A 115343-nucleotide genomic window follows, 5' to 3' on the forward strand; every position below is an offset into this window, starting at 1 on the left:
ATTATTCATATGTTCCTATTATTAAGATATAATAATTGAGTAAGACGGGTTGCCCGTACTTTGCGAAATGAAGTACGTGAGAAACCTTTTGCATCGATCTACATATGATTCGTATTGATGACATGTCATCGATGTCTAATTCTATGAGTTTAAGGATGTTATGAATGACACAAAAGGAATTAAAAAGAACGAAACCTGTTCATGCGCAACGTTATCTTCCTGGTCTCGACGGTTTTAGAGCGATTGCCGTCATCGCAATTATTATTTTTCACTTGAATCCTCAATGGTTGCCAGGTGGTTTTCTTGGTGTAGATACGTTTTTCGTGATTTCCGGGTTTTTAATTACTTCGTTATTGATTACGGAGTATGACAAAACAGGGAAGATCGATTTACCTGCTTTCTGGCTACGCCGTGTGAAGCGTTTAATCCCTGCCGTGTTATTTATGTTGGCAGTGGTATTGACGTATACGCTTATTTTTGAGCCGAGTATTATACTCGCTTTGAAAAAGGATGCCATTGCGGCCATTTTCTATGTGTCAAACTGGTGGTATATCGCGCAAGATGTCGATTATTTCAACCAATTTTCGATCGCACCGTTAAAACATTTGTGGTCGCTTGCGATTGAGGAACAATTTTATTTGTTTTTCCCATTTATTCTTTATATGATATTCAAGTTTAGAAAAAGACAGTATACGTTTATCATATTTTTTATTGTTTCATTAATTTCATTAGCGTTAATGATTTATTTATCGAGTGTGACAAGTAGTACTGCGCGTGTGTATTTCGGAACGGATACCCGCCTTCAAACCTTATTGTTAGGGGCGATGCTTGCGCTTGTGTGGCCGCCCTTCCGATTAAAAGTCAATGTCGCCCATCGATTACGCCTGTTTGTCGACGTGATTGGCGTTTTGAGTTTCGCACTTGTCGCTTATTTTATTTTCAATGTGAGTGAACATGACAAATGGATTTATCATGGCGGGTTTTATTTAATCTCGTTTGTGACGTTGTTTACGATTGCTAGTGTAGTGCACCCTTCTGGATTCTTCGCAAAATTCATGGGTAATCCTCTATTCGTCGCTATCGGTAAACGCTCATACAGCTTGTATTTATGGCATTATCCGGTCATTGTCCTTTTACATCGCCATTTTGTCGCAGGACAAATTCCAAGTTATGTGTATGTCATTGATATTGTGCTAATGTTTCTGTTTGCCGAATTATCGTATCGCTTCATTGAAAATCCCATCCGTAAAAAAGGATTCCGTGCGTTTTCGTTCAAACCGACACACGTTCAGCACTTTGTACGCCTAGCGCTCGTCGTAATTTTGGCAATTCCTTCGCTCCTCTTTTTGAGTGGGCAGTTTGATGCTTTAGGTAAAGCACATAGTGATCAAAAACAAACGGAATTCCAAAATCAAACGGCGAAAAAACCTAAAGCAGAACCGACCCCTACACCAGAATCTTCTAAAGTGGACGCCAAGCAACTTTCGCCACTGTTAATTGGGGATTCGGTCATGGTAGATATCGGTAACGTTTTCCAAAAAGAGGTACCAAATGCCACAATTGATGGTAAAGTGGGTCGCCAATTATCCGAAGCGAACGCTCTCATCACTTCGCAATATCAAAGCTTTGCGAAACCGAAAAAAGATGTGGTGATGCAGTTAGGTACAAACGGAGCCTTTACCGAAGACCAAGTGAATCAAATTATTGACGATTTAGGCGATGCCAACATTTATTTCGTGAATGTTCGTGTGCCTCGTGATTATGAACAAAACGTCAATGATAGCTTGAAAAAAGCCGCTGATAAACATAAAAATGTGCATCTGATTGATTGGCATAAAGCTTCTGGGGGGCATCCTGAATACTTTGCGTATGACGGTGTGCACTTAGAATATGCGGGACAAAAAGCATTAAGCAAACTGATTATTGATGAACTGAAAAAACAACATGAACATGACAAATAATGTGCAACACGAGGTGCGTTAAGCGCCTCGTGTTTTTTGTATCCAAAAGGGTTATGTGGTAGGATAAATATAAACTAAAATACGTTGTTATTACATTATTTTTTTATCAAAGTGAGATGCATATCAACCGAGTCAAAGGGGAGGAATTGCTGTGAAACGTCAAGATCGCAATCGGGATTATCCAAGAATTGAAAAGATTTTAGATGATGGGACGATTATTGCTTACGACAAATTTAATCAATTGAATACCGATTTAAATATTAATACGTTAACCGATCATCAACAACATGAGGTCTTCGGTGGTATTCTCATCCGTCCTCAACGTCGCGCTAATGATTACAATGAAAGAGACTATCGCCGCGAACAATATCAACAACAAGAAATTGAATCTTCCAAACGCAAAAACAAATGGTTAATGGTCCTCCTCTTTATCGTGGCCATTGCGCTCGTCGCTTTTATCGTCAAAGCTTGTACGGGGGCCAACGATTCGGAACAAACGTCTAACACTGAACCACAGTCGGAACAAACGAATCCAAACGATTCCCAAGTGGTCCAACAAAAAAATGATCAACTCCAACAACAAGTTGAAGAAGCGAAAAAAAGTATTGAAAATAACCAGTCTGATACCCAAAGTAAAATCGATGCGCTCAAACAAGAAATCGCGAATTTAAAAAATAGCGCAAACAGTCAACAAGCCGAAAAAGTAGTCAATGACTATAACAAAACCGCAGACAACTTACAAAATGCGGAAAATGAACGCCAAAATGGCAATAGCGATGAAATGCAACGTGAACTCGATAAAGTGAACAGTAAATTACAAGATATTAAAGATAAAATTACGGAATACTTTAACAACAAATAAGAGACGGAATGAGCGTATCAACGCATTTTATATAAGTGTTCCATAAAAAAGCGCGCCCATCTATTTGTAGATGAGCGCGCTTAATTTGATTCACACATTTTTAAGAATAAAATGTTTTGCCACGACGTGATTCTAAAAATTTCATCACGTCTTGATCAATGTTGTTGTCGTATTTTTCATGAATTTCAATGACTTTATCAATACCTATCGCATCCATCATTTCGAATGGTCCAATAGGTGAACGTGAGTTGATATGCCAAGTGGTATCAATGACATCGTATTCTGCAATTTCGTTAACGTATAAATCTTCAGCGGCTTTGAATAAAGACAATAACAATTTAGATAACACGCCATTGTTGTCATTCGCGACGGCTTGTTGTAAATGTTCGTCAGATGGTTTTTCGCCTACAGGAATATCCCAAGTTTTATATTCAGGGTTTGGATATGTGTAGAATCCTTTACCTGTTGCTTTACCAAGTTCACCATTTTCGATTTTGACGTTATTTTTGTCAACGTACGCTTTTTTCCAAGGTGTGCCGTCTTTTTCATATTCTGCTTGTACGATCGCAGTATTTGTATTTAAACCAACGACGTCAATCGCACCGAATGGACCCACGTTCATATGTATAGCGTTCATCCAAATTTTATCAATTTCTTGTGGTGTTTCTTCTTCATTCGCATACATTTCTTCAGCCACGTGGAAGAATGGCACAAGAAGTGAATTTTGAACGTAACCTGCATGTTCTTTTTTAATTGGCACTGGGTGTAAGCCCATTGCTCCTGCATATTCAACAACTTCATCAAATACAGCACGATCTGTGTCTTTAGTCGCCATAATTTCGCCGACATTATTTAACCAAATTTCGTTCGCAAAGTGTAACGCTAAGAAACGATCTGTACGTCCTGTCGCATCTTTAAAATCACTTGGTAATAATGTTGAAGAGTTTGTTGCGAAAATTGTTTTTTCTGGCGCAACTTCTCCAAGTTCTTTATAAAATGATTGTTTTATTGATAATTTTTCAGGAACGGCTTCAATCACTAAGTCCGCATCTGCAACAATTTCTTTTAAATTTGTTGAAGTTTGGATGCTTTTAACGGTTGCTTTTAATTTGTCTTCTGGCGCATCTAAATCTTTAATATAACGCGGTACTAATTTTTCTAAACGGTCTTTTGCCGCTTCAAGCCCTTTTTCATTCACATCATAAATTGAAACGTTAAAACCTGAATACGCAGCCTGAAAAGCGATTTGGCTACCTAATACACCGCCACCAGCGACAACTACATTTTTAATATTCATCTCTACACTACCCTTCAGAAATAATTTTAGTAAATAACTTTATTATGACATCTAAAAATTAACAAAATCATGAGGTGTTATTTTTATGGGGTGTCACAATTTATTCACAACATAAGTGTAATTAATATACCTTTGAAAATCAAAAGAAGAGATTTCCACTCGCAACTGTTTAATTTGGAAAACTCTTCTTATTTCGTGGCATTGTTTAAACTTATATAGTAGATATGCGCTTAGTAAAACCTTGTAATCACTAAATCACTAATATTTAAACGACTGTCACCATTATAGAATCCCTTGTTTCATTGATTTTTCATAAACGGCCAACCTTAAAATGGGACTTAGCAAAACCATTGTTCATACACATTCATTTAATAAGTGTTCTTAGTTCTCATTGTTACTTAAATTTTGACTATACTATTTTAATATCACATCTAAGACTTGTTGAATATAGGCTTCTTTAGACAATTTCAAATCATTTTTGGCAAAATAATAAAATTCATTTGAAAAGCAATTCAACAACAAATGTGTTTTAAAATGGCTTTGTTCTGTTTCATCCAGTTGTTCACTAATCGTCTCGGCCAATTGTTGATAAAATGGGATTTGTACGATTGAAATCGAACGGTTAATCGACTTTTCAATAAAAGATAACGTGTGAAAGTGTGTTTCTTTGAGATCAACATAAATTTGGAGAATCCCTTTTACCCGTTCGTAAGCCGTGGCAGTAGCGTGTGTAGCTAAAAAATGTTGAATTTCATCAAACATCGTTTCCACTTGGGCATCCATCATAGCGATACAGAGGACAGCTTTATTTTCAAAATGACGGTACAATGTGCCGACCCCAACATTTGCTTGTTTGGCAATTTCTGTCATTTTCATTTCTGAAATGTCAACGCCTTGTTGTGATAATTGATTGACGGTCCCGAGTATGCGCGCTTTATTTTGACGTGCGTCACTACGCTGTTTGTTTTCTGGCATGAGGGCCTCCTTATGTTTCTAGACGTTGAATCTCAACATCTAAGTTAAAATACGTTTTTAAAAGTTGACGATAATTGTCTGATGTGACGTCTATTTTACGTTTTTCATCTTTTTCTGTTAATGTAAGGTGATTTTGTGACATTGTGGCACGTCCTTTTTCAGTCGGCATTGTTATGACTAAGCGTTTCACAAAAACAGAATTCGGATTTGTTTGATTGTATTTGATGTTGTCCTCAAACATATCAATCGTGCGTGGGGAAATATCGGACTCATATTTTGTATCCCATGCGTCGTTTTCCCATTTTTGAACTTCAAATTGTTTGTGCGCTTCATCGATAAACACCGCTCTAAATGTTCCTGTGACATCTTGAACAACATTATGTTCTGCATCCTCTGTCAACGGTATTGCTTGTAGAGGTAGATCACCGAAACCGACATCTGCAATGTAATGTGTTCCATCGATCACGACAATTGTGGACATGTGAGAGTCGGGTTGGCTACGTCCTCCGCCTGGAGTATGGATGGTTGCTGATACATTAAAGACCTCAAACCCTTTTTCGATTAAATACGTTTTAAAGAGCGTATTTAGTTCGTAACAAAATCCCCCACGCTGACGCTCAACGACTTTATGATAAAGGTCGTTAACCTCCACAGAAATTGGAATACCATTTTGTACATCAATATTTTCAAATGGAACGGTACGCATGAAGCGCTCTACATCATGATTTAATGTTTCTTTTGTAGGCGCTTGAAAACGTGTTGTATCTATATTTAAATAACGTTCTAATCCTTGAATATCCATAGCGTTCACTCCATTTCTTTTAAACTACATTTTCTACATGAATATGGTAATACGAAATATCTCCCCTTTCAAACGGAATGCATTCCGAATGTTTTTCTGGCATGATTCCGTTTATAACTACGCTTTATCTTTTTATTATCAACTTTTAGAAAAATATAAGCTTCTAGACTCTCATTTATTGCATCACGCTTGTGGGCACATCCATAGAACTTTATGAAATTCGGCATGTATAATAGGAACATGATATTGAATATAAAGGAGTTATAATGATGATTAATTATAAAAAAACGGCATTAGTATTAATTGATTTACAAAAAGGCATTGTTTCTATGGAGACAGCACCGAATTCTACAGAAACGGTATTGAGCAATGCGGAAAAAATGATTCAAAAGTTTAGAGAAAACGATGGTTTTATCGCCTTTGTTCGTGTGAATTTTCACGATGGCAAAGATGCTTTAAGTCCACGTCTTGCAGAACAAGCGTTACCTGGAAAACCAGGCAAAGACTTTTCTGAGTTTCCTGAACGTTTTAATATTACAGACCATGACTTTATCGTCAACAAACGTGGTTTCAGTGCGTTTTTCGGAACAGACTTAGATTTACAATTGCGCCGCCGTGGCATTGACACGATTATTCTCGGTGGGATTTCGACGCATATGGGCGTAGATACGACTGCACGTGATGCGTATCAACACGGTTATGAACAATATTTTGTCAGTGATATGATGGCTGCACCTAAAGCTGAATTACATGAGTTTTCTTTAAACTATTCATTCCCATTAATGGGCAAGATTACAACGACAGATGACCTCTTACAATAAGGGGGCCTAAGATGAAACAAAAACCAAGTTTTATTTTCATTTTAGTAATGGCAGGGCTCGCTGCTTTTGGTCCACTCTCCATTGATATGTATTTACCTGCCTTACCCCAAGTGGCCGATGCCTTGCATACGTCCACGACGCAAACACAGCTTACCCTTACCTTTTTTATGTTCGGGCTGGCGTTAGGTAATATTATTTTCGGTATCGTTTCAGACCAAACGGGGCGAAAACGACCTTTGATTGTCAGTTTAATCCTCTATATTGTCTTTTCCATCGTGTGTGCACTCGCGACGCATGTTGAACTGCTGATTGCTGCGCGATTCATACAGGGGATTGCTGGAGGAGCTGGCATTGTCCTCTCAAGAGCGATTGCCAGCGATAAATATAAAGGTAATGAATTAACACAATTCCTTGCGTTACTCATGCTTGTCAATGGTGCAGCACCTGTCTTTGCCCCAATGATTGGCGGGGTATTGACTGATCATATGAGCTACCACATCATTTTTTACATCTTAGCGGTTCTCAGTACATTAATGTTTATCGGTGTGCTCTTTAAAGTGGACGAAAGTTTGGCAAAGGAATACCGAAGTGACGCAGGATTTAAGCCAGTTTTCCAAGACTTTCGTCAATTAATCCAACGTCAAACGTTTATCTTACCGATTTTAATCCAAAGTTTAACTTTTGCGTTGTTTTTTAGTTATATGGCCGCTTCACCCTTTATTTTGCAAAATATTTACCATTTAACACCACAAACCTATAGTTATATTTTTGCATTTACAGGGCTTGGCCTCATCTTTACCGCACAATTGACGGCACGTCTTGTCAAAAAAATGAATGTGTTCAAATTATTTAGAAGTTTTAGCGTGATTCAATTGATTGGGGCAATCATCGTAATTGTGTCCCTCTTAAATCACGCATCGTTATGGTTTCTTATTCCAGGTTTCTTTCTCATTGTGGCCTCCGTATCAGGGGTGACGACCTTAGGTTTCTCTATCGCCATGGATGGTCAGAAAAAAGCCGTGGGGAGTGCCTCAAGTTTAGTAGGCTTGCTTCAATATTTTGTCGGAGCCGCAACAACGCCTCTTGTCGGACTCATGGGAGAACGGAGTTTTATTCCATATCTTATTGTACTTATCATTACGTTAATCTTGATTTTTATCCTTCATGCCGTGCACATACGACATTTAAAAAAAGCACATCTGTAAATATATAACCACCCGTTTTAGAGAGGTAATGAATCCTTTAAAGGTAGATTTTAGTCTAACTTTTAAGATTACCTTTCTTACCGGGTGGTTTCATCTTTATTTAATCGCTTCAAGTGCTTTTTGTACCGATTCAAATTCTTGCTTCGCTGCATCCACCCAGTCGCCTTTTGCTGCTGTGTGGAATTATATTAAAAAGCGACACTGACGAGAAAATTTTGAAAAAGCATGAATTATTTGAACGTAACTCATGTTTTAGGCATACTGTAGGTGTACGATATTTTTACGAGGAGTGAAACTATGAATACACAACAATTAGAGAAGATTAAAAATGGTAAAGGTTTTATTGCTGCGCTAGACCAAAGTGGCGGGAGTACCCCTAAAGCATTAAGTGGTTATGGTGTCAATGAAGATCAATATCGTAATGATGATGAAATGTTCAATCTTGTTCATGAAATGCGTACGCGTATCGTAACTTCTCCTTCTTTTACTTCTGATAAAGTGATTGGTGCGATTCTTTTTGAACAAACGATGGATCGCGAAGTTGAAGGACAACATACAGGCGACTATCTTGCGAACAAAGGGATTGTTCCTTTCTTGAAAATAGATAAAGGGCTTGCAGAACAAAAAGATGGCGTTCAACTCATGAAGCCGATGCCTGAATTAGAATCATTATTAGACCGTGCCACTGAGCATAAAATTTTCGGTACTAAAATGCGCTCTAACATTTTAGAGTTTAATAAAGATGGCATCAATCAAGTGATTGACCAGCAATTTGAAGTCGCTCAACAAATTATCGCAAAAGGATTAGTACCAATTATTGAACCCGAGGTTAATATTGATGCGACAGATAAAGCGGAGATAGAGGCTTACTTAAGTGAGGTTATTCAAAAACATTTAGATGCCCTTCCTGAAGATGCTCTCGTAATGTTAAAATTAACGATTCCGACGAACAAAAATCAATATGAATCATTAATCAATCATCCAAACGTGGTGCGTGTCGTCGCATTATCTGGAGGTTATAGCCGTGAACATGCCAATGAAGTGTTAAAAACAAATAACGGCTTAATCGCAAGTTTCTCTCGTGCACTGATTAACGATTTACGTGTCAGTCAATCTGATGAAGAGTTTGATAAAATTCTTGGTGAAACGATTGATTCTATTTATGACGCTTCTGTCAACAAAGTTCAATAATATGAAAAGCCACACCCCGCCTTTGGAGTGTGGCTTTAGTTTATTTGTTGAGCGCTTTTTCAATGTTTTTAATATTTTCTTTCATTAAAGATTGATATGTCGCATCTTGACTTTGTGATTTAGACACGGATTCCATATTGTTAAATTTCAAAGGTTGTGCGTCTGTTTCTTGGCGAATCGTGTCTGTCACTTTATTGGATACATTTTCTTCGTATAAAATGTATTTTGTATTCGAATCTTTAATCGCTTTCACGATATCTGTCAGTTCTTTTTGGGATGGATCTTCTGCGTTCATATTTTGAACACCTTGTTGCTTAAATCCGTAATGTTTGGCCAAGTAGCCTAAAGATTCATGTGAAACATAAAGTGTGTCCCCTTGATGTCCTTCTGTCGCTTTTTTCATATCTTTATCGATGCCATCAAGTTCTTTTAACAATTCATCTGCGTTTTTCTTATATTCTGCTTTATGACTTGGGTCTTTTTTACTTAATTCATCGCGTATGGCTTTAACCATTGTTTCATTCATTTTCGGATCCAACCATACATGTGGATCATACATGCCATGGTGATGATGTTCATGCTCATCGTGGTCCGCTTCGTGATCGTGCGCTTTTTCTCCGTGCTCGTGGTCGTGATCTTCGCCCTCATGTTCGTGTTCATGCTCTTCTTTCAATAATTCGCTCTTATTCAAATGTGATTCGAGTGACAATTTTTTATCGTCCTCTTTAATCGCTCCCGCCACTTTTTTAGCGACTGGATCTAAATTATCCCCTGTATAAACAAATAAATCTGATTTACTCGCGTCTAAAATATCCTTTTGTGAAGGTTCATAGCTATGTAAATCTGTGCCCTTTGGATAAATGGATTCGACATCGACATGTTTGCCGCCAATTTGTTTAATAAATGATTTGACTGGAAACACTGTTGTTTTCACTTGGAGTTTGTCACTTGAAGATGATTTTTTTCCAGAATCAGATTGGCCACATGCGACTAAAAGAATACTTACGAATGCGATAGTTAAAAAAGCTAAAAAACGTTTCTTCATATTAGCGCAATCTCCTTCTGTTTAAATAGTAATTATTACGATTTAAAATTATACAGTAAGGTGGGGGTGCTTGCAATAGTTTTTTATGACCACTTTGCTTTTTCAAACGACATTCACATAGTAAAATGACAGTAGTCGCAATCATTCCAAGATATTATGGGATAATAATAAATTATTTTTTCATGACAAGGAGGCAACAAGATGAAACATCTCAATCACATCGCGAAAGTGGCATTCGGTACTGCCGCTGCCACAGCCGCATCTTTATATACTTTAAATCAACTGACACCGATGCCAGGTGTGTTTCTTTCAAAACTATTGTTTAATCAACCACAACATAAAGATTATTTAAAACAAACGATGCAAAACGATCCTCATTATACAAATATTAAAGAGAAAGTCACTGCGCTACACGACATCGTGTATGATGCTACAGAAAGCACCGGTCAAATGGATATTTTTATGCCTATAGGGGATAAAGAAGGTTATCCAATTTTATTTTGGGTGCATGGTGGTGGCTATATGAGCGGGGATAAATCTGACCTCACACCTTATATGCAGCTGATTGCCGCACAAGGGTATACCGTGGTCAATATTAACTATGCCCTCGTTCCAGAGGCGCGTTATCCTGAACCGATTTATAGTTTAGAAAAAGCCGTTCAAGCGGTTCACCAAAATGCCCAGGCCTATAAAGCGGACATGTCCCGTGTTGCTTTTGGAGGAGATTCTGCTGGGGGACAAATTATTGGTCAGTTTATTAATATTCAAGTGAACGAAGCCTATCGCCAAACGACGTCGTTTATGCAAACGGTGGACCCTTCAACGATAAAAGCAGCTGTCTTTTATTCGTCCCTCTTAAATACGCAACGTATGGATCGTACTGATGATCCGATGGCCAATCAATTATTTAGTCGACTGGCTTGGGCTTATTTTGATGACAGACATTGGCGTGTCAGCCCGAAAACGATGGAGGCCAGTGTGACCCTTAATATGAACGCACAATTTCCTCCAAGTTATTTGACGGACGCCAAGCATCGTTCTTTTGAAGATCAAGCACTCCAATTTATTGAGACGATGGAACGCAATGGTGTCCCTGTTGAAGGCACATTTCACGAAAGTCCACTTCAGCACGAGTATCAATTTGATATGTCTTTATATGAATCCAAAATCAACTTTGACGCCCTAATCCGTTTTCTCAAACAACATTTAGCATAAAAAAGGATCCGCCTGTCTTTATGACACAGGCGGACCCTTTTTTTGTCGATCTCTGATTAATATTATGATTGACGCAATGAATGCGATACTGATAAGACCCGCAAGCATTAAAAATTGCATAGACCATGAAGGCTGTTGCTGAACCCAGCCTAAAGTCACTGGTGCTACCGCTGTTCCAAAGAAAATAACAAACGTATTCAATGTCGTATAAAATCCTTTGTTCACATCGACAGATTGCACGACTTTAGAAATCAGGGTTGGCAGTGCCAAACCAATGCCTAAACCGAAGAGCACACTCAGCAAAATTGCGCCGAGGAGACTCGTATTGACCGCCATAAGTACGATGGCCAAAACGGTAAGTCCAAGCGCCCCCGTGAGAACTTTCGATACAGAATAATGTTCGGACAATTTGCCTGCGGTTAAGGAAACTAAAATGCCCCCGACGCCGAAAAATTTGCTGACCGCAGCAATTGTTTGCATGCCCTGGCTGTTTTTTCCTAAAAGACTTTCTCCGAGTACGACATACACATTAATAAACGTCATCAATAAGAAAAATGCGATAATATAGCACAGGAGAAGGGTTGGCTTTCGAAAAACCGAGACGACACTACGCCCAAAATCTTTAAATTGCACGGAGGTCGATTGTAGGGGCGTATTCGGCAACAACCAAATATTGATGATTGTGAGCAGCGCATACGCATTGCCTAATATTAAAAACACCATGCGCCATGAATAAACGTTCGCAATCATTTCACTCACTACTTGGCCAAATATTCCCGCAAATAAAAAGCCCATTGTCACAAAGCTCGTTGCTGTGACACGTTTTTGAGCTGGGAATACGTCTGAAATGTACGCAATAATGATGGGTGCATAAGCTGCAGCCGCCAAGCCTTGGCAAGCACGAAGCACGACAAACATGGTAAACGTCGTCGAAAATACTGAAATGACTGTAAATATCGTATGTGCGATTAAGCCATAAATCATGACACGTTTACGCCCCAATTTGTCTGATAACAATCCATAAACGAGACATCCGAAGGCAAACGCAAATGAAAATGCCATACTCGCATACGGCGCTTGAAAAACAGGAACTGACAAATCTTGTGCGATGAAAGTACCTGTAGTAATCGTGCTATATAAGCTAAACATGACGAGTAACCCCGTAAAAAATAATACGAAGGTAATCCATTGATAATGGACCCGATTCATATATGCTCACCTCTCAAAATATCATTCCAATGATGAATTAATGCTATTCTATTTTCACATAAACCCTCACGGGAATGCTATTCAAAAACCTTTCTATATTTTTCACAACAAATCCTCTTCGTCAATCTCAACACGTGTAGGTTTCTTCTTTTCATCGCGCCTCTATTGAAGAACAATCATGGGTCGAGTGAAACTCCTACTAGAGAAAACGTGGGCATTAAAAAACTGTCTACAAAATCAATAATTTGTAGACAGTTTTCCCGAGGAATCCTCGAAATTTATTTTGAAGCTAATGCCGCTTTGACCGCTTCAGCCACTTTTTTCGCAGAAGCAGGATTTTGGCCTGTAATTAACGAATCATCTGTTTGGATAAATCCTTTCATCGGCACTTTTGATTTTTCATATTTCGCGCCTTTTACTTTCAATTCAGATTCTAACTCGAATGGCACAATACTTTTACGATTGGCTAAGACTTCTTCCGCATTGGAAAACCCAGTTAATCGCTTGCCATCAATGAAAAATCGGTGGTTCGGACGTTTTACTTCTAATAATGCTGCCGCCCCATGACACACGGAGGAAACGATACCGCCGTTGTCATAAATCGTGTTGACGGCTTGATTGATATATTCATTTCCTGGGAAATCATACATCACACCGTGACCACCCGTAAAATAAATCGCGTCATAAGCCGTGGGATCTGCGGTTTCAATACTTGGCGTAAGTTTCAATTGCGCCATAAACCGTTCGTCTTCATAATAGCGTTTTGTCACTTTATCTAAAATGCCTGGAATCAAACTTACAGGATCTAAAGGCGTTTCCCCACCTTTAATGTTATACAAGTCAACTTGGAAATTTTCATCATTTTGAAATTCATCGTAAAAATGCACGAGTTCACTTAACCATAAGCCAGTAGTTTTATCTGTGCCGTCAAAATGTGTATGGCTTGTATTGACAATCATTATCTTTTTCATGTCACCTTCACCACTTTTTATAAGATTTTCATCTATTATAAAGTAGTTTTGGGATGCTTACGAATCATTTGTTTGCATATTTATCGTGTACGTCTCTATTTTGGGATGGGGTCACCATGCGTTACCCCTCATTATTGCGTTTGAAGACGTTGAATTGCGCGTTCATATTCTTGTAATTTTTGATCTTTCATCATTTCTGCCGCTGTGTTAATCGGTTCATAAGTTTGCCATTCTTCTTTTTTATTAATCAATTGTTTTAAGTGTTCTTCTATCGTTATCGTCACCATAATCCCCCATTTGTTAAATTGCAGCGAAGCCTTTGGCCAAATCATCGATAATATCATCGATATGTTCTAAGCCTATGGATAAGCGAATCGTTTCTGGCGCAATACCTGCTGCTAATTGTTCGTCCTCGGTTAATTGTTGATGTGTGGTTGATGCGGGATGAATGACGAGTGACTTGGCATCCCCGACATTCGCAAGTAGTGAAAACAAATCTAAAGCTTCGATAAATTGTTTCCCCGCTTCATAACCGCCTTTAACCCCAAATGTAAATACTGAACTTGCCCCTCGAGGTAAATATTTGTTTTTCAAATCATAATAACTACTTGAAGGAAGTCCCGCATATTTTACCCAAGCGACTTTCGGATGTTTGGATAAATAATGGGCCACTTTTTCAGCATTTTCGACGTGACGTTCCATACGTAGCGATAATGTTTCTAACCCTTGTGTCAGTTGGAATGCATTGAAAGGTGACAGTGCCGCCCCCGTATCCCGTAATAATGTTGTTCGTATTTTAAAGGCTAATGCCGCATCTCCAAATTTCTCGCTAAAAACGATACCATGATAGGACGGATCTGGTTCACTTAGTCCTGGGAATTTTCCGTTTGTCCAATCGAAGTTGCCCGCATCAACAATGACACCTCCCATCGATGTACCATGTCCACCAATAAATTTTGTCGCAGAATGCACCACTATATTCGCCCCATACGCAATCGGACGGAGTAAGTAAGGCGTCGCAAACGTATTATCTACGATGAGTGGAATACCGTGGGCTTTTGTCACTTTCACAAGCGCTTCAATATCTTCAACATTTCCTTCAGGATTGCCAATGGTTTCGATAAATAAAGCTTTCGTATTCTCTTGAATCGCCTTTGCGACATTTTGAGGATCACGTGTGTCTATGAACGTCACGTCAATGCCAAATTTTGACAACGTATGTGTGAATAATGTATGTGTGCCTCCGTATAAGGTTTCACACGCCAAAATATGGTCTCCTGACTGCGCAACCGATTGGATGGCATATGTAATCGCCGCCATACCTGACGCAACAGCGACGCCTGCTACGCCCCCTTCTAGCTCTGCGACACGTGCTTCTAATACTGCTGTTGTTGGATTCATTAAACGTGTATAAATATTGCCCAGTTCTTCGAGTCCAAATAATTGTGCGGCGTGTTCCGTATCGTCGAAGTTATAAGATGTCGTTTGATATATCGGAACTGCGCGTGAATTCGTCGTTTGGTCCACTTCTTGGCCGGCGTGCAATTGTAACGTTTCAAATCGATAGTCTTGAGTCATGAGTACTCCCCCTTAAATAAATAAAAAAAGCCTACCTTGAAAGATAGACTTTACGCATTAAGACTCATCTCTCAGGTTCATCACCTGCAGGAATTAGCACCTAACTGAATAGGTTGCCTGGTTTCAAAGGGCCTGTCCCTCCACCAATCTAGATAAGTAATTATGAAATTAAACTTAGTGTATAACATACTCATGTAGAAGTCAATACGAATTCCGATTTCTTGAATAAGATTAATAATATCTAGTATTTCCTATTTATACAAAAACTAAATATTATCGTTTAATAATTTTGAAATAATTAAATTGTGTAATGTGGTAATAGTATGTTAGTTGTGATAATCTTAAATTGTAAAGGGTGCCATTTAATTAATTATGCCACTCAAAAATTTACTTATTTTTTGGAGGATGAGAGAATGTTTAAAAAGCAACATTTTGGGATTCGCAAGTTTACAGTAGGCGCAGCTTCTATCGCAGTAGGTGCGACTTTATTCTTTGGCGCAAATGCTTCTGCAGATGCAGCTGAAGTTGATGGTCAAGCTTGGACAAACGACAACTTAGGGGAAAGTTACGGCACAGCTTATGTAGAATCTAACGGCAACGCTGAAGGTCAAGCTTATGAACCAACATTAGCAGAAAGCAATGCTGAAGGTTCTGCTTGGGTTGCAGACAACGCGGTTTCAAGCAACGTTGACGGTCAAACTTGGACAAATGACAACTTAGGAGAAAGCTATGGTTCTGCTTACGTAGATGCTAATGGCAACGTCGATGGTCAAGCTTGGGAACCTACATTAGCAGAAAGCAATGCTGTGGATTCTGCAGTAGAAAGCAATACTGAGGGTTCTGCTTGGGTTGCAGACAACGCGGTTTCAAGCAACGTTGACGGTCAAGCTTGGACAAATGACAACTTAGGGGAAAGCTACGGTTCTGCTTACGTAGATGCTAATGGCAACGTCGATGGTCAAGCTTGGGAACCTACATTAGCAGAAGGTCCTGAAACAGGCTCTGCTTGGGTAGAAAACAACCTTAACGAAACAGTAACAGCAACAGGTGAACCTGCTTATGCTGAACCACTACCAGAAGGTCACATCGGTATTAACGGTGAACCTGCTTATGCTGAAGCGCTTCCTAAAGGCTCTTTAGATGGTTATTTATATGACCACGGTACGGGTGTTACTCATGAACTTCCTGAAGGTGACATCGCAATCAACGGTACTGGCGTAACACACGAATTACCTGAAGGCGACATTTCACTTAACGGTACAGGTGTCACTCATGAATTACCAGAGGGTACTTTAGATACGGACAACGATGGTTACACTGATGACGTAGAAATCGCTGAAGGCACAAGCACAACTGATGCCTCTATCACACCAGCGGCAACTGTCGATACTGATTTTGACGGTTACACTGATGCTGAAGAAGTGGCTGCAGGCACAAACCTTTACGATGCAGCATCTACACCAGTTGAAACTGCTGTAGGTCAAGAAGCAATTGCTGCTGATGCTCACGTAGCAAACGAAGCAACTGCTCAAGGATCTGTTGAAGCAACACCAGCACAAGCTGAAGGTCAAGCAGAAGGACAAGCTTTACCTGAAACTGGTTCAACAGAACAAGGTACATTATTCGGAGGACTTGTTGCATTCATCGGTGCTGTATTAGCTTTCTTTGGCTTACGTCGTAAAGCGTAATTCAAAGCGATACACCTTCGACATGCAACAAAAACGGATTGGGTGAATTCCCAATCCGTTTTTTCTTGTTATATAAGTTTTTTTCGCAATTTGTTAAGATCTCTTTGATTTATACTGCTTTATTTGAACGTTTTTGTAAAAAGATAGCTAAAGCTGCAATAACAATAATAGTTAAAATAACACCAATAACACCTAGTGTTTTTACAATATTACCAAATACGATACCCACCACTAAAAAGTCTGTATCAGAAAATGTTGTTGAAGCAAGACCTAAATCTCCAAGGAAAGGTAAGAATAATAAAGGTAAGAAAGTAATTAAAATACCGTTCATCATTGCACCAAAAACAGCACCTTTAATACCACCGCGTGCATTTCCAAACACACCCGAAGCTGCGCCTAGGAAGAAGTGTGGAACGACACCTGGTAAAATAACCACACCGCCAAGCATAAACATGATGAACATACCTACTACACCTGTCACAAAGCTAACAAAAAATCCAATTAATACTGCATTTTGCGCATATGGAAAAACAATTGGGCAATCCAATGCAGGCTTAGAATTAGGAACAAGTTTTTCAGAAATCCCTTTAAAGGCAGGAACAATTTCAGCTAAAATCAATCGGACACCTGTCAAAATAATGAAGACCCCTGCCGCAAAAGTAACTCCTTGAATCAGTGAAAAAACGATAAAGTTTTGATCATGGCTAATCTCTTTATGAACAAAACCTACCCCCGCAAATAAACTCGCAATCAAATATAATGCAACCATTGTAATTGAAATACTAATGGTACTTTCTCTCAAAAAGCTCAACCCTTTAGGAAACTTAATTTCCTCAGTTGATTTTGATTTCCCTTTAAACAATTTGCCAATTTCTCCTGCCGCCCAATAGCTTACCGTACCAAAATGACCTAACGCTACTTGATCATTGCCGGTAATTTTTCGCATGGTTGGCTGTGCCAACGCAGGAAAAACAGACATAATTAATCCTAAAATAATCGCTCCAATAACTATAGTTAGCGTACCGCTTACTTTTCCAACAGTTAAAATTATGGCTAAAAATGCTGCCATATAAAATGTATGGTGTCCAGTAAGAAAAATGTATTTCAAGTTCGTAAAGCGCGCAATTAAAATATTAACAATCATACCAAATACCATAATAAGTGCTGCGGTTGTGCCATACTTCTCTAATGCGATGGAAATAATAGCTTCATTATTTGGAACTACCCCTTGTACACCAAATGCATGTTGAAAGATTTTTCCAAAAGGCTCCAATGATTGAACAACAACTCCGGCACCTGCACTTAATATTAAAAAACCTAAAATGGTCTTAATGGTGCCTGTCGTCACGACAGAGGCCGGTTTCTTTTGAACTAAAAGTCCAATCAATGCGATGAACGCCACTAATATTGCAGGTTGGCTTAAAATATCAACGATAAAATCAAGAATGCTTTTCATGATGACACCCCCAGTTTTTAAATTTTATCTAAATCACGTAATTTATCCGTTAGTTTTTCTTCTAATTCTTGCTTATCTAAAATATTATCTAAAATCAAAACTTCGCCTAAACGGGCTGCGTTTTCTTCTAAATCTCGTCCACAAATGAACAAATCAGCCATCTCTGGGCTTGCGGTCATAATATCACTATGTTCAACTTCAATTTCTTGCTCAATATTCAAATTTTTTAGAACCTCTTGCACATTCATTTCAACCATAAAACTACTTCCTAAACCATGTCCACATACGACTAAAATTTTCATATTAATCTACTCCTTTAATAATATTGATAATTTCTTCTTCATTTGAAGCCTCTAATAATGCTTCAATATTTTCTTGTTGCCCTAGCAACTGAGCTAAATTTTGTAAAACCGTCAAATGCGATGTAGAATCAGTAGCACTAAGTACAAAAACCAACTCTGCATAGTGACTGTCAGTTGAAAAATTTATCGCCTCATCTAGCTTCAATAAACTGAGGCCCACTTGATGCACATCATTTCCTGGCCTCGCATGGGCAATAGCGACATGTGGTGCTATAACTATATAAGGCCCTAGTGTTTTAACACTTTGAATCATAGAATCTATATAGGAAGATTCTATATATTTTTGTGTTAACAAAGGTTGTGCTGCGAACTCAATTGCTTCTTCCCAACTGTCCACTTGATCTTTTACTATAATTTTATCCTTTGTAAGGACGTCTAAAGTCACTCTATTTCCCCTCCATTTTTCGGATATTCTTTTTAAAGTCTTCTAATTGACCATTAATTAATTGGTTTCTTATTTCATCTCTAAACAAAAGTTCACTTAATTGCTTTAATGCTTTTAAATGAACGTTTGTGTTTTCAGTTGCTAAGCATACAATGATTTTTACTGGATCAAACCTATCATGATTAAAAACAACGCCTTTTTTGAAATATCCTAAACTCATTCCTACGCCTTTCACATGAGTTGTACTACCATGAATTAATGCAATATGCGGACCAATAACCATATAGGGGCCAAGTTCATGCAACTTGTTCATAATCTCATCTTTGTATGTGTTTAAGACAATCCCATCTTGTTCTAACGGATATACTGTTTGGGTGATTGCTTCTTCAAATGTCTTTTTGACGGAAATCTCAAAGATACGTGAATCTGTAAGAATTTCACTGAGCGACACTCCTGAAGTGCAATCTAGGCTTGCATTTTCTACGCGTTTGGAATTAATAATATGATTAAGTTTTTTTATGTCCTCCTGTGTTAACAATGGAGAAACTGTAATGCTTTTAATTGTTTTATATTGCGTCGGTACCGTTGAAATAATCATATCCACATTCATTTCCATTAATTCAACTTCATCTATTTCGTAAATTGAATACGCTTCTATAATGTCAAACTCAGGATATATATTCGTTAACTTCGCATTTAACAATTGAGAAGTTCCAACCCCAGACCCACACAATAATATAACTTTAATCTGTTTACGTTTTCGATTTAATAATCTTTCAAAGCTTGATGCAAAATGAAGCGTAAGATAACTGATTTCATGCGCATTGAACTGGATATCGAAATGATTTTCAAATAAAGTTACATGTTTTTGAATCATATCTATCAATTCACGATACTCATTCACAATATCTTCATGTAAGGGATTAATATGATTGAGTTGATTTTGCATTCGATAAATTGCGGGAGATAAATGAATCGATAATCCTTGAATTAATTTGTGATCTGTAAAAAATTCAATCCCCATTTCGAAGCTCAATCTTTCTACAAATTGACTTATTAATTCTTCAAGTTCTGAAACGTGATGTCGTTCTACATTCAATGTAGATTGTTTAGAAGCAAGTAAATGTAATGTAATCAATTCAACTTCTGAATCTGGAAATTCAATATTAAAATAGTGTTCTATTTCCGTTTTTAACTTTATCGCTACTTGATATTGCTGATTAACCTGATGGAATGCATCCTCTTTAGATGTGTATGGTAAGGGATAATTTTGCTTAAGGCGCTTGATTGCGATAAATAAATGTAAGATAAGCCCTTCGATTGCAGTTTGAACTAATTGATACTCTTCATTTTTAAGTACCTTAATAACCAGTTTACGAATATTCTTTAAGTCTTCAGTACCATTAAAGTGAGCAATTATGGCATCATTCATCTCTTCATAATACCTATGTAGAAGTTGGGCATACGCATTTCGATAGTCAGATTCTTCCCCTTTGATAATGAACCCTTTGTTTTTAATATAGGTCATAGCAAGTTTGTTGACTTCAAACCACTGGGTAGCTTCTTTAATGTCACTCGCTATTGTACGGCGACTGACACGCAATTCCTCTGCCAAAGTTTTTGAACTTAATGGTCTCTCTTGTTCTAATAGTATTAGTTTGAGCAATGTTAATCGTTCATCTTTTGAAAAATGATACTGTTTAATTTGTGTAGGATTCATTCCATTTATATCAGTTTCATTTTTTTCATGAAACGCTTTAACCCCTTCAGATTTACTTCTGACAATACGATAGCCTAACGTTTCAGACATAGCTTCTAAATACTCAATATCGTATTGAATGGTTCTCTCAGAAAGATTGAATTCTTTAGCTAGTTGGCTCGTTGTGACAAATTGTGAAACGTTGCTTATTCGATTTAAAATCTGATGTTGACGATTGCTTAACAAATTTATGCCTCCTATACTTTTATTGTAAACGCTTTCCAGAAGAGGTAGATATGCAACCTTTTGCATTTGAAAATCCGCAAAAGTTCATATCTAAAATCATCATTTCATTAAAGAGCTAGGTTATAACCAACTTAAAATTAGAAAGCCACCAAAATTTACCCTTAGATAAATTTTGATGGCTATTTGAGTAACACTTAAATCAGTAAAACAGAATTTTTAACTTTGATTTGTGAGTAAATATGGCAGATTGATTGATTCCAAAGCCAAGACTTCTTAAGTTTTAATTGCAACTAAAAATCCGTTTTTAATGTTTAAAATGTAAATAAGAGATGCCCCATCAATGCAATAATCGGTAATGCGATAATCGTACGCATTAAGAAAATCGCAAACAGTTTTGGCAAGCTCACTGGGATTTTAGAACCTAAAATTACGCCACCCACTTCGGATAAATAAATCAATTGACTGACGCTCAATGCCCCTACCACAAAACGTGTTAAATCACTGGATACGCCTTCAATGAGTAATGACGGTAAAAACATATCCGCAAAACCGATTAACACTGTTTCAGAGGCTTCTTTTGCTGCAGGAATTTGCAAGATTTCAAACAGTGGCAAGAACGGCAACCCTAATATTCGGAAGATCGGTGTATACGTGGCGAGAATTGTCGCAAGCGTACCAATCGTCATCACGACGGGTAATACCGCAAGCCACATATCAATCACTGTTTTGAAGCCATCTTTGAAAAATTGTTTTGCACCTGGCGCTTTAATGCCTTGTTCTGTCGCTTGTTCAAAACCATAAACGACAGGATTTTTATTTCCTAAATCCTCTTCTTGTAACGTGGCATGTTTTTTGTTATTTCTAAATGTGTCTGGCACACGATTTAAAGGCCATAAACGTGGCAAAATAATCGCACAGGCCAAACATGCGAGTATCACTGTTAAATAGAAATAATAAAAATGATGTGATAAATGAATGGTTTCCGCTATGACGATAACAAATGTGATAGAAACCACACTGAACATCGTCGCAATCGTCGTTGCCTCACGACGGGTGTAATAGCCTTGATTGTATTGTTCACTTGCGATCATGACGCCGATTGTACCATCACCTAAAAACGAAGCCAAGTTAATCACGGTTGAACGTCCTGGCAATTTAAATAAGGGACGCATAATTGGTCTGAAGATCGGCCCGAAAAATTCTAATAAACCGTAAGACATTAAAAATGGTAAAAACAAACCTGCAAAAAAGAAAATAGTAACTAATGTCGGTAATAAACTGCTAAATACAAGATCTCCTGTATCACTAGAATAGATGACTTCCGTGCCAACTTTGAAATAAACTAGCCACACAAATACTACCGCGAGTAAACGCACAATCACCCATAATGGCCCCACAGAAAATGTTTTTGCCATTTGTCTTTCTGGATCAAGCTTGTCTTTATAAATGGTACTACAGAGGACCGTTAAAATTCCTGAAAGTGTAATAATCGCTAAAATAATGATGGGCATCGCCCCACCAATCAAATCTTTCATTAAATTGGACAACCATGCAATCGGAAGTGTTGTTTCTGATTGTCCTTGATCATTAGGGAGACTAATCGGTAATAAAAACAAGAAAATGCCGATTAATGACATAATAATAAATTTTAGTCGTCCTTTAATGATCTCTTTTTTACTATACGTATTCACATTTTCCACCCCTTCTCATATGAAGTTTCTTTTCTTAATAATGTCATAAATCCTTGTGGGAAGGAGGATTTTTTTACATTGTGTATTTCAAAAACAGCGCAATCTGTCTTTATATTTCGTTCTCTATTTGTATGTTTATCATTCACGCGACGTGCGACTCCTCACTTTTGCGTATAAATATGCAATAAAACGCTTATTTTCACTTTTCTATTTTACATGAATTATAGGTCAAATGCACTAGTTTCAGAAATTGGAAAGATGTAATTTTATCCCCTCAACTCTTTTGAATTTTCTTTTCCGTTTTTCATAATCTCATCCCTTTTTATCAAGAAGACGTCAAAAACGCCTAAAGCATGGGTTTGGCTTTAGGCGTTTTCATTATTTATCGGCTAAAATTTCATTATAACTGATTTCTTCTCGAAGTCTAACGGCGATGTCATGTTCAGTAATTTCACCATTTAAGACCATTTCATCGAGCACTTCTCGTTGTGTATAGACCGCATAGAGTTTCATTCGGCGCGTTTGTTCTTTCGCTTTAGGTTCTTTCGGTTTACGACGGGATTTACTGCGGATTCTTGTGAAGTAAGACGTATTAATCATCCCTATTTCTAATACGTTTTGACTGTTTCTTTCTTCGGCCAAACGCGCGGATACATTACGATACACTTGGTCCAACGTTTGGTCTAACGTTTTGATATCGATGTGCTTTTTCATTTTACCTGTTCTTGCACGATAACGTAACATAAACATTTTCATCATCATTTTTAATTTTTCAATAAAATCCGCTTCTTTAAAATGTTGCGAATTGTCGACGATGATGCGATATTGCGTTAAACCCTGTTTATCTATTTTTTCTTCTTGGACAAGTTGTTCTAAGGTGTGTTGTTCGACTTCGCTCGCAATTTCACTTAATCTCCGAAACTCTTTCGCATCTTTACGATGACTTTGATTGCGCAATAAAAACATGTATTCATTGTAATATTCTTGAACGACCGGACCAAAGGACGTCATCGTACTCGCTTCGGGTGTCATTTTCATCCGATGAATGACTTCGGCTAATATCCGCATTTTAGCATCTATAAAAGTTAACCCTTTATTCGGCACAATTTCTGCAGATTTCGTCACAAGCGGCAATACGATTTGTGCCATAATTAGGCTCAATAATACCATCATCGCAGCGATAAAAATCAAATCATTTCGGAACTCGAATAACTGCTGATGGGCCAAATAGACAGGTAACGTTAAGGCCAATGACACTGAAATCGTCCCATGAATCCCACACATCGTCATAATAAATGCATAATGGAAACGGCTCATCGGTTCAGGTGTCTCATCATTATTAAACGAAAACCGTGTATTTCTCGGGTAATAAAAAGTCTTGAAAAAGGCAAAGACCCACAAAAAGCGACAAACGTAAATGGCAATCGCAATGAGCACCGTAACGCCTAATAAAAAGACTAATTTTTCAGGTTCATTTTGGATGATTTCCACAATCACATTCGGAACGATATAACCTAAAATCACAAACACAAATCCATTGAGCACGTAACTGAGCGTACTCCAAATTTGACCATAACTCATTTGTACTTCAGGTTGTGCCCGGACGAGTCGATCGCGTTCGAAGCCATGAATAAGCCCCGCCACCACCACGGCAATAATTCCTGACGCATGAACCAGTTCAGCGACGATATAAACAACAAACGGTGTCAATAATTGGATGAAGATGAGGGTATTATTGTCTTTAATCCCTTTCGTCTGCAACATAATGCGAAGACGTACAACCATCACACCAATAATTAGACCGACCAGTATTCCTAAAATCGTCGACAATACAAACTGCTCGATCGCTTGAACTGCTGAAAACGTATGTAGAATTAAAGCAGTGATGGCAATTTTGAATGAAATGATCCCCGCGGCATCATTCAATAACGACTCTCCTTCTAAAATCGTCATGGCGCCTTTAGGTAAAATCTTCCCTTTTGTAATCGCTTTGACGGCAACAGCATCTGTTGGACACAAAATCGCGGCAATCGCAAAAGCGGCAGCCATCGGTAAATCCGGCCATACCCAGTGGAGAAAGAATCCCGCCCCGATCACGGTCACAAACACAAGCGCCATCGCCATCAATGTGATGGGCTTAATGTATTGGAGTAATTTCTCACGGTGCACATTCGACCCTTCGACAAATAAGAGTGGCGCAATCACGGCTAACATAAACACTTCGGAACTAAATTCGAAATGAATCGTAATCGGAATTAAAAACAACAACACCCCAAGTGCAATTTGTATGAACGCGACAGGTACTTTTGGTATTTTCATGCTTATGACTGAACTGAGTATCACCGCCACAATAAAAAAGATATATGCTTCTAATAACTGCATTCAAAAAACCCCTGTTCTCAACTTTTATTGAATCACGCGATCTCCTCGCTGATATTTATGTAATAAGGCGTGTGGGATATGACAATAATCGTCAGGAAAATGATCCAAGCGGTCCTGATGTTCCGCCGCACTCGGAACATATTGTGTTAAAGGACAGACTTCCACTTGAACTTTATCATAATCCTCGCGTTGCGCGATGTACTGGCGCGCAATGTCAAGATGTGCTTTATTTTCGCTATATACACCTGTTCGATACTTCGGCTCGACATCGTACCCTTGACGATTGACGGCGTATGGATCGATAATGTCAAACAAGTCTCGCACAAGCGCTTCCACTGACACTTGTTCGGGGTCGAATGTCGTCTTGACGCATTCGACATAGCCATCATAAGGCCCATCGAGACTTGTCGTTTGACCATTCGCGCGCCCCGCTTCAGTATGAATGACACCGGGGATCGTCTTCACAAAAGCTTGCACGCCCCATAAACATCCCCCTGCAAGATAGATCGTTTCCATCAGCGATTCTCCTTTTATCGTGATTAGTTTTATTATACATGACTGTTATCCTAAATCTGAAGTAAGAGTCACTATGCCCCATTTTTAAACATGGTGCATCAAATAGGAAATAAATCTTTGCACCGTCGCATGACGCGAGGCATCGTTGTGTTTGGCTGTAAATGCCGCAAATGACATTTTGAAATCAAAAGGCGCCCCAATGGGTATCGCCGCAATCTCCCCGTGTAAAATAAATGGGTTGTCTTCAATCATGAGATTTGAGACGACACTTACGCCTAATCCCTCTGACACGGTACGGATAACGACACTCGGATTAGAGGTGCGAAATACAATTTTTAATGGGCCATTTTTCGCTTCGTAAGCTTCGAAGTTACTATGGTAAATATTACGATCAAATAATACAAAAGGATACGGTTGCACCTCTTCTAATGTCACCTTTTGTTTGAGCGCAAGTTTTGATTTTTTAGGAGCAATCAGTCTAAAATCGGTTTCTATATTTAAGGGATGGATGTGAACCTCTTGACTTAAATTTTCATCAGCTCGCATGCCTCCTAAACCGATATCCACTTTTTCGTTTTTGACCATGTGAAGGATGTCATCGCGTTCGCTTTCGATGACTTCCACTGAAATATGCGGATAATCTTCTTTAAAACGTGACAACGCTTTTGGAATAATTTTATGAAAGAGCGTAGGAATTGTCGCAATTTTAATCGTGCCACTGACGTCTGATTGCATCGCTTTGACTTCGTTTTTCAATTGGGCTTCGGTTTCTATCATTTGAAGAATGTACGGCATTAAATGTTTGCCCATTTCGGTTGGGAGTGTACCTTTTTTCGAACGGTGAAATAGGGGGTAACCAACTTCTTTCTCAAACGTTGCGATGGATTGGCTCAACGCTGATTGTGTGATATTCATTTTTTGTGCCGCATGAATGATGGATTCTTCTTCAAATATTGCTTTAACATAATGTAATTGTTCAAAATTCATAAGTCACCTCTATCCATTAGCAAAACTAATGTATCTATCATTATTTCTAATTATACATAAGATTTCCAACTTACTATAATAAAGAGTGTCTTATTTTAGGAGTTAAAGGAGTCTTTCAATTGAATGCACAACTTTGGTCAAAGCCATTTATCTTTGTCACAGGTATTAACTTTTTAATGTATTTGATTCATTATACGTTAATTGTGACGGTAGCTACGTATACGATGGCTGAATTTCATGCGCCAGAAAGTTTAGGTGGACTAGCGGCGGGGATTTTCATTATCGGCATGTTGTTAGGTCGTCTCGGCACAGGTCGTATCATTGACAGCCTACGTCCAAAACAATTGATTATGTTCGGTATTGTCTTTTCTATCGTGACGATTGGCCTATATTTTTTGACACAATCGCTCACTTTATTGTTGATTGTGCGCTTTTTACATGGGGGCGCTTTCGGGATAGCCTCTACCGCTACAGGGACCTATGCCTCTCGAATTGTACCTGATGTGAAAAAAGGAGAAGGGTTAGGATATTATGCCTTAAGTGTAACTATGGCCTCTGCACTCGGTCCATTTTTAGGAATCGTCTTTAATCAAACCATGGGCTTTGCTTCCATTTTCATCATGAGTACACTCGTTATTATTATTGCGCTAGGTTTGAGTTTCGGGTTAACAGATCTCCCAAGCACATTGAACAAAGAGGACCATGAACGTCCAAAAGGTTTGAGTGCCTTTTTCCAAAAAGAAGCGCTTCCGATGTCGTTTGTGATTGTTTTAGTCGGTATGGCTTATTCAAGCGTATTATCCTTTTTAACGATTTATGCTGAGACCATCAACCTTTCGACAGCTGCAAGCTTTTTCTTTGTGGTCTTTGCGATTTTTACATTTGTGACGCGTCCTTTCACCGGCAAAATATTTGATTACTACGGCCCCAATGTCATCGTTTATCCTGTGTTAGTTGCGTTTGCGTTAGGGCTTGTCTTTTTATCTCTCACACATGGACCAGTGCTGCTATATCTCGCAGCCGGACTTATTGGGATTGGCTATGGTACGATTGTGCCAAGTGGGCAAACGATTGTGATTCAGCAATCCCCCAAAGAAAAAATGGGTCTTGCGACCTCCACCTTTTTTATTTTTCTAGATTTTGGGGCAGGAATCGGTCCTTTTATTTTAGGTGCGCTAATACCATTTACAGGTTATCGTATGTTGTATCTTTTAATGGCGATGATCGGTGTTTTCGCTATTATCGGCTACTTTTTCGCACATGGTAAAAGTGCATCAAAACGCCATATATCAAGTTCTAACGAATAATTTTTAGGTATACCTAACTTTTTATTTTACATATTCTAAAATTTGTGTTATCTTAAAGATGTTCAAGATGATACCCTTACATTTTGAACACATTTCCCTTCAAAAGTATGAGCTGTGATTTTCTGGCATTACATCCTCCAAAAATGCATCGTAATTCAGAAATTAGTCTCACATGCTCGTCGTCCAAATCTGAAGACCTTCTAGGGAGGTTGGGTCCCCTACTACATATCCACCTCACCTCAAAAGGTCAACCTAATAGGGTGGTTATTGCGATAAAGCGATACACACATATGGTTCTCCTAAAAAGCGGTATGTTACATACGGTTGTAACAACCGATACGTTCAACCTATTTTAAAACCCTCAATAATACCCCTGACGTCTGGTCACGTCAGGGGTTTGTTGTGGTAAAAAATGAGGAGTAGCTCAAGAATTTTCGATTTTTTGAGGTCTATAAAAATCTGACGGTGCCATCAATGTTCAAGTCTTTTTGCTCCTAAACAAAAAGAGTTAAGCAATTCATGATTGCCTAACTCCTTAATTTGATGTGACCCGTCTGATTTGACAGAGCGCTTTTTTTCACATCTCTTCTTATTTCGCTGTTTCAAGTTTCAATGGGATTTTAATGGCTTTTTCTACTTTTTTCCCGTCCATTAATTTCAATACGGTCTGCACCGCTTCTTTCCCCATCAATTGCGGTTGTTGGGCCACGGTCGCATCGAGTTGATGATTTTTAATGGCTTTCATCGCATCTTCATTACCATCAAAGCCCACTACGACAATGTCTTTATCTCCAATCGCTTCAATTGCGCCTAATGCCATTTCATCGTTATGCGCAAAAATCGCTTTAATATCCGGATGCGCTTGAATCATATTTTGTGTCACATTTAACCCTTCTGCACGATCAAATTTGGCACTTTGTTTAGAGACAATATTTAAATCTTTATCGGCAATCTCATGGAAGCCTTTGCCTCGTTCGCGTGTCGCACTCGCTCCTGGCACCCCTTCAAGCTCGGCGACTTTCGCTTGTTTCCCAACTTTATCAACTATAAACTTACCGCCCATTTTACCGCCTTCAACATTATCTGAGGCAATAAATGAAGCTACTTCGCCTTTATCTACCGAACGGTCTAACGTAATGACAGGAATGCCCTCGTTATTCGCGGATTGGACGGCACTGGAAATCGCACTTGAATCAGTCGGATTGACAATTAAATAATCAACCTGTTGTTGCACAAGATCTTCGATGTCATTCGTTTGTTTTGCGGAATCATCCCGTGCATCAACGACTTTTACTTGCATGCCTTGCTTTTTGGCTTCTTTTTCAATATTATCTTTGATTGTCACAAAAAATGGGTTATTTAATGTGGAAATACTTACACCTATTGTGATGTCAGATTTGTTTTTATTCGTTTTGCCACTTTTGTCTTTTTTGACGGGTGATTCTAAGGAACATCCCGCTAATAGCAAAAGACATGCCAAAAAGATGACGATAGTTTTTTTCATGAACGTCTCCTACTTTCCTTATTTTTTTCGATCGATGAGCACCGCTATTAAAATAACGACCCCTTTAACGACTTGTTGATAAAACGAAGACACACCGAGTAAATTCAACCCATTGTTTAACACACCAATGATAAGCACCCCTATCAATGTACCCACAATGCGCCCTTTACCGCCTGTAAGTGACGTTCCACCTAATACCACGGCCGCAATGGCATCGAGTTCATAGGCCGTTCCTGCTGTCGGTTGCGCAGAGTTCAGTCGTGAAGTTAAAATGGCGCCGGCTAATGCAGCCATAAATCCTGAAATCCCATAAATCAAAATTTTGACGCGATTCACTTTAATACCTGAAATTTTAGCTGCGATTTCGTTGCCACCAATCGCATACGTATGGCGTCCAAAAGTTGTTTTATGTAAAATGATAAACAAAGCGATAAAAACAAGGGTCATCGTAACGGCTGGCACTGGAATACCAAAGAAATAACCTTTACCAAAGAGTTGGAATAAGTAATTGTCCCCTAAATTCGTAATTGGGTTCCCATCCGTCACGACAAGTGTCAGTCCACGGAAGATGGTCATCGTCGCTAGTGTTGCGATAAATGGTGCCATGTTGCCTTTTGTGACAAAAATTCCGTTGACTACACCTAGAACAAAGCCAATCAGTACGCCGATGATAATGGCAATGATTGGGTCAACCCCACTCGTAATCATTAATGCGATAAATGCCGACGAAAGCGCTAAAATAGACCCCACGGATAAATCAATGCCACCGGTTAAAATGACAAACGTCATCCCAAACGCAATCAGCCCATTAATTGACACTTGTCTTAATAAATTGAGTAAATTCGATAAATCTAAAAATGCCGGATTCAGTACACTAATCATCACAATCAGTAAGATGAGTCCTACGAATGGAATCAGCTTTTCAAATAAAGATGTTTTAGCGGTTAATGTTTTCATGTAATGTTCCTCCTGTCGCCAGTGTCATAATTTTTTCTTCTGTCATATCCTCTCCCGTCAAATGACCGGCAATGCGCCCTTCATGAACAACCATGACACGGTCACTCATCCCAATCACTTCTGGCAGTTCTGAGGAAATCATAATGATAGAGACACCACGTTCGGTCAATTCATTCATCAGCTGATAAATTTCACGTTTCGCCCCTACATCAATGCCGCGCGTCGGTTCATCAAAAATAATGATACGCGGGGCGGTACCTATCCATTTCGCGAGCACGACTTTTTGTTGGTTGCCTCCTGATAAAGTGCCCGCAGGTTGCTGATGCGGTGTTTTTATATTTAGGCGGTCTCGCATGCGATCGACAAATTGATTGGACTCTTTTTCTTTCACAAAGCCGTATTTTGAAAAGCTTTTTAAGGAGGGCAACACCATATTGTCACGAATTGAAAAATCTAAAATGAGCCCTTCATCTTTTCGATTTTCTGTAATCAGTGCGAGCCCATGTTTCATGGCATCTTCGGGTGTTTTAATAGACACTTTTTCTCCATTGATTTCAATATGATGCGTTCCCTTATCTAAGCCAAACAGACTGCGCATCATTTCAGTACGCCCAGCGCCCATCAGACCACTGACACCTAAAATTTCTCCGCGTCTTAAATCAAATGCGACATCCTTAATCTGATGTTGAGGATTGGTGAGGTGTGACACGTTTAAAATGATATCTTGCGGTTCATAATGGCGGTCCGGGTATTGATCTTCTAAATCTCTGCCGACCATGGCGCGCACGATGTCATTGTAAGCGGTTTCTTGTGTTGGTTTATAAAAAACGGTTTGCCCATCACGCATCACCGTAATTTCATCCGATATTTCAAAAATTTCCGCCATCCGATGTGAAATGTAGACGAACGCTACACCTTGTTTTTTCAAATGGCGTATCATTTTAAACAATTCTGTAATTTCTGTTTCTGTCAAAGTCGCAGTCGGTTCGTCCATAATAATGACTTTCGCCTCAGTCATGAGGGCTTTGGCGATTTCAATCATTTGTTGTTCCCCGATAGAACAATGTTTGGCTATTTTATGAAGCGGAATATGGAAATTTAATTTTTCAAAAATGGCCTTCGCTTGTTTTTCCATTTCTGCTGTTTTCAAAAGGCCCCATTTGTTTTTAATTTCTTTACCGATGAACATATTTTCTAAAACGGTTAATTCAGGCCAAATGTTTAATTCTTGATGGATAAAAACAAATCCAGCGCGTTCGGCTTCTTTCGGATTATTGAATACTTTGGATTCCTCTGAGATGAGAATGTCCCCTCGATCTTTTTGATGAATCCCTACTAAAATTTTCATCAGTGTCGATTTACCTGCACCGTTTTCGCCCATTAAGGCGTGGACAGTACCTCGTCGGAGAGTAAAATCGACGCCTTGTAACACTTTGTTTTCGCCAAAGGCTTTATGAATTTGACGCATCGTAATCATGTCGCACTCCTCCTAAAATAAGACATCGCTCTGTAAAATGATGTTAGCGTATGGGGTCGCTTCTCCTGTCCGAATAATCGCTTTGACGTTTTGAGATCGGCGTTTCAATTCGTCATGGGAGACGGTCTTGAAATCTGAAAAGTCCTCTTTAAGATTTTCAAATAACAAATTATTATGGTGTTGCATCTCTTTAGCCACCGTTGCTGACGCGATGGCCATATGTTTTGAAATTTCGGTGTAAACGTCCATAAATGACGGTTCGCCAAACTTTAACGCAAGGTCAATGCGCTTGACCCCTTCTGGAATAGGTAACCCACAATCCGCAATCATAATACAATCCGTATGACCCAGTTGGCTGAGCACCGTGGAAATGTCACTGTTTAAAATGCCTGTTTTATACATCGAGTTCACCTCTAATCTCGTCCCACGTTGGCATGCCGCCTTGTGCACCCATGCCCGTCACTGAAACACTTGCAGCAAGGTTTGCTAGCGCGATGGCTTTTTCTAGCGGCCACTCTTTTTGTAAGCCGACAGCAAGTGCACCGTTAAACGTATCCCCTGCCCCAGTGGTATCTTTGACTTCGCGTGTATAGCCTTTTACTGTAATATGGTCTTCTCCGTTAAAGTAACGCGCCCCTTTGTCGCCAATCGTGACAATCAATTTATTAGGGTAACGTTCTAAAGCTTTTTCGAGATCTCCTTTAAAAAGGGCCTCACTTTCTGTTTCATTCGGCGTAATATAATCCGCATGCGCAATCACCGCGTCACTGACTTCCCGATACGGTGCTGGGTTTAAAATAGACGTGATGTGGTGTTGGTGACAATACGCCAACACTTGCTCGACTGTTTCTACTGGAATTTCTTGCTGAATTAACACAATATCGCCAGACTGCAGTTCTGCGAGTTGCGCTTTTATGTTCGCATAGGTCACTTCATGATTCGCTGAAGGGACGACAATAATGCTGTTGTCGTGGTCTGCTAACGTAATATGCGCTGTTCCGGATGGCATATTTGGCACGACTTTCAAATGGGTTACGTCCACACCGTTACGTTGGAAATTTTGAACAATCTCTTGGCCAAAATCATCATCGCCGATGCGTCCAATCATATGAACATTTTCTCCTAAACGGGCAGCAGCCACCGCTTGGTTCGCCCCTTTACCCCCAGGCGCGGTAAAAAAGGATTCCCCTAAGACTGTCTCGCCCTTTTGAGGCACGACGTTTGTTTCAACCACTAAATCCATAGAAACACTACCGATGACATATATTTTTTTCATTTTTATGACCTCCTTGTTGATGCACGATGCACCATGTCGACTTCTAAAATAGTAGACGTTGGCGCTACACGTCCTTCAAGTTCATCGATTAATTGTTGTGTCGCTTGTTGGCCCAGTTCATAAGCCGGTTGGCGAACTGTCGTTAATGTCGGAATAAACATTGTTGCAAATGGAATGTCATCATAGCCCACCACTTGCACCTCTTCTGGCACCTTGATATTGAGGGTGTGCAACCACTGCATGACTTTAAACGCCATCACGTCATTACTACAAATAATACTATCGATAGTATAGGTGTCTATGTAGTGTTCCAGTAATTTTTCTGTCAAGGCGCCTTCTAATTGGGTTACCACCGACACATTTGCTTCTTCTAGCACTTTTTTTGCTGCATCGAACCGTGCACGAAAGGACGTATAATCTAAGTTTTGATAGAGCAGTAATACAGAAGTCGCGTTGCCCTGTAGGATTGTTTCAGCTTGAAGTGTGCCCCCTTGCACATGGTCCGCTTCAACACATGTATCTCCTTCGGCCGCTCGGTCAATAAGAACACATGGGGATTGGAGCGCATGTAATTGTTCAAAAGCGTGCGGCGTCGACAGTTGTGAAGCGATGACTCCACTACATTGATTGACTTTGAACATAGACAAATAATTTAATTCTTTCGTTTCATCCATCGCACCGTTGCCAATCATAATATGATATCCTCGTGCCATCGCCATATCTTCCACCCCACGCGCGACAAGTGTAAAAAAAGGATTGCTCATATCTGGCAACAATAAGCCAATAAGTTTTGATTTTTTCATATTCAGTGAACGTGCCACTTCATTCGGTTGATAGTTTAAAGCTTGAATCGCAGCCTCAATTTTGTCACGTGTCTCTTGTTTCACATAACCATTTCCATTAATTGCCCGTGAGACCGTCGCTACAGACACTTTGGCGTAATGCGCCACTTCTTTAATCGTTGCCACAGCGTTCACCTCTTCTAAATGTGTAAACGTTTACATATAAACTATCACTCTTTTTACAATTTGGCAAATTGAATTTTCACATAAAAAAACACACCTTAACCTAGATTAAAGTGTGTTTTAATTGAACTTTATACGCTTTTCGCTTTACCTGGAATAGCTTGATAACCTTCACGCACATTAATAATGTTTTTAAATCCTTGCTTTTCTAGTATTCCAACTGCTATTGAGCTTCTTACGCCTGATTGACAATGGACATATAAAGGGGCATCTTTCGCAAACGGAACTGTCGTTTCTAAAAGTTGACCATGTGCTAAATGTTGCGCTTGACTTAAATGACCCGCTGCCCACTCTTTATCGTTACGAACATCTAAGACATGCTCTTCTTCCCCAGTGACTTCATAACTGTGTATCGATTTTGTCTTGACTTCAAATGAAGGTTTTTTATAACTTTTAACACGATCATATCCAATTAGTTGAAGCGTGTGTACTGCTGCATCAACTGTTGGTTTATCTCCAATAAGTTGAATGTCTTCATTGTAATTTAAATACCATCCGATTTGGTTAATGAAATTTTTATCATATGGAATATTAATCGTTCCAAATTGATGGCCACCATGGTAGGCTTCTTTTGAACGTAAATCAAAAGCCAATGTTTCATCATCTTGACTCAAATAAACTTGATAAGGTTGGTAATCCTCCATTCCAAATTGATTAATTTGCTTCATTTTGGCAAAATGTTTTGGAGGTGCAGGTTGGTCTGTCGTTAATGATTCGATGAATGCGGCTTCATCTTCTATTTGAAAAGCCCAATTATTTATTTTTTCATAGCCTAATGTTGACATAGGAATCGCGCCTAGCGCTTTTCCACATGGACTTCCAGCGCCATGACCTGGCCAAATTTGAATATAGTCAGGATAATTTTTTATCATTTGAACCGACTCATACATTTGTTTAGCGCCTTTTTCTGTAGATCCTGCCACTTGTACGGCTTTTTCAAGTAAATCCGGACGACCGATATCACCCACAAAAAGAAAATCTCCACTGAAAAGTCCCATTGGTATAGAGGCTCCTCCTCCAATATCAGTTAACAATAGACTGATGCTCTCTGGGGTATGACCAGGTGTGTGTAAAACTTCTAACTCAATATTTCCAACCTTTATCTTATCTTTATGCCCTACAAATTGTGTTTGTTTAGGCATGTTTCGATATCCTAAACTTTCCTCTCCTTCTTTTGAAACATAAATCGTTGCCCCTAAGCGTTGAGCAACCTCACGAATACCAGAGGCATAATCCGCATGAATATGTGTCTCTGCAGCCTGTGTAATGGTAAACCCTTCTTTTTCAGCAACTTCAACATACTGCGTTAAATCACGAATCGGATCAATAATCATTGCTTCACCCGTGCGTTGACACCCGATTAAATAAGATGCTTGTGATAAATGGTCATTGTAAAATTGTTTAAAATACATTGAATTCTCCTCCTAAATAAATAGATTATGTCGTGCGTTTTCAGTGTCTCCAATATAGGCACCGACACCACCATAAGTTACATCTTCTCTAAGTTCTTCTGTTGAAATGCCCATCACATCCATACTCATTGTACAAGCAATAAGCTTTACATCTTGTTCGACCGCTTTTTCGAGTAATGTAGGTAATGTTTCGACATTTTTCTTTTTCATGACGTAGCGCATCATTAAGTTACCTAAACCCAACATATTCATTTTTGAAATTGGCATGTATTCAGGTTTACTTGGCAACATCATGTCGAACATTTTTGCGATACCTTTTTTCTTTACTGGAACTTGATTGATTTTTTTGAGCGCATTAAGTCCCCAAAACGTAAAGAAAATGCTAACGTCCCGTCCTGCAGCCTTTGCGCCATTCGCAATAATAAGTGCAGCAATAGCCTTATCCAGCTCACCACTGAATAAAACAATTGTTGTTCCATTGTCTCTATGTGTCACACTCATGTCTTCTTCTTTTGTTTTTTCAATAACTGCATGAATGTGATCCACATTTTCTTCTAACATGACAAGATGATAGCCTCTTTGTTTCACCCAACTTTGCACGTCTTGTTTAAATCCAAAATCAGTGACCGAAACTTCAAGTTGCTCTCCTTCGCCCATTTGATTCATTTCTTTATTGATTTCGACAATAGGCCCCGGACATTGTAAACCACTATAATCACGCTTAATACGATTTTCTTTCAATTCATCACTATGAGAAATATTTTTACGTGTCATAGGTGTCTCAACATTTGAAAGTTGCCCTTTTATCGCATCAAATCCCCCATCTAAATTTACAACGTTGTAACCCTTTGCCGATAATACCTCTGCTGCTTTTCGACTTCTCCCCCCGCTTTTACAATGAATATAGTACGTACGGTCTTTAGGTAAATCTAACGTTTCTATTTGTTGTACAGGATATAAAAGCGCTCCGTTAATATGTCCAATTTCATATTCTTCTTTTGTTCTTACATCTATTAATTGTTGTTGTTCCCCTAACTTTTCTAATTCACTTTGATAAAATTCCGTAATGTGTTTCGTTTTAAAACTTGTCATTTTTGACCTCCTTTTAATACCTATAGGGGTATATTAACAAGGTGATTTCGATTTGTCAAATACGGTATGGGGTATTTGACAAAATGATTTTTTCCACTTATGCTAGGTTTACTTAAAATTTTATGGAGGACAAAGTTATGGAATATGATAAAAAATTAGTCAATCGAATTAAACGTGTACAAGGGCAATTAAACGGAGTCATTAAAATGATGGAAGAGGATAAGGACTGCAAAGATATTGTCACACAATTGAGTGCATCGAAAGGTTCTATTCAAAGATTAATTAGTATTATTATTAGTGAAAACTTAATAGAATGTGTGAAACAAGCTGAGGAAAATGATGCAGACGCTCAACAGCTTATAAATGAAGCTGTTGAGTTACTCGTGAAAGCTAAATAACAATGACTTACGAAATCATTTTACTCTTTGCTATTGGCGCTGTAGGTGGTTTTATTTCAGGCCTAGTTGGAATAGGTGGGGCCATCATTATTTATCCGGCTATACTCCTTATTCCTCCACTATTTGGGTTTTCGAGTATGAGTCCTTACCTTGCCTCAGGATTGACTTCAGCTCAAGTATTTTTTAGCACATTAAGTGGCGCTTATTCTGCAAAAAAGAAACCTGAATTTTCATCTCATCTCGTTTTAAATATGGGTTCAGGAATGTTTTTAGGAAGTATAATAGGCGCTTCGATGGCCAACGCTTTAAACGCCACTTTTGTGAATACTGTTTATATTATCATCGCTATACTGGCTTTACTCTTACTATTTTTTAAAGTCACTCCAAAGCCACAAAAATCTAATTTTAACCCTATTTTACTCATAGGGATTGGCTTAGTGATAGGTACATTATCTGGTATTGTAGGTGCTGGAGGAGCATTCATTATTACCCCCATACTTCTAGCCGTATTTAAATTACCAATGAATACAGTGGTTGCTAATAGTATTGTTATCGCCTTTATTTCATCAATTGGGGCTTTTGCGATGAAAGCTTTCCAAGGCCACATCCCTCTAGATTTAGCTATAGCTATTATTCTAGGAAGTATTATTTTTGCACCGATAGGCCTTAGAATCGGTCGCCGAATCTCAAGTTCTATTCAAAAAGGGATTATTAGTTTCTTGATTATTATCGCTATTATTCAACTGATTTTTTAAACATTAAAGCACCGCCACTGGAGAGTGACGGTGCTTTCATTATATATTAAACAAATCGTTAAACGATTCCATCATCGTTGGATGCGTATAAATCATATCCCGCAAAACATCATACGTTGTTTGTTGCTTCATGGCAAGGTGAATGAAGTTAATCATTTCTTCAGAATGTGCGCCGTAAAGGGATGCCCCTAAAATAAGGTGTGATTTGGCATCGACCACCACTTTGAAGAGGCCACGGGCATCGGCGTTAATTTTGTGACGTGGAATTTGATTGACTGGAAGGACGCCTTCTTTAATCTCATAGCCTTGTTCTTTTGCTTCTATGGCTGTTAAGCCGATACGTGAGAGCGGTGGATCAATAAAAACCGTATAAGGAATCTCACCACGATTGTGGGTTGTCCGTTTTCCGTCACCGAACAGATGATCACGCACAATTCGGAAATCGTCTAATGAGACATACGTGAATTGAGCGCCTCCTTTAACATCTCCCAACGCATAAATGTGGGGCACTGTTGTTTGTAGGTGTTCATTCACTGGAATTTCACCTTTGTCTCCGAGTGCAATGCCGACGTTTTCTAAAGCAAGATCTGTATTCGGTGTTCTGCCTGCCGCAAGTAAAATCGCATCAGTATGGAAAGTTCCTTCAGAAGTTTCCACAATGGCTTCATTGTCTTGATCCTTGATGCTTTGCGTGTCAGCATGTGTCACGATTTGTACACCTTTCTTTTCTAAATCATGAATCACTTGTTCAGCAATAACTTCATCTTCTTTGGCGAGCACTTTTTCATGACGTTCTAGGACCGTCACTTCTGTACCAAAGCTTGCGAAAAGTGAGGCAAATTCTAGCGCAATGTATCCCCCACCAATAATCACTAAACGTTTTGGTTGTGTTGAAAGTGCCATAATCCCTGTAGAATCATAAATAAAGTGAGAAGTATCAACACCTTGAATCGAAGGGATGACTGGTGTTGCACCCGTATTAATGACAATAATTTCTCCACGAATCGTCGTCACTTCATCATTTTCATGTATAAGTGCGATTTCATGTTCGGTTTGAAATTGACCTTTCGCATCGTACACATCAATGTTTTTCTCATCAGCAAGGTTATGATAATTTTTATTGTTCAGCGCTTCGACAACCGCTGTCTTACGTACCATTGCCGCATTAAAATCTAGCGTCTCACTCGCATGAATTAACGTTTTTGAAGGAATACATCCAATATTGATACATGTTCCGCCGTACATTTTAGGAGATTGTTCAATCATCGCCACTGTTTTGCCTTGGCTTGCTGTGGTTTTCGCAAGGGTTTTCCCTGCCTTCCCAAATCCTATAATGACAATATCGTAGTTTTTCATCGTATAGACCCCTTTAATAATTGGTTTAAAATCGTTTGAATCGTTTGTCCGTCATACACTTTTTTCGCATAGTCGTGCTCTCTGCGATAGAAGGTCGACATGGTGTGTCCGATTTCCCGGGAAATTTGGCAGGTGTTATCCGTAGCCCCTGTGAGTACACGTTGGTTCGTCATATCTTGGGGGACAAACACATCGTACAAGGTTGTTAATGAAACTTCAGCTGTACGGACGTTCGCTTGATAGCCCCCTTGTTTTCCACGATGCCCCTCTACCCAGCCCGCTTCAATCAGTTTCGTCGTGACGCGACGAATTTGTACGGGGTGAATACACACCGAATCGGCTAATGCTTGGCTACTCCATCTTTCTTCTGAGTGTTTAACTAAAAAACACATAACATGAACTGCAATGTTAAATTCTAAATTCATGTGGCCACCTCTTATTGTAACTTTTATAGTTACATTTAAGCATAGTTTTGTTCCTTTGTCACTTAACGCCATGCCTTCTTCCACTATTAATGACTTTATTCGGCGCTAGAATATGAGATTCAGTTAACTTAAAAAAGCCATCAAAATTCACGCTCAGGTCAATTTTGATAGCTTTTTTAAAACAATTTATATTTGAAAAAGGCGTCTGCTTATGATGACATATCGTAAAGTTGGTGGACGCCTAAGCCGAAAATCCTTTTAAAAATCTTGCTCGCGCATCTGACCAACACGTTAACGTTTAATCTTTATTCGATGATCATCCAACGACATTGATTTTTATAGGTCTCATAGATTCGATTCATTTCTGGAAAACTTTTTTCAGGGAAACGCCAAATATGTTGAATAAAGCTCGGTTCTAAAATGTCAGGATTGGCCCCCGGACCTTTTAGACGTTTACCTTTTAAATATCGATACATCACACGAAGCACACATTTCCATCGCGGAGCTTTCATCCAAATCACGAGGTCAGCTTTGGCGACACGCATTTCGAGTGTGTCTTTATAATTGCCATCAATAATCCATTTTTCCTTTTGTAATAGGGTGTCTAACCGTTCTAAAAGGACGTCATCAGAGACGTTTTGCGTGCCCTCCCAAAAGAGCGCATCCATATGATATAAAGGTAATTTCGTCTGTTGTGCGATTTTGTAAGCCAGTGTGGATTTCCCTGTGCCAGGGGAGCCCATAATAACGATGCGGTTTAGGCTCATCATGTTGTCACCCCTCTATTGTTCTGTTAGGCATCCATCTTCCATATGAAACACACGGTCACAATAGTCTGTCAGACGTTCATCATGTGTCACGATAATGCCAATTTTTTGGCGCTGTTTCGTTTGGTCTTGTAAAATTTTGATGACTTCGAGTGCGTTTTCCGTATCGAGTGCGGCGGTCGGTTCATCGGCTAAAATAATCGCAGGATTGGTGTACAAGGCTTTGGCGATAGCTACACGTTGTTTTTGTCCTCCTGATAAGCCACTTGGCAATTTATTTTCAAGTGTCGAAAGACCTAACTGCTCGAGCAATTGTTGATAGTCTTCTTCGTGCAATACGTCTTTTTTCTTTTTCTTTAACAGTTGAAATTGTTGTTTGACGGTGAGAAAAGGCACTAAATTTGTCGATTGTAATACAAAACCAACTTCATTCAAGCGAATACGGGCCAATTGTTTTTCTTTCATCGCTGTAATATTTTGACCGTTAATGTGAATTTCTCCAGATGTCGGCGTTTGAAGCGCGCCGGCCATCGTTAAAAAAGTACTTTTTCCTGAACCTGAGGGTCCGACAATCGCAATCAATTCGCCTTTATTAAACTGTAACGATGTCGGTTTAACGGCGTCAATCGTTTGATTCCCATCTTTAAATGTTTTCTTAACCTCTTTAAATATAAGCATGTTGCCACCTCCTTATCCGATTGCTTTGAGTGGATCGATTTTCCGTATGCTCAATACTGAGAATAGACTTCCGAGTAATGAGACAAAAATGAGTACGACCGCAAATATCACAAGTGTCACTGGATTAAATTTTATAGGGACAGCTTCTGGTAAAAATGCGCCGGTCAATAAAGTCAACGCTAAACCGAGAACCGTGCCGATAACAGCGAGGATTAACGTTTGTGCAACGACCATGTTCGCTAAATGACCATTCGTAAATCCTTGTGCTTTTAACACGCCAAATAAATGTGTTTTTTGTAAGGTCATGACATATAAAAAGATTCCGACCACAGTCGCTGAAATTGCAAATAAGAAGAAAATCATAAAGTTTAACGTCATATTTTGCGCTTGGTAACCTGGTAAGTTTTCAATAAATGAATCTATTGAAATCGCTTCTAAATCCTGATTTAACTTTACCTTTTTCCAATTCGGGTCTTTTACCACGACAGCATTCGTTTCTTTTTCCGAGAGCATCGGGTTCACTTTTGCGATTGTCGCATTGTTGCTAAAAATGACGGGAGACGCGTTGAATTTCGCACTTTCACTCACACCCACAACTTTTAATTTTTCGTCTGACTGTGCAAGCGTTAGCGTATCTCCGACGTGAAAGCCTTTTTGTTTTAATGTTTTATCAATCACGACTTCATTCTCTTTTGCAAAGTTGCGCCCCTCAATGAGATGTGGCACTAAAAATGACTGTGCCTCCACACCAAATAACAAGGCATTTTCTTCTTTCTGACCATTGGCTGCGATAAGCGCCGTTTGTTTCAATGTCGCTTTATCTTTAAAATCATCAGGCACCTCTGACACTTTAAACTTCGATTGTTGAATCGTTTGGTTCGCATTGTCATTCATGATGATGGCATCTGCTTGCCAACGATCAATGCCTTCACGGTTCATGTTCATCAACCCACTCGCCAAACCAGATAACAAAAATAGTAAATAACTGATCATGACGAGCACGCCAATGACTAAACCAAACTTTAATTTGTTGCGTTTAATTTCATTCCACGCTAAAAACATAACTTACCTCCTCTTCCACTTCATCTTATCTTAACATTGAACGTCTTTTTCTTATACCCAATGCTATACTTATTATTTCACTATCTCAATAAAATCAAGAATTGTTTGAAAATTCAATCATTACATTTTTACAATTTTGTGACATATGTTATATTTTTTGTAAGGGTTTACACGATGCGATGCAGTTTAAAAAAATTAAAGGAGTGAATGACATGAAACAAGTGACTCAGACGGAATTAAAATCAATTGTGCAAGATGGAGATGTGATTGGACTTGCTGCATTGACTGTGTCAAACCTCCCCGCCGAAGTGTTGCAACATCTTTTAACGCAATACGATGAGACCCAATCACCAAAACAATTAACAATGATGCTCGCAAACGATATTAGTAGTGGCGGTCTGACGGTGGAACTCGATGACTTTGTCGAAAGAGGGATGGTTCGACGCTTGATTATGAGCATTATGACCGCATCGCCTAAAACGGTCGCAGCCATTAAGGCAAATGAAATTGAAGCGTATTTCATTCCGCAAGGCGTCGTCGCTACCCACTATCGTCAATCGAATGCACTCAGTCCTGGCATCATCACAAAAATTGGCTTAAACACAGGGGTCGACCCGCACTATCAAGGAGGCAAAGTGAACGAAGCGACGACTGAAGATATCGTGACATGCATCGAGGTCAATGGGGAAACGTATTTACATTATCAACTCCCTCCTGTCGACGTGGCCCTCCTCCGAGGCACATATGCAGATACGAAAGGCAACATTTACATGACACATGAAGCCCACCTCGGTGAAAGTTATAGCGTCGCACTCAATGCAAAAGCACACGGAGGCAAAGTGATTGTTCAAGTGAAAGCAATCGTTGATATTTGTCAACAAAATCCGAATGACGTCTACATTCCAGGTAGCCTTGTCGACTATGTCTATGTCGCAGAAGAAGCCAAACACCATCGTCAACTGATTCAAACCTATTATCAACCAGAACTCTCAGGTGAACAGCGCATCACAGACTATCCAGAACCGATATTGTCTTTTACTACACGAAAATTGATCTTACGCCGTGCCGCTCAACTGTTACAACCCGGCGACACGATTAGCATCGGATACGGCATCAACAACGAGCTCACAAACCTCCTGCATGAGGAAGGGGTAGAAGAAGCAGTACAGCCCTTGATGGATACGGGCATTTTCGGAGGATTTATCGGCAGTCGTCAACATTTTGGGATGAATTACAACACAGAAGCACGTATGCGGCATGAGTTAACGTGGGACTTTATCTATAATGGTGGGGTCTCTGTCGCCTATTTAAGTTTTGCCGAAGTTGATGCCAAAGGCAACGTCAATGTGTCGTATTTCGGGGACCGTATGAATGGTTGTGGTGGCTTTATTGATATTAGCCAATCTGTGCAACGGCTCGTCTTTTGCGGAGCTCTCGTCGCTGGTGGTAAATTGACCATCGAAAACGCGAAACTGCACGCACATGACGAGACACCCAAACAAAAATTTGTGACACAAGTCAGCCATATTGATTTTAATGCTGCAGAAGCCATTGCCAAACACCAAGACGTCACCTTCGTTACCGATCGTGCGGTTTTTGAGCTAAGAGACACAGGACTCACCTTAACCGAAATTGCACCCGGTCTGGATTTAGAAAAAGACGTCCTCAAATATATCGCTTTTAAACCTAGCATTGCAACACCACTTCGAACAATGGATTCAGCAATTTACAACGAAACATGGGGACAACTTTCCCAATCGATTCAAACGTATTCGAACCACTCGCACAACGCATAAAGAAAAACTGTAAACAAGACGAAAGTGGATTACCACACACGTCTAAAAAAGTGTAGCGTCAATAAGGTTTTTAAGGGGAAGACCGATTGACAACGCACTGACTCAAGGGGGTATACACAATGAATTTTGATTGGATTAAAACGCGTTCTGATTTTGATATTGAAAAGCCAGCGGTCATTGATCCGTTGAAAGGCACCCAATGGTCCTATCAACAATTGAACATTCGCGCAGATCATATGGCCCATTATTTAACAGAACAAGGCCTTCGACAAGGAGACGTCATCGGGGTCTTTGCGCCAAACGATGTCGCCTTACTTGATTTACTGTTTGCGTCATTTAAAATGGGTGCCGTCTTTCTTCCGATAAACTGGCGTCTCAATCCTACAGAGATTGCTGCTGTTGTGCAAGATTCCGGGTTAAAAATTTTATTTTACGCCGAAAAACATTTAAGTTCGCTCACAGAAATCGATGAGACTTTGCTGCATATGGATATTGATAGCCCAGAATATCAGGCTATCGTGAATCCTGAGACCCATCGCCCTTTTAAAGCTGTGAAAGTGAACGCTAATGATTTAGCGGCACTGATTTACACGAGCGGGACAACAGGTGAACCTAAAGGTGTCATGTTTTCATATGATTCTTTCGTCAACAACGGTACGAACATCGAATTAACTTACAAATTCAATTCGGACTATACAACGATTATTTCCACACCGATGTTTCACGTATTGGGGTTTAACGATACCGTGTTACCGACCTTGATGGCTGGTGGGACACTGGTGCTCCAACGCTATTTCAATGGCGAAGCGTTAAATGATTTAATCGCCCAATATGAACCCGATTTTATCATTATGATTCCGACGATGTATTATTCAACGCTTAAACAACCGAATTTCAGTCCAGAAAATTTTAGAAAAATGAAATACGTCATTCAAGGAGGGTCTCAACCGCTTCCAAGTATCCAAGCCGCTTTTAAACAATACGGAGTCAATATCATTAACGGTTACGGTCTTACTGAAGCCCCTCTCGTCATGGTCAACACGCCAGAAAATGCGCTTAAAAAACCGATGAGTATTGGCCGGTCGGTCATGTTTGTGGAAAGTATCATTTTAGATGACGATAAAAACGAGGTGGCTGTCGGTGAAATTGGCGAACTCGCCATCAAAGCGAAAAATGTGACACCTGGTTATTGGAACAAACCTGAAGAAACGGCCAAAATTTTTCATGGGGACTACTTGTTAACCGGAGATTTAGCGAAAAAAGATGAAGACGGGGACATTTTCATCATCGATCGTAAAAAAGAACTCATTATTACCGGAGGCGAAAATGTACTTCCATCCGAAGTCGAAACTGCACTCGCACAACATCCTCTCGTCGATCGCTGCGTCGTTGTAGGTTATGATCACCCTAAATACGGGGAATCGATTGCGGCCGCCGTCATTTTAAGAGAGGAGGACCCCGATTACGCGACTAAATTAGATGCGTTTATGCGTGAAAAACTGGCCGGCTACAAAGTCCCACGCATGTATCAACCCGTCACATACATGCCACTCAATTCAACGCAAAAACCTGACAAACTTGCCATTCGCGACATGATGAACAAAAAAGCACAAACGCTAGAACCCCACTAAAAATTTTTGAATACAAATGTAAGCGGTTACAAAAATAAGGGAGGTCATTATTATGACAAATAGAAATGACATTTTAAAGACACTGTATCCAGAAGACGTTTTAAGTATCGCAAAAGATTTAACAGACGGGGAGCTTGAACTTCTACAACAACTGAACGACTTGTTAGAACAAAAATACCGTAAAGACATCAATCGCCATTGGGTGGACGCAACTGTGCCTGAAGATTTTTTCAAAGATATTGGGAATTTGAATTATTTCAATAATCCCCTCCTCTATCAAGGACGTGAAGGGGCCAAAACGCCGAGTCAATTGTTTCAATTTTTCATGGCGTACACTTTAGCCCGTTTTGATGTGTCGTTGGCCACGCTCCTCGGAGTTCATCAAGGATTAGGGCACAATACCTTTTTATTCGGAGGATCCAAGGAACAAGTGGCGAAATACGTGCCTAAACTCCAATCGCATGAACTTCGAACATGCTTTGCGTTAACAGAACCCGAACACGGCTCTGATGTTGCGGGGGGCATTTCAACTACAGCCGAACAACAAGGGGACGTCTGGATTATTAACGGGGAGAAAAAGTGGATTGGTGGCGCCCACGTTTCAGATGTCATTCCAGTTTTTGCGGTGAATAAGGCGACTGGAAAACCACATTGTTTTATCGTTACACCTGATCAAGACGGCGTAGACATTGAGGTGCTACAAGATAAAATTGCGCTACGTATCGTTCCAAACGCGCATATTCGCCTTCACAATGTTCAAGTCAAAGAGGCCGATCGCCTTCAAAACATCACATCATTTAAAGATATCGCAAAAATTCTCTATTCAACACGCGCTGGCGTTTCCTATATGGCGACAGGGGCACTTGCAGGCACATTGCGTGCGTCACTCGATTATGTCAAACAACGTCACCAATTTGGGAAATCCATTAGTCAATATCAACTCGTCCAAGAAAAACTAGCGATGATTCAAGGGAACTTGGCGCATGCGATGGCGATGTGTGCCGCGCTTGCCCGTAAACAAGAAAACGGCGAATACGATGAAGTCGCGACTTCGACGGCTAAAATGATGAATGCGCTCCGTTTAAGAGAATCCGTTGCCATGGGGCGTGGCGTCACAGGAGGCAACGGTATTCTTGCCGGTGAATATGACATTGCCCGTTTCTTTTCAGATGCAGAAGCCGTCTATACGTATGAAGGCACACATGAAATTAACGCACTCGTGATTGGTCGTGCTTTAACTGGTGCATCAGCATTTATTTAAGTCATGCTTTTAAAGGAGGAACTACTATGACTATAAATACCGTTACAGTCCTAGGTGCAGGTACAATGGGCGCCCAACTTGCGGCCCTCTTTGTCAATGCCGGACTCAAAGTACAGTTGTTAGATATTGTCATTGATGAAAATGATCCGAATCAAATTTCCAAAAAAGCCTATGAGATGATTACAAACAAAAAACGACCGTTGCTTTTTGATTTACAAGATGCGTCAAATTTGAGTTATGGAAATTTCAATGAGGACTTAAAAGATTCGAATGCCGATTTGTATATTGAAGCGGTCAAAGAAGATTTAGATGTTAAACATGACGTTTGGCAACAAGTCGTTCAAGTAGCACATGACGATGCTTTATTTGCGACCAATACGTCAGGGATTCCGATTGAATCGATTGCTAAAGTTTTTAATGACAACGATAAAAAACGCTTTTTCGGGCTTCACTTTTTCAATCCCCCTCGCATAATGAAACTTGTAGAGATTATTCCTAATCGTCAAACAGAGGCGCACTGGGTAACCACCGTTCAAACATTTGTCCAAGACATATTAGGTAAAGGCGTGGTCATCGCAAATGATGTGCCAGGCTTTGTGGCTAACCGTATTGGAACACAATCGATGAACGATGTAATGTATCGCGCTGAACAACAAGGCTTTTCCATTACGGATGTCGATGCCTTAACAGGAAAAGCGATTGGTCGGCCGAAAACAGGCACTTATGCCTTAACCGATTTAGTCGGCTTAGACATTGCCGTGTCTGTCATCAAAGGACTCCAACAAGTGCCAGAAGAAGCGCCTTATTTCAAAGACGTTGCCGTCGTCGAGACGTTATATCAAAATGGCGCACTCGGCCGTAAAACAAAACAAGGCTTTTACAAAAAAGATAAAGCGAAAAAATCACGTCTCGTCTTTGATCCTAAAACTGAGACCTACGTCCCTGTTGAACAACCCAACATCCCTTTGTTAGCTTCGTTCAACAAAGATTTAGCACATAATTTAAATGTCATCTTTAATGCCGAAGATGACGCCGGTCGCTTCTTGTGGGAAACATTACGAAATAATTTTTATTACGCAGCTCGAAATGTGCCTTTTGCGGCGCAAGATTTTAAAGATATCGACCGCGCGTTAGTCTGGGGATTCAACTGGAAGCTCGGACCATTTCAATTATGGGATTTAATGGGATTTGAACGCGTCAAACAACGAATGCAAGAGGAGTTAGGTGACCTTCCAGATTGGGTGAATGCGCGTGAACACAGCTTTTACGAACCTGATGAATCTATCGAACGCGTCACTCCGATTACAGACTATATTAAAGAGACACTTTGGAACCGTGATGATTCTCAACTCGCTGTGACCCACGAACAACAGTTATTGTTCAAACTTCAAAGTCACAATAATGTTATTACAGACGACTTTGTCAAAGATTTAGTTGAAGCGATTGATGTGTTGGAAACTGGCCATTATTCAAGCATGGTCATTTATGCAGGAGGTCATAACTTTAGTGTCGGTGCCAACCTCTATCAAATGAAAGAAGCTCACGAAAAAGGGCAAGTCGAGGAGGTTGTCGGCGATGCAATCGAACAGCTTCATTACAGTTTCAATCGTCTAAAATACAGTCAAAAACCGATTGTTACTGCTGTTCACGGTCGCGCCCTCGGTGGGGGTTGTGAACTCGTACTCTATTCTCCATTTGTCGTCGCGGCAAGTGAAACCTACATTGGACTCGTTGAAGCAGGTGTCGGCCTCCTCCCAAGTGGCGGCGGACTTGCTGAAATGGCAAATCGCATTTTACACACGTCTCATATGTTGAATGACAAACAAGCGAGTCTCACACGGGTGCTCATGACAATTGGCTTTGCGAAAGTTTCAACGAATGCTTATGAAGCGCGTCGTTACGGTTTCTTGCGCGAGACGGATACGATTATTTTCAATAATGAACAACGGGTAGCTGTCGCGTTACGCCGGGCACAATATGAAGCAGACACCAATTATCACCCTGCGTCTAAACATCAATACGTCGCACCCGGGGCAGACTTTATTGCACTCGCAGAAGGTCAATTAGAAGCCCAAAAAGAAGGCCACTTTATTAGCGCGCATGACTACAACATTGCCTTGCGCATTGCTACAGCTATGGCAGGAGGCGATTTACCGCGCAATACGTATGTCAATCAACGGTATATTCAAAAACTGGAAAAACATCATTTCCTTGAACTCCTCAAAACGGAAAAATCGTATGAACGTATTTGTCATATGTTAAAAACTGGAAAGCCATTACGCAACTAGCACATGAAAGGATGAAACAAGATGAGAGAAGCTTATATTGTCGCTTACGGGCGGTCTGCCGCTGCAAAAGCGAAAAACGGTGCCTTATTTCACGAAAGACCCGATGATGTTGGAGCCGCAGTCCTTAAAGGTGTGTTGGACCGCGTAGACGGAGATTTTAAACCTGAGATGGTTGAAGATGTCATCGTCGGCAATGCCTTCCCTGAAGGGCTACACGGTCAAAACATTGCACGTACTATCGCCTTACGCGCAGGTCTCCCTGACCATGTGCCAGGTCAAACGGTCAATCGCTATTGTTCTTCTGGACTCCAAACTATTGCTTTAGCTGCCAACCAAATTCTAGCGAACCAAGGGGATATTATCGTCGCAGGGGGCGTTGAATTTATGAGTGCGGTACCCATGGGAGGCAATGAACCGACCAACAATCCAACCCTTCAAAAAGAAGGTGTTGGGGTGGCCTACCCGATGGGACTCACGGCAGAAAATGTGGCAGATCAATACAACGTCTCACGAGAAGCTCAAGATGCTTACGCAGTCGAAAGTCATCAACGTGCCGCACAAGCTCAGTCTGCCGGCAAGTTTGAAGATGAAATCGTGCCCATTTCTGTAAAAAACGTGAGCTATTCCAAAGAAGGGCCTCAAGTCACATCCGTCACATTCGACCGCGATGAGTTCATCCGCCCTGATACAAATATTGAAACACTGGCTACATTGCCAACTGTATTTAAAGCAGATGGCAGTGTCACGGCTGCCACATCAGCCCCACTTTCTGACGGGACAGGGTTTGTCGTCGTCATGTCAGGAGAAAAAATGAAAGCACTCGGTGTCACACCTATTGCACGATTTGTGGGCTATGAAGCGGTTGGCGTTGACCCTAAATTAATGGGCATCGGTCCAGCCTATGCCATTCCAGAAGTTTTGAAACATGCACACTTAACAATTGAAGATATCGATCTTGTTGAGTTGAATGAAGCGTTCGCCTCACAAACCATTGCCTCTATGAATGAAGTCGGGCTAGATTCCAATAAAACGAATGTCAACGGCGGGGCCATTGCCTTAGGTCACCCATTAGGCGCAACAGGGGCGATGTTAACCGCGCGTCTCCTTTCAGAAATGAAAAAACGCCCAGATACACGTTACGGCATGGTCACAATGTGTATCGGCGTAGGTATGGGGGCCGCCGCAATCTTTGAATACGTCGGTCAACGAGAAAACAACGCTTAAAATAGCGTCGGGCAGACCAAGCCTGCATTTGTTCACAAGACGACATTGATAACTCTATCTTTTGAGACTCATTTACGTATTAAAATAGCCACCAAAATTTATCTGAGGGTAAATTTTGGTGGCTTTCTAACTTGAGCGCTCTGCTTTTTATAACACGATTGTGTAACGATGAGCTTCAACGGCATGTCCTGAAATGGCAACGTGACACGCGCCCTGTACTTTTTTCACAGCAACGCCAATGGTGCCATCTTTATTCATTTCCTGCCCTTGTTCAATATTTAAGTGCACCGTCGTTTGGTCAGGATGAATATACGTCACATAATAGGCACCCATCACCCCTGCTGCTGTGCCAGTGACCGTATCTTCAACCGTGCCCGCAAAAGTCGATGAAAAATGACGTCCATGCATGTCACGTCCGATTTTTGAGGTTTCCAAACAAAACGGATGGACGGACGCACTCGGTTCTTCAGTTAATATATCCGCAAAAGCTTGATTATGGGGTTGCATTTTTTGACATACGGCGAGCGATTTCACAGGGACCATTAACGTCCAAACCCCTGTATTGCCGTAAACGATGGGAAGTTTCGAATCAAGATCCTCACAATCAATGCCAATCGCAGTTAATAATTGAGAGACCTCACCTTGAAAGGATTTGAATTGTGCTGGGTTTTGACCCATAGTCACTTCCCAGTGCCCTGCCTTTAATTTGAGGGCGATGTCTTGCACGCCTGCTTTCGTTTCAATTTGAATATGATTGACATCCTCTTTAATCAGTTGTTTGGACTTTGCGGCAACGACTGTCGCAATCGTGGCATGACCACAAAGATCGACTTCGGTTTGGGGTGTGAAGTAGCGAATTTGAAAGTCAGCGGTAGATGAAGCGATAAGAAAAGCCGTTTCATTGAACCCCGCTTCATAAGCAATGGCTTGCATTTCATCGGTAGTCAACGCATCCCCATTTAAAACGACCCCTGCTGGATTCCCTTTATTCGGTTCAAGGGTAAACGCATCGTACTGATACACTTGTACTGTTTTCATAACACATTCCTCTTCGTTTGTTGTAATACCTTATAATTTAACACGTTTACAAATAGCATTCGACGGTTAAGCCTATATATGGCACATTTCAGTCTGAAGTCTGACACAGAGGTGACGGCATACAGTTTTACAAAAAGAGAGTGTGGGGCTAGGAGATAATTAATTTCATGTATTTGATTGTTCCATAAAGCCTCGCTTTTCTGGGAGCATTACAGAAATCTATCTGATTTCGTAGTAATGCCCCGGCAATGATGACTAGGATTGAGGAAAGCTTAAAAAGCGCATGCTCAATCCAGTCAGCTACTGCCACTATTTTTATTACTGTATGTGAAAAATCTAAAAAATGGATTTTCGGTTTCGGCTAGATGCCTCAGAAGTCTCGGCTTTGGAATCAATCAAAATCACTATATTTATTCCCATAAAGTTATATACTCTACTTTACTAACTCAATTTTATTGAATTAAGTTGTATCAAAAAAGCCATCCAAATTTATAGTCAGGTAAATTTGGATGGTTTTCTAATTATTGGTAATCTTTATGTCCCATCCCCGGACACCCTCATTACTTATACTGTTAATTGGGACATCAACGCGTTGAAAGTTTTGATATCTGTTTGATTCACATGTTGTTGCTGATACGTTTCGCGTACTTTGAAGAATCGTTTTTTCTGTTGGATATCTTTGAGTGCTTCTTTTAACGCTTGAGCTCCATCAGCTTTGGTAAAACAATTTTCTGGGGCTGTCACCGTACGATTATGCGCAATTTCCTCATATGCCAAAATTAATAGTTGATGATAAAATGCGCGTCGGACGGCATTAATAATTTCGCCGCCTTCGTTAATATCTAAATAGACATCGCACAGTTGATATAACTTGTTGACGGTTTCGATTTCAATCGCAGGAAACAACTTGACGTTCGAATACTGATCTAAAACCGTTAAATTGCTCGACATCTCTGTAACAGCGCCGATATGAAACGTCGCAAATGGGCACGCCTCGATGATAGAGGGCAGATGATGGATTTGATCTGAGTTGGTCATGATCAAAATATTCATCGTATAGCCATTCTTTTTTTGATAGTCATACAAGTAGCCTGCTTGATGTACATGTTGACGCTCTGGCTCCGTCATAGAGGCAGTGAGTGCTTGATATTCGTTCGCATCAGGGACAACTACATCAAATTGACGCGTGCTTTTGCCTTGAAGCATCAGTTGCATATTTCCCGGGACATTGCCTCCACTTTGTTCTTGCCAAAATAGTAAATCATGGCCAGGTGTTTCTAGATTGTATAACACCGCATAAGGAAGCCCGAGTGAATTGATGATGAAGCGATGATCTGTTAAGTTGAGTGCTTTAATAAAGAATAAAATAAAGCTCACTTTATGTTGAAAATGATATGTTTTCCCTTTCCAATTTAAAATAATCGAACGCACGACAAAATTTTCGTAAATGACTTCTTTGCCTTGTTGATCCAAATATTTACGTAAAATCAATGTGCCTTCTAAGTCATAAACGGATTGCGCAAAATGAACACCTTGTTCTGTATAATGGTCGACAAATTGTAAACGCCCGTGTGCATCATACCAGTCGACATGACTGACGACGCGAGGTTTTTGATCTTGTCGATAGTTGATTTTGGCACGGGTCATGCCCATATCTTTCACCCAAGCGACCTCATTATTCCCTTCAATTTCCCAAAAACGCGGGATAGGCACTTCGTTGAAATATAAAGATTTCGCATGAGGCGCAATCTCCATATCGGCAAAAAAGCGATACGGTGTCACGATATCTTCCGGTAAAAATCCGTCATCTTCAATAACCAATGTCGTTGTGGCTTGTTTCGAAAGCCGTAGCGTATCGTAAAGTGTACGTGCATTTAAATCAAACCGTTCAAATAAATTAATCATGGGACACCTCTTCTATAAATGCTTTCCATTTTTCTTGAATCCGTGGTGTTAAAAATGGGCGCGCAATATGATAGGACGTGGTATGCGGGTCATCCGGCCCTTCATTGAAATAACGGACAATATGTGCCGCATAGCGTTTTACGATGTCGTCTGAGGCCTCTTCTTTCGCATTAACCGGAATGAGATAACCATTTTCACCGTCACGGATAAATGTCGGATTGCCATAATTCACATCAAACCCAATCATGCCTAGACCTGAACCGACCGCTTCTAATAACGTCAAACCGAAACCTTCACTTGTTGAGGCCGAAACGAACAATTCATAATCTTGATAGACTTCCTCTAAATGGACGTGCCCTTTAAGATGAATATAGTTTTCGGCGTGATGCTCTTTGATGAGTTGTTCAAGTTGTCCTTTCACGCCGCCTTCTCCGTAAATATCAAACTGAAGTTCGGGCACTTCTTCTTTCGCAATAATGGCCGCGCGTACCAACCAATCAATATGTTTTTCATTTGCGAGACGAGATGCACTAATCATCGAATACGGACGTCTTGTTTTCGGTTGTTTCAACGCATGAATACTGCCTACCGGAATGGTAAAAATGCGCGGTGTTTTTTGAAAATACTTATGAAATTGCTGCGTCAAAATATCATTTTGTAACTGTGTCGCTGTAATATAAAAATCAACTTCATCTGCTTGCATAAACTGATATTCATAAAAGTTATTCCACAACACGTGTTGGTCATCTGTCGCATGTTCACTAAAATGTTCAGCATGCACAACGACACCCATTTTACTGTCACCTTTATGTTGAATGAGTGCTTGGCCTATTTCACTGGCACGGTCTAAAATGACAATATCGTTTGAAGTTAAATGGAGTTGTTCCATAAAATACGCAATAAACGCTTGACGACTGTACAATATTTTATGTTTAAAACGATACACATGCGTTTGGCCGTCAATATATTCATTATAAACAATGGACCCATCTTCATTATAAAACTGTCGCATATAGAGTTTGGCAACATTGTCTTTAGGGGCATAATATTCAGAGAAAATGCGCACATAACTGTAATAATCTTTGCGCACCAATTTACCGTCGATCACAAACTCTGCCCGATCCACAAAGGGTTCTCCCGCTTCTTTTAAGTAACAGGTAATAAACGTTGTGCCCTCATTTAAAAATAGTCGATGTACTTTACCGTCCGTTTCTTCGCGAACGATAGGCTCATAGACTCCATCTTTGATATTTTGGAGGGTATAACTTGTCGGCGCTATAGGAATATCCGTGAAATATTGATAGAGCCAAAGGACCTCGTCATCTTGGAAACCTATATTTTCAGTTAATGTTTGGATATTTTCAGAACTCATAAAATCAAGAAACACAAATTTGAGGGGCACATCTAGCCCTCTTAATAGCTTTGCGCGATAACTTTGTGCGTATTCCACACCGCTACTTGCCCATCCAATGCCAAAATTGATATTGTAAATTGTCACGCTACTCCCACCTCTTTAATTTGGAAAATGTACGACGAGCTTCCCTTCTTTGTCAAAAGTCGTGACACTTTGGCAAAGATTATGAATGATATGCCCTTTAATTTCCGTACTCATTGTTTCAAAAGATTCTAAAGCGACTTTATGGTATTCGAAAATGGCATTTCGTTGGCCATTTTGTCGATTTTGAACACTGCTTTTGAGTTGTTGTAAATGGTCGACTTGTTGAATCCAATGACTATCTATGGCTTTTAATATCGCTTTTTGTACAAAGCGTGTGTAAAGATAATTATCATTTAATGCTTGTTCTTGTGCCTGTAACGTTGATTCAAATAGTTTGGTTAAAAAAGTGACGACTTCTTTTTCATTGTGTAATGAGAGGTCACTTAAGTCATCCGCAAATTGAAAACTCACGCGCTGATAAATATAGTCGATTAATTTTTCTCGGCTGTTGAGGGCTTTTTGACGATAATCGCGTCGAAATACTTCTTCCGCAAGTTGTGTTAAATTCAAGCGTCCGATATCCCAGAGTGCTAACACACGATCGCGTTCTTGATAAATCAATTCCCGTTGAATACTGATACTTTTCTCATATTCGTTGGCCATTTCACGTTGAAGCACCCCATGTTCTTCGGAGACCCGTTGTGCACGCGCCACTGTTTTTTGAACGCGCTTTTGAAACATACGGCTTTGTTGGAGCGCGTCACTGTCTACTTGATTCAGCTTGTCATTATTTAACATATGGCCTTTACCCCATCGTTTAACGAGATAGTCTTCGAGTGAAATATAAATTTGAGAAGATCCCGGATCCCCTTGTCTTCCTGCACGCCCGCGCAATTGGCGGTCCACACGACTATTTTCCATATGTTCACTAATAATGACCGCAAGCCCACCAAGTTCTTGGACACCCTCTGCTAGTTTAATGTCGGTGCCACGACCTGCCATACTCGTTGCAACTGTCACCGCACTGAGTTGTCCGGCTTCGGCAATCATTTGCGCTTCTTTCGCTACATTTTGCGCAATTAATAAGTTATTAGGGATATTCAACTCAAATAGCGCCATCGAAAAATATTCAGCCACTTCTGCCGTACGAGTGATTAAAAGGACAGGGCGTTGCGATTCATATAACGCTTGAACACGTTCTAAAATGGCTTTATTTTTGTCTTCTGCATTTTTAAACACACGGTCTTCCTCATCGTGACGTGCAATCGGTCGATCTGTCGGAATTTGTACGACAACTTTCGAATACAAATCGAAAAACTCTTTTTCACCGAGCTTACTTGTGGCACTCATTCCTGAAAAATCGTTGAATTGACGGAATAAATTTTGAAACGTAATCGTGGCCATCACACTCATATCCAGTGACAATTCGACATTTTCCTTTGCTTCAATCGCTTGATGTAGACCCGATTGTAATTTTGTTCCGGGCAGCATACGTCCAGTAATACGGTCGATGAGGACGACCTCCCCGTTATAGACGAAATAATCTAAATTGGCATCAAACAAGTGGCGTGCACGTAGCGCTAAATTAATGTTACGTGCCAAGTCAAAATAGCCTTCTTCATAAATGCTTTCGATACCAAAGTAGGCATTTGCCGCATCAATTCCCTCTGGCGTAAGCCAAATTTCTTTTTTAGTTTTTTCCATTTTGAAATGGACGTCTTTTTTTAACGTTTCTACAAAGGCTTTCACGATATGAAACAAATTGGATTGTACCCGAGGTGCCCCTGAAATAACGAGTGGGGTTTGCGCAGAATCTAAAATAATGGAATCCGCTTCATCGATAATCCCAAAATTTAAATCGGGCAAGAATTTTCCTTCTTGACCATCTGCCAAATTGTCGATTAAATAATCAAACCCTAAACGACCATTTGTCGTATAAATGATGTCATGACTATAAATTTTTTGTTTTTCCCCTGGCATGTATTCATAATCCGGAATATCTACAAAACCGAGGGCAATCGTGAGTCCGAGCCATTCAAACAGCGGTTTCATCTCTTCATAGTCCCTACGTGCCAAATAATCATTCGTCGTAATCAAATAGGCCCCTTTTCCAGTGAGCGCATTGAGATAAAGTGGCATCGTCGCTGTTAACGTTTTGCCTTCTCCTGTCTGCATTTCCGCAATATTACCTTCATGTAATACAATGGCCCCTAACACTTGGACATCTTTGGGATACATCCCAAGTACACGTCGACTGGCTTCTCGTATCACCGCATAGGCCTCAGGTAACAGTTGAGATAAAGAGGTGCCTGCCTGAATGACTTTTTGAAATTCAGCCGTTTTTGCTTGGAGTGCGGCGTCTTCAAGTTGTGCATACGCGTCACTATAGCTATTGACTTGATGCAAGATTTTTCGAAGGCGTTTAAGACGCATTTGGTTGATCGTATGAGTCATACTAAATTTCATCGTGACGCCCTCCATTCAGCTGATTGATATTGATATACTTTAAAAAATGACTTGGATTTAACAAATTTTCAACAATGCCCAGAGATTGCATCGCATCCTTTTCTTCATCCATATACACTACCCTCTCCGTGCCCCGTCGAGATGGGAAGCTTGGCTTAGTTTGTGCATGGTGATGCGTCATAAAGGCAGTGCCTCCAAATTTTTCTGCCATGTGATAGGCCATTTCATTGGACGCTTCGTGATAACCGATAAAATGTAAGTGTGAGAAATCCTCAACAAGGGGGCTCAGTCTTTCAAACACTGTCTCTTCCTCTACTTGTTGCCAATGTTCAATCCCAATCACATTTTTCATATTTCGAATCGCATCATAAGACAATTCCTGTGCTTCTACAAAAATGATATTGCGTACCGGCAATGTCTGATCTTCGTTGACAACCTCTGAAATCGACAATTGTTGATGAAGCGCATCTCCTTCATGTGGGCCAATCGTAATCGTCCGAAACCGAATGTCCTGTGCTGCCGCATTAATCATCTGTAATACATATGAAAAAGCGTCTTTCGGATAAACAACGTCTGCTTCGTGTCCCTTTATAATTTGAGTACCCGCTTCTGTCCCGTTACGTCGTTTAAAAATGAGTTTGAAATAAATATGGTCCGCTGGTTCAACCTCATAGTCAAACGAAAAATGATACGTCTGTCCTCTCTTTAAAATAGGTAATGTCGGAATCATTTTATCTGCAGTATATTGGGTCATCATCTGCCATTCATGAATCACGATTCCTGAAGGCATAAGCGCATTTTTAAAAATGGTTTCATCTTCTTTAAATTGTAATTGTGAGCCATACATAAACGTCGATGGCGTAATTTGTGTCCAACGAATCGTATCACTGTTATTTTGCACGTTGTGTCACTCTCCCAAATCGACTTTCCAAAATGATGTTGTAAAAATTGACGAACCAACTTGTAATTGTCGGTGAATCATCGTTATGTCTTCCCGGTACGCCTCGACTCATCACACGCGCATGTTGTCGCGTCAAAATAGGAAGCAACAAGTCAAAGGCATGCATATCATAATCATCATGTTGCATATATGAAATCGCAAAGGTCGTGTTTGAAAAGTCAGCCGCCTCGATCTTTTGCCAAAATTTTTGATTGAGCCGGTCGATATCCTCTTGCTTAAGACCGGATTCATTTTTCAAAAGGACGTCGAGTGCAGTCCCAAAATCTTCCGGACGAAGCAGGGGCATATTCTCCGCCACCGTCCCTATATTGATTAATGGTTTACCCACGACAATCCCTGCCGGATTCAGTTGTGCGCCGTAATACAATGCACCAAATGACCCCATCGACAATCCTGATAAAATCAACTCATCTGGCGCAAACCCAAGGCGTTCGAGTCCGTCTTGAATCACTTGTTTTATCGCCGATTCATATTCTTCAGAGCCTAAATAGAAGGCCCCACCTTCAATTCGAGGATCACCGATGAGTATAAACGGTGCTTTAAAACGATTCATCATAAAATAGCCTTCGAATCCTTCCGCAGAACGATAGCCACTAAAATAAACGTTGAGCGGCGGTTTCATGTCCCCAGGATTGAAATAATGAATGAATTCATCTCTATTCGCATCGGCATAGCGTTGGCCACCTAAAATAAACTGTCCCATCTCTAAACGTGACCAGCGTTTATGCATGGCCCCCATTTCAAACGACCCTTGCCCTTTCGCACGTGCGCTCAACACAATATAGGCATCGTGGGTACGTCTTGGAATTTCTAAAGGTGTCGCTAAATCATGATGAGATACAACAAACTCTTCGACAATATTGTCTGCCGTCCCTGAGGAAATAAGACGAAACACAAATTCAACCTTAACATTTCCTGACAACGTGAACTCTGGCCAAACTTGAATCACTTTACCTTCATCATAGAAGAGATGCTTTTGCCAAGACAAAATCGGCGTCATCTCCTCACCAAAGTCCCCTGAAAGCACTAAAGCTTTATTCCCGACATAGTCAGCTGTGCCTTGAAAAGACGGGTTGACCATACAAAATTTAGGCGACAATTTATCTCCATATTGTCCTGAGAACGTCACCGATTTTAACTTTTCATATAAATCATTTAAATCTTTGTATTCAAGTGGACGTATAATACGTTGTGTGACAAGAGGATGTGCTTCAAATTGATCATCCCAAAACTGACTATCTACATAGGTCGTATAGGGTTGACTTGCGACTTCCAAAGTTTCCATTAGCCCTTCAGAAAAAGGAGTTTGGACAAAAATCAAATTAAATTGACCATGAACATAAATGGTATCTTTGACTGCTCGCTTATAATCTTCATAATTACTAAAAATTTGTGGATTCAAATAATCCCAATCTGTGTTCTTGTCATCTTCAAAATGAGGACCATAGTCGTGCCCTCCAATTTGGAGCACTCTAAATTTACGCGCCATACTCTCCACCTTCAATCAATTGATTTAACTGGTCGATTATTTTTTCAGAAGCATAATTTTTAGCCAGTTTCTGCGAATACGCATAGGAATGATTCCAATGTTTTAAGTGCGTTAAAAAATAATCTAAAGCTGGAATTAACGCTTGTTCCGTATTGATGACTAATCCATTCGTCCCTGGTTGGACATAATCTGTCTCCGTTTGATTAATTTGAGGCAACCCTGCACCTAGACAACAGATTTGTAAAAACAAATCCGGTTCTTCTGATAAATCGATGACAATACGGAGGGTCGTCATCGCTTCGACAATGTCTAATTCAAAAGGCACCATTTTCAGTTCGATGTAAACGACTTCTTCAACTTCTTTCATCAATTCCATAAGTTCTTCAGGAAGATCTTTCTTATGATTAAAACGGTCATTAATCGCTGTAATTTCGTTAAGCAACCATCGAGAGACACGATGTTTTTCCCATTCTGTGATTAGGACGAGGCGCACCTCTTCATGTTGTTCCATATAATGGACAAGTTGTGGGAGCACACTTTTTAATTGTGATTCGCTGAGACCGTCTATCCATAAACCAATATACGTTTCATGTAACTGATTACTGCGGTTTGGCATGACTTGTGCATCAAAAGGCGTAATCCGCATGAGACGATTCGATAAATGATGTTTGGCTTTATATTTTTCAAGTCTCCGTTCATTTTCCCGGGTATCCACAAGCCAACTTTGCCCCGCTTCTATAGTTTGCAAGTCGTGCTCAGTCATGTCTAGATTACGCTGTTGGAATAAAGAAAAACATAAACGCTGTGTCTTGAACGTCTTCGTAATCAAAGCGTTATGTCGAACATCTGCAGCAATAATGATTTCATCTAAATCGTTCATCGTACGGTCTCGATGATAGCCCAAATATTCTTGAATGACCTCTGACATGGTCGAATAGGTGTATTTTGAAAAATGAATTTCATATTTTTCGTGTACCGCCACAGTTCCTTGAACGAGATTTTCCTCTAAAATCCAATCCCCATCTTGCGTCATGTAACGAAGCGTTTGTGGCGTACCTTGCGCATCAAAATAAAGCACACTGGATAAGCATCCACGATCATCAAAAACCAAACGTCGACATTTGGTTTGATTTTCAAAGTCCTCAATCCAAATTAAATAACCTTCTTGACTAAAGTAAATATTGGAATAACGATTTTTAGCGGTAATCGCCCGAATGAGGTAAGGCGTATACACGAATTCCGTACCACTTGGCCAATTGAGTTGTCTATAATCTACAGATTGTGGGGTTTGATGCGTAAATCCTTGAATTTCATCAAAAACAGACCAATACTTTGATTCAAACAAATCATGACGATGTAAAAACGTGCGCAAATGTGGACTATAATTGAGAATCATCATTTCGAAATCACAGTCATTTTTTTGATGCATCGCCATTAAGCTAATCAAATCATCAAACTCTGTAATCGAACGCTTACGATAAAAAGGCTCTGCCTGACTTTCCCACCATTGATGTGAGCTATACCACGCCGGGATAAAACGTTTCATGAAAAATCTCCTTACCAATATTTAGTCAAAAACTGTTGATATTTATCAAAATACAAATACGTCCGCAAAGTTTCAGCGATATTAATACTGATGTAGACCATGATAATCAATTGAATTGCAAAATAGATTTGTTGTGAAAGTTGAGGGACAAATAACGTGCAATACAAAGGAATACCAATAATCAAACCGACAATAATAGAACCTGTCCAACATATGCGTCGTGCTTTACTGTTTAAGAAAGCGTCCGTCTCAGTACCTGGATACACACCGACAAAATAGTTGCCACTTTTCAAAAAATCTTTCGTCTTTTGCTTAGTATTAATCAACAAACGTGACATCCAATAACCTAAAATTATTTGCATCAAAATATAGACAGTAATTCCTATCGCATTATTGAAACTTAAAAATGCGATATGCGTTGTCTTCCCCGTCACGAAACCAATAATTAAATTGATGACACTATTAAGAAGAATAAAGACAGATAAACTGATCATAATTGAAATACTGCCCGCCGGATTTAATTTCCAAGCCAAATAAGAAGGCGTTCGTGTATCCGTAATATGCATGATGTCTCGATAGTTTAAACGATATTCGACCAATTCAATGAGTAATAAAACAAATAAAGCAACTATAACAAGGACAATGATGGTCATTAAAATAAATGTTTGGACGTGAAGTTCAGGGAGACGTTGATTAAAAATCGACCGCACAATACTGAGAAGCACAATCGGCATAGGCCCTGCAATCCCATAGCGTACATTTTGATCCGCCATCCAAACCAATAACATCGCACCGGTCACAACAACTAACAAAAGCAAAAAGATATTTGCTTCTTTAATATGATCTTTCACCACTGATTGATGAATCATAAAATAACCTTGAACAATACATAAGGCGAGCGTCAATAATTTTTCTTGGTAGTGTTTTTCTTTACGCGTTTGGCGCATCGCTTTTTCAAAATTACGGTAACGTAACAACATTAAAAAGATCATTGCGGTTAACCACGGTCCAAGACCTAGCGAAAAAATATTGAGTGTATGCAAGTCCCCGCCCATATTTGACACCGCAAGTTTATAAAATGAATTTTCTTGCGCATTCATTTTATCTGAGCTAACGATAGAAATGTGACTACCGAATATGTATATCAATAATATGAACAACGTAAATAATATACGTTTATGTAAAATTTTATATTCGTATTGTCCTAAAATACGAAAAAATAGATTATTCTTCACATTAACCCTCTTTTAATAACATGTTGCCAAAGAGGCTAGAAGCACGAGTCTCTGGCAAATTTTCCAAAGTTCACTTGTGTCTAGCCTCTTTAACCCATGTTGTCTATTTATTATTTGTTAGACTTCGTTGCTTTCTTTTTATCTTTTTTTGATTTTCTGAGTAAACCTAATCCAGCCAACATTGCGGCAACCGCCCCAACTAATCCATTGTTGCTTGTCGCTTGACCTGTATCAGGTAACTGCGCTTTTTCAGTCACTTTTGCCTGTTGTGCTGTCGTTGTGTTGTCACCTTGATTCATAGATGTGCTACCGATAAACGGTGCTTGAGATTCAGAGGATGACATTGATCCACTTGTTGAATCTGAAGTCGATAACGATGTTGATGTCACACTTGACGCTGATTGACTTACAGACGTTGTAGTAGAGTCTGATGCGCTTGCTGAGCTTGAGTCACTTAATGATGCACTCGTTGACTCACTTAATGATGTTGACGTGCTTACGCTTGTTGAGTCTGATACAGATGTTGATGTGCTTACGCTTGTTGAGTCTGATACAGATGTTGATGTGCTTCTTGAGCTTGAATCACTAACTGACGCACTTGTCGATTCACTCATTGAAGCTGATGTGCTTACGCTTTCAGATAGAGAAATCGATGTACTGATTGAATCGCTTAGTGATGTCGATGTGCTTGCTGACTCTGAGCTACTCATTGAAGCACTTGTTGACTCACTTAATGATGTCGACGTGCTTACGCTTGTTGAGTCTGATACAGATGTTGATGTGCTCACTGATTCACTTAATGATGTACTGATACTTTCAGACAGTGAAACACTAACACTTATGACATCAATTTCACTCATTGAGTGGCTTTCACCAGTACCTGTTGAAGTAACTGTCGAATCATTATTGCTTAACGAAATACTTATCGTTTCGCTTAATGAAGTTGAAGTACTTACACTTGCTGAGTCTGACACTGATGTTGATTTGCTAATTGATTCTGAGTCACTTACAGATGTACTTGTTGATTCGCTCAACGAAGTTGAAGTACTTACACTTTCGAAATCAGAAATTGACGTTGATGTACTAACCGATGCTGAGTCGCTCACTGATGTACTTGTTGACTCACTTAATGAAGTTGAAGTACTTACGCTTTCTGATTCTGAGATCGACGTTGACGTGCTAACCGATTCTGAATCACTTACTGAAGTGCTTGTTGACTCACTTAGTGATGTTGAAGTACTTACGCTTTCTGAATCACTTATTGACGTACTTGCACTTGCTGAATCCGATACTGATGTTGACGTACTCAATGATTCTGAATAACTCACTGATGTGCTTGTTGACTCACTCAATGAAGTCGATGTACTTACACTTGCTGAATCTGATACAGATGTTGAAGTACTGATTGATTCTGAGCTACTCACTGACGTGCTTGTTGAGTCGCTTAATGAAGTTGATGTACTTACGCTTTCGGAATCCGATACAGATGTTGACGTGCTCACTGATTCTGAATCTCTCACTGATGTGCTTGTCGATTCACTCAATGAAGTCGATGTACTTACGCTTTCGGAATCCGATACAGATGTTGACGTGCTCACTGATTCTGAATCTCTCACTGATGTGCTTGTCGATTCACTCAATGAAGTCGATGTACTTACACTTGCTGAATCTCTCACTGATGTACTTGTCGACTCACTTAATGACGCTGAAGTACTTACACTTTCGGAATCTGACACTGACGTTGATGTACTCACTGATTCTGAATCACTTACTGACGTACTTGTCGATTCACTCAATGAAGTTGAAGCACTTACACTTTCGGAGTCACTTACTGACGCGCTTGTTGACTCACTTAGTGAATTTGATGTGCTCGTACTCTCTGAATCTGATACTGATGTTGAAGTACTGATTGATTCTGAATCACTTACTGATGTGCTTGTCGATTCACTTAGTGACGTTGAAGTACTGGCGCTCTCTGAATCCGATACTGATGTTGATGTGCTCACTGATTCTGAATCGCTTACTGATGTGCTTGTTGACTCACTCAACGAAGTTGAAGTGCTCGCACTCTCTGAATCTGACACTGATGTTGATGTGCTAACTGATTCTGAATCACTTACTGATATACTTGTTGACTCACTCAATGAAGTTGAAGTACTCGCACTCTCTGAATCTGATACTGATGTTGATGTGCTCACTGATTCTGAGTTGCTTACTGAAGTACTTGTCGATTCACTTAATGAAACTGATGTGCTCGCACTTGCTGAATCTGAGATTGATGTTGATGTGCTCACTGATTCTGAATCACTTACTGATGTACTTGTTGACTCACTTAGTGAAGTCGATGTGCTTCCACTTTCCGAATCTGACACTGATGTTGACGTACTTACTGATGCTGAGTCGCTTACTGAAGTGCTTGTTGATTCACTTAATGAAACTGATGTGCTCGCACTTTCCGAATCTGAGATTGATGTTGACGTACTCAATGATTCTGAATCACTCACTGATGTACTTGCTGACTCACTCAATGAAGTTGACGTGCTTGCGCTTTCGGAATCTGAAACTGATGTTGACGTACTTACTGATTCTGAGTCACTCACAGATGTGCTTGTTGATTCACTCAATGAAGTTGATGTACTTACGCTTTCTGAGTTTGACACTGATGTTGATGTGCTCACTGATGTACTTGTTGACTCACTTAGTGAAGTCGATGTGCTTCCACTTTCCGAATCTGAAATTGACGTTGATGTGCTTAAGGACTCTGAGTCACTCACAGATGTGCTTGTCGATTCGCTCAACGAAGTTGAAGTGCTTACGCTTTCTGAATCTGAGATTGATGTTGACGTACTTACTGACTCTGAATCACTCACAGAAGTACTTGTTGATTCACTCAATGAAGTTGATGTACTTACGCTTTCTGAGTTTGACACTGATGTTGATGTGCTCACTGATGTACTTGTCGACTCACTTAATGACGTTGATGTACTTACGCTTTCCGAATCTGAGATTGATGTTGATGCGCTAACTGATTCTGAATCGCTTACTGATGTACTTGTTGACTCACTTAGTGAAGTCGATGTGCTTCCACTTTCCGAATCTGACACTGATGTTGACGTACTCAATAATTCTGAATCACTCACTGATGTACTTGCTGACTCACTCAATGATGTTGAAGTACTTGTACTTTCTGAGTCTGAGATCGACGTTGACGTGCTAACCGATTCTGAATCACTTACTGAAGTGCTTGTCGACTCACTTAGTGAAGTTGATGTGCTTGCACTTTCGGAATCTGAAATTGACGTGGACGTGCTTACTGATTCTGAGTCGCTTACTGATGTACTTGTCGATTCACTCAATGAAGTTGAAGTACTTGCGCTTTCCGAATCTGAGATTGATGTTGATGTGCTCACTGATTCGGAATCGCTCACTGACGTACTTGTCGATTCACTCAATGAAGTTGAAGTACTTACACTTTCTGAATCCGATACTGATGTTGACGTGCTGATTGATTCGGAATCGCTAACAGATGTGCTTGTCGATTCACTTAGTGAAGTTGACGTACTTGCACTTTCTGAATCCGATACTGATGTTGACGTGCTCACTGACTCTGAGTCACTTACAGATGTACTTATTGATTCACTTAGTGAAGTTGATGTACTTACACTCTCTGAATCCGATACTGATGTCGACGTGCTCACACTTTCCGAATCTGATACAGATGTTGATGTACTTACTGATGTGCTTGCTGAATCACTTAGTGATGTAGAAGCACTTACGCTTTCCGAATCCAATACAGACGTTGATGTACTCACTGATTCTGAATCACTTACTGATGTACTTGTTGATTCACTCAATGAAGTCGATGTACTTGCACTTTCCGAGTCTGAAACCGATGTTGACGTACTCGCTGATTCTGATTCACTTACTGATGTACTTGTTGATTCACTCAACGAAGTTGAAGTACTTGTACTTTCTGAGTCTGATACAGATGTTGAAGTACTGATTGATTCTGAATTACTCATTGAATTACTTGTTGATTCACTCAATGATGTCGATGTACTTGCACTTGCTGAATCTGAGATTGATGTTGACGTACTTACTGATTCTGAATCACTCACTGATGTACTTGTCGATTCACTTAATGAAGTCGATGTACTTGCGCTTTCGGAATCCGATACAGACGTTGACATGCTCAATGATTCTGAATCGCTCACTGATGTACTTGTTGATTCACTCAACGATGTTGAAGTACTTGTGCTTTCTGAATCCGATACAGATGTTGATGTACTCACTGACTCTGAGTCACTCACTGACGTGCTTGTTGACTCACTTAATGATGTAGAAGTACTTACACTTTCTGAGTCTGACACTGATGTTGACGTGCTCACCGATTCTGAGTCGCTTACTGACGTACTTGTCTATTCGCTTAGTGATGTTGAAGTACTTGCGCTCTCTGAATCCGAGATTGACGTTGATGTGCTTACTGATTCTGAGTCACTTACTGACGTGCTTGTTGACTCACTTAATGAAATTGATGTGCTCTCACTTGCTGAATCTGAGATAGATGCTGAAGTGCTCACTGATTCGGAATTGCTTACTGATATACTTGTCGATTCGCTTAGTGAAGTTGATGTACTTGCACTTTCTGAATCAGAGATTGATGTCGACGTGCTCACTGATTCTGAATCACTTACTGATGTGCTTGTTGACTCACTTAGTGATGTAGAAGCACTTACGCTTTCTGAGTCTGATACTGAAGTCGACGTGCTTACTGATTCTGAGTCGCTTACTGATGTGCTTGCCGATTCACTTAATGAAACTGAAGTACTCGTACTTGCTGAATCGCTTACTGACGCACTCGTTGACTCACTCAATGATGCAGAAGTACTTACTGACTCTGATAACGAGATTGATGTACTTGTTGAGTCACTTAGTGAAGTTGACGTGCTCACTGATTCTGAGTCGCTTACTGAAGTACTTGTCGATTCACTTAATGATGTAGAAGTACTAGCACTCTCTGAATCTGATACTGATGTTGACGTACTCGCTGATTCTGAATCACTTACTGAAGTGCTTGTCGACTCACTTAATGATGTTGAAGTGCTTACAGATTCTGAGTCGCTCACTGACGTTGATGTGCTCACTGACTCTGAATCACTTACTGATGTACTTGTTGACTCACTCAACGAAGTTGATGTGCTCGCACTCTCTGAATCTGATACTGATGTTGACGTACTCACTGATTCTGAATCGCTAACAGATGTGCTTGTCGATTCACTTAGTGACGTTGAGGTACTTGCGCTCTCTGAATCCGATACAGATGTTGAAGTACTTACACTTTCGGAATCTGAGATCGATGTTGACGTACTTACGCTTTCTGAGTCTGACACTGATGTTGATGTGCTTACAGATTCTGAATCACTCACTGATGTGCTTGTCGATTCACTTAATGAAATTGAAGTACTTACACTCTCTGAATCTGATACTGATGTTGACGTACTCACTGACGTGCTTGTTGACTCACTTAGTGATGTTGAAGTACTTACGCTTTCTGAATCACTTATTGACGTACTTGCACTTGCTGAATCCGATACTGATGTTGAAGTGCTCACCGATTCTGAGTTGCTCACTGACGTACTTGTCGATTCACTTAATGATGTAGAAGTACTAGCACTCTCTGAATCTGATACTGATGTTGACGTACTCGCTGATTCTGAATCACTTACTGATGTACTTGTTGACTCACTTAATGAAACTGAAGTACTTGCGCTTTCGAAATCTGAAATTGACGTTGATGTACTAATCGATTCTGAATCACTTACTGACGCGCTTGTTGACTCACTTAATGAAGTCGATGTGCTTGCGCTCTCTGAATCTGATACTGATGTTGACGTACTCGCTGATTCTGAATCACTCACTGACGTACTTGTCGACTCACTTAATGAAGTTGATGTACTTGCGCTTTCGGAATCTGAAATTGACGTTGATGTGCTAACCGATTCTGAGTCGCTCACTGACGTACTTGTTGATTCACTCAACGATGTTGATGTACTCGCTGATTCTGAATCGCTTATCGACGTACTTGTCGATTCACTTAATGAAGCCGATGTACTTGTACTTTCTGAGTCTGATACTGACGTTGACGTGCTGATCGATTCTGAATCGCTTACTGACGTACTTGTTGACTCACTCAATGAAGTTGAAGTACTTGCACTCTCTGAATCTGATACTGACGTTGAGGTGCTCACTGATTCTGAATCACTTACTGATGTGCTTATCGATTCACTTAGTGACGTTGAGGTACTTGCGCTCTCTGAATCCGATACAGATGTTGAAGTACTGATCGATTCGGAATCGCTCACTGACATGCTCGTTGACTCACTTAACGATGTAGAAGTACTTACACTTTCGGAATCTGAGATCGATGTTGACGTACTTACGCTTTCTGAGTCTGAGATAGACGTTGAACTGCTCGCTGATTCTGAGTCAATTACTGACGTACTTGTTGACTCACTTAATGATGTTGAGGTACTTACACTTGCTGAGTCTGACACTGATGTGCTTGTCGATTCACTCAATGAAGTTGAAGCACTTACACTTTCGGAGTCACTTACTGACGCGCTTGTTGACTCACTTAGTGAATTTGATGTGCTCGTACTCTCTGAATCTGATACTGATGTTGAAGTACTGATTGATTCTGAATCACTTACTGATGTGCTTGTCGATTCACTTAGTGACGTTGAAGTACTGGCGCTCTCTGAATCCGATACTGATGTTGATGTGCTCACTGATTCTGAATCGCTTACTGATGTGCTTGTTGACTCACTCAATGAAGTTGATGTACTTACGCTTTCTGAGTTTGACACTGATGTTGATGTGCTCACTGATGTACTTGTCGACTCACTTAATGACGTTGATGTACTTACGCTTTCCGAATCTGAAACAGATGTTGATGCGCTAACTGATTCTGAATCGCTTACTGATGTACTTGTTGACTCACTCAATGAAACTGAAGTACTTACGCTTTCCGAATCTGACACTGATGTTGACGTACTCAATAATTCTGAATCACTCACTGATGTACTTGCTGACTCACTCAATGAAGTTGATGTACTCACACTTGCTGAAGCTGATACAGATGTTGAAGTGCTTACTGATTCTGAGTCGCTTACTGATGTACTTGTTGACTCACTTAATGAAACTGAAGTACTTGCGCTTTCGGAATCTGATACTGAAGTCGACGTGCTCACTGATTCGGAATCGCTCACTGACGTACTTGTTGATTCACTCAACGAAGTTGAAGTACTTGTACTTTCTGAGTCTGATACTGATGTTGAAGTACTGATTGATTCTGAATTACTCATTGAATTACTTGTTGATTCACTCAATGAAGTCGATGTACTTACGCTTTCTGAGTTTGACACTGATTTTGATGTGCTCACTGATTCTGAATTACTCACTGACGTGCTTGTTGACTCACTTAATGAAACTGAAGTACTTACACTTTCTGAGTCTGACACTGATGTTGACGTGCTCACCGATTCTGAGTCGCTTACTGACGTACTTGTCGATTCGCTTAGTGATGTTGAAGTACTCACTGATTCTGAATCACTTACTGATGTGCTTGTTGACTCACTTAGTGAAGTCGATGTGCTTTCACTTGCTGAATCAGAAATTGACGTTGATGTGCTTACTGATTCTGAGTCGCTCACTGATGTACTTGTCGATTCGCTTAGTGATGTTGAAGTACTTGCGCTCTCTGAATCCGAGATTGACGTTGACGTGCTTACGGACTCTGAGTCACTCACAGATGTGCTTGTCGATTCACTTAGTGAAGTTGATGTGCTCGCACTTGCTGAATCTGAGATTGATGTTGACGTGCTTACAGACTCTGAATCACTTACTGATGTACTTGTTGATTCACTTAATGAAGTCGATGTGCTTTCACTTGCCGAATCTGAGATTGATATTGACGTACTCACTGATTCTGAATCACTTACTGAAGTGCTTGTTGATTCGCTCAACGAAGTTGAAGTGCTTACGCTTTCGGAATCTGAGATTGATGTTGAAGTACTTGCTGACTCTGAATCACTCACAGAAGTGCTCGTTGACTCACTTAGTGAAGTCGATGTGCTTGCACTTTCGGAATCTGAGATTGATGTTGACGTACTCGCTGATTCTGAATCACTCACTGATGTACTTGTTGACTCACTTAATGACGCTGAAGTACTTAAACTTTCTGAATCACTTACCGACGTGCTTGTCGACTCACTTAGTGACGTTGAAGTACTTACGCTTTCCGAATCTGAAACAGATGTTGATGTGCTAACCGATTCTGAGTCGCTCACTGACGTACTTGTTGATTCGCTTAGTGATGTTGAAGTACTCGTACTCTCAGAATCTGAAATTGATGTTGACGTACTTGCTGATTCTGAATCGCTTACTGACGTGCTTGTTGACTCACTTAATGAAGTCGATGTACTTGCACTCTCTGAATCTGATACAGCTGTTGATGTACTCACTGATTCTGAGTCACTCACTGACGTACTTGTTGACTCACTTAATGACGCTGAAGTACTTACACTTTCTGAATCTGACACTGACGTTGATGTGCTTACAGATTCTGAATCACTTACTGAAGTACTTGTCGACTCACTTAATGATGTAGAAGTACTTACACTCTCTGAATCTGACACTGATGTCGACGTGCTTACTGACTCTGAGTCACTTACTGATGTACTTGTTGATTCACTTAATGAAGTTGACGTACTTATACTTTCTGAATCGCTTAATGACGTACTTGTTGATTCACTTAATGAAACTGAAGTACTCGTACTCTCAGAATCTGAAATTGATGTTGACGTACTTGCTGATTCTGAATCGCTTACTGACGTGCTTGTTGACTCACTTAATGAAGTCGATGTACTTGCACTCTCTGAATCTGATACAGCTGTTGATGTACTCACTGATTCTGAGTCACTTACTGATGTACTTGTTGATTCGCTCAACGAAGTTGAAGTACTTACACTTTCTGAATCTGATACTGATGTTGACGTACTCGCTGATTCAGAATCGATCACTGACGTACTTGTGGACTCACTCAATGATGTTGAAGTACTTGTACTTTCTGAGTCCGATATTGAAGTCGACGTGCTTACTGATTCTGAGTCGCTTACTGATGTACTTGTTGATTCACTCAACGATGTTGAAGTACTTGTGCTTTCTGAATCCGATACAGATGTTGATGTACTCACTGACTCTGAGTCACTCACTGACGTGCTTGTTGACTCACTTAATGATGTAGAAGTACTTACACTTTCTGAGTCTGACACTGATGTTGACGTGCTCACCGATTCTGAGTCACTTACTGACGTGCTTGTTGACTCACTTAATGAAACTGATGTGCTCTCACTTGCTGAATCTGAGATAGATGCTGAAGTGCTCACTGATTCGGAATTGCTTACTGATGTACTTGTCGATTCGCTTAGTGAAGTTGATGTACTTGCACTTGCTGAATCAGAGATTGATGTCGACGTGCTCACTGATTCTGAATCACTTACTGATGTGCTTGTTGACTCACTTAGTGATGTAGAAGCACTTACGCTTTCTGAGTCTGATATTGAAGTCGACGTGCTTACTGATTCTGAGTCGCTTACTGACGCACTCGTTGACTCACTCAATGATGCAGAAGTACTTACTGACTCTGATAACGAGATTGATGTACTTGTTGACTCACTTAGTGAAGTTGACGTGCTTACGGACTCTGAGTCACTCACAGATGTGCTTGTCGATTCACTTAATGAAGTCGATGTGCTTTCACTTGCCGAATCTGAGATTGATGTTGACGTGCTCACTGATGTGCTTGTTGAGTCGCTTAATGAAGTTGATGTACTTGCGCTTTCGGAATCTGAAATTGACGTTGATGTGCTCACTGACTCTGAATCACTTACTGATGTACTTGTTGATTCACTCAACGAAGTTGATGTGCTCGCACTCTCTGAATCTGATACTGATGTTGACGTACTCACTGATTCTGAATCGCTTACTGATGTACTTGTTGACTCACTCAACGAAGTTGATGTGCTCGCACTCTCTGAATCTGATACTGATGTTGACGTACTCACTGATTCTGAATCGCTTACAGATGTACTTGTCGATTCACTTAGTGACGTTGATGTACTCGCACTCTCTGAATCTGAGATTGATGTTGATGTGCTTACAGACTCTGAGTCACTTAACGACGTGTTTGTTGACTCACTTAATGATGTCGAAGTACTTACACTTTCTGAGTCTGACACTGATGTTGACGTGCTCACTGATTCTGAGTCACTTACAGATGTGCTTGTTGACTCGCTTAATGAAGTTGATGTGCTCACTGATTCTGAATCGCTTAATGACGTACTTGTTGATTCACTCAACGATGTTGAAGTACTTACGCTCTCTGAGTCTGACACTGATGTTGATGTGCTAACCGATTCTGAGTTACTCACTGATGTGCTTGTTGATTCGCTTAGTGAAGTCGATGTACTCGCACTTTCGGAATCTGAAAGTGACGTTGAGGTACTCACCGATTCTGAGTCGCTTACTGATGTACTTGTTGACTCACTTAGTGATGTTGATGTGCTCGTACTCTCTGAATCTGATACTGATGTTGAAGTACTGATTGATTCTGAATCACTTACTGATGTGCTTATCGATTCACTTAGTGACGTTGAGGTACTTGCGCTCTCTGAATCCGATACAGATGTTGAAGTACTGATCGATTCGGAATCGCTCACTGACATGCTCGTTGACTCACTTAACGATGTAGAAGTACTTACACTTTCGGAATCTGAGATCGATGTTGACGTACTTACGCTTTCTGAGTCTGACACTGATGTTGATGTGCTCACTGATTCTGAGTCACTCACTGATGTGCTTGTCGATTCACTTAATGAAATTGAAGTACTTACACTCTCTGAATCTGATACTGATGTTGAAGTGCTCACCGATTCTGAGTTGCTCACTGACGTACTTGTCGATTCACTTAATGAAGTCGATGTACTTGCACTCTCTGAATCTGAGATCGATGTTGATGTGCTTGCACTTTCTGAATCTGATACTGATGTTGACGTACTCGCTGATTCAGAATCACTTACGGACGTGCTTGTTGAATCACTCAATGATGTTGAAGTACTTACACTTTCTGAGTCCGATACAGATGTTGAAGTACTGATCGATTCGGAATCACTCACTGAAGTACTTGTTGATTCACTCAATGAAACTGATGTGCTTGCACTTTCCGAATCCGAGATTGATGTCGATGTGCTCACTGATTCTGAATCGCTCACAGAAGTGCTTGTTGATTCGCTTAATGATGTTGAAGTACTCGCACTTTCTGAATCTGATACTGATGTTGACGTACTCACTGATTCTGAGTCACTCACTGATGTGCTCGTTGATTCACTTAATGAAGTTGAAGTACTTACGCTTTCCGAATCTGAAATTGACGTTGAAGTACTCACTGATTCTGAGTCACTCACTGATGTGCTCGTTGATTCACTTAATGAAGTTGAAGTACTTACGCTTTCTGAATCTGAAATCGACGTTGACGTGCTCACTGATTCTGAATCACTCACTGACGTGCTTGTTGATTCACTCAATGAAACTGATGTGCTTGCACTTTCCGAATCCGAGATTGATGTCGATGTGCTCACTGATTCTGAATCGCTCACAGAAGTGCTTGTTGATTCGCTTAATGATGTTGAAGTACTCGCACTTTCTGAATCTGAAATCGACGTTGACGTGCTCACTGATTCTGAATCACTCACTGACGTGCTTGTCGACTCACTCAGTGATGCAGAAATGCTTACTGACTCTGATAATGAAATTGATGTACTTGTTGATTCGCTCAATGAAGTTGAGGTACTTTCACTTTCTGAATCTGATACTGACGTTGACGTACTAAGTGATTCTGAATTACTTATTGACTCTGATAGTGAGAGTGAAATGCTCGTTGATTCGCTTATGGAAGTAGAAATACTTTCGCTTTCTGATTCACTCAATGATGTACTTAATGATGCGCTTGTTGACGCACTTTGTGATGCACTCAACGATGTACTTAATGACGCACTTCTTGAGTTACTGAGTGACGTACTTGTTGATGCACTTATCGATGCGTTCGTTGAGTTACTCAATGATGTACTTGTTACAGGATCATTCCCAGTGACTGCCCCTGTAAAATAGTTTGGCAATGTTGCCCCGGTTTGACTGGCATAAGGTGAGAAAGTCCAATTTAAATCACCGTTAGGGTTAGTAATCGGCACTGACCATTTTGCCATAATGGCATCACCTTTATTAGCATAAGTTCCATTCATAGTAGGTAACCCTTGCCAATAGTAACCACTACCATTACTTTGCATTGGTGTCGTAGCAGGAGCAATTAGATTTTCGTTCGTTGTTGTATAGCCCCCTGTAGTAATAGACTGTGTCACCGCTGACGGTTGTCCATAGCCACTACCTAAATTCAACATTGTTTTAAGACTATCATTCGTATTCTTAACGTTTAACGGGCGATTCAATGGAGCGACTTCCACTGTCGCTGTATTTGGATTGTCATATGATACATAGTACGTGAAGGTTAATGCCGTACCATCACTTGTCACGATCAACTTGTAATAAATTGGCAATTTATACAATGTATCTGTGCCTGTTCCCGTATATGTCTGTGTCACAGGTGCTGTTGCAGCGACAGCAGCAAATGTTGTCGGCGCTGCTCTTAGGCTTAATGAACGTAATGATAACGGTGCTGTACTTTGACTTGTGCTATCAGAGGTTGACAATGATGTCGAAGTCGATGTCGCACTCGTCGAGGTAGCGTCTGTTGATTGGCTACCAGACTTACTGCTTGTTGATGAGGAATCGCTCGTACTCGTGCTTTTTGACGTACTCTCCGAAGAAGTGCTTTGACTTTTGCTATCAGACGATGTACTTTGGCTATCCTTTGTAGACATACTCTGACTATCTGTTGATGCTGATTGACTGTCTTTTGATGACGTACTTTGACTGTTTGTTGATGTCGATTGACTGTCTTTTGTAGACGTGCTTTGGCTATCTGTTGAAGTCTGACGCTCAGATGACGCACTGCTCTCACTTGCAGTAGAAGTTGAAGCATCACTTGTTGCAGACGTTGATGCTTGGCTGTCAGTTGTCGATTGTGATTGTTCAATCGTTACAGACGTTTGATCTCCGACTGTTTGACTTTGCGTCGTAAGTTCTGACGTTACAGGGGCTTCAGAAGCAGCGAAAGCATGTTGATCATGCAACATATTAACGGTAAACATCCCGCCTGTTAAGGCAGTTGTTTTCAATGCGTTTCTTTTGATGAATCCACCGATATTTTGTAGTCCCTCATCTTCTTTTTCTACTTTCTCCGTTAAAAATGGCAGACCCATTAAACGGAGCAATTGAATTTCCTTAATGCCAGCTTTAACCCAGTTTTTACCGGATTTGTACAATTTCACTCTTGCTTTTTCTTGACCAAAACTTCTTTTAAATTCCCTTAATTTTTTTGTCATTGCAAAACTCCCGTTAATGTATTCGGGAAACTTTTAACCTTCTCTTTATTTCCGAAAAATTATCCCACTACTTTGAAACTAAAAATATACTTTTACATCATATACCCCTTTTAAATTTGGAGCAACTTAAATTTTTTCAAAATTTAGTCGGTTTCTTTATATGGTTTTAATATAAAAAAGATATATACTTGAACGAGTTATTTTTAGTAATCCTTTTCTTTGAAATTGTTCTAGCAATTCAATCTATCGACGTGCTAGAAAAGCTTTATTATCAATTGTCTGAAAATTCTAGCTTCACATAAGTTGCATCCTAATTATTTGATTTTCACAACAAAATTGTCTTGTTTCGTTAATTTTTTTAATCATTAAATAGAAATGACTAATTCAAAAATAATTTTGGTTTGTCCATTTGTCTCATGAACATATTTGAAAACTAATGAAAACATTGTGCTACAGAGATTTGTCACTGTTGAATTTTTTGTTCATGGGTCAAATGCACGATACCTCATCTTGTAATGCACTTAATTTGTCATTTATGTATGTTTGGAACTAAAAATCGTAATAATTAATTGTTGTGTGCTTAAGTGATTTTAAAAATAAACAATTGATTGCTATATTCTATATCTTATTTCTTGTTGTGTCTATATTTTTTTATCATAATATTTTCGAATCATTATCATTTCATTTCGTTAATTCAAGCGTTTTCACACCCTTAAATAAAAGCTTGCATACCCCAAGTAAACATGCCCATTATTATATTTAAATAGGAAGAAAAACTACACTGTTTTTCTGAATTTGAACTGTCGATATTCCTTCTTTAGTTTAAAATAAGTATTTTTTATGAAATCGTTTCATTTAATTACATAATCCTTAAGTGTACAGTTGAATAAATTCAGAAAAACGCTTACAATTTGCATATCACTATCATCTGGTCATCAGATGAGTGTTGAATGTAGTTTGAAAAATTGAAATTCGAGGTGGGAACTATGTTAATGCTTGTGGCATTAAGTGCAGTTATTGTTCCATTCATCTTTTTAGTCTTACTACGTATGTCTGCTTTAGTTGGGATGACGATTAGTGCAGTTGTAGTAACGATTTTAGGAATGTTTGCATGGGGCATCGAAGCTGGCGTCATTGCTGCTTCTTTTTTACAGGGGATACATAAAACGTTAACGATTATCTTAATATTGTTTGGTGCACTCACATTATTAAATACATTGAGAGAAACATCAGCCGTTGATCGTATCAATGCGGGTTTCCAAAATGTATCCGGTGATATGCGTGTACAAGTTATTATTGTGGCGTTTTTATTCGGGTCATTAATCGAAGGGGCTTCAGGTTTTGGTACACCTGCCATGGTAACTGCACCTTTAATGGTGGCTTTAGGGTTCAAACCCTTAACAAGTGTGGCGACCGCGTTGATTGCGGATAGTGTTGCAGTATCATTTGGCGCAGTAGGCACGCCTGTTATTGTTGGCTTAAGTACCTTAAAGAATGCGAATGCCCATTTGTTTTCAGAAACGGCCATTCGTATTACAATGCTTGACTTATTAAGTGGTATTTTAATACCGAGCATTATTGTCATTACAATGATTGTTTTCTTTGGGAAAAGTGATAAATTAAAAGCAATTTTAGAAATTTTACCTTGGACGTTGTTAATTGGTGTTACCTACGTCCTTTCCGCTTTGGCTTATGCGTTATTAACAGGTCCAGAATTTGTTTCTATTTTAAGTTCATTGACAACGATTATTGTTGCAGTGTTCACAGCTAAAAAAGGATGGCTTGTGCCAAAAAATGAATGGAAAGACGCTTTATCTGAAGTTTATGAGTCGAAACCACAAACAACGCATCAAATGAGTTTGCTTTCAGCGTGGTCTCCGTACCTAATTGTTGTTGCTTTACTATTATTGACACGTGTGGTTGCACCCGTTAAGGCATTTACGACATCGGTCTTCAACTTATCATGGAACAACATTTTAGGTTATGAATCGATTTCTTCCAGTTGGGAAGTCTTATATTCTCCAGGAACGATTTTAGTCGTCGCAGCTTTTCTTGCGGTACTCATTCAACGCAAATCAATGAAAAACTTCACGAAAGCGTGTAAAGATTCGATTAAAACCATTCGTATTACAGGAATCACTTTAATCGCGACCCTCGCGATGGTTCACGTCTTTAGTAATTCTGGTATTAACACCAAAGACTTAATCAGTATGCCAGAATACATTGCAAATGGTATGGCGTCAACGTTTGGCCAAATGTGGCTCTTCGTGGCACCTTTCCTTGGCGCTTTAGGTTCTTTCATTACGGGAAGTGCCACTGTTTCAACATTAACTTTTGCTCCTGTTCAAGCGAATATAGCTGCTGCGATTGAAGGGAATACAACTACTGTCCTTGCTGCACAAATTATCGGTGCGGCTGCCGGCAACATGATTTGTGTGCATAACGTAGTTGCGGTGTGTGCGGTAGTAAATATGGCAGGTAAAGAAGGTAGTGTTATCCGTAAAACCTTAGGCCCTGCCCTCCTTTACTGCTTACTCGCAGGTATTAGTGCTTATCTATTTACGACATTTTTCTTATAATATAAAGACATGTAAAAAAGGCGTGTGCGATGATTCGCATACGCCTTTAATATATCACCCGTTTGGGTTGTTGTTGGCAAAAATAAAGAAATGACTCTAGCTGAAATTTCTGATTCACAAAAATGATTCGTCCTCCGACACGAGAACCTTTCATTTTTACATTGTGCAAGCGATGATACCCCTTTGCATCAGCAAAATAGCCCGTGGTGTAGTTCACATCATCAGAAACACACAGCTCTCCCACAACCCCTTCGTTCGATTGAATAATAGAGGCAATAGAAAGCGCATCTCTCACGCGTTCATTCAGAGGTGATTTGGAACTTTGGTGTTGGAAACAAAAATGCGTCACACGACACCCCCGCTCCCCAAAGTTATCTAACCTTTCACCTGTAGTAGCATCGAGAATAATCGCTCCTCGATAACACGTTGGGTTCGTAATATATTGCCATGCTTGCTCCATTGCTTTATCAGTAATTTTCCTATCTAACGCGAGTTGTTTAAAAGTTTGTGATTGTACCTCGATAATAGGTAACGCTTGGAGTTGAACAAGTGGTGAAGTGATTTTTTCAATTTTTAAATTTAAAAAATCAGCGTCTCCATTTTCATGTTGGAAGCCTTTATGAAAATATGCGGCGATGACTTGTTCAATATCCTTCGCTTCACAAATCGTCTCTGCGCCACTGATATGTTGGTTATCTTCTGAAGCACGCATTTTAATACTATACATGAGGGGTGTCTCCTTTTTTGAGTATAGTGTGTAAACGCATAATGTCTTCTTGTTCATGAAATGCACTTAACGACATTCTTAACGCTGGCGTTGCGACTGTCGGTGGTCGAAATAAACTCACCCAAAATCCTGAATCCAGTAACTGACTATGCATCGCTTTGGCAGTATGTACATTTTCATATGTCACCGTTTTAATTGATGTTAAAGTGTGTTCTGTATTTTCATTCATGTCATTAAAGTACTGAATATTTTGATGTAATTGTCTTCTTTCAAAATCTGCGTTTTGAAGAGCCTGAAACTGCTCTTGAATTAAAAACAGATTCATTGTGGGCAAACAATTCGAATAAATGAGGGGGCGTGCGGTATTAATCAACATCTCTCGAATCACATAGGAACATAAAATAAGTCCCCCGTGTGCCCCCATTGCTTTTGATAAACTTGTCGTGACAATATCAATATTTTCATAACCCGTACCGTAGCCTAATCCAAACCCATGGGCATCATCGACAACCAACAGCGTCCCCGGAAATTCTGATTTGAGGCGTCTCAATTGATGAAGATCTGCCATATGTCCATTTGTTGAAAAAATTGTATCCGTCACGATCACTTTCAATTGATGAGGATATTTGGCCATTTCCATTTTTAAACGTGCATAATCTAAATGAGGAAAGACGACCTTTTTGACACGTGCTAACTGAATGCCATCAATAATACTCGCGTGATTCAATGCATCAGAAAAAACGACGACATCCTGCTTTTTAAACATTTGAAAAACCGCCAAATTCACCTCATAACCGCTTCCCAATAAAAGGGCCCCTTCAAATCCATAAGCTTCACTGATGTCTTGTTCAATCTCTGCGTATAATGTCGAATGCCCACTAACCAGTCGAGAACTTCCTAAATGTGCCCCATATTTTTGAATAGCTCGCTCTAACACGTCCATATCTATAGTGCGCTGGCCAAGGCCAAGGTAGTCATTTGAGGTGAAGTTTATCCATGCTTGTCCATCCCGATATAACCTTTGTTTTCGCGCCGTTTCGACTTCCCTCAACTGACGATACTGACCCTGTTGTTGCAACTGTTCTAAATATGATTGAAACTGCATCTTAATCTCCCAAAATATCTTCTAAAACATTTTTAAAAATATGGGTCATTTTTTTAATTTCACGTTTGGACATACTCAGTACAGGCACAAATGTGATGATGTGCTCTAAATTACGAATCATCAATCCTCGTTTTTTACATTCCGCAATGATGCGCTCCACCGTCGCAATGGCGAGTGGCGATTTCTTTTGACGATCTGACACGAGTTCAACCGCAAACATCAACCCTCTCCCTCGCACATTCCCTACATGTGGCAATGTTTCTAATTGTCTTAATTGTCTTTCCAGCACTTTGGACGTTTTTTGAATATGACGAATAAGATGTTTTTCTTTGATCATTTGAATATTTTCGAGCGCCAACGCACAAACGACTTGATTGCCTGTGTAGGTATGACCATGGAAAAACGTTTTTTGCCCATGTGCATCGCTTAAAAACGCATCATAAATCCGTTGAGACGTCACTGTGGCAGCGAGTGGTAAATAACCGCCAGTAATAGCTTTTCCAAGACACATAATATCCGGTTCCACTTGTTCATGCTCACAGGCAAAGAGTTCCGCAGTGCGACCGAATCCTGTTGCCACTTCATCCACAATCATGAGCACGTCATATTGACGACACAATTGTTCTACCCCTTTGAGAAACCCTTTAGGATGTACGAAGAGACCGGTCGCCCCTTGAATAAGCGGTTCCATCACGACGCCCACAATCTCATCACCACGCGTTCTAAGTACACGTTCAATCTGATTTAATACCGCTTCTTTTAAATCTTCTTCTGTGTCATAAGTACTATGATAAAAAGAGGGACAAGTCACTTGAATATTTTCAAAAATCAAATCGTTGAAAATTTGATGAAACGTCTCAATGCCCCCGACACTCACGGAACCTATCGTATCACCGTGATAACCATTTTTAAGCGTGATAAATTTATTCTTTTTGCGATATTTGACGGGGTCGACGTTTTTCCAATATTGATAGGCCATTTTTATCGCAATTTCCACTGCCGCACTGCCTGTATCAGAATAAAACACTTTGCGTAAAGTACGTGGCGTGATATCGACGAGCTTTTCAGCTAATAATATCGATGGAATGTTGGAAGAACCAAGTAATGTTGAATGCGCAATCGATTTTAATTGTTTTTCAATGGCTTTATTCAAACGTTTGTTGTGATGCCCATGAACATTCACCCAAAGTGATGCGTAACCATCAAGATAACGTCGTCCCTTCGTATCATATAAATAGCTCCCTTTCCCTTTTTCGATAATGATGGGATCCTTTTGACGATAGACCCCCATTTGCGTGAAAGGATGCCAAACGTATTCTAAGTTTTTATCGACGAGTGTTTGATGTTTCATGAAAAGTGACCTCCTTGAAATAGTTGAAAATAGTTTCTGGAATATCTGTCATTTTTCCATTTTCAGGAAAGGTGACAATGGGTGTTTTCAAATAGGATTGCAAGGTCAACCGATTGTCCTGTTCGATGACCGTATACGTATAGCGATTCATTAATATGATATTCGGCGGACATTCATGTGTATCTAGATACGATTGATGCACGAGCGTTTCACTAATTGCGCCAAGCTTTGCCGGTACGACACTCAACACAACATCAGCCGTTGCCTTTATCAAGTCTGTTGTCATAAAAAAAGTCTCATTTTCAACATAAATCGGCACAGCAATGCCACCAGCGCCTTCGATGAGTACAACATCATATTGCGTTTCAAGATACGCCAATTTAGAAAGGACTTTATTTAAATCAAACTGTTGATGTGGTTCCTGCTTAAAGGCAAGATGCGGCGACACCGCTTCATGAAAGGTATACAGCCCTGTAAGTTCATAATCTAATCCGCATAACGTGCGATAGGCTTCAAGATCTGGATAAAGCCCTTCCTCCAGTTCTTCAGTTTGAAAAGGTTTAAAAATCACTGTTGAAATCCCTCGATGATTCAACCATTGCCATAATCTTGTCACGACATAAGTTTTACCTACATCTGTATTTGTACCAGTAATAAATATTTTCATCATTTTCACCTATATGTATAAAATAAGTACACTTTAACATCTTAAAACGAACTCCTTTAATTGTAAACCTATTTAAATATTAAGTTTACAATATAGGTGTGCAAATTGATCAATCACCTTTTGTAGCAATTGATTTAAAATCTACTTAGAATTACTCTTAACCTCAAAACCGCTCACACTTTACACCTTCAAAAATTATTGTATAATAACTTTGTTAGGTAAACCTAAATAATTGTGTGGAGGTGCTTAAAATGAGTAAAAGTTTAGAAGATATCAACAACACAGTCAGTTTCGATGACCAAGGGTCCTACCTCTCACGTTTATCAAAGTTTATCGGTCCTGGCCTTTTAGTTGCAGTCGGTTATATGGATCCCGGTAACTGGATCACCTCCATAGGGGGTGGCGCAAGTTATGGCTATATCTTATTATTCGTCATTTTCATTTCGAGTATAAGTGCGATGTTTTTACAATCCATGTGCGCACGTTTAGGTATCGCAAGTGGTATGGATTTAGCACAAGTGACACGTCATATGATTTCTAAAAAAATGGCTGTCATCGCTTGGTTAATTGCGGAACTCGCGATTATGGCAACAGATATTGCAGAAGTCATTGGGAGTACGATTGCCTTAAACTTATTGTTCCATATTCCGTTAATCGTTGGCGCAGTCATTACAATTGCCGACGTATTTTTACTATTGCTCATTATGAAATTTGGATTTAGAAAAATCGAAGCCATTGTCGGCGTTCTGATTTTCACGATTCTCATAATATTTTTATTCGAAGTCTATATGGCTCAACCGGGAGTGAGCGATATTTTAAAAGGGTTTATTCCACAAAAAGAGATCGTTACCCATAATGGTATTTTGTACATGTCTTTAGGAATTATCGGGGCTACAATTATGCCACACAACCTTTATTTACATTCATCAATCGTGCAATCCCGTAAATACGATAGAAACAGTGTCTCCGCTAAAAAGTCGGCCATTCAATTTGCGCAAATCGACTCAAATATTCAGTTGTCTATCGCCTTTGTTGTTAACTGTTTATTGTTAATTTTGGGAGCAGCATTGTTCTACGGCACCAGCCAAGACTTAGGACGTTTTTATGAATTGTATGATGCGCTCAAAACATCACACGTGGCAAGTGCGATTGGTGGTGGCGTGACAAGTACACTTTTCGCAGTCGCTTTACTTGCGGCAGGCCAAAATTCAACCATTACGGGTACATTATCTGGCCAAATCGTTATGGAAGGTTTTATCCATTTAAAAATGCAACCGTGGGTCCGCCGTGTAGTGACACGATTACTCGCCATTCTACCCGTATTTTTTTGTTTATTGATTTACGGGGCAAATGCGCAAAAAATTGAAGATTTATTAGTTTTCACTCAAGTCTTCTTAAGCCTAGCCCTCCCTCTAAGTATGATTCCGCTCATTTTGGCTACAAATAATAAGACAATAATGGGCGACGCATTTATCAACACAAGATGGGTAAATATTGTCGGTTGGCTACTCACTCTAATTCTATGCATATTGAACATCTATTTGATTATAAGTACTCTTATGGAAATGATGTAGAATTCCACTGTATCCCCTTAGAATAGAAAACTAAGGGGAATTTTTAAAATCAAACTTTGACCTTGACTAATTTTGACCTTTGTCTTATAATAAGACTTGTAAGGGATAGGACATCAGTTACCTCCCTTCATCACAACCAGTTTCTTGATATTGACGAAATAATGATAATATGAAGGAGCGATGCTTTATGGCATTCCAAATGAAACCATTTAACAATTCAATTTTTGACATGAATCCAAGTGACTTATTTAGAGACTTTGGACAAGGTTTATTAAATACAAACGACTTTAAAACAGATATTACTGAACGTGACGATGCTTATATCGTGTCTGCTGAATTACCAGGTATGGACAAATCTGATATTAGTGTTGATTTTAACAACAATATTTTAACGATTGCGGCTAGTCATAGTGAAGATAATAAAGAGGAAAATGATGAAGGTGTCATCATTCACCGTGAACGCCATACGTCTAGTGTGAAACGTCAATTTTCATTTAACGATGTGCGTCGTGACAATATTGAAGCTTCTTACGATAAAGGTGTGCTTCACATTACATTGCCTAAAAACCAAAATGAAAATGACTCAAGTTCACGTATTACTATTAACTAAATAATCAAAGCTGAAGTGACTCCCCTCCCACTTCAGCTTTTTTATGTAAAAAAGGGTGAGACGTCAATGTTCTCACCCTTTTCTCTCTATTTTTGTTGTGATTGTGCAGCAAGATAACTGCCCATCACGTTTTGATATCCTGGTAAGTTATTTGTGAGTAACGCGCCAAAACCGTCTGGATCGTTTCTCCAATCACGTTGTAATTCGCTTGCGACGCTGAACCAGTTTGTTAACTGTACGCCCCCTTGTTGCATTCTCATGAGCGCTGCATCTGCGACTTGTTTGCTGACGGTACCTGAGGCATCGACAACTGCGAATACTTCAAATCCTTCATTAATTGCTGAAAGTGCTGGGTGTGCCACACACACGTCTGTCACTACGCCGGCAATGATAATTTGTTTTTTACCTGTTTTCTTAACCGCTTCCACAAAATCTTCATTATCCCAAGCATTGATTTGACCGGGTCTTGGAATTTTAGTAGCATCCGGAAAAATATCTGTAATTTCTTTCATTAATGGCCCATTGGCCCCTTCTTCAAAACTTGTCGTTAAAATAACGGGAAGATCAAAGAATTTCGCCGTTTCTGCCAATGCCACGACATTGTTTTTAAATTCATCTACACCGTAGTCACGAACAAGTGAAGAAATTAATCCAATTTGATGATCGACTAATAATACAACCGCATCATCTTTGTTTAAACGTTGATACAAATCTTGATTTTTTGCCATGGAAAAACCCTCCTGTATCCATGTTCAATATAAATAGTATACCTACTTATGCTTTCATTATCGCAAAATTCACACTTGATGTAAACGCATACACTTATGTTGTATATTTTCTTGAAAACTTGTCATTTTCTAAAAATGGAACTTTTAACTCTACCCATGTTCAGTCTTCAATCAAACGCTTTTCGAATTTTACAGTTTCTCTCGCCCCATTTTCAAAGTTATTGTCATTCGTCAACTTGGGTGTGATGGCCTTCTTATTTCGATACACTTTTCAATATCATTTTTTCCTTTTATAAAACTATGAGATAATTATTGTAATAAATAATGAGGTGATGATATGCAGAAGCACGTCCATATTATTGGTGCTGGATTAAGTGGTTTGGTTGCGGCCACAGAATTTTTAAAAAAGGAGGCGTCCATGGCTATCGTGCGTTAGAAGGAACATTTTTAGGAGGCTGTATTTTCAGTGGCATCCGCGCAGCAGAAGGCATCCATAAAGACGTTACGAAATAATATAATTATGATATAATGAATCGGAACATTTTTAGGAGTTTATAATATCATGTCTCTATTTTATAAATGGCTCGCACTTTCATTTACAATTCTATCCGTTTGTTTAAGCGTGGGCACACTGATTGCCCCTTCATTGTTTCAAACTTTGGGGTTCCTTATATGTGCTTGGATCAGTCTATCCTTCATCATTTGCGTCATGGGTATCCTTAAAAGTTATGACTACATATTGTATATCAGTTTATGTCTCATCAATATGTGCGCATTAATATATAGCGTCTTTTCGCTTTACTTTTTATAAATCTGGACGGCGTACCCACTTAGAGTGAGAAAGCCATCAAAATTTACCCTCAGATAAATTTTGATGACTCTTTTAATAGCAATTAAATAGGAAATGAGACGTTATACGTACATTGAGCATCAGTAAAAGCATTTATCTCAAAATGCTATTTTGACTGATGTTTTTTCTTTTCTTCATTGCGTAAAACCACACGACGAATTTTACCAGAATTTGTTTTCGGCAAATGGTCGACAAATTCAATCGCGCGTGGATATTTGTAAGGTGCCACACTTTGCTTCACAAACTGTTGCATATCATGAATAAGTGCGTCACTTGCTTCATAGCCCTCTTGTAAAATAACGAAAGCTTTGACGATATTCCCTCGTTCAGGATGTGGGCTTGCGACAACGGCACATTCTTTCACGGCTTCATGATGTGTTAATGCATCTTCTACTTCAAATGGCCCAATCGTATAGCCCGAGCTAATAATAATGTCATCTTTACGTCCTTCAAACCAAAAATAACCGTCTGCATCTTTTTGTGCCAAGTCGCCTGTGATGTGATACCCTGCGAGACGAGCTTCTTTCGTACGGGCTTCATCGTTTAAATACCCTTTAAACAACGCAGGTAAGTCTAACGGCACCGCAATATTGCCTTCTTCGTTAGGACCTAATTCCGTTCCGTCATCGTCTATAATGGTCACACCGGTTCCAGGTATCGCTTTTCCCATTGCACCTGGGCGTTTCGGCGTATCTTCTAAAAAGCCGATGAGTAATGTGCTTTCTGTTTGTCCATAGCCATCGCGTACTGTTAACCCAAAATGTTGTTCAAATTTATCGACCACATCTCGGTTCAGCGGTTCCCCTGCTGATACTGCACTACGTAAATGTGATAAATCGTACGAATCCAAATTATTTAGTTTCGCCATCATACGATACTCGGTCGGTGTACAACATATGACGTTAATCTTAAAGTCTTGGAGTAATTCTAAATAGCGAGAAGCTTTGAACTTTCCGTTATAGACAAATGCGGTAGCGCCTGAACCCATAATTGATAAAAAGGGACTCCATACCCATTTTTGCCAACCCGGTGCTGCTGTTGCCCACACGAGATCATCTTCTTGAATGTTTAACCACTGTTTCGGGGCAAGTTGCATATGCGCAAATCCCCATCCGTGCGTATGCATCACCGCTTTAGGGTTCCCTGTTGTGCCCGAGGTATATGATAAAATGGCCAAATCATCACGTGTTGTCGAGACGCTTTCCAATTCTTCAGGTTGTTTCATTTTTTCAGATGCTATTGCCGTCCAATCTTCATGTTCTCCATTGGCGAGCAATTTGATCAGGGTCTCATATTCTTCCACACGTTCAAATTCTTTAATATATTCAGGCATTGTAATTACCGCAGCCACACTGCCATGCGTAATGCGATATTGCAAATCTTTCGTGCGCAACATTTCCGAACTCGGAATAATGGTGAGTCCTAACTTTAAAGCAGCGATATAAATTTCATAAGTTTCAATCGCACGTGGAAGCATGACTAGAATGCGGTCTCCTTTTTTTAAACCACTTTTAGTTAAGACGTGGCCAACGCGATTCGCTTGTTTAATAAGCTCGGTGTAAGTAACTTTTTCAGGCGCATCAAAACCTTTTTCATAAATTAAGGCGAGCTTTTGTGGGTTTTGTGAATGTTTTTCAATTTCATCAACGATATTATAGTTTTTCGGTGCAACTAATTCAGCTTTGTTCATTTTTAAACTTCCTTTCTCTCTAAAATAATGGTATCAGAGGAACGGGCGTCACCAAAGAAAATACACTTATAGCGTAAAAAGAATTGACATCAGGTACTAAAATATGGCTTAAGTCGTTGATAATCGGAAACTGTTTCAGATTTTCATGCGAAAAAGTAGAACATATGTTCGCATTATGTTAGTATACATTTAGACCGGTTGATGACGTAAGAAATCTTTAAAATGGGGTGATGCTTATAGAGTCCATAAAACAAAGGAGTCGTATGTCATGTCAGATTATCAAATGCTGATGATTGTGTTCACCGTCATGAGCTTACTGATGATGACACAACAAAAAAAATAACCATTTAACACAGTGTTAAATGGTTTGCATATTATAAAATGTCGTTTATCGGTCATAAAGGGTTGGATGTTGCCGCATGCAACCCTTTTTTAATTTAAATTCATTGATACTATATCAGTTGACGATGGATAAGTCAAAATATGTGAATTAAACGTCGTTTATACGCAATAAGCCTTGGCATTTAGCCACTTTTTATTTTACTTTGAGCGACGTCCCGCTAGCTCTATAGAAGTGGATCTCAATTTTTTATTTCACACCTCAATCATTTCAAAATGCATTTCTACATTAATGAATCACTTTGTTCTAACTTAAACTTTTAACTCAATGTGTGCTTTCCGCTCACATAGTTATGCCTCGCGTCAGTCTTCCCGCGCTCTCCCGTTAGTCTACCCGAACCTCTCAAAATGCACTATATCAGCACTATATTAAATCAAGCTTCGTCACATTTAACAGGTGCTTAAATCGTCTTAAGAATGATTAAATAAAAACAATTTTAAAAAAATTCGTGATATAGTTAACTCATCAAACAAATAGGAGTGATTCTAATGAATGTAAACAAAGTCATTTTAACAGCAGTAACTACAGGAGTTTTAGCAACAGGTCTATTTGTCGCAGTCCCACACGCGAAAGCTGATGCCGCAGTTAAATCTCAGAACGGAATTGTTTTACAAGATGATTCACGTATCTTAGAACATGAGCTTGATTACGTCGGAATTATCGTCGATAAAAAAGCCGACAAAAAAATTAAGGCAAACTTAAAAGCTTACTTAAAATTACAAGGATTCAATTCCGTATCAGACTTTGTAAAAAAAGCAAAATCTCAAGGTTTAGATACGTCTAAATACGACTACTTAATTAAAAAATAAAAAAACTACTATAAATATATGTCTAACTTCAAATCTTGCGCCATGACTCCCCGTCATGGCGTTCTGTTTTGTCTCACCCCTCAAAAAGTGTACTTTGACACCTCTTCATATCGGCCATTAGTCTGATTTGTTACGAATTCGAAATAAATTGTTGATATATTTTGTATACTGTGTATAATATGATTTGTAATCAATCAAGCGAATTAAACGAAATAGAAAAGGATGCGAATTGAAGATGTCAAAATTACTTTATATTACTGCACACCCATTAGATGAATTAGTTTCTAACTCAATGGCTGCTGGAACAGCATTTATTGAATCTTATAAAGAAAACCACCCTGAAGATGAAATCGTACACATCGATTTATTTAAAGACTATATTCCATTTATTGATGGAGATGTATTTTCAGGTTGGGGCAAATTACAAAATGGCGAAGCTTTAACTTCAGAAGAAGAGAAAAAAGTTTCACGTTTAAATGAACTTTCAGATCAATTTGTATCTGCTGATAAATATGTATTTGTCACACCAATGTGGAACCTTTCATTCCCTCCAGTAATGAAAGCTTATATCGACTCAGTTGCTGTTGCAGGTAAAACATTCAAATATACTTCAGAAGGTTCTGTAGGTCTTTTAACTGATAAAAAAGCCCTTCACATTCAATCTCGTGGCGGCTATTACAACGAAGGTCCTGCTAAAGATTTAGAACATGGTGATAGCTACCTTCGCGCAATGATGACATTCTTCGGTGTACCAACTTATGAAAATGTTATTGTTGAAGGTCACAACAAAGCACCAGAACGTAGCGAAGAAATCAAATCTGCTGCTATTCTTAAAGCTAAAGAATTAGGTCAAACATTCTAAGATATCAAAAATCCCCCTATCTCATGAGGAGATAGAGGGATTTTTTTATTTTGTTTGTACTATTTTGTAATAAATGGTCGAAGTCACCCAGTACATGAGGCCATAAGTTATAACAACGGCAAATATAACAGCAATATAACTCGTTAAAAATAGTGAGATATCTCGAACTCCTAAAATACCTAATAGATAATAAATAATTTTACCTGCAAAAAGGGTATGAATGAGAGCAACAATAATAGGCAATACGAACACCCACATAATTTGTTTGTAATACAACATGAGGAAAGTGCCTACTAACAAGACGATGGATACGACCATCCCCAAGAATATTAATCCTCCGTTAAGTTCATAGAGTGACTTTCTTACTTCATCTTTCACAGTCACATGGACACCATATTTCTTCTCAAGTTTCGGAATCGCTTTTTCAAATGCTTCCTTGTCAGATTGAAGATTGAAACTAATGGATGTATTACCTAAATCTTGTTTGGATTGTTGCTGTTCTTGATTTGACGCATAATAATTAGAAATGTCTTTATACGTTGCATCATCCTTCACAATCACATATAAAGAATCTCCCGCGATTTGGTTTCCAATTTCATCTTTATCACTTGTAATTACTTTATACGTTTTTCCTGCCACTTTTACTTTGTCCAAATTTTTAAACTTAGGTGAACTTGAGGCAATAACGATTTCGTCGTCTTTTAAATGTATGTGTTGATTTTTTGCCTTATTATGATCTTTCTCAGTCACAAACACGCCATAGACGAGTTGACTCGTATACATTCCCATTTCATGAGGTGATTTTTTAAACGCCCCATCTTGATATTTGAACGCAATCATCTGTGTTGCAGTCACTCGGAATCGATCCACTGGCGCAATTGACGCAACCTCTTTTTGAAATGACGCCACACGCTGTTTTGTCTCTTGATTGTAGTTATGATTTCCATCAAAGTATACGTCGTAATCTTCTTTCACTTGTTTATTCACTTGTTCTTCAAGACCTCGGTATGTCGTGAGGGTCATCCCCATTGTCACAATCAAAAATGTGCACAACATCGTAATACTGGCGAGACCTACCACATTGGTTTTTATACGTGACAACAAACCAGAAATGGAAAAGAAATTTTTTGGCTTATAATAGATTTTGGGCATGCGTTTCAAGCCCTGTAATAGTAAAATACTCAACGACATAAACAAGCAATAGGTACCTATCAACACACATAAGATAGCATTAAATATTCTTTGGAACGAACTGGCTATCGTTTCAGTTGTAAGGGCGAGATAATACCCAAAACTTAAAGCGATGATCCCTAAGAGACACATCGGAATCAGTATCCGATTTCTCGTTTTTTTCTCCCCTGCATAACTTTCATTCATCAACTTGATAGGACTTCGTGTACTAGTATGAATCAAATTAATCATAAACAAGATGAGGAATAATCCTCCACATAATAATAGTGTTATCCCTGCTGCCTTCATACTAAATGGATATTGCATAATAGAAATTTGAGTTTTACTAATGAGCTTATTCAACATAACGAACAGTAAGTTTCCGAATAAATACCCACCAACAATACTTAAAATACTCGTCAATATCATTTGAACACTTAATTCAAACAATGAAATGAGATGTAAGTGTCTTTTCTCTAATCCAAGCACCATTTGTAAGGCATATTCTTGGCGGCGCCGCTTCATAATAAAACTATTGGAATAGATGATAAAAATACTCGTCAATATCATTAAAATGACATTGATCGTTTTTAAAAATAATGGCAAGTCAGGGTGACGTTCTAATATATAATCATTGTAAATAATCGAAATGATGATATATTCTAACCCCAACATAATACTTGCGGAAAGGATAAATGGAATGAACAGTGTCTTTAACGCAATAAAGTTACGTTTCACGAGTTTTAAAATCAATGGTAGTGTCATTTTAGACACCTCTTCCATTTAATAGCGCTAAACTATCAGAGATACGCTTTTGAAAACCTTGTTGCGTTTCATCCCCTTTATACAGTTCGTGATACAACCCACCATCTTTAATAAATAAAATGCGATTCGCAAATGACGCATCTTGGATCGAGTGTGTCACCATTAAAATCGTTTGTTGTTGTTGATTGATTTCTTTAAAAACCGACATAATTTCATCTGAGGTTTTAGAATCTAGTGCCCCTGTGGGTTCATCTGCTAACAAAAGTTGGGGCTTGTTAATTAATGCACGCGCAATCGCTACACGCTGTCTTTGTCCCCCTGAAACTTGATACGGATATTTTTCTAGCAGTTTTTCAATACCTAATTGATGGGTCACTTGTTCGATACGACTTTGCATTGTATTGACGTCTTTATGAGACAACACGAGTGGCATTAAAATGTTATCTTTGTTGCTCATCGTATCCAATACGTTAAAATCTTGAAAGACAAACCCTAATTCATCACGACGAAAACGTGCGACCGCTTTATTTTTCAATTGGTGTAACGCTTGTTCATTAATCGTAATCGACCCATCTGTCGGACGATCAAACGTGGCAATCAGATTCAACAACGTCGACTTTCCTGAACCCGATTCCCCCATAATAGCGACAAACTCACCTTCTTGCACATCAAAACTCATATCCTTAAGCGCCGTCACTTGATTCGTGCCTTTACCATATACTTTTTTCAAATGTCTCACACTTAGTAGCATAGGTACTCCCTCCTTCACTCTTTGACTTTAGTGTATAGAATAAAGAAAACAGCAACATTTATAATTTCTTACAAAAGTTGCTGGCAAACTTACATTTTTGAAAGATTGGATTCGTGAGGAAAATAAATTGTAAAGGTGGTAGAACGTCCCGGCTCTGAAACAACTTCAATTGGATGTTGTAACTTGTTGGAAATTTGCTTCACGACAAACAAACCAATGCCGCTCGATTTTTCATTTAAACGTCCATTCATCCCGGAATAGCCCTTTTCAAATATTTTCGGCAAATCGGCTTTCTGAATACCGATGCCATTATCACGCACTGAAAGCGCATTTTGCTCATTATCAAATGTCACCCAAATGTCCCCGCCCTTCGCATATTTCAGAGCGTTATTTAACAATTGTTCTATCATAATTCGTGTCCATTGGGCGTCCGTCGTCACGCTTTGATTTAAATTTTCAGTATGTATTCGAGTATGATGCTCAATAAAATGTAAAGCATAACGCTGTATTAATGGTTTAACAATCACATCGAGGGACACTTTTTCAGCGACCATATCTGTTTCATGGTTTAATAATTTTAAATAGTTGAGCGCTAAATTCGTATAATTTTCAATTTCGGTAATTTCTTGACGTACCTGGTTAATGGCTCCCGCTTCATTTCGTTCAAGTAGTAATTTAGAAGCTGTTATCGGTGTTTTGATTTGATGAATCCACGTTAAAAAGTAATTTTCAATTTCTTTTTGATATGAACGATGCGCGATTTTTTCTTCTCTTAAATCTTGTCTTAGCCTCTCATTCATTTGTTTAACTGTTTCTTCTTTCTTAAAATAAATCCATCGTATGACTAAATAGATTGCAAATACAAATAGTCCAATCGCACAAGAAATGGCATAGGCTTCCTTAGATAACTCAAAAATGTAAAAAACACTGAGAAATAGTAAATACGTTAATACAAATATTACAAGCTCACTTTTCATCATTTTTAGAAAATGCACGTTCTCACCTTCTCTACACTTTGTATCCGACATTTTTCTTCGTTTGAATCAACTCTGTTAATCCTAATTGTTTTAATTTTTTTCGTAAACGTGACATATTGACGGCCAATGTATTATCATCTATAAAATTTTCGGATTGCCAACACTGTTCTATCAGCGCATTACGACTGACAAATTGATCTTCATTTAAAAACAGCAATTGTAAAATTTGAAGTTCCGTTAAGGTAAGTGAAATGGTTTGACCTTGATAATAAAGTAATGCCTTTTCCGTGATTAACTGACATCCTTTAACGTTGAGTTCCGTTTGTTCCACTTTAAAATCGTAAGACCTTCTTAATAGCGCCTGTATTTTCATAATGGTTAAATTTAAATTGAATGGTTTTTCAATAAAATCATCCGCTCCCATTTGCATGGCCATCATTTGGTTCATATTATCAGAGGCTGAACTGATGAAAATAATAGGGACGTTTGACGCTTTACGTATTTCCTGACACCAGTGGAAACCGTTGAAATTCGGGAGGTTAATATCTAATAAAATTAAGTGCGGCTTCATTTCTAAAAAACGGTCTTTAATATGTATATAGTCTTGAACATTTATCGCTTCATGATTCCACTTACGTAATTCTTGCACTAAACTATTGGCAATCGTGAAATCATCTTCAACAATCATAATCTTCATTGGATTAACCTCCTTTTTTATCATATTACCATAACTTGAAAAATAGAATTCTTAACTTCAAATTTCGCGCACTGTTTTTTAAATTCGGGTATAGGTAGCTATCATAGTATTTAAAAAGGATGAATAACATGATTAAAGCGGTAACTTATTTCAACTTTGGCAATGCTTTAGAAGCTTTAACGTTTTATGAAGAAAAACTCGGCGCAGAAATCGTATCGAAAACCATGGGCGATGACGAGATGTTTAAAAATCTACCGGAGGAATACAAAATGCCATATGAGGTGGCCAAACGTTTTGTGATGAATGCAGAATTTAAGATTTTAGGGCAACACTTTATGGTCAGTTCCACACAAGGTGAACGTCCCGTTAATAATGAAGGCATGAACGTCTGTTTTACATTTGATGGCAATGATGAAGAGGACGTAAAAGCGGCGACAACGTTTTATCAACGTGCTTTGGATGCAGGTTGCCAAGAAACAATGCCCCTCGGTGAAACAGAATGGTCAAAACTGTATGGCATGTTTCAAGATCCGTTCGGGGTCACATGGATGAATAATGCTTGCTAAAACAAAAACGCTGTTCGTCATTACGATGAACAGCGTTTTTGATGTTTCACGTGACACACTTATACTTTTCTTAGTGACATTATAATGGCAAACATAGGTTTTTCAAATTGCAATGATACTTGGCCTCGTTGTCGTTCCAATAAATTTTTCACAATATACAATCCCACACCTGTTGTTTGATTTGTACGACTTTCATCCAACGTATATGCGCGCTCAAACAACTTTTGAACTTGCGCATCATTCATCCTATATTCTGTATCATTTTCAATATGTATATTGATGAATTCTTGTGTTTCTACAAAACGAACTTTTGCTTGATTCTTACCATATCTCAAAACATTTTGAATGATATTGTTTACTACTCTTATCATTGCTTCTTTGTGAGCTAAAACTTCCAATACATTTGAGTTTTCAAATGTGATTTGTATGCCCTTATTGTCAAATTGTTTAAAATAGGACATAAATTGTGCCTTAATGAATTCCACAATATCCATAGTTTCTAAATCTAGCTCATAATCAAAAGCATTTAGATACGTCAGTTCATGGAATAGGTTGACGCTCTTTATTAAATGTGTCGTTTTCTCGTCGATTACTTGAATATACTTTAACAAGTCTTCTTTATTATCAGTCTCTTTTATTATTTCAGTGTATCCTTTAATTGCAGTCAATGGGGTTCTTAAATCATGTGATACATTATTAATTTCTTTATTCAACATCAGTTCTTTTTTTCGATAAAAGTAGCGATAGTTTCTCAGTTGGTTCATGTAAGTGTTTAGTTCATTAAGTAACGCTTGACTCTGCTTTAATCCGGTCGCAGAACGCATGTATTGATTAGTTTCTACGTCTTGATTTATTTTTATGAGTTGTTGCGTAAAATATTCGACTTCTTTCTTTAGGCTGAAATATCGAAGACCTAAAAAAACAATTATTACAACCAGTACTGCGCCTATGCCATAAGCCATGAACTTCACATCTTCCTTAAAATTAGTATTCTACTTTTTTAAATTTAACATAACCCAAAATCAAGCTAAATATACCAATGCTTAATCCCACTAGCCAACACTTTAAATCAATATGGACCTTATCTAACATGTACATTTGCATATTTTGATCCAATAAATATTGTGGTGTCAATCTATATATAGGGGCAAATGCTTTGTTTATAGTCATTAACCCATAGAAAATTTGTTTGGAAAATAGAAAAATGAAAAGTATCCACATTAAGACTCCAATCGTTTTATATCTAGAACTGTATAACGCATGACTTGTTGCAAGAGCACCAAATATGATGGGTGCCATATTTAAAAAAGAAATAGTTATGTCCAGACTATATCTCCATCCATCTTCAAATAAATTTATTCCTAGTGTGAGTAAAATCACATAAGCGATTATACTAACAATTGAAAAGTAACAAAGTACTGCTAAAAATTTACCAAAATATATCGATTGTTTGGAGATATCATAAGCGATACTGACTTTTTCACTTTGCTGAAACTCTTTGGAGTGCACAAACTGGTTAACCATTATACACAGTAAAATAAGCAATCCACTAAATCCTAAAACATTTATGTAGTAAAAGCGAGCATTATCGTATGGGAAAGTAGCCTCTTGTTTTCCAGATACGTAAAGAACCACACCGGCTAAGATGATAAGCAAAAAGCATATTATTGCAAAAATATAGAACTTTTTAGTTCGCAGTATTAAGTAACATTGACTTTTTAATAAATTTATCATTAAATTTCACCTCTTTCCTCAATAAAAAAATAATCTTCTAAATTAAAACCTTTTTCTTGGATTTGATAAACACGAATATCACTTTTCCACAATAAATCATTAATCTCACTAGCATTCATCACATTAGATTTAATAGATATCGTATCGTCAGACAACACTTTATACTCTAAATTTTTATCACAAAGATCTAAAACTTGAACCGCTTTACTCGTTCTATCCACTTTTATTAAAATTGATTTCGTGACTTTTTTAAATAAAACATCCCGGCTCACTGACTCTACTATCTTTCCTTTTTCAATAAATACAAATTGTGTTGCGATTTGTTGTAACTCACTCAAAATATGACTTGCGATTAAAATTGTAATACCATATTCTTTATTCAATTGAATGACAAGATTACGAAAGCCTCTAATTCCCTCTACATCTAATCCATTTATTGGCTCATCGAGCACTAATACATCAGGTCCATTTAATAAAGCTAAAGCAATACCTAATCGTTGCTTCATCCCCAAGGAGTATGATTTAACTTTTTTCGTTTCCTCTCCCAATCCAACTTTTAATAAAACATCTTGAATGTAACTTTGATTTACTCCCCCATTTTGTATAGCAAAATATTCTAGATTTTGTTTAGCGTTAAATTGAGGTATAAAAACTGAGGTATCTATTAGAAAGCCAATTCGTTTTCTCATTTCATTTTTCACTTTATCTGATTTACCGAAGAATTTGATTTGGCCATCTGATGGTGAAATTTGGTTTGCAATTAATTTAATAAAAGTAGATTTACCTGCTCCGTTCCTACCAATAAGCGCACAAATCTCTCCTTTTTTTAAAGTGAAATCAACAGGATATAACGCAAATTGATTGTCATAATTTTTACATAGTTGTTTTGTCTCGATAACATCACTCATAAAAAAAACCTCCTCCTATATTTTTACTATAGAAGAAAGCTTTTTAAATTACTTTAAGTAAAATATAAAGAAAGTCTTAAGATTTACACTAGCATAAATCCTATCCCCCACACAGTCTTAATATAAGAATCATTACTGTATTGCGCTAATTTTTTTCTCAAATTAGATATGTGAACATTAATCGTATTGTCGTCACCAATATACATGCCTTGAATAGATTCATAAATTTGTTTTTTCGTAAAGGGCGTTTCTGGTTTTGACATCAATAATTTTAATAAATCAAACTCGGTATTAGTAAGTTCAATAGTGTGGTCGTTTAACGTCAGACATCTCTTCGTTTTGTTTAGTTTAAGACCTTTCCATGTTATCGTTCTATTTGAAGACTCCGTGCGAATATTCCTCAGTTGAACTTGAATTCTCGCACTAAATTCTTCTTTATCAAACGGTTTGATAATGTAATCATCTGCTCCCAAAAGCAGTAAGTTGACTTTGTCATTCACCTCAGATTTAGCAGAAACGACTATCACTCTAGCTTTGGATAACCGTTTTAAATCTTCGATAATTTCATCTCCGGATTTTCCTGGTAACATAAGGTCTAAAATAATAAGATCAAACACTTCACTTTGTGCCTTTTCTAATCCGTCTAACCCGGTATACACAATGGTTGACTGTGTGTCTAAACGTGCCAAATATAAGGAAATAATATGTGCAATTTCCACATTATCCTCGATTATTAATGCTTTATACTTCATTTGTGCACCTCAAAATTTTTGATGTACTTATATTATAGCAATATGTCAACATGTAAAACTGTTATATAAATGCAAAACTTTATTCTTAAACACCCTTATTTCAAGTAGTCTAACACAACGGCCCCAACTGCTTTTGCGGCCACTAATAAAGATTTCTCACTGATTTTAAATTTTGGATGATGATGCGGATAAGCCTCTCCTTCTTCAGGTTGGGCGCCGACATAAATAAAAGCGCTCGGTTTTTCTTTCGCATAATACGCAAAATCTTCTGATGGCGGTTGGGGCTCGACTAATTCGATATCTAAACCGGCCTCAGCAATCGTATTTGCGACATAGTCTGTGAACTCTGGATTGTTATATAATGCCGGATAGTCATCGTGGTAATCGAGTTCACTAGTCACACCAAATGTTTCTTCTAATCCATGGGCCAATCGTTTAATTTCTTTCTCAATTTTTGCTTTTGTGTCATCTGTTAACGCACGAACGTCCCCTTCAAGTTCAACGGCATCTTTAATGACATTAAATTGCCCTTTGCCGTCAAACGATCCAATCGTTACTACGCCTGTTTCAAATGGGTTTAATCGACGTGAAACAATCGTTTGTACGTCCATCACAAAAGCACTTGCAGCCACAATGGCATCATTCGCAGTATGTGGTGAAGACCCGTGTCCACCTTGACCTTTCACTTTGAGTTTAAAAAAGGCGCGTCCGGTTTGAGCAAATTCTGGACGATAAAATACTTTCCCCGCTTCCATCTGACTCATGACGTGTACACCGAGGACATGATCAACCCCCTCTAATACACCATCACGAATCATTGCTTGAGCTCCTCCAGGAGGCACTTCTTCTGCAGGTTGGTGAATGACGATGACTTTCCCCGTCAATTGATCTTTCATCTCAATTAAAGTTTCCACAAGTATCAACATATAAGCGGTATGGGCATCATGGCCACAGGCATGCATAACCCCTTCCACTTGGGAACGAAAAGGAACATCTGCCTCTTCTTGAATAGGTAATGCATCGAAATCGGCACGAATCGCAAGTGTTTTCCCGGGACGACCCGAATCAATTTCAATTTTGATTCCTCGTGGCCCTACATTTTTTGTGATTTTGACCGCTTTGTCTTTATAAAAATCTTCAATATACTTTGCGGTTTGTTCCTCATGAAAGGATAACTCTGGATGTTGGTGAAGATAACGTCGTATTTCAATCATGCGTTGTTCTTTCGATTCTAAAACTTCAAAAAGTGATTTAGCCATTTTAATCCCCTTCAATAACAAATTGTATTAATTTAAGTGTAACGTATTTGTTTGTTCTATATAAAAAAAGAACCTTATCCCTAAGGCTCTTTTTCATAAAATTAGTATTTGTATGGATCTTTTTGAATGTCTTTTGAACGTTGTTCCGCTTCGGCATTTTCAAAGTGTTGGTCCACTTTAGGGCGTTGTGGATTATGGTTTTCTACGTGCTCATAACCTTCAGGCGATGGTTGTGTCGCTGTGTTTTTATATGGCGCATTTTGTCGATTTTGTACTGGCTTTCTTACGAGTAGCATGATACCTGCAATAAGCCATAAAACGCCTGAAATTGAAACTAATAAACTGAGGACGCCCGCAATTAATAATAAAATACCTGCTAATTTCGCATTTTTATTAATAAAGATACCGCCCACGACAGCTAAGATGAGTAAAATGATGCCGCCAATGACACCAAATGTTATCATAAAGGTAAATAGTGTTGTTACATCGTTCGCTTCTTGAAGTGTATAGGCCCCATCTGAAACTAAACTTTCTTTAAAATCATCTCCACTAGCACCAAAAAATAATGCGAAAAAGGCAATGATTAGCATTCCAATCGTTTGTAAACCGACACCGATCCACGTTAATACATGTTCTGCTGTTCTTTTCATAGTCTCAATCTCCTTGTTGTTTTCTATAATGTTAAAGGATATTAATGCGTTCTTCAATACAAACACGAACCTATTTTCTTAAAAATTAGTTTAAATTTAACTTATATAACACTTGTATGTTTCATCTTAATCTACACTCCCCATTATAAAACCAACGTATTCATCGCTGAAAATTAAATAATTTTACTTCTAAAACACTATTATCATAAAGTTATTTCAGATTTACATTCCGTTCGATACATATCTTTTATAAACTTTTACTTTCAAATAAAATCTCAGTTAATTTTCATCTCTCCTTTTATTTGTAAGCGTTTACAATAGCGACATTATCCCATTTCATTTACTTAACTTTTATATATTATACCTTTCACAAAAGAAAACGCGTTATATTTATATATTGTTCAAAGCGATTTTGATTTCATATCAAAAAACATTTTTGCGAATTGTTGTTATTTTCAGATAATAGGTATAAAATACTCGCATACAAATAAGCAAGGGGTAAAATGCTATGATTTTTTACATTTAACAACTCAAGGGGAAGCATTAAAAATCAAAGGGGTATTATTCACTTTAAGGTGATGGGAGAGAACATTTATGACAAATGAATTAAAAAGAGAATTGAGCAACCGCCATATTCAGTTGATAGCGATTGGCGGAGCTATCGGTACCGGACTGTTTTTTGGATCAGGGAATACGATCTCAAAAGCAGGTCCCTCGATTTTATTTACTTATATGATTGTCGGTTTCTTCTTATTTATGTTTATGCGTGCAATGGGAGAAATTTTATTAGCTAAGTCAAAATTTAAATCCTTCCCAGAAGTTGCCCATGAATACTTAGGGCCATTTGCAGGATTTATTGTCGGATGGTCGTATTGGATGTCTTGGGTAATTACAGTTATGGCCGACGTGACAGCAATATCTCAATATATCAAATATTTTAATCCTAACATTCCGACATGGTTAACATGTTTTGCGATTATTCTATTATTACTTCTACTCAATTTAACAAGTACAAAATTATTTGGTGAACTTGAATTTTGGTTTGCGATTATTAAAGTCGTGACTATAATAGCATTGATTGTTGTTGGAGTAGTGATGGTATTTTTAGCTTTCAAATCACCTTCTGGTAACACAGCTCAAGTGTCGAATTTGTGGAGTCATCAAGGGATGTTCCCATTTGGACTTGCTGGTTTCTTAGCGTCATTCCAAATGGCTGTTTTCGCCTTTACGGGTATTGAATTTATCGGTATTACAGCAGGTGAAACAAAAGATCCTGAAAAAACACTACCACGTGCAATCAATAGTGTGCCACTCCGTATTATCATTTTCTATGTAGGCGCATTAGCGGTCATTATGATGATTGTGCCTTGGAATCAAATCGATCCAGCGAACAGCCCATTTGTTGGACTCTTCGCACTCGCGGGTATTCCTTTTGCGGCTGGATTGATTAACTTTGTCGTTTTAACAGCTGCCGCTTCTTCAGCCAATAGTGGTATTTTTGCGAATAGCCGTGTCCTTTTTACATTAGGGAACCAAAAGCAAGCACCTGAAGCGATGCACCGTTTATCTCGTCGTGGCGTGCCAAGAAACGCGTTACTTGTTACATGTGCATTGATTTCTTTAACAGTATTACTAAACTTACTCATTCCAAATGCGGAAACCGTATTTGTGTACATTACTTCTGTCGCAACATCCATTACAGTTGTGGTTTGGGCATTGATTGTTGTCGCTTATATTAGTTACTTCCGCAAAGACCATGCATTGCATCAAGCGAGCACATTTAAATTGCCAGGTGGTGTCTTTACCGCTTATGCTGTTTTAGCATTCTTTGCCTTTATCTTAGTTTTACTTTTAATTGAACCAAAAACACGTATCGGCTTTATCTTGTCACCGATTTGGTATGGCGTGTTGTCAATTGCCTATTGGAGACACCGTTCAACGATTAAAAAAAATGCCAACCAATTGCCTAAACATGCATAATGAAAAAGCATCCCCTCTTTTGAAGGGGGTGTTTTTTTCAGGATTTGGTAACCATACTTTTATTGAATCTTACACATTCGGATTTATGATTAGCCCTATCATAAACAAGTTTTTTGAAATTTCTAGCATTTTTTTAAAGTGATATTGTAAAATAGCATCTTTTTCTAAAGTGGAAGTCTCAATCATTTTGCCTACGCATTAACATAAATTAAAGCTAGATTTAAGCTGGATTTAATAGCTTTGTTTGGCATTCCCATTTAAACTATAACTACAATGCAATACCGACGTGATACCCGTAGATGGCAACCTAGATCTCTCACCATTATCACGTTGGGTTGCATTTTTTTATTCCATAAAGAAAGAGATGACAAAACATCATGATTTTAACGTTATTAGCTGCATTTTTTATTATTCGTTTGTATACCTTATACATATCGATTAACAACGCCAAAGCTTTAGTTGCTGAAGGTGCCAAAGAATACGGTCAAGCCAATTCAAAAGGACTCGCACTCACACATATTCTCATTTATGTTGGGGCAGCTATCGAGGCTTTTGTAAACCATACCACGTCAGGTTACATGAATATTTTCGGTCTTATTTTACTCATTCTCAGTTATTTCGTGTTATTTCATGTAATTCGTACGTTAGGACGTATTTGGACACTTAAAATTTTCATTTTACCTAAGCATCCAATTATTCATTCAGGATTATATAAAATTACAAAACATCCAAACTATTTCTTAAACATCGTTCCTGAACTGATAGGTGTATTGTTGTTAACAAGCGCCGCTTTCACGTGGATCTTGTTATTGCCGTATGCTTATTTCTTAATTAAACGTATTAAACAAGAAGAAAAAGTCATGGCCTCTTTACACTAATTCTATTTTCTACTCAACCTATATCATGTTTATACCATACAAATTTAAATTTCTTTGCCCGTACAATTCCATAATAAAAGCAAATGTAATATAATTAAGATATATTGGTTAAATATAAGCATTTGCTAATGGTTATAACTAAATTTGAAAGGTGATAAATATGTCTAATCAGTCAGAACCTAGAAACATCATTGTCGTAGGTGCTGGTGTGCTTAGTACGACGTTCAGTTCTATGATTAAAGAACTTGAACCAAGCTGGAACATTAAGCTTTATGAACGCTTAGATCGTCCAGGTCTTGAAAGTTCTAACGAACGCCACAACGCCGGTACAGGTCATGCTGCACTTTGTGAATTGAACTACACGGTCCAACAACCTGATGGTTCAATCGACATTGAAAAAGCGAAACACATTAACGAAGAGTTTGAAATCTCAAAACAATTCTGGGGCTTCCTAGTAAAAAATAACAATATTTCAAACCCTCGTGACTTCATTCATCCATTACCTCATATTAGCTTTGTGCGCGGAGTAAATAACCGCAAGTTCTTAAAGAATCGTTACGAAGCAATGAAACAATCACCAATGTTTGACAACATTGAGTACACAGAAGATATCGAAGTAATGCGCAAATGGATGCCATTAATGATGAAAGGCCGCGATGCGAGCGACATTATGGCCGCAAGTAAAATTGATGAAGGAACAGATGTGAACTTCGGTGAATTAACACGTAAAATGACAGCAAACATCGAAGCGCATGACAACGCTGAAGTAAAATTCAACCACGAAGTCATCGATTTCAAACAACGTGAAGATAAAAAATGGGAAGTTAAAATCCGTAACCGTAACAGCGGTGAAGTCTTCACTGAAATTGCACACCACATCTTTATTGGTGCTGGTGGTGGCGCGATTCCATTACTTCAAAAAACTGGAATTCCTGAAAGTAAACACTTAGGTGGTTTCCCAATCACAGGTCAATTCTTAACATGTACAAACCCTAAAGTTATCGAAGAACACGGGGTCAAAGTTTATGGTAAAGAACCACCTGGTACACCTCCAATGACAGTGCCTCACTTAGACACACGTTATATTGATGGTGAAAAAACGTTATTATTCGGACCATTCGCAAGTGTCGGTCCTAAATTCTTGAAAAATGGTTCTAACTTAGACTTATTCCGTTCGGTTAAACCATATAATATTTTAACGTTACTCGCTTCTGCAGCGAAAAACTTACCATTAATTAAGTATTCATTCGACCAAATCTTAATGACTAAAGAAGGTTGTATGAACCACTTACGTACGTTCTACCCTGAAGCACGTGACGAAGATTGGCAATTATACACTGCGGGTAAACGTGTTCAAGTGATTAAAGATACTGAAGAATACGGTAGAGGTTTCATTCAGTTCGGTACTGAAGTTGTGAACTCTCAAGACCATACAGTTATCGCATTATTAGGTGAATCACCAGGGGCTTCAACATCTGTGTCTGTTGCCTTAGAAGTTGTTGAAAAGAACTTCCCTGAATTGGCATCAGAATGGAAACCGAAAATCCAAAAAATGATTCCTTCATACGGTAAATCATTAATTGATGATCCTGCTTTAATGCGTAAAACACGTAAACAAACGTCTAAAGATCTTGAATTAAACTATTACGAATAAAAAGGAGTCGTTGCGACATGAAAGCATTAGTGACACTAACAGTCGTAGTTGGCGTCCTTGGTGGCGCGTTTGTTGCTTTAAAACGTTACCAACAACACGTAAACAAAGCACCAAATATCGAATACTAAGCCTAAAAAACACGTATCATGCGTCCATGATACGTGTTTTTTGATGCTTTAAAATCTTGTTTCATATGAAACACCACTATTCAGTTTTAGCAACACGACGTTCATAAACAAAGTTACCGATGTTCAATAAGATACCAAGAACAATGATACCGCCTGAAATCCAAGTGATTTGGGCGTAAGGTAACCCTTTACTGAGGAGACCTGAACCTAGCATCGCACCGAAAAAGTTCGCTAAATTAAAGATGGAGCCGACCATTGTACTGGCAAGTAACGGTGCGTCACTTGCCCCAAATATAATTTTACTGTTCAACAAAGGTGTGGTTCCAAAAGTCCCAAACCCAAATAAGAAGACAATAATGAACGCAAAAATACTGATAGGTAATGCGTAAACGAGTAAAACAATCGTTAAGAATAAGAGTAAAAATGAAATAAACAAGCCTATCGTTAACTTCTCTTCTGTAACATTACCAGAAACGACATTGCCAATAACGCCACCGAGTCCAAATAAAAATAGACAGATTGTAATACCCACTGTGCCAAAAGGCGACAAGTCTTTTAGCATCGGTTCAACAAAAGTATAAGACGTAAATACGCCCGAAAAACCAAAAACAATCATCGCAATCGTGATCAGAATCTGCGGTTGGCGAAAGGCTTTAAGTTCCTTTTTCAAATTCGGTTCCGCACTCATCGCAACGTCAGGCGTGAACTTCAATACCCCTAGTAACGTCGCGATAGCCACGAGCACCATAATACCGAAGACCACGCGCCAATTGGCTAAATCTCCTAAAAACGCCCCAAAAGGCACACCGATCATAATCGCAATTGTGAGCCCTGTTTGAACGAGCGCAATCGCCTGTGTGCGTTTAGACGGAGGCACAATTTGTGTCGCCACACTCATACTCACACCGAAAAACGGCGCATGCATCGCTGCTGATAATAATCGTGACAACAATAATACATAAAAATTAGGGGCTAACATCCCTAAAATATTACTCAAAATAAAGATACAAACAAAAATAGGTAATAATACCCGTGCACGGTAATGTAACGTGAAAATCCGCAATATAGGACCGATGAACGCTACGCTTAGGGCGTAAACACTGACGAGTAGCCCAGCTGTTGAAATCGGAACCCGCATATCGGATGCAATTTGAGACAATAATCCAATGACCACATATTCGGACATCCCAATCGCAAATGTCCCTAACATAAAGAAGAAAATTGTCATTTTCGATGATGGTTTCATCTCACGCCTCCCCCATTCGACACTATTTTCACACGCATGCAATGTTACCTAAAATAGCAGCAAAATGAAAGAAGGTTGCTTAGTTTACACAACCTTTATATTGTAAATTTGTCTCTATAAATACTGCACCTATTTTGTCACAACTTCGTAAAAATCCTTATTTTTCCTTACGTTAACGGCTCTTTTTATCTGGCACCCACCAAATGTAAATACTATTATTTTTGATTTAATTTACAAAATTGGTTAATAATGATGAATGATGGTTGCTATTTTTATTTTTTGTTTTCACAATCAAAGGAGGTTTTCAAAGTGAAACGTGAAGAACGACAAAAATTAATTAAAATGATTGTGCAACAAAACTGTATTACCTCTAAACAAGCATTGATTGACATTATCGAAGCACGTTTCGGCATTCATTATAGCCTTACAACAATTGCGAATGACTTATTGCAGTTGAACATACATAAACAACCGTCACAACATCACCCTGCACACTATCAGATGATGTATAACAATAAATCAAAATATCTTAAAATGCTCGAAAAGTTATATAACAATGAAGTTTTACGGATTTCTGTTGTCAATCAGTGTATATTAATTCAGTCTTCACCTGGTTTTGCACAAACGATTAATTTTTATATCGATGCTATAGAAAATAGCGCCATCGTCGGTACCATCAGTGGCAACGATACGACGATGATTATCACACGTTCAGAAGAAGAGGCCCATCATGTTGTCACGTTGTTATTTCCAACTCACGCACAATAGTATTTTTATACATGTAGATGTATCAACGACAGTTTTACGTCTCAGCTCTATACAAATATTCATCTATTATTCATTAAAAACTAAGGAAAAAGGCGTATCTTATGTAATAAAATAAACATTTCTGTATACACCTCTCTTTAAAACGGTAAATTTTCCTTCATTTATTTGTGAAATTAATCACGATGAAAGCGGTTCATATCGTATATCGTGTAACTGTAAACAAATAAAGGAGGAATGACCTATGAAACGCACCATCAACGTTAATAGCGAAATTGGACGTTTGAAAACCGTGTTACTGAAACGTCCTGGCAAAGAACTTGAAAACCTTGTACCAGATTATCTAGGTGGTCTACTCTTTGATGACATTCCGTATTTGAAAGTCGCCCAACGCGAACATGACCATTTTGCGGAAGTGTTAAGAAATGAAGGGGTGGAAGTGTTATACCTTGAAAAACTGACAGCAGAGAGTTTAACAGAACCTCACGTTCGCGAACAATTTATTGATGAGATTTTAAAAGAGTCTCGGAAAACTGTGCTCGGCCATGAAGAAGAGATTAAAACATTATTTTCAAAACTCGACAATCAAAGTCTCGTCGACAAAATTATGGCCGGTGTGCGTAAAGAAGAAATCAATTTAAAAACAACGCATTTAGTAGAATACATGGATGATAAATATCCTTTCTATTTAGATCCTATGCCTAACCTATATTTTACGAGAGATCCGCAAGCGTCCGTCGGCAATGGCATGACGATCAATCGTATGTATTGGCGTGCGCGCCGTCGTGAATCGATTTTCATGCAATATATTTTAAAATATCACCCTGATTTTAAAGATAGTGACATTCCTGTATGGATTGATCGTGACAGTCCTTTCAACATTGAAGGTGGCGACGAACTCATATTATCAAAAGATGTGCTTGCGATAGGGATTTCAGAACGTACGTCTGCCCAAGCAATTGAACGTCTCGCACGCAGTATATTCAATAATGAAAACGCGACATTTAAAAAAATTATTGCGATTGAAATTCCAACAAGCCGGACGTTTATGCATCTCGACACAGTATTTACGATGATTGACTATGACAAATTTACAATGCATGCCGCTATTCTAAAATCTGAAGGTCATATGAATATTTTTACGATTGAACCTGGTGATGATGACATTAAAATTACACACTCTAATCAACTGAAAAAAACATTAGAAGAGGCACTCAACATCGACCATATCGAACTCATTCCCACTGGAAATGGCGACACAATTGATGGGCCTCGTGAACAGTGGAATGACGGCTCAAACACGCTTTGTATTCGTCCGGGAGTTGTCGTGACCTACGACCGAAACTACGTGTCTAACACATTATTACGTGAAAAAGGCTTAAAAGTCATTGAAATCCCTGGTGGCGAACTTGTTCGAGGCCGAGGGGGCCCTCGTTGTATGAGTCAACCTTTATATCGTGAAGACATTTAATGAAAATTTAGGAGGCATTCATAATGATTGAATTACAAAAACCCGTCGCATTAAAAGGACGTTCATTATTAAAAGAAAATGATTTTACAAAAGCAGAATTTGACGCACTTATCGACTTTGCGATTACACTAAAATCTTATAAACAAGACGGTATCAAACATCGTTATTTAGACGGTAAGAATATCGCTTTGCTTTTCGAAAAAACATCCACACGAACACGTGCGGCGTTTACAGTCGCGTCGATTGATTTAGGCGCACACCCTGAATTTTTAGGGAAAAATGACATTCAACTCGGTAAAAAAGAGTCTGTCGAAGATACTTCCAAAGTGCTCGGTCGCATGTTTGACGGTATTGAATTCCGTGGTTTCTCGCAAGATGTGGTAGAAGCCCTCGCTAAACATTCTGGTGTACCTGTGTGGAATGGTTTAACAGATACTTGGCACCCAACGCAAATGCTTGCCGACTATATGACAATTAAAGAAAACTTTGGTTATTTAGAAGGCATTAATCTTACTTATATTGGTGATGGTCGCAATAACATGGCCCACTCTCTCATGGTGGCAGGTGCCATGCTTGGCGTGAATGTCCGCATTTGTACACCAAAATCATTATTTCCTAAGCAACAACTCATCGATATAGCCCGTCAACGCGGTGAACAAGATGGCGGTTCTGTAATGGTGACAGACGATATCGATGAAGCAGTGAAAAACGCACACGTCATATACACAGACGTCTGGGTTTCTATGGGAGAAGAAAGCGAGTTTGAAACACGTATTAATCTACTCAAAGACTATCAAGTGAATCACACTTTAATGACCAAAACCGGTCGTGACGATACTATTTTCTTACATTGTTTACCGGCCTTCCACGATACACATACGCTTTACGGTAAAGACATTGAAGAAAAATACGGAATTAGTGAAATGGAAGTCACTGATGAAGTCTTTAGAAGCCCACAATCAAAAGTGTTTGATCAAGCAGAAAACCGTATGCATACGATTAAATCTGTCATTGCATCAACACTTGCTTAAAGCAGCCGTTGGGGCGAGAATTTATATTATATTCTCATACTTATTTAATCCTTATTCTCGCCCCACCTTTGCTTTGATAAAAAGGAGATGAAACAGATGGAGAATGGACACCCACAAAAATTAAATAAATCTTCACTCATAGGTCTTGTGATAGGTTCTATGATTGGAGGCGGTGCTTTTAATATCATCTCTGATATGGGAAGTCAGGCAGGTGGTCTTGCCTTAATTATAGGTTGGGTGATTACCGCGATTGGTATGATTGCGCTCGCCTTTGTCTTTCAAAGTTTAACAAATGCGCGTCCTGATTTAGATGGAGGGATATATAGTTATGCTCAGGCAGGATTTGGTGATTTTATCGGATTCTGTAGTGCATGGGGTTACTGGTTTGCAGCCTTTTTAGGCAACGTGGCATATGCGACATTGCTCATGTCTGCAGTCGGTAATTTCTTCCCTATTTTTCAAAATGGGAACACCTTGCCAAGCATTATTGTCGCTTCTATTTTGTTATGGGGCGTACATTTCTTAATTTTAAAAGGTGTAGAGACAGCTGCATTTATTAATAGTATCGTCACAGTGGCTAAATTGATTCCTATCTTTCTAGTCATTGTGTGTATGATTGTCGTCTTTAACTTTGATACATTTATGGCAGGTTTTAGCGGAACCGCTTCTGATGCGATCACATGGCCTGCGATTCTATCGCAAGTCAAAGGCATTATGTTAGTAACGGTATGGATTTTCACAGGGATTGAAGGTGCTGTTGTCTTTTCGAGCCGTGCAAAATCAAAAAAAGATGTCGGCACTGCAACCGTCATTGGTTTAACGTCCGTCCTCATCATTTACTTTTTAATGACTGTGCTTGCTCAAGGAGTCATCCAACAAAATCATCTTGCGGATTTAGGTCACCCCTCTATGGCACACGTTTTAGCCCATATCGTAGGTGATTGGGGAGCTGTTTTCGTTAATATTGGCTTAATCATTTCAGTTCTAGGTGCATGGCTCGGTTGGACGTTACTCGCAGGAGAACTCCCCTATGTCGTGGCTAAAAATGATTTGTTTCCAAAATGGTTCGCAAAAGAAAATCGCAACGGCGCACCTGTCAATTCGTTACTGATTACTAACATTTTAGTGCAATTATTTTTAATCAGTATGTTGTTTACAGAAAGTGCTTATCAATTTGCCTTTTCACTCGCCTCAAGTGCGATTTTAATCCCTTATATGTTCAGTGCTTTTTACCTCGTCAAATACAACATCGCCCAACGTGAAACATCGATGGTGAGATGGATTACTGGCGGTGTGGCGTCAATTTACGCGATATGGCTGATCTATGCAGCTGGACTAGAATATTTACTCTTAACGATGATTCTCTATATTCCAGGTGTCATCGTCTTTATCAAAGTACAAAACAATCTCAATAAAAAACCTAAAACGGTGGAATGGGTCATCATCGGTTTGATATTACTCTTCGCGATTATCGGTATCGTCAAACTCATGACGCACTCAATTACCGTCATTTAAGTCAGGAGAGATACTTATGGCTAAAACAATGGTCATCGCGTTAGGTGGCAACGCGATTCAAACGAAAGAAGCAACAGCAAATAGTCAACAAGCGGCGATTCGACAAACACTCGAAAAATTCAAACCTTTATTTCAATCTGACACGTCGATTGTGATGTCTCATGGGAATGGCCCACAAATTGGCAATGTTCTAATTCAACAAGCCGAAGCCAACAGCAGTCAAACCCCTGCAATGCCACTTGATGTCTGTGGTGCGATGACGCAAGGGATGATTGGCTATTGGCTCGAAACAGAAACGAACCGAGTGCTCAAAAAAATTAACAGTCACAAACAAGTCGGGACAGTCATCACGCGTGTAGAAGTCGATCCAGATGACCCACGCTTGTCACATCCGACAAAACCGATTGGCCCTTTCTATACCAAAGAAGACGCCCAACGCTTACAAGAAAAAGAGCTCAACAGTACGTACAAAGAAGATGCCGGACGGGGCTTTCGAAAAGTCGTGCCCTCTCCGCTTCCAGTGTCTATTTTGGAACACGAAATGATTAAAACCCTTCTAGAACAAGACAATATCGTCATTGCTTGTGGGGGCGGTGGCATTCCTGTCATTCGCCAAAGTGACACCTTTGAAGGGATTGAAGCGGTCATTGACAAAGACTTTGCGAGTGAAAAGTTGGCTGAATTGATTGAAGCTGATACGTTAATGATATTAACGGCCGTTCCAAATGTATTTGTGTACTTTAATACTCCTAAACAACAAGCATTGACTGACGTAGATGTCGCTACATTAAAAACCTACGTTGATGAAGGCCAATTCTCAGAAGGGTCGATGTTGCCAAAAATTGAAGCAGCGATGAATTTTATCGGTCATCACCCTCACCGAGAAGTGATTATTACAGATTTAGACAACGCATTTGACGCACTTGAAAAAGGGACGGGCACACACATTCATTTATAATTATGTAAGGATGTCTTTGATATGAATACGCATTACAAAACACACGACGCAAAAGCGTTAAACGTTGCAATCCAGACATTTGCGCATTACATCCATGCTTCACCGACACAATTACAAATATTTGCAGAGGACTTTGTTTTGCGTCATTTTGATAAAAACCAAGTGGTCTACTACGATACGACAGAAATGACCCATTTGAAATTTTTGGTCAATGGTATTGTCCTCCGTGAAGCCTTTATGGAAAACGGCGCCCACTACAAATGGTTAAATAAAGCGCAACATTGTTTTCCTCTCAGCCAAGCGTTACGTATTCCATCCGTCGATGAAACATGTACAGCTTTAACGGAATGTGACATTTTAAGTATTCCACTGTATTTGATTGAAAAAATTTCAAAACACGATACAGAAGTCCTCTCGCGTCTTTACGCTTTGTTAGTGAAGAGCAAGGATCAACATATTCAACATAATATGATTTTAAATTGTAAAAACGCACGTGAAAAAGTCATTCACCTCATACAATTGCTATGCAAGTACGTCGGTCAAAATACAGAGGCTTATTACGAAATCTCGAGTGCGATTACGATACAATTGCTTGCAGACTTGATTGGCATGTCGAGAGAAACTGTGAGTCATATTATGCATCATTTAATATTGGAGAACTTTATTTTTAAAGATAAAAACGCTTGGATCGTAAGTAAACAGCTCTTTCAAACCTTACCTTCCTAGCTAAGACTAAGACGTTGATTCCTTCATACATTTCATCGAAAAACACCCTTTAACGGTCTCATCCATCATTGCCGTTAAAGGGTGTTCTATTATAAATGGGAAATAATAAATTGCCAGACTTGTAGACCTATAAATAAAATGACGACACAGCCGATGGAGGTCAACATTTGTTTCGCAATCATTTGGCTAGCGATTTTACTACCAAAATGCCGCACCATCATGGTCATCGTCACAGAACATGCGGTGATTGTCGAAGCTAAAAATACGACCATCAATAATTGTATAGGCGAGAGACTTTGTATGAGTGCGCCGTGATTCGTATTAAAAAGCAACATGCCATCTTTACGAATCATTGAGAAAAAGATACCTGTCGCCAAATCCGTCGGTAATTGAACCCACCGTAACAGAGGCGCAAAGGCTTTGGCCAACATCTCTAAGATTGGTGTAAACGATAAAAGGCTCACAATAAAACAAATCCCGATGAAAATTGGCATGGCCTGTACGATAAACATTTGAATGGTCGCTCCGATTTGTTTTATAAACGCTCGGGACCATGGCCAATGCATCCCTTGATACGGAGGCATCGGAGTCGACAGGCCACCGTTTTGTGGAGGGTACCATATACGGTTATGTATAACACCTCCAATAAAGACCATGCATAAATACGGAACGAAGAGCCATGACATGTGTGCTGTGTTAAAAATGGATAACGTCGCTCCGATTTGATAACTACAAGACGTGCCAAAACCTATTAAACTGACACAACGTGCTTTCGTACATGCGCTACACTGATGAGCAGCTTGCGTTACCGCTGCTGCGTTACAACCAAATCCTTCTAACAGTGGCACAATATCCATCCCATTTAATCCAATCCGTCTCATGGACGGTTCAATGGCATTCATCACGTAGGCTTTTAAACCTGAATGCTCTAACACCGCCGTTGAAATACTCATCAAAATCACGACCGGCAAGGCCCATACAAATGAATAAGTCCCTAACGACAATATCCCATAATCTCCGAATAATATTTGTTGGAGCCACGGTTGTTGAATATTTGGGAGGGCGCTTAACCATGTGAGAAGCGGTTCAAAAATATGCGCTTCTAAATAGCCTGATAAATGATAGGCTAAATAAATCGGAACCGCAAACATCAAGGCAATAAGGCTCCATCCGATGAGTCCTTCATACCCTCGTGGTGCGTGTTGTCGGTTCTCTTTCACAAATTGTTCCAGCACGTCTATTATCTGACGCGTTTGTGCGGGTGTAGAAGTCAAAGGGACGTGGATGCCGACGTCTAAACGGTGTTTGATAATATAGCGTCGTAAACGTAGTTGTTCCGCATGTGTCAATCGCTGGAGATGTGTTAGTCGGAGTTCGTGTGTTTCCTCTGGAATAGGTGAACACGCGCCTGTATGCACATTAAACGTCACCTCTAACATGAACAGTCCACTTCACAACATGAATAATCCTCTAAGTACATGTTGTTCGCCTTAAACGATTGAATGATCGCCTCATCCACAGACAGACCTTCACGTTTCATTACCATTTCCGCAAGTACCGCAAAGCGCGCTCTAAATTTGTAAATGTAGCACAAAATAGCGGCTTCATGACGCACAGTTGCCCCGATGAGGAAGACGTTCGGGTAACGAGTCGACTCATCTTGCGCCGTGAGTTTTACTTCGCCGTCTTGTAACGTAAACAGTTGTTGCACAAGCGGATTCTGAGTGACATCAAAACCTGTCGCCACGATAGGAATATTCGGTGTCACGACAGTTTCGCCATTCGCTAATAAAAGATGATAGCCATCTTCATCTTCACGGGTATCAATCACTTCATGGCCAACGTGCATTTCGATTTCATGCCCCGCTGCAACCGCTTCTTTTAATCGTTGATGGGTATACGGAGACAAACGTACGCTCGGATCTGCATCTTCATCACCAAAACCAGTTGTAGTCGTATACATTTCCACACGAGCGCCATTTTTAGCCAGTTGTATCGCCGCATCAAAGCCACTTTCATTGCCGCCAATAACGACGTAATCTTGTCCCTTCAATGTTGTAAAGTCCTCGATTTCACTATAGTGGAGACCGACGGTAAACGGTTGATTCGGGAAAGCATAATCCCCGGTTGCTACAAAAATGTAATCTGCTGTAAAATCCCCTTGGCTTGTGTTAATTTCATAAATCCCGTCCACTAATTGGACAGTGCTGACCTTTGTATTTGTCGCAATATCAATCTCGAAATGGTCAGCGACAATTTCCAGGTATTCTGCGTAAGTCTCACCTAAAACGTGTTCTTCATTAAATGTAAACGCCGGTGATGTATCTTTAGAAATCGCATTCATATCAGGCATGCCGAAACCATTTGATGTAAATGACGGTGTAATGGTGCGTGTCGACTTTGGCCAATGTTTAAAGGAATGTCCAATCGTATCCTTTTCAATGACAAGTACATCTTCCATTTGTATCTGTTTTAGTGTGACTGCCATCCCGATTCCCGCTGCACCTGCCCCAATAATGATGACGCGATGATGTTGGGTCATTTCAAAAACCTCACTTTATAAATCGTAATAATTACGATTTAATATTATAGACCTTCATGATGAGATTTGCAATCTTTATTCACTTTGAACACATGCAAAAAGCGCTCTTCACGATATTTATCGCAAAGAACGCTTTAATCAACTAATTCAGTTCCATAAATTTCGCAATTACTGTTTCAATCGCTTTGTCCCAATAGGCATAATCATGAGCCCCTGCACCTGAAATCAGTTGGCATGGAATCTGTTTTGATTTCAATGCCTCGACAAAGTCGACATTACTTTGATAGAGGTCGTCCTCTTTACCACACATGAATAACAACTCTGGTATCGGTCGGCCTTCTTTGATGGCTTCGTCCACAAGATAATACGGATCAAATGGTGTCCCTACCGGATTGTAAT

At 39.2% G+C, this 115343-nt stretch carries 91 protein-coding genes, 2 pseudogenes and 1 riboswitch (1 of these 94 running past the window's edge); of the genes and pseudogenes, 32 read left to right on the forward strand and 61 right to left on the reverse strand.

Annotated features, from left to right (window positions below):
• Positions 1–164 precede the first annotated feature (164 nt).
• Both G8Y84_RS07495 and G8Y84_RS07500 read left to right on the forward strand, forming a co-directional pair.
• Positions 165–1961, forward strand: coding sequence for an acyltransferase family protein (locus G8Y84_RS07495; protein WP_103159188.1), 1797 nt, complete (start codon positions 165–167; stop codon positions 1959–1961).
• 151 nt (positions 1962–2112) lie between these two features.
• On the forward strand, positions 2113–2823 hold the full coding sequence (locus G8Y84_RS07500) for a hypothetical protein (protein ID WP_103159189.1): 711 nt from the start codon (positions 2113–2115) through the stop codon (positions 2821–2823).
• A 100-nt stretch (positions 2824–2923) separates the two neighbouring features.
• Here G8Y84_RS07500 and G8Y84_RS07505 read toward each other — a convergent pair whose 3' ends face one another.
• The 3 genes from G8Y84_RS07505 to G8Y84_RS07515 form a co-directional block, all read right to left on the reverse strand.
• Positions 2924–4138 carry a 3-hydroxyacyl-CoA dehydrogenase gene (locus G8Y84_RS07505; RefSeq protein ID WP_320795266.1) on the reverse strand — a complete coding sequence of 405 codons (1215 nt, stop codon included), beginning with the start codon at positions 4136–4138 and terminating at the stop codon, positions 2924–2926.
• A 396-nt stretch (positions 4139–4534) separates the two neighbouring features.
• Positions 4535–5095: a TetR/AcrR family transcriptional regulator gene (locus tag G8Y84_RS07510; protein ID WP_103159191.1), complete on the reverse strand. Its 561-nt coding sequence runs from the start codon at positions 5093–5095 to the stop codon at positions 4535–4537.
• 10 nt (positions 5096–5105) lie between these two features.
• Positions 5106–5897 (reverse strand): arylamine N-acetyltransferase family protein, encoded by a 792-nt coding sequence (locus G8Y84_RS07515; protein WP_037576189.1) that lies wholly within the window; start codon positions 5895–5897, stop codon positions 5106–5108.
• Positions 5898–6166: 269 nt separating this feature from the next.
• Here G8Y84_RS07515 and G8Y84_RS07520 point away from each other — a divergent pair, with 269 nt between their 5' ends.
• The 3 genes from G8Y84_RS07520 to G8Y84_RS07530 all read left to right on the forward strand — a co-directional run bounded on the left by G8Y84_RS07520 (position 6167) and on the right by G8Y84_RS07530 (position 9114).
• The gene (locus tag G8Y84_RS07520) at positions 6167–6718 is read left to right on the forward strand and encodes an isochorismatase family protein (RefSeq protein WP_037576192.1); all 552 of its coding nucleotides are present in this window, start codon (positions 6167–6169) and stop codon (positions 6716–6718) included.
• A gap of 11 nt (positions 6719–6729) precedes the next feature.
• Positions 6730–7923, forward strand: a complete 1194-nt coding sequence (locus tag G8Y84_RS07525) for a putative multidrug effflux MFS transporter TcaB (protein ID WP_165806233.1) — start codon at positions 6730–6732, stop codon at positions 7921–7923.
• A 297-nt stretch (positions 7924–8220) separates the two neighbouring features.
• Positions 8221–9114, forward strand: coding sequence for a fructose bisphosphate aldolase (locus tag G8Y84_RS07530; RefSeq protein ID WP_103159195.1), 894 nt, complete (start codon positions 8221–8223; stop codon positions 9112–9114).
• Between the two features lie 46 nt (positions 9115–9160).
• On the opposite strand, the pseudogene G8Y84_RS07535 reads toward G8Y84_RS07530, so the two are convergent.
• Positions 9161–10159 (reverse strand): annotated as a pseudogene (locus tag G8Y84_RS07535) (metal ABC transporter solute-binding protein, Zn/Mn family); the annotation flags it as partial.
• 201 nt (positions 10160–10360) lie between these two features.
• On the opposite strand from G8Y84_RS07535, the gene G8Y84_RS07540 reads away from it, so the two are divergent.
• Positions 10361–11374, forward strand: a complete 1014-nt coding sequence (locus tag G8Y84_RS07540) for an alpha/beta hydrolase (RefSeq protein WP_165806235.1) — start codon at positions 10361–10363, stop codon at positions 11372–11374.
• An 18-nt stretch (positions 11375–11392) separates the two neighbouring features.
• Here G8Y84_RS07540 and G8Y84_RS07545 read toward each other — a convergent pair whose 3' ends face one another.
• The 4 genes from G8Y84_RS07545 to G8Y84_RS07560 all read right to left on the reverse strand — a co-directional run bounded on the left by G8Y84_RS07545 (position 11393) and on the right by G8Y84_RS07560 (position 15132).
• The gene (locus G8Y84_RS07545) at positions 11393–12583 is read right to left on the reverse strand and encodes an MFS transporter (protein WP_103159198.1); all 1191 of its coding nucleotides are present in this window, start codon (positions 12581–12583) and stop codon (positions 11393–11395) included.
• A 278-nt stretch (positions 12584–12861) separates the two neighbouring features.
• A complete protein-coding gene (locus tag G8Y84_RS07550) occupies positions 12862–13554 on the reverse strand; it encodes a type 1 glutamine amidotransferase domain-containing protein (RefSeq protein WP_103159199.1) in 693 nt (230 codons plus the stop codon).
• Between the two features lie 131 nt (positions 13555–13685).
• Entirely contained in the window at positions 13686–13838 is a 153-nt protein-coding gene (locus tag G8Y84_RS07555; protein WP_157946068.1) for a hypothetical protein, read from the reverse strand.
• Between the two features lie 16 nt (positions 13839–13854).
• Complete coding sequence (locus tag G8Y84_RS07560) at positions 13855–15132, reverse strand: O-acetylhomoserine aminocarboxypropyltransferase/cysteine synthase family protein (RefSeq protein ID WP_105963265.1); 1278 nt, start codon at positions 15130–15132, stop codon at positions 13855–13857.
• A 61-nt stretch (positions 15133–15193) separates the two neighbouring features.
• Positions 15194–15291: riboswitch (SAM riboswitch) on the reverse strand.
• Positions 15292–15545: 254 nt separating this feature from the next.
• On the opposite strand from G8Y84_RS07560, the gene G8Y84_RS07565 reads away from it, so the two are divergent.
• Positions 15546–16820, forward strand: a complete 1275-nt coding sequence (locus tag G8Y84_RS07565; RefSeq protein WP_172458455.1) for a YSIRK-type signal peptide-containing protein — start codon at positions 15546–15548, stop codon at positions 16818–16820.
• Positions 16821–16929: 109 nt separating this feature from the next.
• On the opposite strand, the gene G8Y84_RS07570 is transcribed toward G8Y84_RS07565, so the two are convergent.
• The 8 genes from G8Y84_RS07570 to G8Y84_RS07605 all read right to left on the reverse strand — a co-directional run bounded on the left by G8Y84_RS07570 (position 16930) and on the right by G8Y84_RS07605 (position 26544).
• Positions 16930–18276, reverse strand: a complete 1347-nt coding sequence (locus G8Y84_RS07570) for a PTS ascorbate transporter subunit IIC (RefSeq protein WP_037576224.1) — start codon at positions 18274–18276, stop codon at positions 16930–16932.
• Between the two features lie 17 nt (positions 18277–18293).
• Entirely contained in the window at positions 18294–18578 is a 285-nt protein-coding gene (locus G8Y84_RS07575; RefSeq protein WP_037576225.1) for a PTS sugar transporter subunit IIB, read from the reverse strand.
• Between the two features lies 1 nt (position 18579).
• A complete protein-coding gene (locus G8Y84_RS07580) occupies positions 18580–19023 on the reverse strand; it encodes a PTS sugar transporter subunit IIA (protein ID WP_103159202.1) in 444 nt (147 codons plus the stop codon).
• Between the two features lies 1 nt (position 19024).
• Positions 19025–20968 (reverse strand): BglG family transcription antiterminator, encoded by a 1944-nt coding sequence (locus tag G8Y84_RS07585; protein ID WP_165806236.1) that lies wholly within the window; start codon positions 20966–20968, stop codon positions 19025–19027.
• Positions 20969–21279: 311 nt separating this feature from the next.
• A complete protein-coding gene (locus G8Y84_RS07590; RefSeq protein ID WP_210433488.1) occupies positions 21280–22605 on the reverse strand; it encodes a YjiH family protein in 1326 nt (441 codons plus the stop codon).
• A 432-nt stretch (positions 22606–23037) separates the two neighbouring features.
• A complete protein-coding gene (locus G8Y84_RS07595; RefSeq protein WP_107387759.1) occupies positions 23038–25041 on the reverse strand; it encodes a cation:proton antiporter in 2004 nt (667 codons plus the stop codon).
• Positions 25042–25065: 24 nt separating this feature from the next.
• Complete coding sequence (locus G8Y84_RS07600) at positions 25066–25557, reverse strand: peptide-methionine (S)-S-oxide reductase (RefSeq protein WP_165806237.1); 492 nt, start codon at positions 25555–25557, stop codon at positions 25066–25068.
• 84 nt (positions 25558–25641) lie between these two features.
• On the reverse strand, positions 25642–26544 hold the full coding sequence (locus G8Y84_RS07605; protein WP_037576245.1) for a LysR family transcriptional regulator: 903 nt from the start codon (positions 26542–26544) through the stop codon (positions 25642–25644).
• 119 nt (positions 26545–26663) lie between these two features.
• On the opposite strand from G8Y84_RS07605, the gene G8Y84_RS07610 reads away from it, so the two are divergent.
• Positions 26664–27851: an MFS transporter gene (locus G8Y84_RS07610; RefSeq protein ID WP_165806238.1), complete on the forward strand. Its 1188-nt coding sequence runs from the start codon at positions 26664–26666 to the stop codon at positions 27849–27851.
• 589 nt (positions 27852–28440) lie between these two features.
• Here G8Y84_RS07610 and G8Y84_RS07615 read toward each other — a convergent pair.
• From G8Y84_RS07615 to G8Y84_RS07650, 8 genes are all read right to left on the reverse strand, one after another.
• Entirely contained in the window at positions 28441–29355 is a 915-nt protein-coding gene (locus G8Y84_RS07615; RefSeq protein WP_037576250.1) for a D-ribose ABC transporter substrate-binding protein, read from the reverse strand.
• 18 nt (positions 29356–29373) lie between these two features.
• The gene (locus tag G8Y84_RS07620; protein ID WP_103159209.1) at positions 29374–30312 is read right to left on the reverse strand and encodes an ABC transporter permease subunit; all 939 of its coding nucleotides are present in this window, start codon (positions 30310–30312) and stop codon (positions 29374–29376) included.
• A complete protein-coding gene (locus G8Y84_RS07625) occupies positions 30293–31789 on the reverse strand; it encodes a sugar ABC transporter ATP-binding protein (protein ID WP_107366353.1) in 1497 nt (498 codons plus the stop codon). The genes G8Y84_RS07620 and G8Y84_RS07625 overlap by 20 nt, the downstream gene beginning before the upstream one ends.
• A gap of 12 nt (positions 31790–31801) precedes the next feature.
• A complete protein-coding gene (gene rbsD / locus G8Y84_RS07630) occupies positions 31802–32191 on the reverse strand; it encodes a D-ribose pyranase (RefSeq protein ID WP_105963257.1) in 390 nt (129 codons plus the stop codon).
• Positions 32184–33065, reverse strand: coding sequence for a ribokinase (rbsK, locus tag G8Y84_RS07635; protein ID WP_165806239.1), 882 nt, complete (start codon positions 33063–33065; stop codon positions 32184–32186). The genes rbsD and rbsK overlap by 8 nt, the downstream gene beginning before the upstream one ends.
• A 2-nt stretch (positions 33066–33067) precedes the next feature.
• Positions 33068–34033: a LacI family DNA-binding transcriptional regulator gene (locus G8Y84_RS07640; protein ID WP_107377292.1), complete on the reverse strand. Its 966-nt coding sequence runs from the start codon at positions 34031–34033 to the stop codon at positions 33068–33070.
• Between the two features lie 128 nt (positions 34034–34161).
• A complete protein-coding gene (cstB, locus tag G8Y84_RS07645; protein ID WP_107367902.1) occupies positions 34162–35502 on the reverse strand; it encodes a persulfide dioxygenase-sulfurtransferase CstB in 1341 nt (446 codons plus the stop codon).
• Positions 35503–35514: 12 nt separating this feature from the next.
• Complete coding sequence (locus G8Y84_RS07650; protein WP_107367903.1) at positions 35515–36594, reverse strand: DsrE/DsrF/DrsH-like family protein; 1080 nt, start codon at positions 36592–36594, stop codon at positions 35515–35517.
• Positions 36595–36731: 137 nt separating this feature from the next.
• Here G8Y84_RS07650 and cstR point away from each other — a divergent pair, with 137 nt between their 5' ends.
• Both cstR and G8Y84_RS07660 read left to right on the forward strand, forming a co-directional pair.
• The gene (gene cstR / locus G8Y84_RS07655; RefSeq protein WP_037576274.1) at positions 36732–36992 is read left to right on the forward strand and encodes a persulfide-sensing transcriptional repressor CstR; all 261 of its coding nucleotides are present in this window, start codon (positions 36732–36734) and stop codon (positions 36990–36992) included.
• A 2-nt stretch (positions 36993–36994) separates the two neighbouring features.
• On the forward strand, positions 36995–37747 hold the full coding sequence (locus tag G8Y84_RS07660) for a sulfite exporter TauE/SafE family protein (RefSeq protein ID WP_103159212.1): 753 nt from the start codon (positions 36995–36997) through the stop codon (positions 37745–37747).
• Between the two features lie 39 nt (positions 37748–37786).
• Here the strand turns inward: G8Y84_RS07660 and merA are convergent, their stop codons facing one another.
• The 5 genes from merA to G8Y84_RS07685 all read right to left on the reverse strand — a co-directional run bounded on the left by merA (position 37787) and on the right by G8Y84_RS07685 (position 42035).
• Positions 37787–39103, reverse strand: a complete 1317-nt coding sequence (gene merA, locus G8Y84_RS07665) for a hypothiocyanous acid reductase MerA (RefSeq protein WP_165806240.1) — start codon at positions 39101–39103, stop codon at positions 37787–37789.
• Positions 39100–39528, reverse strand: a complete 429-nt coding sequence (gene hypR, locus G8Y84_RS07670; RefSeq protein ID WP_107358255.1) for a redox-sensitive transcriptional regulator HypR — start codon at positions 39526–39528, stop codon at positions 39100–39102. Before hypR ends, merA begins: the two co-directional genes overlap by 4 nt.
• A gap of 305 nt (positions 39529–39833) precedes the next feature.
• Positions 39834–40298: an AAA family ATPase gene (locus G8Y84_RS07675; RefSeq protein ID WP_105963253.1), complete on the reverse strand. Its 465-nt coding sequence runs from the start codon at positions 40296–40298 to the stop codon at positions 39834–39836.
• Positions 40299–40310: 12 nt separating this feature from the next.
• Entirely contained in the window at positions 40311–40973 is a 663-nt protein-coding gene (locus tag G8Y84_RS07680; protein ID WP_103159216.1) for an ABC transporter ATP-binding protein, read from the reverse strand.
• A 12-nt stretch (positions 40974–40985) separates the two neighbouring features.
• Positions 40986–42035 carry an ABC transporter permease gene (locus G8Y84_RS07685; protein ID WP_037576282.1) on the reverse strand — a complete coding sequence of 350 codons (1050 nt, stop codon included), beginning with the start codon at positions 42033–42035 and terminating at the stop codon, positions 40986–40988.
• A 212-nt stretch (positions 42036–42247) separates the two neighbouring features.
• On the opposite strand from G8Y84_RS07685, the gene fadX reads away from it, so the two are divergent.
• The 5 genes from fadX to G8Y84_RS07710 all read left to right on the forward strand — a co-directional run bounded on the left by fadX (position 42248) and on the right by G8Y84_RS07710 (position 50235).
• On the forward strand, positions 42248–43831 hold the full coding sequence (gene fadX / locus G8Y84_RS07690) for a fatty acid degradation protein FadX (RefSeq protein ID WP_105996899.1): 1584 nt from the start codon (positions 42248–42250) through the stop codon (positions 43829–43831).
• Between the two features lie 119 nt (positions 43832–43950).
• Complete coding sequence (gene fadD / locus G8Y84_RS07695; protein ID WP_107363667.1) at positions 43951–45462, forward strand: long-chain-fatty-acid--CoA ligase FadD; 1512 nt, start codon at positions 43951–43953, stop codon at positions 45460–45462.
• Positions 45463–45514: 52 nt separating this feature from the next.
• Positions 45515–46723 (forward strand): acyl-CoA dehydrogenase FadE, encoded by a 1209-nt coding sequence (gene fadE, locus G8Y84_RS07700; RefSeq protein WP_107367038.1) that lies wholly within the window; start codon positions 45515–45517, stop codon positions 46721–46723.
• Positions 46724–46749: 26 nt separating this feature from the next.
• A complete protein-coding gene (fadB, locus tag G8Y84_RS07705; protein ID WP_165806241.1) occupies positions 46750–49011 on the forward strand; it encodes a 3-hydroxyacyl-CoA dehydrogenase/crotonase FadB in 2262 nt (753 codons plus the stop codon).
• 21 nt (positions 49012–49032) lie between these two features.
• On the forward strand, positions 49033–50235 hold the full coding sequence (locus tag G8Y84_RS07710) for a thiolase family protein (RefSeq protein ID WP_165806242.1): 1203 nt from the start codon (positions 49033–49035) through the stop codon (positions 50233–50235).
• 147 nt (positions 50236–50382) lie between these two features.
• Here the strand turns inward: G8Y84_RS07710 and G8Y84_RS07715 are convergent, their stop codons facing one another.
• From G8Y84_RS07715 to G8Y84_RS07755, 9 genes are all read right to left on the reverse strand, one after another.
• Positions 50383–51273 (reverse strand): PhzF family phenazine biosynthesis protein, encoded by an 891-nt coding sequence (locus G8Y84_RS07715; protein WP_037576289.1) that lies wholly within the window; start codon positions 51271–51273, stop codon positions 50383–50385.
• A gap of 564 nt (positions 51274–51837) precedes the next feature.
• On the reverse strand, positions 51838–53178 hold the full coding sequence (gene gtfB, locus G8Y84_RS07720) for an accessory Sec system glycosylation chaperone GtfB (protein WP_165806243.1): 1341 nt from the start codon (positions 53176–53178) through the stop codon (positions 51838–51840).
• Positions 53171–54676: an accessory Sec system glycosyltransferase GtfA gene (gene gtfA / locus G8Y84_RS07725; protein WP_165806244.1), complete on the reverse strand. Its 1506-nt coding sequence runs from the start codon at positions 54674–54676 to the stop codon at positions 53171–53173. The genes gtfB and gtfA overlap by 8 nt, the downstream gene beginning before the upstream one ends.
• A 15-nt stretch (positions 54677–54691) precedes the next feature.
• Positions 54692–57082 carry an accessory Sec system translocase SecA2 gene (secA2, locus tag G8Y84_RS07730; protein ID WP_165806245.1) on the reverse strand — a complete coding sequence of 797 codons (2391 nt, stop codon included), beginning with the start codon at positions 57080–57082 and terminating at the stop codon, positions 54692–54694.
• On the reverse strand, positions 57072–57983 hold the full coding sequence (asp3, locus tag G8Y84_RS07735; protein WP_165806246.1) for an accessory Sec system protein Asp3: 912 nt from the start codon (positions 57981–57983) through the stop codon (positions 57072–57074). Before asp3 ends, secA2 begins: the two co-directional genes overlap by 11 nt.
• Complete coding sequence (asp2, locus tag G8Y84_RS07740; protein ID WP_165806247.1) at positions 57973–59532, reverse strand: accessory Sec system protein Asp2; 1560 nt, start codon at positions 59530–59532, stop codon at positions 57973–57975. Before asp2 ends, asp3 begins: the two co-directional genes overlap by 11 nt.
• Positions 59522–61078 carry an accessory Sec system protein Asp1 gene (asp1, locus tag G8Y84_RS07745; RefSeq protein ID WP_165806248.1) on the reverse strand — a complete coding sequence of 519 codons (1557 nt, stop codon included), beginning with the start codon at positions 61076–61078 and terminating at the stop codon, positions 59522–59524. The genes asp2 and asp1 overlap by 11 nt, the downstream gene beginning before the upstream one ends.
• An 11-nt stretch (positions 61079–61089) precedes the next feature.
• Entirely contained in the window at positions 61090–62313 is a 1224-nt protein-coding gene (gene secY2 / locus G8Y84_RS07750) for an accessory Sec system protein translocase subunit SecY2 (RefSeq protein WP_105965635.1), read from the reverse strand.
• A gap of 110 nt (positions 62314–62423) precedes the next feature.
• Positions 62424–62702, reverse strand: coding sequence for an LPXTG cell wall anchor domain-containing protein (locus G8Y84_RS07755; RefSeq protein WP_165806231.1), 279 nt, complete (start codon positions 62700–62702; stop codon positions 62424–62426).
• Positions 62703–62805: 103 nt separating this feature from the next.
• Here G8Y84_RS07755 and G8Y84_RS07760 point away from each other — a divergent pair, with 103 nt between their 5' ends.
• Complete coding sequence (locus G8Y84_RS07760) at positions 62806–63636, forward strand: hypothetical protein (protein ID WP_165806249.1); 831 nt, start codon at positions 62806–62808, stop codon at positions 63634–63636.
• Positions 63637–66731: 3095 nt separating this feature from the next.
• Here the strand turns inward: G8Y84_RS07760 and G8Y84_RS11595 are convergent.
• From G8Y84_RS11595 to G8Y84_RS11600, 3 genes and pseudogenes are all read right to left on the reverse strand, one after another.
• A complete protein-coding gene (locus G8Y84_RS11595) occupies positions 66732–74123 on the reverse strand; it encodes a hypothetical protein (RefSeq protein WP_481864898.1) in 7392 nt (2463 codons plus the stop codon).
• A gap of 953 nt (positions 74124–75076) precedes the next feature.
• Positions 75077–75520, reverse strand: coding sequence for a hypothetical protein (locus tag G8Y84_RS07770; protein ID WP_165806250.1), 444 nt, complete (start codon positions 75518–75520; stop codon positions 75077–75079).
• 217 nt (positions 75521–75737) lie between these two features.
• A pseudogene (locus tag G8Y84_RS11600) lies at positions 75738–75869 on the reverse strand (KxYKxGKxW signal peptide domain-containing protein); the annotation flags it as partial.
• A gap of 986 nt (positions 75870–76855) precedes the next feature.
• Here G8Y84_RS11600 and G8Y84_RS07780 point away from each other — a divergent pair.
• Complete coding sequence (locus G8Y84_RS07780; RefSeq protein WP_037576651.1) at positions 76856–78448, forward strand: L-lactate permease; 1593 nt, start codon at positions 76856–76858, stop codon at positions 78446–78448.
• 46 nt (positions 78449–78494) lie between these two features.
• Here G8Y84_RS07780 and G8Y84_RS07785 read toward each other — a convergent pair whose 3' ends face one another.
• From G8Y84_RS07785 to bioD, 4 genes are read right to left on the reverse strand one after another with little or no spacing between them, the layout of a single operon-like run.
• The gene (locus G8Y84_RS07785) at positions 78495–79175 is read right to left on the reverse strand and encodes a 6-carboxyhexanoate--CoA ligase (protein ID WP_165806251.1); all 681 of its coding nucleotides are present in this window, start codon (positions 79173–79175) and stop codon (positions 78495–78497) included.
• On the reverse strand, positions 79168–80280 hold the full coding sequence (locus G8Y84_RS07790) for an aminotransferase class I/II-fold pyridoxal phosphate-dependent enzyme (protein ID WP_165806252.1): 1113 nt from the start codon (positions 80278–80280) through the stop codon (positions 79168–79170). The genes G8Y84_RS07785 and G8Y84_RS07790 overlap by 8 nt, the downstream gene beginning before the upstream one ends.
• A gap of 1 nt (position 80281) precedes the next feature.
• The gene (gene bioA / locus G8Y84_RS07795) at positions 80282–81631 is read right to left on the reverse strand and encodes an adenosylmethionine--8-amino-7-oxononanoate transaminase (protein ID WP_165806253.1); all 1350 of its coding nucleotides are present in this window, start codon (positions 81629–81631) and stop codon (positions 80282–80284) included.
• On the reverse strand, positions 81606–82298 hold the full coding sequence (bioD, locus tag G8Y84_RS07800; RefSeq protein ID WP_165806254.1) for a dethiobiotin synthase: 693 nt from the start codon (positions 82296–82298) through the stop codon (positions 81606–81608). Before bioD ends, bioA begins: the two co-directional genes overlap by 26 nt.
• Before the next feature lie 251 nt (positions 82299–82549).
• On the opposite strand from bioD, the gene G8Y84_RS07805 reads away from it, so the two are divergent.
• Both G8Y84_RS07805 and G8Y84_RS07810 read left to right on the forward strand, forming a co-directional pair.
• Positions 82550–83872, forward strand: coding sequence for an Nramp family divalent metal transporter (locus tag G8Y84_RS07805; RefSeq protein WP_105963005.1), 1323 nt, complete (start codon positions 82550–82552; stop codon positions 83870–83872).
• A 187-nt stretch (positions 83873–84059) separates the two neighbouring features.
• Positions 84060–84482: an Hsp20/alpha crystallin family protein gene (locus G8Y84_RS07810; protein ID WP_037576664.1), complete on the forward strand. Its 423-nt coding sequence runs from the start codon at positions 84060–84062 to the stop codon at positions 84480–84482.
• Between the two features lie 86 nt (positions 84483–84568).
• On the opposite strand, the gene ycaC is transcribed toward G8Y84_RS07810, so the two are convergent.
• Together ycaC and mbcS are read right to left on the reverse strand one after the other, a co-directional pair.
• Positions 84569–85210, reverse strand: a complete 642-nt coding sequence (gene ycaC, locus G8Y84_RS07815) for an isochorismate family cysteine hydrolase YcaC (RefSeq protein ID WP_165806255.1) — start codon at positions 85208–85210, stop codon at positions 84569–84571.
• 956 nt (positions 85211–86166) lie between these two features.
• Positions 86167–87750, reverse strand: a complete 1584-nt coding sequence (gene mbcS, locus G8Y84_RS07825) for an acyl-CoA synthetase MbcS (RefSeq protein ID WP_107363653.1) — start codon at positions 87748–87750, stop codon at positions 86167–86169.
• Between the two features lie 888 nt (positions 87751–88638).
• Here mbcS and spn point away from each other — a divergent pair.
• Positions 88639–88959, forward strand: coding sequence for an SPIN family peroxidase inhibitor (spn, locus tag G8Y84_RS07830; RefSeq protein ID WP_165806256.1), 321 nt, complete (start codon positions 88639–88641; stop codon positions 88957–88959).
• Positions 88960–89194: 235 nt separating this feature from the next.
• Positions 89195–89821, forward strand: a complete 627-nt coding sequence (locus G8Y84_RS07835; protein ID WP_037576676.1) for an FMN-dependent NADH-azoreductase — start codon at positions 89195–89197, stop codon at positions 89819–89821.
• Between the two features lie 45 nt (positions 89822–89866).
• On the opposite strand, the gene G8Y84_RS07840 is transcribed toward G8Y84_RS07835, so the two are convergent.
• The 4 genes from G8Y84_RS07840 to G8Y84_RS07855 all read right to left on the reverse strand — a co-directional run bounded on the left by G8Y84_RS07840 (position 89867) and on the right by G8Y84_RS07855 (position 94181).
• Positions 89867–91756, reverse strand: a complete 1890-nt coding sequence (locus G8Y84_RS07840; protein WP_165806257.1) for an FtsX-like permease family protein — start codon at positions 91754–91756, stop codon at positions 89867–89869.
• 1 nt (position 91757) lies between these two features.
• Positions 91758–92507: an ABC transporter ATP-binding protein gene (locus G8Y84_RS07845; RefSeq protein ID WP_037576681.1), complete on the reverse strand. Its 750-nt coding sequence runs from the start codon at positions 92505–92507 to the stop codon at positions 91758–91760.
• Positions 92508–92596: 89 nt separating this feature from the next.
• Positions 92597–93487: a sensor histidine kinase gene (locus G8Y84_RS07850; protein WP_232160146.1), complete on the reverse strand. Its 891-nt coding sequence runs from the start codon at positions 93485–93487 to the stop codon at positions 92597–92599.
• Between the two features lie 28 nt (positions 93488–93515).
• Positions 93516–94181 carry a response regulator transcription factor gene (locus G8Y84_RS07855; RefSeq protein ID WP_037576682.1) on the reverse strand — a complete coding sequence of 222 codons (666 nt, stop codon included), beginning with the start codon at positions 94179–94181 and terminating at the stop codon, positions 93516–93518.
• A 128-nt stretch (positions 94182–94309) separates the two neighbouring features.
• On the opposite strand from G8Y84_RS07855, the gene G8Y84_RS07860 reads away from it, so the two are divergent.
• Positions 94310–94747: a VOC family protein gene (locus tag G8Y84_RS07860; RefSeq protein ID WP_210433487.1), complete on the forward strand. Its 438-nt coding sequence runs from the start codon at positions 94310–94312 to the stop codon at positions 94745–94747.
• Positions 94748–94806: 59 nt separating this feature from the next.
• On the opposite strand, the gene G8Y84_RS07865 is transcribed toward G8Y84_RS07860, so the two are convergent.
• From G8Y84_RS07865 to G8Y84_RS07890, 6 genes are all read right to left on the reverse strand, one after another.
• Complete coding sequence (locus G8Y84_RS07865; protein ID WP_165806258.1) at positions 94807–95709, reverse strand: sensor histidine kinase; 903 nt, start codon at positions 95707–95709, stop codon at positions 94807–94809.
• A gap of 22 nt (positions 95710–95731) precedes the next feature.
• Complete coding sequence (locus G8Y84_RS07870) at positions 95732–96481, reverse strand: hypothetical protein (protein WP_105965796.1); 750 nt, start codon at positions 96479–96481, stop codon at positions 95732–95734.
• Positions 96481–97389 (reverse strand): ABC transporter ATP-binding protein, encoded by a 909-nt coding sequence (locus G8Y84_RS07875; protein ID WP_165806259.1) that lies wholly within the window; start codon positions 97387–97389, stop codon positions 96481–96483. Before G8Y84_RS07875 ends, G8Y84_RS07870 begins: the two co-directional genes overlap by 1 nt.
• Positions 97390–97472: 83 nt before the next feature.
• Positions 97473–98141: a response regulator transcription factor gene (locus G8Y84_RS07880; RefSeq protein ID WP_105967358.1), complete on the reverse strand. Its 669-nt coding sequence runs from the start codon at positions 98139–98141 to the stop codon at positions 97473–97475.
• A gap of 95 nt (positions 98142–98236) precedes the next feature.
• Entirely contained in the window at positions 98237–99400 is a 1164-nt protein-coding gene (locus G8Y84_RS07885; protein ID WP_165806260.1) for an amidohydrolase, read from the reverse strand.
• A 101-nt stretch (positions 99401–99501) separates the two neighbouring features.
• Positions 99502–100050: a DUF4064 domain-containing protein gene (locus tag G8Y84_RS07890; RefSeq protein WP_103159545.1), complete on the reverse strand. Its 549-nt coding sequence runs from the start codon at positions 100048–100050 to the stop codon at positions 99502–99504.
• A 594-nt stretch (positions 100051–100644) separates the two neighbouring features.
• On the opposite strand from G8Y84_RS07890, the gene G8Y84_RS07895 reads away from it, so the two are divergent.
• The 4 genes from G8Y84_RS07895 (at position 100645) to G8Y84_RS07910 (ending at position 104690) form a co-directional block, all read left to right on the forward strand.
• Positions 100645–102030: an amino acid permease gene (locus G8Y84_RS07895; RefSeq protein WP_165806261.1), complete on the forward strand. Its 1386-nt coding sequence runs from the start codon at positions 100645–100647 to the stop codon at positions 102028–102030.
• 377 nt (positions 102031–102407) lie between these two features.
• Positions 102408–102908: an isoprenylcysteine carboxyl methyltransferase family protein gene (locus G8Y84_RS07900; protein ID WP_165806262.1), complete on the forward strand. Its 501-nt coding sequence runs from the start codon at positions 102408–102410 to the stop codon at positions 102906–102908.
• A 160-nt stretch (positions 102909–103068) separates the two neighbouring features.
• Complete coding sequence (gene lqo / locus G8Y84_RS07905; protein ID WP_037576697.1) at positions 103069–104562, forward strand: L-lactate dehydrogenase (quinone); 1494 nt, start codon at positions 103069–103071, stop codon at positions 104560–104562.
• Positions 104563–104579: 17 nt separating this feature from the next.
• Positions 104580–104690 (forward strand): SE2200 family small protein, encoded by a 111-nt coding sequence (locus tag G8Y84_RS07910; RefSeq protein ID WP_069191690.1) that lies wholly within the window; start codon positions 104580–104582, stop codon positions 104688–104690.
• Positions 104691–104766: 76 nt separating this feature from the next.
• Here G8Y84_RS07910 and G8Y84_RS07915 read toward each other — a convergent pair whose 3' ends face one another.
• On the reverse strand, positions 104767–105936 hold the full coding sequence (locus tag G8Y84_RS07915) for an MFS transporter (RefSeq protein ID WP_037576700.1): 1170 nt from the start codon (positions 105934–105936) through the stop codon (positions 104767–104769).
• A 309-nt stretch (positions 105937–106245) separates the two neighbouring features.
• On the opposite strand from G8Y84_RS07915, the gene G8Y84_RS07920 reads away from it, so the two are divergent.
• The 6 genes from G8Y84_RS07920 to G8Y84_RS07945 all read left to right on the forward strand — a co-directional run bounded on the left by G8Y84_RS07920 (position 106246) and on the right by G8Y84_RS07945 (position 112402).
• Complete coding sequence (locus tag G8Y84_RS07920; protein WP_037576704.1) at positions 106246–106704, forward strand: arginine repressor; 459 nt, start codon at positions 106246–106248, stop codon at positions 106702–106704.
• 241 nt (positions 106705–106945) lie between these two features.
• Positions 106946–108172, forward strand: coding sequence for an arginine deiminase (gene arcA / locus G8Y84_RS07925; RefSeq protein ID WP_037576707.1), 1227 nt, complete (start codon positions 106946–106948; stop codon positions 108170–108172).
• Positions 108173–108195: 23 nt separating this feature from the next.
• Positions 108196–109203: an ornithine carbamoyltransferase gene (gene argF / locus G8Y84_RS07930; protein WP_165806263.1), complete on the forward strand. Its 1008-nt coding sequence runs from the start codon at positions 108196–108198 to the stop codon at positions 109201–109203.
• 96 nt (positions 109204–109299) lie between these two features.
• A complete protein-coding gene (arcD, locus tag G8Y84_RS07935; protein WP_103159154.1) occupies positions 109300–110718 on the forward strand; it encodes an arginine-ornithine antiporter in 1419 nt (472 codons plus the stop codon).
• Positions 110719–110734: 16 nt separating this feature from the next.
• Complete coding sequence (gene arcC / locus G8Y84_RS07940) at positions 110735–111676, forward strand: carbamate kinase (protein ID WP_105963009.1); 942 nt, start codon at positions 110735–110737, stop codon at positions 111674–111676.
• A 21-nt stretch (positions 111677–111697) separates the two neighbouring features.
• Positions 111698–112402 carry a Crp/Fnr family transcriptional regulator gene (locus tag G8Y84_RS07945; RefSeq protein ID WP_051605016.1) on the forward strand — a complete coding sequence of 235 codons (705 nt, stop codon included), beginning with the start codon at positions 111698–111700 and terminating at the stop codon, positions 112400–112402.
• 89 nt (positions 112403–112491) lie between these two features.
• Here the strand turns inward: G8Y84_RS07945 and G8Y84_RS07950 are convergent, their stop codons facing one another.
• The 3 genes from G8Y84_RS07950 to G8Y84_RS07960 all read right to left on the reverse strand — a co-directional run.
• Positions 112492–113841, reverse strand: coding sequence for a nucleoside recognition domain-containing protein (locus G8Y84_RS07950; RefSeq protein WP_103159151.1), 1350 nt, complete (start codon positions 113839–113841; stop codon positions 112492–112494).
• Positions 113835–114944, reverse strand: a complete 1110-nt coding sequence (locus G8Y84_RS07955) for an NAD(P)/FAD-dependent oxidoreductase (protein WP_105996998.1) — start codon at positions 114942–114944, stop codon at positions 113835–113837. The genes G8Y84_RS07950 and G8Y84_RS07955 overlap by 7 nt, the downstream gene beginning before the upstream one ends.
• Before the next feature lie 142 nt (positions 114945–115086).
• A protein-coding gene (locus tag G8Y84_RS07960; RefSeq protein ID WP_105996999.1) for an alpha/beta hydrolase crosses the window boundary here: on the reverse strand, positions 115087–115343 show its 3' portion. It continues 508 nt past the right edge of the window; only the last 257 of its 765 coding nucleotides appear in the window; its start codon lies off the right edge, out of view; the stop codon is at positions 115087–115089.

The sequence above is a fragment of the Staphylococcus sp. 11511212 genome (assembly GCF_011394755.1).
GTDB classification, from domain to species: Bacteria; Bacillota; Bacilli; order Staphylococcales; family Staphylococcaceae; genus Staphylococcus; species Staphylococcus chromogenes.

Excerpts from the sequence above, each read along its gene's own strand:
- hypR (WP_107358255.1), bottom strand. The coding sequence starts at position 39,528 with ATGAATTTAGAATTTAACATTGCAGTTCATGTTATGTGTTTTTTAGTT.
- G8Y84_RS07660 (WP_103159212.1), top strand. The coding sequence starts at position 36,995 with ATGACTTACGAAATCATTTTACTCTTTGCTATTGGCGCTGTAGGTGGT.
- merA (WP_165806240.1), bottom strand. The coding sequence starts at position 39,103 with ATGAAAAACTACGATATTGTCATTATAGGATTTGGGAAGGCAGGGAAA.
- G8Y84_RS07590 (WP_210433488.1), bottom strand. The coding sequence starts at position 22,605 with ATGTCATTAATCGGCATTTTCTTGTTTTTATTACCGATTAGTCTCCCT.
- G8Y84_RS07525 (WP_165806233.1), top strand. The coding sequence starts at position 6,730 with ATGAAACAAAAACCAAGTTTTATTTTCATTTTAGTAATGGCAGGGCTC.
- G8Y84_RS07900 (WP_165806262.1), top strand. The coding sequence starts at position 102,408 with ATGATTTTAACGTTATTAGCTGCATTTTTTATTATTCGTTTGTATACC.
- G8Y84_RS07495 (WP_103159188.1), top strand. The coding sequence starts at position 165 with ATGACACAAAAGGAATTAAAAAGAACGAAACCTGTTCATGCGCAACGT.
- mbcS (WP_107363653.1), bottom strand. The coding sequence starts at position 87,750 with ATGAACAAAGCTGAATTAGTTGCACCGAAAAACTATAATATCGTTGAT.
- G8Y84_RS07625 (WP_107366353.1), bottom strand. The coding sequence starts at position 31,789 with ATGATTACGATGCGTCAAATTCATAAAGCCTTTGGCGAAAACAAAGTG.
- G8Y84_RS07605 (WP_037576245.1), bottom strand. The coding sequence starts at position 26,544 with ATGAATTTTGAACAATTACATTATGTTAAAGCAATATTTGAAGAAGAA.
- G8Y84_RS07835 (WP_037576676.1), top strand. The coding sequence starts at position 89,195 with ATGTCAAAATTACTTTATATTACTGCACACCCATTAGATGAATTAGTT.
- G8Y84_RS07895 (WP_165806261.1), top strand. The coding sequence starts at position 100,645 with ATGACAAATGAATTAAAAAGAGAATTGAGCAACCGCCATATTCAGTTG.
- G8Y84_RS07615 (WP_037576250.1), bottom strand. The coding sequence starts at position 29,355 with ATGAAAAAAACTATCGTCATCTTTTTGGCATGTCTTTTGCTATTAGCG.
- fadB (WP_165806241.1), top strand. The coding sequence starts at position 46,750 with ATGACTATAAATACCGTTACAGTCCTAGGTGCAGGTACAATGGGCGCC.
- G8Y84_RS07890 (WP_103159545.1), bottom strand. The coding sequence starts at position 100,050 with ATGAAAAGAACAGCAGAACATGTATTAACGTGGATCGGTGTCGGTTTA.
- G8Y84_RS07875 (WP_165806259.1), bottom strand. The coding sequence starts at position 97,389 with ATGAGTGATGTTATCGAGACAAAACAACTATGTAAAAATTATGACAAT.
- G8Y84_RS07785 (WP_165806251.1), bottom strand. The coding sequence starts at position 79,175 with ATGTATAGTATTAAAATGCGTGCTTCAGAAGATAACCAACATATCAGT.
- G8Y84_RS07550 (WP_103159199.1), bottom strand. The coding sequence starts at position 13,554 with ATGAAAAAGATAATGATTGTCAATACAAGCCATACACATTTTGACGGC.
- G8Y84_RS07780 (WP_037576651.1), top strand. The coding sequence starts at position 76,856 with ATGTTAATGCTTGTGGCATTAAGTGCAGTTATTGTTCCATTCATCTTT.
- rbsD (WP_105963257.1), bottom strand. The coding sequence starts at position 32,191 with ATGTATAAAACAGGCATTTTAAACAGTGACATTTCCACGGTGCTCAGC.
- G8Y84_RS07870 (WP_105965796.1), bottom strand. The coding sequence starts at position 96,481 with ATGATAAATTTATTAAAAAGTCAATGTTACTTAATACTGCGAACTAAA.
- G8Y84_RS07685 (WP_037576282.1), bottom strand. The coding sequence starts at position 42,035 with ATGTTTTTAGCGTGGAATGAAATTAAACGCAACAAATTAAAGTTTGGT.
- G8Y84_RS07840 (WP_165806257.1), bottom strand. The coding sequence starts at position 91,756 with ATGACACTACCATTGATTTTAAAACTCGTGAAACGTAACTTTATTGCG.
- arcD (WP_103159154.1), top strand. The coding sequence starts at position 109,300 with ATGGAGAATGGACACCCACAAAAATTAAATAAATCTTCACTCATAGGT.
- G8Y84_RS07910 (WP_069191690.1), top strand. The coding sequence starts at position 104,580 with ATGAAAGCATTAGTGACACTAACAGTCGTAGTTGGCGTCCTTGGTGGC.
- G8Y84_RS07575 (WP_037576225.1), bottom strand. The coding sequence starts at position 18,578 with ATGAAAATTTTAGTCGTATGTGGACATGGTTTAGGAAGTAGTTTTATG.
- G8Y84_RS07860 (WP_210433487.1), top strand. The coding sequence starts at position 94,310 with ATGATTAAAGCGGTAACTTATTTCAACTTTGGCAATGCTTTAGAAGCT.
- secA2 (WP_165806245.1), bottom strand. The coding sequence starts at position 57,082 with ATGAAATTTAGTATGACTCATACGATCAACCAAATGCGTCTTAAACGC.
- G8Y84_RS07855 (WP_037576682.1), bottom strand. The coding sequence starts at position 94,181 with ATGAAGATTATGATTGTTGAAGATGATTTCACGATTGCCAATAGTTTA.
- G8Y84_RS07530 (WP_103159195.1), top strand. The coding sequence starts at position 8,221 with ATGAATACACAACAATTAGAGAAGATTAAAAATGGTAAAGGTTTTATT.
- G8Y84_RS07715 (WP_037576289.1), bottom strand. The coding sequence starts at position 51,273 with ATGAAAACAGTACAAGTGTATCAGTACGATGCGTTTACCCTTGAACCG.
- G8Y84_RS07810 (WP_037576664.1), top strand. The coding sequence starts at position 84,060 with ATGGCATTCCAAATGAAACCATTTAACAATTCAATTTTTGACATGAAT.
- G8Y84_RS07805 (WP_105963005.1), top strand. The coding sequence starts at position 82,550 with ATGAGTAAAAGTTTAGAAGATATCAACAACACAGTCAGTTTCGATGAC.
- cstB (WP_107367902.1), bottom strand. The coding sequence starts at position 35,502 with ATGTATTTTAAACAATTTTACAATGACCATTTATCACAAGCATCTTAT.
- G8Y84_RS07600 (WP_165806237.1), bottom strand. The coding sequence starts at position 25,557 with ATGGAAACGATCTATCTTGCAGGGGGATGTTTATGGGGCGTGCAAGCT.
- G8Y84_RS07955 (WP_105996998.1), bottom strand. The coding sequence starts at position 114,944 with ATGACCCAACATCATCGCGTCATCATTATTGGGGCAGGTGCAGCGGGA.
- bioA (WP_165806253.1), bottom strand. The coding sequence starts at position 81,631 with ATGAAACATCAAACACTCGTCGATAAAAACTTAGAATACGTTTGGCAT.
- G8Y84_RS07650 (WP_107367903.1), bottom strand. The coding sequence starts at position 36,594 with ATGACAAGTTTTAAAACGAAACACATTACGGAATTTTATCAAAGTGAA.
- bioD (WP_165806254.1), bottom strand. The coding sequence starts at position 82,298 with ATGAAAATATTTATTACTGGTACAAATACAGATGTAGGTAAAACTTAT.
- G8Y84_RS07790 (WP_165806252.1), bottom strand. The coding sequence starts at position 80,280 with ATGCAGTTTCAATCATATTTAGAACAGTTGCAACAACAGGGTCAGTAT.
- G8Y84_RS07885 (WP_165806260.1), bottom strand. The coding sequence starts at position 99,400 with ATGGCTAAATCACTTTTTGAAGTTTTAGAATCGAAAGAACAACGCATG.
- G8Y84_RS07620 (WP_103159209.1), bottom strand. The coding sequence starts at position 30,312 with ATGAAAACATTAACCGCTAAAACATCTTTATTTGAAAAGCTGATTCCA.
- G8Y84_RS07560 (WP_105963265.1), bottom strand. The coding sequence starts at position 15,132 with ATGACTCAAGACTATCGATTTGAAACGTTACAATTGCACGCCGGCCAA.
- rbsK (WP_165806239.1), bottom strand. The coding sequence starts at position 33,065 with ATGAAAAAAATATATGTCATCGGTAGTGTTTCTATGGATTTAGTGGTT.
- fadE (WP_107367038.1), top strand. The coding sequence starts at position 45,515 with ATGACAAATAGAAATGACATTTTAAAGACACTGTATCCAGAAGACGTT.
- ycaC (WP_165806255.1), bottom strand. The coding sequence starts at position 85,210 with ATGGCAAAAAATCAAGATTTGTATCAACGTTTAAACAAAGATGATGCG.
- cstR (WP_037576274.1), top strand. The coding sequence starts at position 36,732 with ATGGAATATGATAAAAAATTAGTCAATCGAATTAAACGTGTACAAGGG.
- G8Y84_RS07915 (WP_037576700.1), bottom strand. The coding sequence starts at position 105,936 with ATGAAACCATCATCGAAAATGACAATTTTCTTCTTTATGTTAGGGACA.
- fadD (WP_107363667.1), top strand. The coding sequence starts at position 43,951 with ATGAATTTTGATTGGATTAAAACGCGTTCTGATTTTGATATTGAAAAG.
- G8Y84_RS07675 (WP_105963253.1), bottom strand. The coding sequence starts at position 40,298 with ATGATGAGCCTAAACCGCATCGTTATTATGGGCTCCCCTGGCACAGGG.
- G8Y84_RS07680 (WP_103159216.1), bottom strand. The coding sequence starts at position 40,973 with ATGCTTATATTTAAAGAGGTTAAGAAAACATTTAAAGATGGGAATCAA.
- G8Y84_RS07845 (WP_037576681.1), bottom strand. The coding sequence starts at position 92,507 with ATGCTACTAAGTGTGAGACATTTGAAAAAAGTATATGGTAAAGGCACG.
- G8Y84_RS07570 (WP_037576224.1), bottom strand. The coding sequence starts at position 18,276 with ATGAAAAGCATTCTTGATTTTATCGTTGATATTTTAAGCCAACCTGCA.
- G8Y84_RS07710 (WP_165806242.1), top strand. The coding sequence starts at position 49,033 with ATGAGAGAAGCTTATATTGTCGCTTACGGGCGGTCTGCCGCTGCAAAA.
- G8Y84_RS07515 (WP_037576189.1), bottom strand. The coding sequence starts at position 5,897 with ATGGATATTCAAGGATTAGAACGTTATTTAAATATAGATACAACACGT.
- G8Y84_RS07520 (WP_037576192.1), top strand. The coding sequence starts at position 6,167 with ATGATTAATTATAAAAAAACGGCATTAGTATTAATTGATTTACAAAAA.
- G8Y84_RS07540 (WP_165806235.1), top strand. The coding sequence starts at position 10,361 with ATGAAACATCTCAATCACATCGCGAAAGTGGCATTCGGTACTGCCGCT.
- G8Y84_RS07545 (WP_103159198.1), bottom strand. The coding sequence starts at position 12,583 with ATGAATCGGGTCCATTATCAATGGATTACCTTCGTATTATTTTTTACG.
- G8Y84_RS07510 (WP_103159191.1), bottom strand. The coding sequence starts at position 5,095 with ATGCCAGAAAACAAACAGCGTAGTGACGCACGTCAAAATAAAGCGCGC.
- arcA (WP_037576707.1), top strand. The coding sequence starts at position 106,946 with ATGAAACGCACCATCAACGTTAATAGCGAAATTGGACGTTTGAAAACC.
- spn (WP_165806256.1), top strand. The coding sequence starts at position 88,639 with ATGAATGTAAACAAAGTCATTTTAACAGCAGTAACTACAGGAGTTTTA.
- G8Y84_RS07880 (WP_105967358.1), bottom strand. The coding sequence starts at position 98,141 with ATGAAGTATAAAGCATTAATAATCGAGGATAATGTGGAAATTGCACAT.
- G8Y84_RS07595 (WP_107387759.1), bottom strand. The coding sequence starts at position 25,041 with ATGCAGTTATTAGAAGCATATATCTTTTTTATTGTGGCGGTGATACTC.
- gtfB (WP_165806243.1), bottom strand. The coding sequence starts at position 53,178 with ATGATTAATTTATTTGAACGGTTTGATTTAAATGCACGTACACTTTAC.
- G8Y84_RS07950 (WP_103159151.1), bottom strand. The coding sequence starts at position 113,841 with ATGTTAGAGGTGACGTTTAATGTGCATACAGGCGCGTGTTCACCTATT.
- G8Y84_RS07850 (WP_232160146.1), bottom strand. The coding sequence starts at position 93,487 with ATGATGAAAAGTGAGCTTGTAATATTTGTATTAACGTATTTACTATTT.
- G8Y84_RS07945 (WP_051605016.1), top strand. The coding sequence starts at position 111,698 with ATGAATACGCATTACAAAACACACGACGCAAAAGCGTTAAACGTTGCA.
- asp2 (WP_165806247.1), bottom strand. The coding sequence starts at position 59,532 with ATGGCGCGTAAATTTAGAGTGCTCCAAATTGGAGGGCACGACTATGGT.
- fadX (WP_105996899.1), top strand. The coding sequence starts at position 42,248 with ATGAAACAAGTGACTCAGACGGAATTAAAATCAATTGTGCAAGATGGA.
- G8Y84_RS07865 (WP_165806258.1), bottom strand. The coding sequence starts at position 95,709 with ATGGCTTATGGCATAGGCGCAGTACTGGTTGTAATAATTGTTTTTTTA.
- asp1 (WP_165806248.1), bottom strand. The coding sequence starts at position 61,078 with ATGAAACGTTTTATCCCGGCGTGGTATAGCTCACATCAATGGTGGGAA.
- argF (WP_165806263.1), top strand. The coding sequence starts at position 108,196 with ATGATTGAATTACAAAAACCCGTCGCATTAAAAGGACGTTCATTATTA.
- arcC (WP_105963009.1), top strand. The coding sequence starts at position 110,735 with ATGGCTAAAACAATGGTCATCGCGTTAGGTGGCAACGCGATTCAAACG.
- G8Y84_RS07565 (WP_172458455.1), top strand. The coding sequence starts at position 15,546 with ATGTTTAAAAAGCAACATTTTGGGATTCGCAAGTTTACAGTAGGCGCA.
- lqo (WP_037576697.1), top strand. The coding sequence starts at position 103,069 with ATGTCTAATCAGTCAGAACCTAGAAACATCATTGTCGTAGGTGCTGGT.